At 71.0% G+C, this 112979-nt stretch carries 107 protein-coding genes and 2 pseudogenes (2 of these 109 cut by a window edge); 52 read left to right on the top strand and 57 right to left on the bottom strand.

Annotation, left to right across the window (positions count from 1 at the left end; genetic code table 11):
• The 3 genes from QF035_RS24210 to QF035_RS24200 all read right to left on the bottom strand — a co-directional run.
• Nucleotides 1–447, bottom strand: the start of a protein-coding gene (locus tag QF035_RS24210) for a hypothetical protein (protein WP_373466710.1). It extends 447 nt beyond the left edge of the window; the window shows 447 of its 894 coding nt (coding positions 1–447); it begins with the start codon at nucleotides 445–447; its stop codon lies off the left edge, out of view.
• A gap of 224 nt (nucleotides 448–671) precedes the next feature.
• Nucleotides 672–878, bottom strand: a complete 207-nt coding sequence (locus QF035_RS24205; protein WP_307522650.1) for a DUF397 domain-containing protein — start codon at nucleotides 876–878, stop codon at nucleotides 672–674.
• Nucleotides 862–1701: a helix-turn-helix domain-containing protein gene (locus QF035_RS24200; RefSeq protein ID WP_307522649.1), complete on the bottom strand. Its 840-nt coding sequence runs from the start codon at nucleotides 1699–1701 to the stop codon at nucleotides 862–864. Before QF035_RS24200 ends, QF035_RS24205 begins: the two co-directional genes overlap by 17 nt.
• 115 nt (nucleotides 1702–1816) lie before the next feature.
• Here QF035_RS24200 and QF035_RS24195 point away from each other — a divergent pair, with 115 nt between their 5' ends.
• Both QF035_RS24195 and QF035_RS24190 read left to right on the top strand, forming a co-directional pair.
• Nucleotides 1817–2044 carry a hypothetical protein gene (locus QF035_RS24195; protein WP_307522648.1) on the top strand — a complete coding sequence of 76 codons (228 nt, stop codon included), beginning with the start codon at nucleotides 1817–1819 and terminating at the stop codon, nucleotides 2042–2044.
• Nucleotides 2041–2241, top strand: a complete 201-nt coding sequence (locus QF035_RS24190; RefSeq protein ID WP_055616380.1) for a hypothetical protein — start codon at nucleotides 2041–2043, stop codon at nucleotides 2239–2241. Before QF035_RS24195 ends, QF035_RS24190 begins: the two co-directional genes overlap by 4 nt.
• A 17-nt stretch (nucleotides 2242–2258) precedes the next feature.
• On the opposite strand, the gene QF035_RS24185 is transcribed toward QF035_RS24190, so the two are convergent.
• From QF035_RS24185 to QF035_RS24175, 3 genes are all read right to left on the bottom strand, one after another.
• Nucleotides 2259–2909, bottom strand: coding sequence for a uridine kinase family protein (locus tag QF035_RS24185; RefSeq protein ID WP_307522646.1), 651 nt, complete (start codon nucleotides 2907–2909; stop codon nucleotides 2259–2261).
• 53 nt (nucleotides 2910–2962) lie between these two features.
• The gene (locus tag QF035_RS24180; protein WP_307522645.1) at nucleotides 2963–3760 is read right to left on the bottom strand and encodes a DUF899 domain-containing protein; all 798 of its coding nucleotides are present in this window, start codon (nucleotides 3758–3760) and stop codon (nucleotides 2963–2965) included.
• A 69-nt stretch (nucleotides 3761–3829) separates the two neighbouring features.
• Complete coding sequence (locus QF035_RS24175) at nucleotides 3830–4495, bottom strand: nitroreductase (RefSeq protein WP_307522644.1); 666 nt, start codon at nucleotides 4493–4495, stop codon at nucleotides 3830–3832.
• Nucleotides 4496–4652: 157 nt separating this feature from the next.
• On the opposite strand from QF035_RS24175, the gene QF035_RS24170 reads away from it, so the two are divergent.
• On the top strand, nucleotides 4653–5303 hold the full coding sequence (locus QF035_RS24170) for an FMN-dependent NADH-azoreductase (RefSeq protein ID WP_307522643.1): 651 nt from the start codon (nucleotides 4653–4655) through the stop codon (nucleotides 5301–5303).
• A 24-nt stretch (nucleotides 5304–5327) separates the two neighbouring features.
• On the opposite strand, the gene QF035_RS24165 is transcribed toward QF035_RS24170, so the two are convergent.
• Together QF035_RS24165 and QF035_RS24160 are read right to left on the bottom strand one after the other, a co-directional pair.
• On the bottom strand, nucleotides 5328–5813 hold the full coding sequence (locus tag QF035_RS24165; protein ID WP_307522641.1) for a MarR family winged helix-turn-helix transcriptional regulator: 486 nt from the start codon (nucleotides 5811–5813) through the stop codon (nucleotides 5328–5330).
• A gap of 58 nt (nucleotides 5814–5871) precedes the next feature.
• Nucleotides 5872–6759 (bottom strand): alpha/beta fold hydrolase, encoded by an 888-nt coding sequence (locus tag QF035_RS24160; RefSeq protein WP_307522640.1) that lies wholly within the window; start codon nucleotides 6757–6759, stop codon nucleotides 5872–5874.
• A gap of 69 nt (nucleotides 6760–6828) precedes the next feature.
• Here QF035_RS24160 and QF035_RS24155 point away from each other — a divergent pair, with 69 nt between their 5' ends.
• The gene (locus tag QF035_RS24155) at nucleotides 6829–7245 is read left to right on the top strand and encodes a hypothetical protein (RefSeq protein ID WP_307522639.1); all 417 of its coding nucleotides are present in this window, start codon (nucleotides 6829–6831) and stop codon (nucleotides 7243–7245) included.
• On the opposite strand, the gene QF035_RS24150 is transcribed toward QF035_RS24155, so the two are convergent.
• The 3 genes from QF035_RS24150 to QF035_RS24140 all read right to left on the bottom strand — a co-directional run bounded on the left by QF035_RS24150 (nucleotide 7189) and on the right by QF035_RS24140 (nucleotide 10027).
• Nucleotides 7189–7776, bottom strand: coding sequence for a hypothetical protein (locus tag QF035_RS24150; RefSeq protein ID WP_307522638.1), 588 nt, complete (start codon nucleotides 7774–7776; stop codon nucleotides 7189–7191). The two genes, QF035_RS24155 and QF035_RS24150, sit on opposite strands and share 57 nt — an antisense overlap.
• A gap of 189 nt (nucleotides 7777–7965) precedes the next feature.
• Nucleotides 7966–8949 carry an N-acetylmuramic acid 6-phosphate etherase gene (gene murQ / locus QF035_RS24145; protein WP_307522637.1) on the bottom strand — a complete coding sequence of 328 codons (984 nt, stop codon included), beginning with the start codon at nucleotides 8947–8949 and terminating at the stop codon, nucleotides 7966–7968.
• A 160-nt stretch (nucleotides 8950–9109) separates the two neighbouring features.
• A complete protein-coding gene (locus tag QF035_RS24140) occupies nucleotides 9110–10027 on the bottom strand; it encodes a MurR/RpiR family transcriptional regulator (RefSeq protein ID WP_307522635.1) in 918 nt (305 codons plus the stop codon).
• 145 nt (nucleotides 10028–10172) lie between these two features.
• Here QF035_RS24140 and QF035_RS24135 point away from each other — a divergent pair, with 145 nt between their 5' ends.
• Together QF035_RS24135 and QF035_RS24130 are read left to right on the top strand one after the other, a co-directional pair.
• Entirely contained in the window at nucleotides 10173–10598 is a 426-nt protein-coding gene (locus tag QF035_RS24135) for a hypothetical protein (RefSeq protein WP_307522634.1), read from the top strand.
• On the top strand, nucleotides 10595–10870 hold the full coding sequence (locus tag QF035_RS24130) for a DUF4031 domain-containing protein (protein ID WP_055613941.1): 276 nt from the start codon (nucleotides 10595–10597) through the stop codon (nucleotides 10868–10870). The genes QF035_RS24135 and QF035_RS24130 overlap by 4 nt, the downstream gene beginning before the upstream one ends.
• 24 nt (nucleotides 10871–10894) lie before the next feature.
• Here QF035_RS24130 and QF035_RS24125 read toward each other — a convergent pair whose 3' ends face one another.
• From QF035_RS24125 to QF035_RS24115, 3 genes are all read right to left on the bottom strand, one after another.
• Nucleotides 10895–12001, bottom strand: a complete 1107-nt coding sequence (locus QF035_RS24125; RefSeq protein WP_307522633.1) for a GNAT family N-acetyltransferase — start codon at nucleotides 11999–12001, stop codon at nucleotides 10895–10897.
• Between the two features lie 18 nt (nucleotides 12002–12019).
• Nucleotides 12020–13270: a Cmx/CmrA family chloramphenicol efflux MFS transporter gene (locus QF035_RS24120; RefSeq protein WP_307531382.1), complete on the bottom strand. Its 1251-nt coding sequence runs from the start codon at nucleotides 13268–13270 to the stop codon at nucleotides 12020–12022.
• Nucleotides 13271–13378: 108 nt separating this feature from the next.
• Nucleotides 13379–14068, bottom strand: coding sequence for an HD domain-containing protein (locus QF035_RS24115; RefSeq protein WP_307522632.1), 690 nt, complete (start codon nucleotides 14066–14068; stop codon nucleotides 13379–13381).
• A 154-nt stretch (nucleotides 14069–14222) separates the two neighbouring features.
• On the opposite strand from QF035_RS24115, the gene QF035_RS24110 reads away from it, so the two are divergent.
• Together QF035_RS24110 and QF035_RS24105 are read left to right on the top strand one after the other, a co-directional pair.
• Nucleotides 14223–14894 carry a maleylpyruvate isomerase family mycothiol-dependent enzyme gene (locus QF035_RS24110; protein WP_307522631.1) on the top strand — a complete coding sequence of 224 codons (672 nt, stop codon included), beginning with the start codon at nucleotides 14223–14225 and terminating at the stop codon, nucleotides 14892–14894.
• A gap of 96 nt (nucleotides 14895–14990) precedes the next feature.
• On the top strand, nucleotides 14991–15680 hold the full coding sequence (locus QF035_RS24105; protein ID WP_307522630.1) for a copper homeostasis protein CutC: 690 nt from the start codon (nucleotides 14991–14993) through the stop codon (nucleotides 15678–15680).
• A 96-nt stretch (nucleotides 15681–15776) separates the two neighbouring features.
• Here QF035_RS24105 and QF035_RS24100 read toward each other — a convergent pair whose 3' ends face one another.
• Nucleotides 15777–17849 (bottom strand): HelD family protein, encoded by a 2073-nt coding sequence (locus QF035_RS24100; RefSeq protein WP_307531380.1) that lies wholly within the window; start codon nucleotides 17847–17849, stop codon nucleotides 15777–15779.
• Between the two features lie 339 nt (nucleotides 17850–18188).
• Between QF035_RS24100 and QF035_RS24095 the strand changes: the two genes are divergently transcribed.
• Nucleotides 18189–18377, top strand: a complete 189-nt coding sequence (locus QF035_RS24095) for a hypothetical protein (RefSeq protein ID WP_307522629.1) — start codon at nucleotides 18189–18191, stop codon at nucleotides 18375–18377.
• 192 nt (nucleotides 18378–18569) lie between these two features.
• Here the strand turns inward: QF035_RS24095 and QF035_RS24090 are convergent, their stop codons facing one another.
• Complete coding sequence (locus QF035_RS24090; RefSeq protein WP_189836852.1) at nucleotides 18570–20213, bottom strand: DNA repair helicase XPB; 1644 nt, start codon at nucleotides 20211–20213, stop codon at nucleotides 18570–18572.
• A 304-nt stretch (nucleotides 20214–20517) separates the two neighbouring features.
• Here QF035_RS24090 and istB point away from each other — a divergent pair, with 304 nt between their 5' ends.
• On the top strand, nucleotides 20518–21813 hold the full coding sequence (gene istB / locus QF035_RS24085) for an IS21-like element helper ATPase IstB (protein WP_307522628.1): 1296 nt from the start codon (nucleotides 20518–20520) through the stop codon (nucleotides 21811–21813).
• On the opposite strand, the gene QF035_RS24080 is transcribed toward istB, so the two are convergent.
• Nucleotides 21791–22024: a hypothetical protein gene (locus QF035_RS24080; protein WP_307522627.1), complete on the bottom strand. Its 234-nt coding sequence runs from the start codon at nucleotides 22022–22024 to the stop codon at nucleotides 21791–21793. The genes istB and QF035_RS24080 overlap by 23 nt on opposite strands.
• A gap of 452 nt (nucleotides 22025–22476) precedes the next feature.
• Entirely contained in the window at nucleotides 22477–25056 is a 2580-nt protein-coding gene (locus QF035_RS24075) for a helicase-associated domain-containing protein (protein WP_307522626.1), read from the bottom strand.
• Nucleotides 25057–25430: 374 nt separating this feature from the next.
• Here QF035_RS24075 and QF035_RS24070 point away from each other — a divergent pair, with 374 nt between their 5' ends.
• Entirely contained in the window at nucleotides 25431–26429 is a 999-nt protein-coding gene (locus tag QF035_RS24070; protein ID WP_307522625.1) for a hypothetical protein, read from the top strand.
• Here QF035_RS24070 and QF035_RS24065 read toward each other — a convergent pair.
• From QF035_RS24065 to QF035_RS24055, 3 genes are all read right to left on the bottom strand, one after another.
• The gene (locus tag QF035_RS24065) at nucleotides 26422–27288 is read right to left on the bottom strand and encodes an ABC transporter ATP-binding protein (protein ID WP_307522624.1); all 867 of its coding nucleotides are present in this window, start codon (nucleotides 27286–27288) and stop codon (nucleotides 26422–26424) included. The two genes, QF035_RS24070 and QF035_RS24065, sit on opposite strands and share 8 nt — an antisense overlap.
• 34 nt (nucleotides 27289–27322) lie before the next feature.
• Nucleotides 27323–28348, bottom strand: a complete 1026-nt coding sequence (locus QF035_RS24060) for a FecCD family ABC transporter permease (RefSeq protein ID WP_307531378.1) — start codon at nucleotides 28346–28348, stop codon at nucleotides 27323–27325.
• Nucleotides 28349–28434: 86 nt separating this feature from the next.
• The gene (locus QF035_RS24055) at nucleotides 28435–29427 is read right to left on the bottom strand and encodes a FecCD family ABC transporter permease (RefSeq protein WP_307522623.1); all 993 of its coding nucleotides are present in this window, start codon (nucleotides 29425–29427) and stop codon (nucleotides 28435–28437) included.
• Nucleotides 29428–29592: 165 nt separating this feature from the next.
• On the opposite strand from QF035_RS24055, the gene QF035_RS24050 reads away from it, so the two are divergent.
• Nucleotides 29593–30216: an HAD family hydrolase gene (locus QF035_RS24050; RefSeq protein WP_373466709.1), complete on the top strand. Its 624-nt coding sequence runs from the start codon at nucleotides 29593–29595 to the stop codon at nucleotides 30214–30216.
• 62 nt (nucleotides 30217–30278) lie between these two features.
• On the opposite strand, the gene QF035_RS24045 is transcribed toward QF035_RS24050, so the two are convergent.
• Nucleotides 30279–30527, bottom strand: a complete 249-nt coding sequence (locus QF035_RS24045) for a hypothetical protein (protein ID WP_307522621.1) — start codon at nucleotides 30525–30527, stop codon at nucleotides 30279–30281.
• 187 nt (nucleotides 30528–30714) lie between these two features.
• Here QF035_RS24045 and QF035_RS24040 point away from each other — a divergent pair, with 187 nt between their 5' ends.
• Nucleotides 30715–31098 (top strand): cold-shock protein, encoded by a 384-nt coding sequence (locus tag QF035_RS24040; protein WP_055610283.1) that lies wholly within the window; start codon nucleotides 30715–30717, stop codon nucleotides 31096–31098.
• Between the two features lie 135 nt (nucleotides 31099–31233).
• Here the strand turns inward: QF035_RS24040 and QF035_RS24035 are convergent, their stop codons facing one another.
• From QF035_RS24035 to QF035_RS24020, 4 genes are all read right to left on the bottom strand, one after another.
• On the bottom strand, nucleotides 31234–32061 hold the full coding sequence (locus QF035_RS24035) for a 1,4-dihydroxy-6-naphthoate synthase (protein WP_307531376.1): 828 nt from the start codon (nucleotides 32059–32061) through the stop codon (nucleotides 31234–31236).
• A 64-nt stretch (nucleotides 32062–32125) separates the two neighbouring features.
• Complete coding sequence (locus QF035_RS24030; protein WP_307522620.1) at nucleotides 32126–32881, bottom strand: futalosine hydrolase; 756 nt, start codon at nucleotides 32879–32881, stop codon at nucleotides 32126–32128.
• Nucleotides 32882–32900: 19 nt separating this feature from the next.
• Nucleotides 32901–33389 (bottom strand): hypothetical protein, encoded by a 489-nt coding sequence (locus tag QF035_RS24025; protein ID WP_055610285.1) that lies wholly within the window; start codon nucleotides 33387–33389, stop codon nucleotides 32901–32903.
• Nucleotides 33390–33585: 196 nt separating this feature from the next.
• Nucleotides 33586–35007: an MFS transporter gene (locus tag QF035_RS24020; protein ID WP_307522619.1), complete on the bottom strand. Its 1422-nt coding sequence runs from the start codon at nucleotides 35005–35007 to the stop codon at nucleotides 33586–33588.
• A 475-nt stretch (nucleotides 35008–35482) separates the two neighbouring features.
• On the opposite strand from QF035_RS24020, the gene QF035_RS24015 reads away from it, so the two are divergent.
• The 4 genes from QF035_RS24015 to QF035_RS24000 all read left to right on the top strand — a co-directional run bounded on the left by QF035_RS24015 (nucleotide 35483) and on the right by QF035_RS24000 (nucleotide 42083).
• Complete coding sequence (locus tag QF035_RS24015; RefSeq protein WP_269649996.1) at nucleotides 35483–36406, top strand: DUF3027 domain-containing protein; 924 nt, start codon at nucleotides 35483–35485, stop codon at nucleotides 36404–36406.
• A 395-nt stretch (nucleotides 36407–36801) separates the two neighbouring features.
• Nucleotides 36802–39954, top strand: a complete 3153-nt coding sequence (locus tag QF035_RS24010) for a sacsin N-terminal ATP-binding-like domain-containing protein (RefSeq protein WP_307522618.1) — start codon at nucleotides 36802–36804, stop codon at nucleotides 39952–39954.
• A gap of 233 nt (nucleotides 39955–40187) precedes the next feature.
• A complete protein-coding gene (locus tag QF035_RS24005; RefSeq protein ID WP_307522617.1) occupies nucleotides 40188–40967 on the top strand; it encodes a calcium-binding protein in 780 nt (259 codons plus the stop codon).
• A 186-nt stretch (nucleotides 40968–41153) separates the two neighbouring features.
• Nucleotides 41154–42083, top strand: coding sequence for a hypothetical protein (locus QF035_RS24000; protein ID WP_307522616.1), 930 nt, complete (start codon nucleotides 41154–41156; stop codon nucleotides 42081–42083).
• A gap of 334 nt (nucleotides 42084–42417) precedes the next feature.
• Here QF035_RS24000 and QF035_RS23995 read toward each other — a convergent pair whose 3' ends face one another.
• Together QF035_RS23995 and QF035_RS23990 are read right to left on the bottom strand one after the other, a co-directional pair.
• A complete protein-coding gene (locus tag QF035_RS23995) occupies nucleotides 42418–44826 on the bottom strand; it encodes a cation-translocating P-type ATPase (RefSeq protein WP_307522615.1) in 2409 nt (802 codons plus the stop codon).
• 176 nt (nucleotides 44827–45002) lie between these two features.
• The gene (locus QF035_RS23990; protein WP_307522614.1) at nucleotides 45003–45290 is read right to left on the bottom strand and encodes a DUF2530 domain-containing protein; all 288 of its coding nucleotides are present in this window, start codon (nucleotides 45288–45290) and stop codon (nucleotides 45003–45005) included.
• A gap of 187 nt (nucleotides 45291–45477) precedes the next feature.
• Between QF035_RS23990 and QF035_RS23985 the strand changes: the two genes are divergently transcribed.
• On the top strand, nucleotides 45478–46929 hold the full coding sequence (locus tag QF035_RS23985) for an NCS2 family permease (RefSeq protein ID WP_307522613.1): 1452 nt from the start codon (nucleotides 45478–45480) through the stop codon (nucleotides 46927–46929).
• A gap of 68 nt (nucleotides 46930–46997) precedes the next feature.
• Here QF035_RS23985 and QF035_RS23980 read toward each other — a convergent pair whose 3' ends face one another.
• Entirely contained in the window at nucleotides 46998–47180 is a 183-nt protein-coding gene (locus tag QF035_RS23980) for a hypothetical protein (RefSeq protein WP_055616674.1), read from the bottom strand.
• A gap of 155 nt (nucleotides 47181–47335) precedes the next feature.
• On the opposite strand from QF035_RS23980, the gene QF035_RS23975 reads away from it, so the two are divergent.
• Together QF035_RS23975 and QF035_RS23970 are read left to right on the top strand one after the other, a co-directional pair.
• Complete coding sequence (locus QF035_RS23975; protein ID WP_055616675.1) at nucleotides 47336–47773, top strand: MarR family winged helix-turn-helix transcriptional regulator; 438 nt, start codon at nucleotides 47336–47338, stop codon at nucleotides 47771–47773.
• A gap of 51 nt (nucleotides 47774–47824) precedes the next feature.
• On the top strand, nucleotides 47825–49174 hold the full coding sequence (locus tag QF035_RS23970; RefSeq protein WP_307522612.1) for an MFS transporter: 1350 nt from the start codon (nucleotides 47825–47827) through the stop codon (nucleotides 49172–49174).
• A gap of 26 nt (nucleotides 49175–49200) precedes the next feature.
• Here QF035_RS23970 and QF035_RS23965 read toward each other — a convergent pair whose 3' ends face one another.
• Nucleotides 49201–49788: a Uma2 family endonuclease gene (locus tag QF035_RS23965; protein WP_307522610.1), complete on the bottom strand. Its 588-nt coding sequence runs from the start codon at nucleotides 49786–49788 to the stop codon at nucleotides 49201–49203.
• Between the two features lie 114 nt (nucleotides 49789–49902).
• Here QF035_RS23965 and thpR point away from each other — a divergent pair, with 114 nt between their 5' ends.
• Nucleotides 49903–50487 carry an RNA 2',3'-cyclic phosphodiesterase gene (thpR, locus tag QF035_RS23960; protein WP_307522609.1) on the top strand — a complete coding sequence of 195 codons (585 nt, stop codon included), beginning with the start codon at nucleotides 49903–49905 and terminating at the stop codon, nucleotides 50485–50487.
• Between the two features lie 221 nt (nucleotides 50488–50708).
• Here the strand turns inward: thpR and QF035_RS23955 are convergent, their stop codons facing one another.
• On the bottom strand, nucleotides 50709–51701 hold the full coding sequence (locus QF035_RS23955) for an aldo/keto reductase (RefSeq protein ID WP_307522608.1): 993 nt from the start codon (nucleotides 51699–51701) through the stop codon (nucleotides 50709–50711).
• A gap of 60 nt (nucleotides 51702–51761) precedes the next feature.
• Between QF035_RS23955 and QF035_RS23950 the strand changes: the two genes are divergently transcribed.
• A complete protein-coding gene (locus QF035_RS23950) occupies nucleotides 51762–53054 on the top strand; it encodes an MFS transporter (protein WP_307522606.1) in 1293 nt (430 codons plus the stop codon).
• Between the two features lie 138 nt (nucleotides 53055–53192).
• Here QF035_RS23950 and QF035_RS23945 read toward each other — a convergent pair whose 3' ends face one another.
• Both QF035_RS23945 and QF035_RS23940 read right to left on the bottom strand, forming a co-directional pair.
• On the bottom strand, nucleotides 53193–53468 hold the full coding sequence (locus QF035_RS23945; RefSeq protein ID WP_307522604.1) for a DUF397 domain-containing protein: 276 nt from the start codon (nucleotides 53466–53468) through the stop codon (nucleotides 53193–53195).
• Nucleotides 53465–54274, bottom strand: coding sequence for a helix-turn-helix domain-containing protein (locus QF035_RS23940; RefSeq protein ID WP_307522602.1), 810 nt, complete (start codon nucleotides 54272–54274; stop codon nucleotides 53465–53467). The genes QF035_RS23945 and QF035_RS23940 overlap by 4 nt, the downstream gene beginning before the upstream one ends.
• 83 nt (nucleotides 54275–54357) lie before the next feature.
• On the opposite strand from QF035_RS23940, the gene QF035_RS23935 reads away from it, so the two are divergent.
• The 3 genes from QF035_RS23935 to QF035_RS23925 all read left to right on the top strand — a co-directional run bounded on the left by QF035_RS23935 (nucleotide 54358) and on the right by QF035_RS23925 (nucleotide 56227).
• The gene (locus QF035_RS23935; protein WP_307522600.1) at nucleotides 54358–54777 is read left to right on the top strand and encodes a hypothetical protein; all 420 of its coding nucleotides are present in this window, start codon (nucleotides 54358–54360) and stop codon (nucleotides 54775–54777) included.
• Between the two features lie 105 nt (nucleotides 54778–54882).
• Nucleotides 54883–55890 (top strand): hypothetical protein, encoded by a 1008-nt coding sequence (locus tag QF035_RS23930; protein ID WP_307522599.1) that lies wholly within the window; start codon nucleotides 54883–54885, stop codon nucleotides 55888–55890.
• 55 nt (nucleotides 55891–55945) lie between these two features.
• Nucleotides 55946–56227 carry a hypothetical protein gene (locus QF035_RS23925; RefSeq protein ID WP_307522597.1) on the top strand — a complete coding sequence of 94 codons (282 nt, stop codon included), beginning with the start codon at nucleotides 55946–55948 and terminating at the stop codon, nucleotides 56225–56227.
• Between the two features lie 55 nt (nucleotides 56228–56282).
• Here the strand turns inward: QF035_RS23925 and QF035_RS23920 are convergent, their stop codons facing one another.
• From QF035_RS23920 to QF035_RS23910, 3 genes are all read right to left on the bottom strand, one after another.
• On the bottom strand, nucleotides 56283–56753 hold the full coding sequence (locus QF035_RS23920) for a MarR family transcriptional regulator (RefSeq protein WP_307522596.1): 471 nt from the start codon (nucleotides 56751–56753) through the stop codon (nucleotides 56283–56285).
• A 52-nt stretch (nucleotides 56754–56805) separates the two neighbouring features.
• Nucleotides 56806–57393 (bottom strand): Uma2 family endonuclease, encoded by a 588-nt coding sequence (locus QF035_RS23915; protein ID WP_307522594.1) that lies wholly within the window; start codon nucleotides 57391–57393, stop codon nucleotides 56806–56808.
• Between the two features lie 88 nt (nucleotides 57394–57481).
• Entirely contained in the window at nucleotides 57482–58165 is a 684-nt protein-coding gene (locus QF035_RS23910; protein WP_307522592.1) for an SGNH/GDSL hydrolase family protein, read from the bottom strand.
• Between the two features lie 88 nt (nucleotides 58166–58253).
• Here QF035_RS23910 and QF035_RS23905 point away from each other — a divergent pair, with 88 nt between their 5' ends.
• Nucleotides 58254–59246, top strand: coding sequence for a WD40 repeat domain-containing protein (locus tag QF035_RS23905; RefSeq protein WP_307522591.1), 993 nt, complete (start codon nucleotides 58254–58256; stop codon nucleotides 59244–59246).
• A 93-nt stretch (nucleotides 59247–59339) separates the two neighbouring features.
• Here QF035_RS23905 and QF035_RS23900 read toward each other — a convergent pair whose 3' ends face one another.
• Complete coding sequence (locus QF035_RS23900; protein WP_307522589.1) at nucleotides 59340–60104, bottom strand: TetR/AcrR family transcriptional regulator; 765 nt, start codon at nucleotides 60102–60104, stop codon at nucleotides 59340–59342.
• 77 nt (nucleotides 60105–60181) lie between these two features.
• Between QF035_RS23900 and QF035_RS23895 the strand changes: the two genes are divergently transcribed.
• The 5 genes and pseudogenes from QF035_RS23895 (at nucleotide 60182) to QF035_RS23875 (ending at nucleotide 64677) form a co-directional block, all read left to right on the top strand.
• On the top strand, nucleotides 60182–61261 hold the full coding sequence (locus tag QF035_RS23895) for an ATP-binding cassette domain-containing protein (protein ID WP_307522588.1): 1080 nt from the start codon (nucleotides 60182–60184) through the stop codon (nucleotides 61259–61261).
• Nucleotides 61258–62124 carry an ABC transporter permease gene (locus tag QF035_RS23890; RefSeq protein WP_307522586.1) on the top strand — a complete coding sequence of 289 codons (867 nt, stop codon included), beginning with the start codon at nucleotides 61258–61260 and terminating at the stop codon, nucleotides 62122–62124. The genes QF035_RS23895 and QF035_RS23890 overlap by 4 nt, the downstream gene beginning before the upstream one ends.
• A gap of 228 nt (nucleotides 62125–62352) precedes the next feature.
• A complete protein-coding gene (locus QF035_RS23885; RefSeq protein WP_307522584.1) occupies nucleotides 62353–63906 on the top strand; it encodes a cellulase family glycosylhydrolase in 1554 nt (517 codons plus the stop codon).
• Nucleotides 63907–64001: 95 nt separating this feature from the next.
• Nucleotides 64002–64131: pseudogene (locus QF035_RS23880) on the top strand (ABC transporter permease); the annotation flags it as partial.
• 336 nt (nucleotides 64132–64467) lie between these two features.
• On the top strand, nucleotides 64468–64677 hold the full coding sequence (locus QF035_RS23875; RefSeq protein ID WP_307522583.1) for a DUF397 domain-containing protein: 210 nt from the start codon (nucleotides 64468–64470) through the stop codon (nucleotides 64675–64677).
• 361 nt (nucleotides 64678–65038) lie between these two features.
• On the opposite strand, the gene QF035_RS23870 is transcribed toward QF035_RS23875, so the two are convergent.
• The 8 genes from QF035_RS23870 to QF035_RS55835 all read right to left on the bottom strand — a co-directional run bounded on the left by QF035_RS23870 (nucleotide 65039) and on the right by QF035_RS55835 (nucleotide 72971).
• Nucleotides 65039–65587, bottom strand: a complete 549-nt coding sequence (locus QF035_RS23870) for a hypothetical protein (protein WP_307522582.1) — start codon at nucleotides 65585–65587, stop codon at nucleotides 65039–65041.
• Between the two features lie 52 nt (nucleotides 65588–65639).
• The gene (locus QF035_RS23865; RefSeq protein WP_307522580.1) at nucleotides 65640–66200 is read right to left on the bottom strand and encodes a DUF5753 domain-containing protein; all 561 of its coding nucleotides are present in this window, start codon (nucleotides 66198–66200) and stop codon (nucleotides 65640–65642) included.
• Nucleotides 66201–66361: 161 nt separating this feature from the next.
• Complete coding sequence (gene serC / locus QF035_RS23860) at nucleotides 66362–67480, bottom strand: phosphoserine transaminase (protein ID WP_307522579.1); 1119 nt, start codon at nucleotides 67478–67480, stop codon at nucleotides 66362–66364.
• A gap of 342 nt (nucleotides 67481–67822) precedes the next feature.
• The gene (locus tag QF035_RS23855) at nucleotides 67823–69097 is read right to left on the bottom strand and encodes a cytochrome P450 (RefSeq protein ID WP_307522578.1); all 1275 of its coding nucleotides are present in this window, start codon (nucleotides 69095–69097) and stop codon (nucleotides 67823–67825) included.
• The gene (locus QF035_RS23850; protein ID WP_307531375.1) at nucleotides 69094–69762 is read right to left on the bottom strand and encodes a GTP-binding protein; all 669 of its coding nucleotides are present in this window, start codon (nucleotides 69760–69762) and stop codon (nucleotides 69094–69096) included. The genes QF035_RS23855 and QF035_RS23850 overlap by 4 nt, the downstream gene beginning before the upstream one ends.
• 100 nt (nucleotides 69763–69862) lie before the next feature.
• Nucleotides 69863–70219: a DUF742 domain-containing protein gene (locus tag QF035_RS23845; RefSeq protein WP_143639742.1), complete on the bottom strand. Its 357-nt coding sequence runs from the start codon at nucleotides 70217–70219 to the stop codon at nucleotides 69863–69865.
• Complete coding sequence (locus QF035_RS23840; RefSeq protein ID WP_234048755.1) at nucleotides 70216–70605, bottom strand: roadblock/LC7 domain-containing protein; 390 nt, start codon at nucleotides 70603–70605, stop codon at nucleotides 70216–70218. Before QF035_RS23840 ends, QF035_RS23845 begins: the two co-directional genes overlap by 4 nt.
• 125 nt (nucleotides 70606–70730) lie before the next feature.
• Entirely contained in the window at nucleotides 70731–72971 is a 2241-nt protein-coding gene (locus tag QF035_RS55835) for an ATP-binding protein (RefSeq protein ID WP_373466708.1), read from the bottom strand.
• Nucleotides 72972–73161: 190 nt separating this feature from the next.
• On the opposite strand from QF035_RS55835, the gene QF035_RS23830 reads away from it, so the two are divergent.
• The 13 genes from QF035_RS23830 to QF035_RS23770 all read left to right on the top strand — a co-directional run bounded on the left by QF035_RS23830 (nucleotide 73162) and on the right by QF035_RS23770 (nucleotide 89768).
• Entirely contained in the window at nucleotides 73162–76197 is a 3036-nt protein-coding gene (locus QF035_RS23830; RefSeq protein WP_307522577.1) for an FAD-binding and (Fe-S)-binding domain-containing protein, read from the top strand.
• A 404-nt stretch (nucleotides 76198–76601) separates the two neighbouring features.
• A complete protein-coding gene (locus QF035_RS23825) occupies nucleotides 76602–77528 on the top strand; it encodes an EamA family transporter (protein WP_307531372.1) in 927 nt (308 codons plus the stop codon).
• Between the two features lie 143 nt (nucleotides 77529–77671).
• On the top strand, nucleotides 77672–77923 hold the full coding sequence (locus QF035_RS23820) for a hypothetical protein (protein ID WP_307522575.1): 252 nt from the start codon (nucleotides 77672–77674) through the stop codon (nucleotides 77921–77923).
• Complete coding sequence (locus QF035_RS23815) at nucleotides 77920–78282, top strand: DUF6247 family protein (protein ID WP_307522573.1); 363 nt, start codon at nucleotides 77920–77922, stop codon at nucleotides 78280–78282. The genes QF035_RS23820 and QF035_RS23815 overlap by 4 nt, the downstream gene beginning before the upstream one ends.
• Nucleotides 78283–78857: 575 nt before the next feature.
• Entirely contained in the window at nucleotides 78858–79034 is a 177-nt protein-coding gene (locus QF035_RS23810) for a hypothetical protein (protein ID WP_307522571.1), read from the top strand.
• A 401-nt stretch (nucleotides 79035–79435) separates the two neighbouring features.
• Nucleotides 79436–80236 carry a TIGR03084 family metal-binding protein gene (locus QF035_RS23805; RefSeq protein WP_307522570.1) on the top strand — a complete coding sequence of 267 codons (801 nt, stop codon included), beginning with the start codon at nucleotides 79436–79438 and terminating at the stop codon, nucleotides 80234–80236.
• A complete protein-coding gene (locus QF035_RS23800) occupies nucleotides 80233–82014 on the top strand; it encodes an acyclic terpene utilization AtuA family protein (RefSeq protein WP_307522569.1) in 1782 nt (593 codons plus the stop codon). The genes QF035_RS23805 and QF035_RS23800 overlap by 4 nt, the downstream gene beginning before the upstream one ends.
• Nucleotides 82011–83618 carry an acyl-CoA carboxylase subunit beta gene (locus QF035_RS23795; protein WP_307522568.1) on the top strand — a complete coding sequence of 536 codons (1608 nt, stop codon included), beginning with the start codon at nucleotides 82011–82013 and terminating at the stop codon, nucleotides 83616–83618. Before QF035_RS23800 ends, QF035_RS23795 begins: the two co-directional genes overlap by 4 nt.
• 8 nt (nucleotides 83619–83626) lie before the next feature.
• Entirely contained in the window at nucleotides 83627–85498 is a 1872-nt protein-coding gene (locus tag QF035_RS23790; protein ID WP_307522567.1) for an acetyl/propionyl/methylcrotonyl-CoA carboxylase subunit alpha, read from the top strand.
• A gap of 105 nt (nucleotides 85499–85603) precedes the next feature.
• A complete protein-coding gene (locus QF035_RS23785; protein ID WP_307522566.1) occupies nucleotides 85604–86764 on the top strand; it encodes an acyl-CoA dehydrogenase family protein in 1161 nt (386 codons plus the stop codon).
• Nucleotides 86765–86810: 46 nt separating this feature from the next.
• The gene (locus QF035_RS23780) at nucleotides 86811–88376 is read left to right on the top strand and encodes a 4-coumarate--CoA ligase family protein (protein WP_307531370.1); all 1566 of its coding nucleotides are present in this window, start codon (nucleotides 86811–86813) and stop codon (nucleotides 88374–88376) included.
• A gap of 31 nt (nucleotides 88377–88407) precedes the next feature.
• A complete protein-coding gene (locus QF035_RS23775; protein WP_307522565.1) occupies nucleotides 88408–89142 on the top strand; it encodes an enoyl-CoA hydratase family protein in 735 nt (244 codons plus the stop codon).
• Entirely contained in the window at nucleotides 89130–89768 is a 639-nt protein-coding gene (locus QF035_RS23770; RefSeq protein WP_307522564.1) for a TetR/AcrR family transcriptional regulator, read from the top strand. Before QF035_RS23775 ends, QF035_RS23770 begins: the two co-directional genes overlap by 13 nt.
• A 12-nt stretch (nucleotides 89769–89780) precedes the next feature.
• Here QF035_RS23770 and pdxH read toward each other — a convergent pair whose 3' ends face one another.
• Complete coding sequence (gene pdxH / locus QF035_RS23765) at nucleotides 89781–90446, bottom strand: pyridoxamine 5'-phosphate oxidase (protein WP_307522563.1); 666 nt, start codon at nucleotides 90444–90446, stop codon at nucleotides 89781–89783.
• A gap of 301 nt (nucleotides 90447–90747) precedes the next feature.
• On the opposite strand from pdxH, the gene QF035_RS23760 reads away from it, so the two are divergent.
• Nucleotides 90748–91848, top strand: a complete 1101-nt coding sequence (locus QF035_RS23760) for a citrate synthase 2 (protein ID WP_307522562.1) — start codon at nucleotides 90748–90750, stop codon at nucleotides 91846–91848.
• 102 nt (nucleotides 91849–91950) lie between these two features.
• Here the strand turns inward: QF035_RS23760 and QF035_RS23755 are convergent, their stop codons facing one another.
• The 4 genes and pseudogenes from QF035_RS23755 to QF035_RS23740 form a co-directional block, all read right to left on the bottom strand.
• Complete coding sequence (locus QF035_RS23755; RefSeq protein ID WP_307522561.1) at nucleotides 91951–93036, bottom strand: isopenicillin N synthase family dioxygenase; 1086 nt, start codon at nucleotides 93034–93036, stop codon at nucleotides 91951–91953.
• A 481-nt stretch (nucleotides 93037–93517) separates the two neighbouring features.
• On the bottom strand, nucleotides 93518–93940 hold the full coding sequence (locus tag QF035_RS23750) for a hypothetical protein (RefSeq protein ID WP_307532045.1): 423 nt from the start codon (nucleotides 93938–93940) through the stop codon (nucleotides 93518–93520).
• 58 nt (nucleotides 93941–93998) lie between these two features.
• Nucleotides 93999–94847 (bottom strand): annotated as a pseudogene (iscB, locus tag QF035_RS23745) (RNA-guided endonuclease IscB); the annotation flags it as partial.
• 517 nt (nucleotides 94848–95364) lie between these two features.
• Nucleotides 95365–95499, bottom strand: a complete 135-nt coding sequence (locus QF035_RS23740) for a hypothetical protein (protein WP_307522560.1) — start codon at nucleotides 95497–95499, stop codon at nucleotides 95365–95367.
• A 191-nt stretch (nucleotides 95500–95690) separates the two neighbouring features.
• On the opposite strand from QF035_RS23740, the gene QF035_RS23735 reads away from it, so the two are divergent.
• Nucleotides 95691–97100, top strand: coding sequence for a PAS domain-containing protein (locus tag QF035_RS23735; RefSeq protein ID WP_307522558.1), 1410 nt, complete (start codon nucleotides 95691–95693; stop codon nucleotides 97098–97100).
• Nucleotides 97101–97344: 244 nt separating this feature from the next.
• Here the strand turns inward: QF035_RS23735 and QF035_RS23730 are convergent, their stop codons facing one another.
• Nucleotides 97345–98100 carry an SIS domain-containing protein gene (locus tag QF035_RS23730; RefSeq protein ID WP_307522556.1) on the bottom strand — a complete coding sequence of 252 codons (756 nt, stop codon included), beginning with the start codon at nucleotides 98098–98100 and terminating at the stop codon, nucleotides 97345–97347.
• 284 nt (nucleotides 98101–98384) lie between these two features.
• On the opposite strand from QF035_RS23730, the gene QF035_RS23725 reads away from it, so the two are divergent.
• Nucleotides 98385–99077 carry a metal-dependent transcriptional regulator gene (locus tag QF035_RS23725; RefSeq protein WP_269649472.1) on the top strand — a complete coding sequence of 231 codons (693 nt, stop codon included), beginning with the start codon at nucleotides 98385–98387 and terminating at the stop codon, nucleotides 99075–99077.
• Nucleotides 99078–99744: 667 nt separating this feature from the next.
• A complete protein-coding gene (locus QF035_RS23720) occupies nucleotides 99745–100644 on the top strand; it encodes an alpha/beta fold hydrolase (RefSeq protein WP_307522555.1) in 900 nt (299 codons plus the stop codon).
• A 123-nt stretch (nucleotides 100645–100767) separates the two neighbouring features.
• Here QF035_RS23720 and QF035_RS23715 read toward each other — a convergent pair whose 3' ends face one another.
• The 3 genes from QF035_RS23715 to QF035_RS23705 form a co-directional block, all read right to left on the bottom strand.
• On the bottom strand, nucleotides 100768–102396 hold the full coding sequence (locus QF035_RS23715; protein WP_307522553.1) for a transporter: 1629 nt from the start codon (nucleotides 102394–102396) through the stop codon (nucleotides 100768–100770).
• Nucleotides 102393–103184, bottom strand: a complete 792-nt coding sequence (locus QF035_RS23710; protein WP_307522552.1) for an ABC transporter ATP-binding protein — start codon at nucleotides 103182–103184, stop codon at nucleotides 102393–102395. Before QF035_RS23710 ends, QF035_RS23715 begins: the two co-directional genes overlap by 4 nt.
• A 117-nt stretch (nucleotides 103185–103301) precedes the next feature.
• Entirely contained in the window at nucleotides 103302–103961 is a 660-nt protein-coding gene (locus QF035_RS23705; RefSeq protein ID WP_307522551.1) for a bifunctional DNA primase/polymerase, read from the bottom strand.
• Nucleotides 103962–104341: 380 nt separating this feature from the next.
• On the opposite strand from QF035_RS23705, the gene QF035_RS23700 reads away from it, so the two are divergent.
• Together QF035_RS23700 and QF035_RS23695 are read left to right on the top strand one after the other, a co-directional pair.
• Nucleotides 104342–105727 carry a transcriptional regulator gene (locus QF035_RS23700; protein ID WP_307522550.1) on the top strand — a complete coding sequence of 462 codons (1386 nt, stop codon included), beginning with the start codon at nucleotides 104342–104344 and terminating at the stop codon, nucleotides 105725–105727.
• Nucleotides 105728–105941: 214 nt separating this feature from the next.
• Nucleotides 105942–108068: a hypothetical protein gene (locus QF035_RS23695; protein WP_307522549.1), complete on the top strand. Its 2127-nt coding sequence runs from the start codon at nucleotides 105942–105944 to the stop codon at nucleotides 108066–108068.
• 102 nt (nucleotides 108069–108170) lie between these two features.
• Here the strand turns inward: QF035_RS23695 and QF035_RS23690 are convergent, their stop codons facing one another.
• Nucleotides 108171–109466, bottom strand: coding sequence for an ABC transporter substrate-binding protein (locus QF035_RS23690; protein WP_307522547.1), 1296 nt, complete (start codon nucleotides 109464–109466; stop codon nucleotides 108171–108173).
• Nucleotides 109467–109583: 117 nt separating this feature from the next.
• Here QF035_RS23690 and QF035_RS23685 point away from each other — a divergent pair, with 117 nt between their 5' ends.
• Together QF035_RS23685 and purU are read left to right on the top strand one after the other, a co-directional pair.
• Nucleotides 109584–110084 (top strand): SCO4402 family protein, encoded by a 501-nt coding sequence (locus QF035_RS23685; RefSeq protein ID WP_307522545.1) that lies wholly within the window; start codon nucleotides 109584–109586, stop codon nucleotides 110082–110084.
• A 146-nt stretch (nucleotides 110085–110230) separates the two neighbouring features.
• Nucleotides 110231–111097, top strand: coding sequence for a formyltetrahydrofolate deformylase (gene purU / locus QF035_RS23680; protein WP_055617932.1), 867 nt, complete (start codon nucleotides 110231–110233; stop codon nucleotides 111095–111097).
• A 193-nt stretch (nucleotides 111098–111290) separates the two neighbouring features.
• On the opposite strand, the gene QF035_RS23675 is transcribed toward purU, so the two are convergent.
• Together QF035_RS23675 and QF035_RS23670 are read right to left on the bottom strand one after the other, a co-directional pair.
• Entirely contained in the window at nucleotides 111291–112676 is a 1386-nt protein-coding gene (locus QF035_RS23675; RefSeq protein WP_307522544.1) for a zf-HC2 domain-containing protein, read from the bottom strand.
• Nucleotides 112673–112979, bottom strand: partial view of a sigma-70 family RNA polymerase sigma factor gene (locus tag QF035_RS23670; RefSeq protein WP_307522543.1) — the 3' portion only. It continues 257 nt past the right edge of the window; the window shows 307 of its 564 coding nt (coding positions 258–564); its start codon lies off the right edge, out of view; its stop codon occupies nucleotides 112673–112675. Before QF035_RS23670 ends, QF035_RS23675 begins: the two co-directional genes overlap by 4 nt.

Raw genomic sequence — 112979 nt, 5'->3', positions numbered from 1 at the left:
GCGGGTGGGGCCGCCCTGCCCGGAAGGGGGTTCCTGCGGTTCCTTCGGTACGTCGCCCCTCGTGAACGCCGCCCACCAGTCGTCGTCCCGCGCCGTCCGCGAGAACCACGTTCGGGTGATCCAGCGGGGGCTTCCCGAGTCGGCCAGGTGTTCGCGGCCCCGGCGCAAGTGGCCAGCCCGCTGGAGGTTGTTGAGGGCGGTGCGGAGTGCGCACTGGCCGTACGGGAGCGTCTTGGCCAGCGTCTTTACGGAGATGTCGGCGCCGCCGGGGAGGCGGTCGATGTATGCGGCGACGGCGGCTTCGCGGGGCGGGAGGTGTGCGAAGTCGGCGGCTGTGCGGGGGAGTTGGCCCGGGGCGGCGCGTTTTCCGTAACCCGGATTGGCCATCGGGTGGGGCGGGGTCGCGTGCGCGGGCAGGAAGGCAGGACTAGGCTTGGCATCAGCCATGGGATCGACTCGCATTCGATCTTGTTGGTCAAGCCCCCGCGGGTGCCTGCAAGCACCGAGCGGGGGCTGTTCGTTATCCGGGCACGCTAGACCCATGTGACTGTCCGTGGCAAGCCGGTCGCGTCGAGTCAACTCGCAGGGAGGGTGGGTGGGTTGAAGCCCACCACCCAATCCTCAGAAGCAGGGTTCGAAGCTCGGCGCTTGAGCTTCGGGGCGGCTGCTGCCTAGTCCTGCTTGAGGTGCGCGACGAAGGCCGACCATGCCTCGGCCCGGAACGCGAGCTTCGGGCCGAGCGGGTTCTTGGAGTCGCGTACGGGGACGAGGGTGGGGTTGCCGTCCGCGACTTCTAGGCACTCGTTGCCGCCTCCACCGCTGTAGGTCGACTTGTGCCAGACGGCGGTGCTCAGGTCGTACTCAGGGATGTTCCTCATGGGCGTAATCCTGCGCCACCGATTCGATCAGAGCCAGGGACTTCTCAGGCGAGAGCGCGGAGGCCGTGAGGAGTTCAAAGGTGAACCTCAGCTTGGAGACGGTGGCTGGGTCGTCCTCCAACCGTCCGGTGCCGGGCCCCTCGAAGTAGACCAGCGGAGGGGCGTCTTCGAAGTCCATCAGCCTCATCGAGCCCTCCATAGACTTGTGCGCCCCCGTGCTGAACGGCAGTACCTGCACGATGACCCGCCCCCTGCGGGCCAGGCCCGCAACGTGGCGCAGGGCCTCAGCCATCACTGCTCGGCCACCGGTCTCCCGGCGCAACACAGCCTCGTCAAGTACCGCCCACAACAGCGGCTTTGTTGGGTGGTCGAGCAGGCGGGTCCGTACCATTCGGCCTTCGACCCACTCGTCGATCGTCTCCTCCGGTGCCGTCGGGTCGTACGCGCGGTTCACGGCCCGTGCGTACGCGGGCGTCTGGAGCAGCCCGGGGAACAGCATTGGCGCGTACTGGCGGATCGCCGTGGCAATCGTCTCCGCCTCCGCCGCCTCCGCGAAGTGGTCCGGGTACTTGGACCGGTTCACCGCCTTGCAGTTGCGCTCGAAGAAGCCGTTCGTGCCGAGTATTTCGTCGAGCTTCAACGCCATGTCCGGTTGGACGCGGCGCGTGCCCGCCTCCAGTTGGCCGATGAATGAGCCGCTGACGAAGAGGGACTGGCCCAACTCGTCCTGGCTGAGGCCCGTCGCCTCGCGGGCATGGCGGAGTTCTGCACCCAGCAGGGCGCGAGGTGAGGAGGACGGGTCAAGGTCCTTCGATCCAGGCATGTGCAACTCCCTGTCCGACAGGAGGGGTTGTTGGGGCGCCGTCTCTGGCCAGGTTAGAGCCGTGATGGCCACGCTGTGTGGTGAACGTGAACACTCAGAGTGGAGGCAGGGCACGATGGAGATGACGTCCAGTGAGCGGGTGCTGTCGACGGAGGAGGCGGTGGCGTGCCTTCGGGCGGCCCTGGAGGGGGCGGGCGTCGCGCTGCCGTCGCTGGGCATCGACCCGGTGACGGCGGCCACCGGCGAACCGTACGCACTGGTGGAGTTGGGGCGGTGCAACGTACGTACGGCGGTCCGGCTGGCCGACGCGCTGCGCGGGGCGGCGGCGGGTGGGGACGCGTGAGCCGGGAGTACGCGGTCGACCTGCGCGACGGGCGGGTCGGGCAGGTCATGGGGCGCGAGGGCGGATACGTACAGCTGCGGCCCGTGGGTGGTGGCCGGGAGTGGGACTGTCCGCCGGAGGCGGTGGGCGAGGCTCCGGTGGGGGAGGTGTTGCGCGCGCGGGTGCGGCGGCTCAACTGGGAGGGGCGGCTGCCGTGACCGGGTGGGCGGCCGGACTACGGGCCCGTCGGCGGGGCGACGACCAACTCGGTGTCCGGGTCGTGGGCGGTCCACGGAGGGCCGGCGACGATCAGGGTGGCCCGGGCCCACGGCTGTTCCCGCAGCATGAACGGCAGTTCCTCCCGCAGCCAGTTCGCCACGTGCTCCCGCTGCTCGGGGGAGTCGCCGTCGCGTACGGCCAGCAGGCGCTCCTGTTCGTCGAGGTCGCCCTGCATCCACACCGAGGCGTCCAGCCACGGGGCGAGCTCCTCGCGGATGATGCCGGTGCCCTCGACCCAGATGGCGTCGGCACCGGCGGGGACGGTGATCGATCCGGGCCGGTCGTGGGTGATCCAGGGAGCAGGGCGGCAGTCCACCGGCCCGCCCCGGTGCAAGGGGCGCAGGATGTTCTCGACGAGCGCGGCGCCCCAGTCGAAGCAGGCGTGGTTCCAGGCGATGTCGTCGGTGTGCACCACGGCGGAGTTGGGGACCGCCTTGCGCAGCCGCTCGGCCAGGGTCGTCTTGCCGGCGCCGCCCCGGCCGTCGATCGCGATCACGCGCGGGCGTCCGGTGACGTCGGGCGATGCCTCGCGCAACTGCCGGACGACGTCGGGCACGGTCACCACCCGCCAGCCGACGGCCTCGGTCTCACCCGGATGCAGCCGCATCGACAGCCCCCTCACACGTTCCGCCTCACACGTTCCGCCGCACACGTCCCGTCTCAGACGTCGTACTCGTCCGGGATACGCATCCTGGGGCCGCCGACCTCCATGCCTCGCGGGGCCGCGCGGTCCTTCGGCTCCTCCCAGGCCTCCTGGCGGCCGAGCGCGGTGAGGTCGAGCCAGCGGTAGCCGTTGTGGAACTCCTCGATGCCGCGGCCGAAGGTCGAGTAGGTGTGGAACACGTCGTCGTCCACCCGCAGGAACGCGCTGATGCCCGGCCAGTCGCCGCGCATGCTCTCCGACCAGGGCATTCCGGCCTCGGCGAGTTCGGCCTCGGTGCGGTGGAAGACCTGGACCGGCGCGACGCGGTCGTCGACCGTCGCGTGGAAGTCGTAGTTGAAGTCGCCGCCGGCCGAGGAGTACCAGGGGAACGTCCACCCCATCCGCTCGCGGTAGGCGGCGAGCTTCGCGTACGGCGCGCGGGTCACCGCGACCAGCGTCGTGTCGCGGGCGTGCAGCTGCCGCAGTCCGGCGATGCCGTCGGCGGCGGAGGAGCAGCTCGGGCATCCGGTGTCCCGGGGGTGCTCGGTGCCGTCGGCGTCGAGGTCGTACGTCCACATGAAGTGGTGCATGACCAGTTGGGGCCGCCCCTCGAACAGGTCGGGCAGGGACACGGTCCCGTCCGGGCCCTCGAAGGTGTACGGCTTGTCGACGCGGACCATCGGCAGGCGCCGCCGGTCGGCGTTCACCCGGTCGCGTGCCCGGGTGAGTTCCTTCTCCTTCGCCAGCAGTTCCTTGCGGGCCGCGAGCCACTCCTCGCGTGACACCACCTCGGGCAGGTTCCCCATCGTCGCCATCGCGGGCCGCCTCCCAGCTGCTCTCGCCACTGCTCTTGCTACGGCTCTGTGCTCCCGTCGGACTCGCACTCAAGGCTCGACGAACACGACCGTCTCGTCGAGCGGAGCCCGGCCCGTACGGGTGTATCCCACTGTGGCGTCCTCGAACCCGATCGACATGCCGCGGAAGAGGAGGAGCTCCTCCGGGGGCGCCAGGATCTCCGCGACGGTCCGGTGGTACTTGGCCCACGCCATCTGCGTACAGCTGTGCAGCCCTTCGGCGCGGAGCAGCAGCATGACGGTCTGCAGATACATGCCGACGTCGGACCACTGGGCCGGGCCCAGGTCGCGGTCGATGTAGCAGAACAGGGCGGCGGGCGCGCCGAAGCACTCCCAGTTCCCGGCGGCGGCCCGCTGACGCGCCTCCAGGTCCTCGCGCGGAATGCCGAGCGCGCCGTAGCGCTGCTCACCGAAGGCGGACCGGCGTTCCCGGTACGGGGACCTCGGCGCGGGCGGGTACATCTCGTACTCCGGCTCGTCCCAGGGGTCGCCCGCGGCGAGGCGCTCACCTGCGCGCTTCTTGAGCTCGGCCAGCGGCCTGCGGGTCACCACGCAGGCGTGCCACGGCTGGAGGTTCGACGCGGACGGTGCTCTGGCCGCCGTGGACAGTACGCGCTCCAGCGTCTCCCGCGGGACATGCCGGTCGGTGAATCCGCGTACCGCCCGACGGCTCGTCGCCGCCTCGTAGACGTCCAAGGCCGTCTACCTCCCGTCTGCTCGCCGCTGCTCGACGTCACGGTTTCCGTCTCGACCGCGACGGTATCATGCGATACCTTCTCGTGTTTAACTGTCGTCGAGTACGAATCCTCTGTCCCGGCTTGTCCGCCCGGGCACCGTTCCTTGGAGAAAGCGCATGACCACGCTGCTGCACATCGACTCGTCCGTGCTCCCCGGCGAGGCGTCCTCGTCCCGTTCGGTCGCGGACGCCTTCCGCAAGGCCTGGGAGGAGCAGCACCCGGAGGGCAGGGTGATCCACCGCGACCGCGCCGCCCACCCGGTCCCGCACATCACCGCCGCCGCCTGGTCCGCCGGTTTCACGGACCCGTCCGAGCGCACGTCGGAGCAGGCAGCCGCGTTCGGCGAGCGCGTGCGGCTCATGGAGGAGCTGGAGCGGGCGGACGTCGTGCTGATCGGCGCGCCGATGCACGACTACTCGATCCCGTCGACCCTCAAGGCGTGGCTGGACAACGTGTTCCTGCTCGGCCGTACGGCGGGCGAGGCCCCGTCGGCCCAGGGCACCCCGGTCGTCGTCGTGGCCAGCCGTGGCGGCTCCTACGCGCCGGGCACCCCGCGCGAGGGCTTCGAGTTCGTGCAGAACTACCTGGAGGTCGTCCTCCAGGGTGCCCTCGGACTGGACCTCGAATTCATCGTCCCGGAACTCACCATGGCCCCCGGCAACCCGGCCATGTCCGAGCTGATCCCCCTCTATGAGGCCTCCCGCGAGCGCGCCTTCAGGGACGCGACCGCCAAGGCCAAGGCCCTCGCGGAGCGCCTCGCCGCGTGACGCGCCCCTGGGGTGTGGGTGTTTCTACACCTCGCTGTCCGCTGGGTAGGCGAACCGGGTCAGCAGGTCCGTCAGCAGTTCGCGCTCGCCGGGTGTCAGGTCGGTGACCAGGCTCTCGGCCAGTGGCGCCGCCCCCTCATGGGCCGCGTCGAAGAGCTCGATGCCCTGAGGCGTGATCTCCACCGCCCGCACCCGCCGGTCCCCCGGCACGGACTTGCGTGCGGCGAGACCCTTGCGCTCCAGGTCGTCGACGACCCGCATGATCCCCGCCTTGTCCGTCCCCGTCGCCGCCCCCAGGTCCCGCTGCACGGTGGGTCCGCGGTCGACGAGCACGATCAGTACGGCGAAGTGCCGCAACTCGATGCCGAGCGGCCGAAGCGCCTCCGACATCACCGCGGCCGCCCGCCAGTGCGCCTGCCGCAGCAGCAGCCCGAGAGCGAAGGGCGAGGTGTCGCCGGGGCGATCGGTCGCACGCGAGGCGGTGGCGGGGTGAGGGGCGTCGGCGGTCATGGGGGCATGTTACCGCTGTTAATTCAATCGATACGGTATCGATTGAAACGATATGTGGTTACGTCGGCTGCGGCCCTGGGGTCGCCGTGGCCGAGAGGATTGCTGTCGCGAGTGCCGGGAGGAGTCCGGCCGGGAGGGCGTGGCCCATGCCGGGGATCTCGGTGAGGCGGGCGCCTCGGATCGCCTGGGCGATGTGCTGTGCGTGTGGTGGCGGGAACACGGGTTCGGCCGGGGCGAGGATGACCTGTACGGGCACCTCGGTCGTCGCGAGCGCCTCCGTGCGCAGCATGCCGGAGTCGTCGGCGAGGGCGTGCGCGGGTGAGGTGGCGGGGCCACCGGCGTGCTCGATGATGCGCTCTTCCAGATCGCGGAAGTACGCGGCGTCGAAGGGGAGTTGGCCGCCGGCCAGTACCCGCCAGTGTGCGACGCGCCAGTCCAGCTCGGCCTCCCGGTCACGCTCCTCGGCGAGGTGGGACCAGATCTTCAGTACCTCGGGGGAGACGCCGGGCAGTTCCTCCACCGGGGCGCGTGTCCCGTCGGGGCGGGTGTAAGGGGCGGTGCTGAGTGCCGACGTCCCGATGAGTGTGGCGCTCAGTACGCGGTCGGGGTGGTCGGCGACGAGCAGCTGGGTCAGCATGCCGCCGAGCGACATACCGACGACGTGGGCCCGCTCCACGCCGAGACCGTCCAGCACCGCCACTGCGTCCTCGGCCAAGTCGGTGATGCGATATGGGCGTTGCTCGAACGCCCAGGTGGAGCGTCCCGTGTCGCGGTGGTCGTACCGGATCACCCGGTGGTCGACGGCGAGGGCGTCCACCAGTGGTTCGGGCCAGCCGAGGCCGGAGGCGCCCGCGCCCATGATCAGGAGAAGGGGCGGGGCGCCGGCGCTGCCGCGCTGTTCGGTCCAGAGGTGGACGTCGGGGGCGACGGTGAGAAGCTGTTCCATGGGACGTGACGATACGTCTCGTCTCGCTTACTCGCAACTGGGTGATCGGGGCGATGGAGGGGTGGGGTCATGGGGTGGCGTGCGGGCGGGGTGCGGCGCGGTCACTCGACCTCGAACACTCCGGCATGGCGTACGAGTGGTGCTGGGGCGACAACCCGCTGGTCAGCGGCGCACAGGGTCGACCAGACCATTTCCCGGGAGCTCAAGGCCGCGTACGGCGACCACCTGGCCTCGCTCGGGCTGCGGGCGAAGGGCTTCGGCAGGCTCACCGCGCGCAACCTCGACGAGTACCTGCTGAAGACCCATCTGGAGCCCTCGGCCACCCGGTACCTCGCCGCCCTGCCGGACGTGGACCGTGCCGCCTGCCTGGCCGCGAACACCTTCATCAAGTGGATCGCCGAGGTGTCGGGCCAGAGCCGAGGTGTCCGGCTAGATGTTCCCCATCGGCTCGATGTCGATCTTCACCGGGGTGCCCCAGATCCGTAGCACCTCGTAGTCGGTGAACTCGTGGACCAGCCGGTAGGCCATGCTCGGGCGGGGGCCCCGGCGCTGGGCGGCCAGATACAGCTCCGCCTCCTGTTTGTCGCGGCGGGGGGTGCCGCAGAGCTGCCAGGTCTGGCCGGTCCACAGCTCGGGGAGCCAGCGCTGCTGGGGCTGGGGCCGGTCGCCCCGTACGCCGTAACGCGACTTCGTGCGCTCCACGATCTCGTCCGGGGCGGTCGGACGGCCCTGCGGGAACGAGTCGTTGACCTTCGAACGGCGGGCGAGGCGGCGACGGGTCTCGCAGAGCAGGCACAGGTCCGGGGCGTCCTGGTCGACCGGGCCCGTGGGGTGCTCCGGGCAGCGCGTGGTCGGGGCCGCCGTCGTGACGGTCTCCTCCAGCAGGTCGAGGGCCCGCTTGAGGTCGGCCTTCACCTCGTGCAGTTTCGCGTCCTGCGTGTCGGAGGACAGGGCGTCCCCGTGCTCGCCGAGTACGCGCAGGGCGCGGCCCAGAGCGGTCAGTTGCGCGTGGTTCACGGTTTGGCGTCCCTTCCTTTTGGCTCCTCCAGCCTCGCATGTCCCACTGACAGTCCGGGGTTCGGATGAGTCGGTGGGTTCTTCGGCCGCGGGTGCGTGGGGGCTGGTCGCGCAGTTCCCCGCGCCCCTAAAAGATCAAAGACCCAAAGACAAAGACCAAAGACCAAAGGCAAAGGCAAAGGCAAAAGACTAAAGACGGGGTGCCGCTGCCAGGGCCGCTCTCAGGTGGCCGTTGGATTCCTCCAGGAGCCGGGCCGCCGTCGGGCCGTCCACGTTGCCCAGGATGGTGAGGATGGCGTTCTTGACCTCGCCGTCCGTTGCCGCGAGGGCTGCCTCGATCTCCTCGTCGGAGGCGCCGGTGGCGAGCGAGACGATACGGCGGGAGCGGGCGCGCAGCTTCTCGTTCGAGGCGCGTACGTCGACCATCAGGTTCCCGTACGTCTTGCCCAGGCGGATCATCGTGATCGTCGAGAGCATGTTGAGGACGAGCTTCTGCGCCGTGCCGGCCTTCAGGCGGGTGGAACCGGTCAGCAGCTCGGGGCCCACGACCACCTCGATGCCGTGGTCGGCCGCCGCCGCCAGGGCGCTGTCCGCGTTGCAGGACAGACCGACCGTGAGGGCACCGAGCGCCCGCGCGTGCTCCACGGCACCGATCGCGTACGGGGTCCGGCCCGAGGCGGAGACGCCCACGACCACGTCGTCCGCCGTGAGGTCCAGGGCGGAGAGGTCCTCCACGGCCAGCTCCGCCGAGTCCTCCGCGCCCTCGATCGACGTCGTCATCGCCGCCGGTCCGCCCGCGACCAGCCCGACGACCTCGGAGGGGTCGGTGTTGAAGGTGGGCGGGCACTCGGACGCGTCCAGCACCCCGAGCCGGCCGGCGGTACCGGCGCCCGCGTAGACGAGCCGCCCGCCCCGCCCCATCCGCTCCGCGATGGCGTCGATCGCCGCCGCGATGCCCGGCAACTGCGCGGCGACCGCGCCCGGCACGGTCGCGTCCTCCCCGTTCATGAGCTTCGCGATGTCGAGCGTGGGCAACTGATCGATCTCGGACAGCTCAGGACGAAAGGCCTCGGTGGTCAGGCTCTCCAACTCGGCCCGCACATCACGCAAGTCGGAGGGAGAGGAGTGCGAGGGGTGAGAGGGGGCGTCGGTGGCATCGGCGCTGGAGGTCATGTGCGACGGCTCTTTCTGGTACGGGGCGGTTCTGGTGCTGAAGTTTCGTCCGCGAGACTTCAGAGTGCCGGGGGCGCCTGGTCTTTGTCTTTTAGGGGCGCGGGGAACTGCGCGACCAGCCCCCACACACCCGCAGCTACCCACCGGCCTCGAACTGCGGCTATCGAGGCGTGCTCCGGTGACGGTGCGCCAACGCCTCGTACGACGCCGACAACGCAGGCGCCGCAGTCTCATACGTCCGCTGTGCGACCCCGATGAACAGGCAGTCCACCACCAGCAGCTGACTCGTCCGCGAGGACATCGCCGCCGGCCGCAGCTCGCTCTCCCGAGCCGTGGACGTGGTGAGGATGTGATCCGCGTACTGGGTGACGGGACCGTCCGGACGCCCGGTGATCGCGACCGTCGTGGCCCCGCGCTCGAACGCGACCCGCAACGGCTCGATGACATCGCCCGTCGACCCGGAGTGCGTGATCGAGATCGCCACGTCCTTGGCGCGCAGCTGCACGGCGTTGGTCACCGCGAGGTGCGGGTCGCTGTGCGCCTGCGCTATGAGTCCGATCCGCAGGAGCTTCTGGGTGAGGTCCTGCGCGACGAGGCCGGACGCCCCGACGCCGTACACGTCGATACGGCGGGCGGCCGCGAGGGCGGCGACCGCCGCGCCGAGCTGGACCGTGTCCAGCCCGGCCGCCGTGTCGGCGAGCGTCTGCTGTTCGTCGTACGCGAGCTTGGCGACCACGTCCGCGATCGGGTCGTCGACCGCGATGTCGGCCGTCACGGCGGGGGCGCGGCCCGACTGCTGCTGGGCGGCGAGCCCGGCGAGGGCCAGGCGCAGGTCGCGGTAGCCGGGGTAGCCGAGGAGGCGGGCCGTACGGACGACCGTCGCCTCGCTGGTACCCGTCAGTTCCGCGAGGCCGGTGACCGTGAGGGCCGCGCAGCCGGCCGGGTCGGCGGCCACGGCCTCCGCCACGCGCTGCATGGAGCGGGTCATCGACGGGGCGAGTGTGCGGACCTTGGCAGCGAGGGCCGCGGGGGCCGGCGGGGTTTCGCCCGCGAAAATTTCCTTCACTTCGTGGGTCACGTATGAAAGATATTTTCGCTTTGGGGGAGGGGTCAAGGGGAGAGGGGGTGGCTGGGACGGTGGTGTTTTCGGCTGCGGGTGCGTGGGGGCTGGTCGCGCAGTTCCCCGCGCCCCTTACAGGGCGGGGGTGGCGCACAATGGACGTATGGATTCTCCGCCCTCCCCCCATCCCATCAGCCCCTTGGAGCAGGCGTTGCACGCGGCGCGGGCGCTTGTGCTTGCTGATCTTGCGGCCGGTGAGGTTGCCGAGCCGGACGTCGTCTCGTTCGTCGAGGAGTCGGTGGTGCAGCGGCGCTGGTGGGTGGAGCAGTGGCCGGAGGGGGTCGACTACGTGGCGGGGCTCGTCGCCCAGGACGTACAGGACGCGCTGCTTGAGCGGCACGGGCGCTGGCCGCTGTGTCCCGTCTGTGGTGCCGGTGATCCCCACGCCCTGGAAGTGGAGCCGGAGTTGGGCGCCGACCCGCACTGGGTGTGCCACAAGGCGGGCGTGAAGGTCTCGGCCGTGGGCGCGCTCCAGGCGGCCGGTGGCGGGACCGGCGGCGCGAGCGACGGGGGGACGCCCTCCTCGTGACCGTCTACATCGACCCGCCCGACTGGCCGGGGCACGGCCGCATGTGGTCCCACCTCGTCAGCGACGTTTCGTACGACGAGCTGCACGACTTCGCCCGCCGGCTGGGCGCTCCCGCCCGCGCCTTCGAGCGTGATCACTACGACATCCCCTCGCACCGGTACGAGGACGCGGTGGCGGCCGGAGCGGTGGAGGTTCGCAGCCGTGAGGTGGTGCGGCTGCTGCTCGCTTCGGGGTTGCGCAGGCCCAAGGGGCGTGCGGTTCCCGGCAGTTGACGGGCAACCGGCGACGTTCCGCCCTCAGCCCCTCAGCTCGTACGCGTACTGCTCCCCGTCCTCTACCCCTCCCTCTCCCTGTCCGTCCCCGCCCGCCCCGCTCACCCGGGTGAAGCCCGCGCGGGACAGCACGCTCTGGGAAGGGGCGTTGACGCGGTCCACCGTGGCGAACAGGGACGTGACGTCGTCGCGGGAGAGGGCCCAGGCGGACAGGGCGCGCAGGGCCTCGGCCGCGTAGCCGTTGCCGCGGGCGGACTCGGCCAGGTCGTAGCCGACCTCGGCGCGGCCGTCCTCGTCGGGGGCGCCGTGGAAGCCCATGCCGCCGACCGCGCGGCCGTTCTCGCGGCGTACGAGGACGAACAGGCCGAACTCCGGGCGGTGCACCCCGGCCTCGTACGCCTTCGTCACCATTCCGGCGGCGTCCCGCGTGCCCTCGAACGGGCCGTCCTCGGTCCACTCGAAGCCGCCCGTGCCACCCGTGCGGAGGTCGGCGGCGGCCGCGGGGGTGACGCCCTGGAGGGTGAGGCGGTCGGCGGGGATCACGAGGTTGTTGTTCCAGCGCCAGCCGGTGAGGGGCGCGCGGCCGGGCAGGTCGCCGCGGCCCGTGGCCCACAGGAGGGTCCGCCAGGGGTCCGAGCCCGGGGCGGGCCGGACGTGCGGGAAGATCCGCGTCAGTACGTCCTCGCAGAGCGCGGCCGGGGCCTCGTACGGGATGCCCAGACCCTCGGCGATGTCGTGCGTGTGCGCCAGCACCTCGGTGACGCCCATCGCGGCGAAGCCCTCGCGGTTCGCGCTGCGGAAGGGGTACGGGTGGAAGGCGCGGGCCTCGCGCGGGGCGGTGCGGACGGCGGCCGCGAGCAGGGTGCCGGTCGCCTCGATGACCTGGAGGACGTCCTCGGGGCTCTCGCACTCCTCGAAGGTGATGTCGAACGGCACGTAACGGTCGGTGGGGCGGCCCGCGATCTGCCCCGCGTACGCGATGAGGTCCGACGCGATGTGCTCCGCCGTCCTACGGCAACTCCAGTCCAGGCGGCCCGCCTTGACGCTCCAGTCCCGGTCGGCCACCTTCCGCAGTGTTGCCACCGCGTCCGTGACGGCCTCTTCCACCTGATCCCCACCCATAGCCCGCATGCCGGTGAGAATAGGTGATCAGTTCGCCGAACGAGACTGATTAATCGGCTCGTTGGAGGCTGTGGCAGAGGGTGCCATGGCAGCGGAGGCCGGGGCTCCGGCGGTCACCACCCGCGAGGCCGCCGTACGCCGGTGCAGGCGCAGCGAGACCGCCGTCACCGCGCCCGCCGTGACCGTCAGGGCCGCGCCCGCCCAGGCCGGGGAGGCGAAGCCGAGGCCCGCGTCGATGACGGCACCGCCGATCCAGGGGCCGCCGGTGTTGCCGAGGTTGAACGCGGCCGTGGTGGTGGCACCGGCCAGGGTCGGGGCCTTGCCCGCCACGTTGAACATCCGGGCGTTCAGGGCCGGGGCCGTGTAGAAGGCGGAGACGCCGAGGAGGAAGGCGAGGGTGACGGCGGCTACCGCGTACTGCCCGAGCAGCGCCAGCGCGACCAGCAGCACGGACGAGGCCGCGATACCGGTGAGCAGCACCCCGAAGAGGTGCGCGTCCGCGATCCGGCCGCCGATCATCGTGCCGATCAGCGCCCCGACGCCGAACAGCCCGAGCACCACGGGCACCCAGCTGTCGTCGAGCCCGGAGACGTCGGTCAGCAGCGGCGCGAGATAGCTGAACGCGCAGAAGACACCGCCCGCCGCGAACGCGATCAGCGAGATGGAGAGCCAGACCTGCCGGTCGCGGTAGATCCGCAGCTCCCGCCTGAGCTGCGGCTTCTCGTCGGGGAGCGGGATACGGGGGATGAGCGTGGCCACTCCGACCAGCGCGACCGCGGAGGCCGCGCCGACCGCCCAGAACGCCGACCGCCAGCCGAGGCTCTCGCCCAGGAAGGCGCCCGCCGGGACACCGAGGACGTTCGCGATGGACAGGCCGCCGATCATCACGGCGAGGGCGCGGGCCCGGGCGTTCACCGGGACCATGGCGATGGCCACGGCCGCGCCGACCGCCCAGAACCCGGCGCAGGCCAGCGCGCTCACGACACGGGACGCGAAGAGCACGGCGTAGTTCGGGGCGAGGGCGCCCGCGATCTGGCCCACCCCGAAGACCGCGATGAGCGAGATCAGGGTCGTACGGCGGGGCATCCGGAGCGTCGCCACGGCCAGCAGCGGCGCGCCCACCACCATGCCGACGGCGAACGCGGATATCAGCAGTCCCGCGCGCGGAATCGACACGTTCATGTCGTCCGCGACGGCCGGCAGCAGGCCGGAGAGCATGAACTCACTGGTGCCCAGTGCGAAGACGGAGAGCCCGAGGACGTAGACGGCCAGGGGCATATGGGTGCGGGTGGCGGTGTGGGTGGGCGTGGCGGAGCCGGCGCTCGTGGGGACGGGCATATCAGGTGCCAACCTCATGGATGGGCCTGTCATTCCATCGGCTGCCGTTCAGCCCGTCAACAGGCTGAGCTCCGACTCCAGGTTCCGGCGTGCCGGACCCTCCCATTCCCTTGTCCCGTACGGGGTGTGGAAGAGGCGGGGCAGGTCCAGAAGCTGCCGCAGAATCGCCGCGCGGCCCTCGCGGAAGGCCTCCGGCGGGACGAAGGCGTACTCCTCGCGGACGGCGGCCGTGTAGGCGGCGTACGCGTCCGGGGACGCGGCGAGGATCGCCAGGTCGGCGTCGCAGAGGACCTGGCCGTTGGGGTCGTCGTCGGCCGGGGCGTGCGTGACGGTGAGGCGGACGAGGCGGGCGACCTCCGCCGTACCGGCCGCGGAGACACCGGCCTCGGGAAGCGCACGCTCGGCGAGCCGGGCCGACCGCTCCTCGTTCTCGGAACGGTCGGGGAGGTAGACGGCGTCGTGGAACCACGCGGCCAGCCGGACCAGGTCCACGTCGTCCGCGTACCTCTCGTGCGCCTCCAGCACATCGATGTGCTCCAGCACCGCCGTCAGATGATCAACCGTGTGATACCGCCGCTGCGGCTCCGCCCAACGGGAGATGAGGTTGTCGGCGTAGGGGGCGGGGTCCGGTCCGTCGTCCGTCCCGCGGCTCGCCCGGAGGGTACGGACCCAGCGGGCGCGCAGGGCGCCAAGCGGGTCGGCGGTATTGGCGGTGTCGGGGGCGTCGAGGTTTGCCATGGGGCCATTCTCCGCCGGTCCACTGTCCATATTCCGGGCGCCCCTCAGCGCCCCTTCAGGGGCGCGGGGAACTGCGCGAGCAGCCACAACCGGCCCGCAGCTTTCCACGACCGTACGACCCCACCCGCCCCCGCGGAGCGCCTAGCGTGGATCCATGACTGCCGCAGACACACACCCCGTACGCGATCCGGAACTCCCCGGCCGCCTCCTGGCCGCAGAACGGGACGTCCTGATCCCGCTCCTCCGAGGACGACCCGAGCACGACTTCGAGGTCAGGACCTGCTGTCCGGGCTGGACCGTACGACACGTCCTGGCACACTGCGCGGCCGCCCTGTCGCGGGTCGTGGAGAGCCGCTACGAGGAGGACGTGTTCAGCCCCGAGGCGAACGACCGGGACATCGCCGAGCGCTCCGGCCGGTCCCTCGCGGAGATCGTCGACGAGCTGGAGCGCGGCATGACCGACGCGGGTCCCGTGATCGCCAAGGCGGGCGGCGCGCTCGACGGGGTCGGACTCGGCGAGTGGGTGCACGCGGGAGACGTACGGGACGCCTGGGGCGAGCCCGGGGCGTACGCGGGTGCCCAAGTGGGGTCCGCGCTCGACCTGTTGGCGTGGATCACCCGCGACCGGGGGCGGCCCGCCCTGCACGCCGACCTCGACGACCTGGACGAGCCGCTGCTGCTCGGCGCGCCCTCGGGCGACCGGCCGCCCGCCCGTTACATCGGCGACGCGGCCACTCTCGTACGGCTGCACGCGGGGCGCCCGCTGACCGGGACGCGGTACGAGCTGGCGGGGGCCGCGGAGGCGGAGCTCGATCTCTTCGGCTGAGCCCCGGCGGATCGGTCCCGGTCCGTCGGTCCGCGGTGTCGAGCGCGTAGGCTGACTATTGGACTAGACCTGTAGCCGCCCGAGGGAAGAGGTCCTATGAGTGAGCGTGCAGTCCTGGAGGTGATCGCCCTCGGTGTCGAGGACGCGGTCGCCGCCGAGGCCGGAGGCGCGGATCGGCTGGAGCTGGTCACCGACATGGCCGCCGACGGGCTGACCCCGCCGGTCGAGACCTTCGCGGGGATCAGGGCCGCCGTCGGCATCTCGCTGCGAGTGATGCTGCGCCTTGCCGACGGTTTCGAGGCCGGGGACGTACGAGCACTCGTACGGGCGGCCCGGGAGCTGCGGGCCGCCGGGGCGGACGAGTTCGTGCTCGGATTCCTGGACGAGACCGGAGAGCCGGACCTGCCCGCGCTGGAGGCGGTGCTCGCCGAGCTGGACGGCTGCCGCTGGACGTTCCACCGGGCGATCGACCGCGCGGCCGACCGCGACGCGCTGCGCAAGAGCCTCGCCGACCTGCCCGGCCTGGACGCGTACCTCACGGCCGGGTCGGCGGAAGGCGTGGACGAGGGTCTGACCACGCTGCTGGCGGAGGCGGCCCGCCGCGGCGAACCGGGGTACGAGCCGCAGCTCCTCATCGGCGGCGGCCTGCGCCTCGACCATGTACCGCGCCTGCGGGCCGCCGGCGTCGACGCCTTCCACATCGGGGGAGCGGCCCGGCCCGGCGGCTGGGACGTGCCAGTCTCGGCGGTGGCGGTACGGGAGTGGCGGGCGGCGCTGGACGCGTAGGCGCTCCGCTGGGGTGCGGATTTCGTCTGCGGTGTGTGGGGGCTTGTCGCGCAGTTCCCCGCGCCCCTTTGGGGCGCGGGCCCGGGTCCACGCCTGTCAGCTCTCCGACTGGTCCTGTGACAACTGGGGTGGCAGCGGTGCCGCGTGTGTGACGATCAGGCCCGAGACCGCTCGGGTCAGGGACACGTACAGGCGGCGCAGGCCGGTGCGTTCGTCCGGTTCGCCGTCGACGACGGCCCGGGGCTCGTCCAGGACCACGTAGTCGTACTCCAGGCCCTTGGCGAGCGAGGCCGGGACCAGGGTGAGGCGGGTGGTGAGGGTCGTCTCCTCGCCGGGGCCCAGGTAGGGGAGGCCGGCCGCCGCCAGGGCCTCGGCAAGGAGCGGTACGCGCGCGTCGGCCGCGATCAGGCCGACCGAGCCCTCGTTGCGCAGCAACTCCTCGCAGGCGGCGACCACTTCGGCGTCCGCGGTGTCCGCGGTGGCCGGGCGGACCTCGAAGAAGCCCGGGTTCTCGCGGACCGACGCCACCGGGGTCAGGCCGGGCGCGATGTGGGGAAGGAGCCGGGACGCGTACGTGATGACGTCCGTCGGCACGCGGAAACCGGCCGTCAGCTCCTCGACGACCGCGTCGCCCTTGCCCAGGTGGGTCAGTGCCTCCTCCCAACTCCGGGTCGCCCAGGGCGTCGTGCCCTGCGCCAGATCCCCGAGCACGGTCGCCGAACCGGTCGTGCAGCGCCGCCCCACCGCCCGGTACTGCATGGGGGAGAGGTCCTGCGCCTCGTCGAGCACCACATGCCCGAGCGAGTGCGTGCGCTGTACGAGGTCGGTGGCCTCGTCGATCAACACGGCGTCCGCGGCGGCCCACTTGGCGGATTTCACCGACCGTACGGGCCTGCTCCAGAGGATCGTCTTCTGCTCGTGCTCGGTGAGGACGCCCTCGGCGTGGGTGGCGAGGAAGTCGGCGTCGGAGAGCAGACGCAGCACGAGTTTCGCGGGCTCGACCGGCGGCCAGAGGCTTTTCACCGCCGCCTTCACCGCGGGGTTGCGGGCCACGGCGTCCTGCACCCGGTCGTCCGGGGCCTCGCCCGACCGCTCCATCTGCACCAGCACGGCGTGCGCGATGCGCTGCGGAAGGGCCTCGCGGGCGGCGCCGTACCGGATGTCCCGGTCGAGCAACTCCCGGACGATGACTTCGAGTTCGTACGCCGGGACGCGCCAGCGCCGCGAACCGCGGACCACCATGACCGGTTCGACGGGCATGGTGACGTGAGAGCGGACGGCCCGGCGCAGGACCTCGGCCATCCGTGCGTCGCCCTTGACGACCGCGGCCGCCGCCTCGTCCCTGCCCCGCACCTCCACATGCGCGACCAGGTCGTCGACCGTGGCCTGCTTGACCTCCAACTCGCCCAGCGCGGGCAGCACTTGCTCGATGTAGTGGAGGAAGGACGCGTTCGGACCGATGACCAGGGTGCCGGTGCGGGCGAGCCGGTCGCGGTGGGCGTAGAGGAGGTAGGCGACCCGGTGCAGACCGACCGCCGTCTTGCCGGTGCCCGGACCGCCCTGCACACAGACCGAGCCGCCGAGACCGGACCGTACGATCTCGTCCTGCTCGGGCTGGATCGTCGCCACGATGTCGCGCATCGGGCCGACGCGCGGGCGCTCGATCTCCTGCTGGAGCAGCTTGCTGGTGGCGGCCGCCTCGGCGGGGTCCGAGAGGTGCTCGTCCTCGTACGCGGTGAGGTCGCCGGCCGTGTAGCCGAAGCGGCGGCGCAGGGCGATGTCCAGCGGGTTCTTCTTGGAGGCCCGGTAGAAGGGCTGGGACACCGGGGCGCGCCAGTCGATGACCATCGGGTCCCCGTCGGCGTCGTGCACGTGCCGGCGCCCGATGTAGAAGCGCTCGCCCTCCGCTCCCTCCGCCTGATCGGCGCCCGGCGAGTGCAGATAGTCGAGGCGGCCGAAGAAGAGCGGGGTGTGCGAGAGGTCCGCGAGGGCCTTGACGCGCTCCTCGATCTGGCGGGAGAGGACCTCCGCGTTGACCCAGTTCGCGGTGACGTCCCGGATGTCGAGCGACTCGACGTCCTCGCGCATCGAGCGCAGGGCGGCACGGGAGTGGGTGAGGTGGGCGCGTTCGCGGGAGAGGGGGTCGTCGGACGGATCGGGGACCGACATGGCGGAGTCGGGCGGGGTGGACACGGGTGATGCCTCCGGGGCCTGGAGCCTGCTGCGTGGGTGTGCCTCATCGCCGTATGGCGGGGCTGTCGCCGTATGGCTGAGCTGTGTGCCGACCGGTTTCCGTCCGGGCGGCGGCACTCCGCGAGGGAGGCGGGCAAGAGCGGAGATTTTAGGCGAGAGGGAGCGGCGGAGGCCAACCATTTATCGCGGCGTCCCCTAGGGGACGCGGTCCCCCTCCCTACGGGGGACGGCTCACTCCGGAGTCGTACGAGGCGACGACGGAGGTTCGGTCCACAGGCCGATGAAAGCGGAGGGCGGAAATTCCACTATGGATACATGAGCACAGCGACCTTCACCCCAGCCTCCGTCAGTCCCGGCCCACCCCCGGGAGCCACCGCCCTCCACGGCAGCCACCGCCACCGCCTCGGCGACACCCTCCGCGCCATCAAGGTCTTCGCCAGCGCCGCGATGGGCGTGGTCCTCCTAGGCGAATACGAAGAGGAAGCAGGCGTACGCCGCCGGTAGCGCCCCGAAAGGGGCGCGGGGAACGGCGCAGTTTTTTAGGGGCGCGGGGAACTGCGCGAGCGACCAACGACGGCCGGCACGTGGTGAACCGGCCTCGGCCACGGGCTTTCAGGGGCGCGGGGAACTGCGCGACCAGCCCCCACCGACCCGCACCCTCCCGACGAACCGAACCCCTCCCCACGAACCCCTCACTCAACTGTCCGCAAGCAACTCATCCGCATCCACGATGCGATACGCATACCCCTGCTCAGCCAGGAACCGCTGTCGATGCGCAGCGAAGTCCTGATCGATCGTGTCCCGAGCCACCACCGAGTAGAAGTGCGCCTGGTGCCCGTCGGCCTTCGGCCGCAGCACCCGCCCGAGCCGCTGCGCCTCCTCCTGCCGGGACCCGAACGTCCCCGACACCTGGATCGCGACGGTCGCCTCCGGCAGGTCGATCGAGAAGTTCGCCACCTTCGACACCACGAGCACACTGATCTCGCCCTGCCGAAACGCCTCGAAGAGCTTCTCGCGCTGCGCGTTCGACGTCTCACCCTTGATGACAGGCGCGTCCAGGTGCTCGCCCAGCTCGTCGAGCTGGTCGATGTACTGCCCGATGACAAGGATCTGCTGCCCGGCGAACCGCCGCACCAGCGCCTCCGTCACCTTCCGCTTCGTCGCGGTCGTCGCGCAGAAGCGGTACTTCTCCTCCGTCTCGGCGGTCGCGTACGCGAGCCGCTCGGCGTCCGTGAGATTGACGCGGACCTCCACGCAGTCCGCGGGCGCGATGTACCCCTGCGCCTCGATCTCCTTCCAGGGAGCGTCGAACCGCTTCGGGCCGATCAGCGAGAACACGTCCGACTCACGGCCGTCCTCCCGCACCAGCGTGGCCGTCAGACCGAGCCGCCGACGCGCCTGAAGGTCCGCCGTGAACTTGAAGACCGGCGCGGGCAGCAGATGCACCTCGTCGTAGACGATCAGACCCCAGTCGCGGGAGTCGAACAGCTCCAGGTGCGGATAGACACCCTTCCGCTTCGTCGTCAGGACCTGGTACGTCGCGATGGTGACCGGGCGGATCTCCTTCCGCGTACCGCTGTACTCCCCGATCTCCTCCTCGGTCAGCGAGGTCCGCTTCACCAGCTCGTGCTTCCACTGCCGGGCGGAGACGGTGTTCGTGACGAGGATCAGGGTCGTGGCCTTCGCCTGGGCCATGGACCCTGCGCCGACCAGTGTCTTTCCGGCGCCACAGGGGAGTACGACCACCCCTGACCCGCCGTGCCAGAAGTTCTCCACGGCCTGCTTCTGGTACGGCCGCAGCGCCCAGCCGTCCTCGGCCAGCTCGATGGGGTGCGCCTCGCCGTCCACGTACCCGGCGAGGTCCTCGGCGGGCCAGCCCAGCCTGAGCAGCGTCTGCTTGATCTGGCCGCGCTCGGAGGGGTGCACGGCGACCGTGTCGGGGTCGATCCGGGCGCCGACCAGCGGAATGACGCGCTTGGAGCGGAGGATCTCCTCCAGCACGGGCCGGTCGGTGGTCGTGAGGACGAGTCCGTGCGCCGGGTCCTTGCTCAGCGTCAGGCGTCCGTAGCGGTCCATCGTCTCGGCGATGTCGACCAGCAGCGCGTGCGGCACCGGGTAGCGGCTGTACTGCACGAGCGCGTCGACGACCTGCTCGGCGTCGTGCCCGGCCGCGCGCGCGTTCCACAGCCCCAGCGGCGTCAGCCGGTACGTGTGGATGTGCTCCGGCGCCCGCTCCAGCTCGGCGAAGGGTGCGATGGAACGACGGCACTCGTCGGCCAGCTCGTGGTCGACCTCCAGGAGCAGCGTCTTGTCGGACTGGACGATGAGTGGACCATTCACGCGTGCGTCCCCTTCTGCACAGCTGTGCGGTGTGCACGGCCAAACGTCCAGTGTGCCTGATCGTCCACGCGGCACGCCTCGAACCGGGTGACGCCCCGTCCTGTCCTACTGGATGTCTATTCATTCCAATGAGTGGTGGGAATTCAGATTTACGGCCGTGGACCCGAAGAATGGCGATCCCCGCAGGTCACTGCCCCAGGTCACCGCCCAGGGAGAGCCACCGTTGTCCGGACCCGGTCACAGCCACATCCATGCCCCGCCGCACGCGCCCCCGCCGGCCTCACCGACTGTTCCGCTGCCCGTCGTGTCCCAGCCGTCCACCACGCTCGGGTACGCCCTCTTCGCCACCCGCTGGCTGCAGGCCCCGCTCTACTTCGGGCTGGTGGCCGCGCAGGGCGTGTACGTCTACAAGTTCTTCAACGAGCTGTGGAATTTAATTCTCCGGTGCGTGACCGGTCAGGCGAACGAGACGTACGTCATGCTCGCCGTGCTGAAGCTGGTCGACGTCGTCATGATCGCGAACCTGCTGATCATGGTGATCGTCGGGGGGTACGAGACCTTCGTCTCCCGCATCGGTCTCCAGGGCCACCGTGACCAGCCGGAATGGCTCTCGCACGTCAACTCCAACGTCCTGAAGGTGAAGCTCGCCACCGCCATCGTGGGCATCTCCTCCGTCCACCTGCTCCAGATGTTCGTGGACGTGCACCACACCTCGCAGCACTCGCTGCTGTGGGGGACGGTGATCCACATGGCCTTCATCGCCTCGGCGGCGATCCTGGCGTACATGTCGGGGCCGATGGCGGAGCACGGGGACCGCTCGCACAAGGGGCACGGGCCGGCGCAGGGGCAGGGCGGAGCCGACGGGGGGTGTTCCGCCTCGACGTCCGTCCCGGCCGAGTTCTCGACCTCGGCGGCGGCCACGCGGGCCCCGGCCCCGGTTTCGAGCCCGGTCCCGATTCCGGCCCAGGCGGCGGATTCGTACCTGTCCTCGTCCCCGTACGAGAACTCCTCCTACGAAACGGGGGCCGAGACCCGCATCCGTGCCGCGCGTTTTCCGTCCCGGAAGCAGTTGGAGGAGTTCGACGAGGATCATCCGCGGGACTTCGACCGGGAGGTGCTGGCCCGGCTCGGGAAGCTGGACTTCGTCGCCGCGCGGCGGAACGTGGTGTTCGTGGGGCCGCCCGGCACCGGCAAGACGCATCTCGCCGTCGGCCTCGGTGTGCGGGCCTGCCAGGCGGGTCACCAGGTGCTGTTCGCGACCGCCGCGCAGTGGGCCGCGAGGCTGACGGAGGCGCGGACGGCGGGGCGGCTCGCCGAGGAGCTGGCCGCGCTGGACGCCCACCCGCTGCTGATCGTGGACGAGGTCGGCTACACCCCGTTCGACGCGGACACCGCCCACCTCTTCTTCCAGCTCGTCGCGCACCGCTACGAGCGGTCCTCGCTGATCGTGACCGGCGACCGCCCGCTCGGCCGCTGGGACGAGATCTTCGGCGGCGCCGCCCCCGCGATGGTCGACCGCCTCGCGCACCACGCGGAGATCGTCCGCCTCGAAGGGGACAGCTACCGGATGCGCCGGGCTACTTCAGCGTGGGCAGAGTGATGTTGTTGACCAGCGGTCCCTCGACGGTGACCCCCTCGGTGACGAGCGGTTCGACGGCGGCGACCGGGATGGGCAGCGGCAGCGCGGGCTGCGCGGCGGCGGCCTGCGGGGCGAGCACGCCGATGAGCGCGGCCGAGGCGAAGAGCGTGGCCGTGGCGGCGGTACGGATCGCGGTGCCGGTCGCGGTGCGGGTCCGGAGCGTGGAACGCATGGGGTTTCTGAGGCCTTTCTGACGCTGCTGAGCGGGGGTGGGGGCCCTCGGAGGGGACGGGCCGGACTCGGGATGCCGAGTCCGGCCCGCGGGGCGTGCTGGGCGTGCGGGGGCGTCCTCAGAGGGTCAGGCCCCCGCCGAGATCGATACCGATCGCGGCGGCCTGTGACGCGAGTGCGCCGAGCAGCGCGGCGGTGCCGATCAGAACGGTGGCGACACGGCGAGCAGTGCGCATGGGAGTACCTCCTGGTTTGTGTGATCAGGCGGGTGCCCGATCAGGACGTCCAGTGGCTGCCCCGCGACTCACGCCGCGATGCGGGAGGACCCCGAAGGTCCCTCATGGGTGGGAAGCGTCCGGCGTGGCGTGCATGAACCGCCGCGTACACCCGGACGAGTGAGACGGGGGTGGACGTCCGGCCGGCAGTGGGGTGCTCTTCCCGACGGGGACTGCCTCAGGCCTGCTCGTCCGCCAGCTCCGCGACGCCCGTCACGCGGTGCAGCGGGTATGTACGGACCTCGTCCGCGGTGTGGTCGTACGCCGTCACGAAGCCGCCCTCCACCTTGATCGGGGCGATGACGCGCTGGCTGGCGGAGCCCTCGGCGTTCACGTACCCGATCCAGAGGGTGTCGCCGGTGAGGACGGCGGCCTGCATGGTCGCGAGGGTCTCGGCGGAGGTGGTGCGCGGGAGCGTGCCGTTCCGTCCGGGAGCGGCGGCGGTGGGCTTGTGCGGGGTCGTGGAGGCCAGGTCGCCCGCGCGGATGGCCCGGATCGCGGCGCCCAGCAGGGTGGTGTCGGGGGACGGCGGACCGTCCGGGACCGGCTCGGGCGCCGTGCGCGGGGGCGTGCGATGGGCGTGCGCACGGGTGATCAGTACGTCGCCCTCGGCGGACTCGGCGGCCGGGGCGAAGCCCATCGACCGCAGCCCTTCGAGCAGCGTCGCCGGGTCGGCCTGCGCGGCCAGCACCGTGGGCGCGAGACGGCGCAGACGCAGCCCCTGGGAGCGCTTGTCGGCGATGATCTCGTTCAGCAGGGCGTCGTCGTCGCAGCGGACGTACGCCGACGCCGAGCCGATCCGCAGATGGCCGTGCCTGCGCGCCACGTCGTCGATCAGGTAGGTGAGCGGCTGCGGAACCGGTGTACGGGAGTGCTCGGAGAGGAAGGCGTGCAGGTCCGAGGCCGAGCGGCCCGCGTCCAGGGCCCGGCGGACGGAGCCCGGCGTGAAGCGGTACACCGTCGCCCCGCCCTTCGACTCCACGTCCGCGAGGACGTCCAGCGTGTCCGCGAGCGGGCGTTGCAGCGGGCCGGGGGCCACCGCCGTCAGGTCCGCCTGAAGGAGGACGTGGTCGAGGGGCTCGGGGAGCAGGGGCGCGAGCAGCTTGTCGGCGCGGGCGGCGGCGGAGGCCAGCTCGGCGGCCGAGCGGGGCTGCGGAGGGGGCGCGGGGTGGTGCCTGTGGTGGTGGACGGGGAGCTTGTCTCCCGGACCGGAGCCCGGCTCCGTCCCCGGCTCCATCCCCGTCCCCGTCCTCGCTTCCGGGGCGGCCGCGCTCGGCTGCGCCCCGATCAGCGCCCGCCCGTGCGCCGACAGCGCCCCCCGCCCGGTGATCCCCAGCGACTCCGCTTCGGACAGCGTCCACCGGGCGAGCCGGGCCCGCAGGTCGTCCGAGGAGGCGGCCCCGCGCAGCGCGCGCTCCCAGTGGAGGCGGGCGACGAGGGAGTCGGGGGACGCGGAGGCGCCCTCGGGGAGTGCGGCGAGGAGTGTCAGGACGCGGTGGCGGACCTCGGGCGCGGCCGAGCGGTCGATGCCCGGGCCCAGCGCGGAGAGCGTGCGCTCCTTGGCGTCCCGGCCGCCGATCACGCCCGCCGTGCGGGTGGCGGACAGCCAGGCCGTGGCCAGCCGCGTCCAGCGCGCGGCCGCCGGGAGCTCCAGCCACTCGTCGTACGCCGGAGTCGCCGCGTACCGCTCGTCGGCCTCGCCGTCCGACGCCAACAGGCCTGCCGCGTAGGCGAGTTCGACCCAGAAGGCGGCGACCGGCTCCGGGACGTCCAGGGCCACGGCGGTGCGCTTGAGGTCCCGTACGCTCAGGCCGCCCGCGCGCAGGACGGTCGGGCCGCCCTCGTCCCAGTCCTTCAGCAGCTCCTCGATGGTCGCGAGCGAGGTGTACGCCTGGCCGGCCGCCGTCGTGTCCACAACCTGTGGACGGTGCGTGGCGGCGGGCTCGACCGCCGGTGGCAGGGGCTGGGTGTCGCGATGGGCGCGGCCCGCCCGGAGGTGGAGGGCGACCTCGCGGGGCAGTACGACCGTGCCGGGCGCCGTCGGCAGCAGCAGGCCGCGGTCCAGGAGCCAGCGCAGCCGCGAGGCGGGATCGGCGGTCACCTGGCCGTAGGGAGGACCCCAGACCAGCCGGGACAGGACGTCCAGGGAGTCCGGCGGGGCCGCGCCGAGCAGGTCCGCCATCCGGGCGCGGTCGGTGAAGAGGCCGGTCAGGGAAGCCACCGCCGACACCGCGTCGTGCGTCGTGGGCAGCCCCGCCGCCGTGAGGATCTCCTGGATCCGGCCCGGGGACATGCCCGACGTGGCCTCCGCGACCGTCGGCCCGAGACCTGTCGGGGACGGGTGCTGCGGCGAGGGCGCGAGCAGCTCGCGGGCCGTGCGGACCAGGCGGAGCCGGTCGTCCGGGCCCCACACCAGAGCCTGTTCGCGCAGGGCGGCCAGGGCGTGCGGGAACGCCCCGACGACCGCGGGGTCGTTCTCGTCGCCGGCCAGCAGCGCCAGGAGCGTCCCGCGGTCCGCCGGCTCCGGGGCCACCGCCAGCGCCTCCGCCGTCTGGAGCGTGAACCGGTCCAGGCGCTCCAGGGCGCGGATCACCGAGGCGCGGGTGCCGGCACGGGTGGCGAGCTGCGTGAGATCGGTGGGGACGGGCGTGATGAGGTCCGGGCGGGCGCGCAGCAGCGCGGCGAGGGAACCGTCGTCCTTCGCGCGGAGCGCCTCCGCGAGGGACCGCGGGGCCACCTGCTTCTCATCGCTGCTCATCCGCTCAACGGTAGCGGGTGGCGGGCCCGCCAGGGGCCGTCTGCCAGGGCCCGGAACCCGTGTACCGGGCGGATGCCGGATGGATGCCGGGCGGACACCGGGCGGACGGAACGCTTCCCGGACGGCCACGGAACGAACATCGTCAGGAGGATCACGCCACCCCGGGCGACACTCCACCCGCACTGGTCACCCTGGCCTCCCGGTCAACTGCTCGGCCGGTCAAGGGAATTGTGTGATCCGGGGGATTGAGGGTTCCGAGGGCGGACCTCGCCCTCGACGCGTGTGCGAGCCGACCTGACCCGCGTCCGTGCCCATCCCCCTGCGCTAACGTCGTCCCACGGGGTATTCGACGCACCCGCCCCGGAGGGGACTTCGTGGGTATCGAGAGCGACCAGGTCGTCTACGAGTATCTGAGCCGTGTCGGAGACGTGGCCCAGCAACGGCAGCTGCCTTCGGGCATCCGCATGCGCCTGGTCTCGGAGCTGCGCAACGAGATCGACCGGCGCCGGGCCAAGGCGACCGTCGACAGTCCGGCCGCGGTCCGCCGCATCCTCGAACGGCTCGGCACCCCCGAGTCGGTCGTCGCCGCCGCGAACGCCGATACCGGCGGGGGCGAGGGCCCGGCCGAGCCCCGCGCGGCCGTCCCGACCCAGCGCGCCCAGGAACCCGAGCCGCGGGCCAAGCGCCTGCGCCGGGTCGTCCCCCGCCCGCGTCCCGCCGAGCCGGACGTTCCCGCGACAGCCGACTCCGCGCCCTCCCCGCCGCACCTCGCGAGCACGGAGGAACTCGGGTCCGGGCAGCCCGACTGGTGGCGGGTGGAGAGCAGCCCGTTCGGCTCGGTGGACAGCGTGCCCGGGTTCACGGGCGGCATCGAGATCCCCGAACTGCTCAAGCCGCCGCCCCGCGAGGCGGACGAGCCGGAACCGAAGCCCGCGGCGCCCGTCGTACCCGCGGCGCCCGTCGAGGCGGCCGAGGCGGACACGGCGACCGGGAAGAGGACCCGCCGTTTCGTCCCCCGGCTGCGCCCCGTCGGCGGCGGCTGGACGAACCCCCTGCTGCTGCTCGCCGCAGCCCTGCTCGTCGCGGGCGCCGCCATCGGCAACCTCGTCATGCTCGGCCTCGGCTGGCTCATCGCCTACCTCTCGCGCCGCCTCAGCCCCACCGAGTCGAAGTGGGCCGTCCTCGGCGTCCCCGGCCTGGTCGCCACCGCGGGCATCGTCTGGCTCTGGGGCCGTACGGGTGGCCGCTGGGGCACACCCATCGCGGACGGCCACATGAACGACGCGGTCGCCGAGACCTGGCCCTGGGTCCTGCGCGGCGCCGCCATCGCCTCGGCGCTGTACCTGGTGTGGCGGTCGCAGCGCCCTAGGTAGTGCCGGAAGCGGCTGTGTCCTCCTGGCCTTCCGGGGCTTTCCGGCCTTCCTGGGCCGGGACACGGGCATCGCCGCCCCGCCACGGGGCGCCGGGTACCACCAGCGGCGACCCGGTCACCGGATCCGGCACGACCACGCACTCCAGCCCGAAGACCTCCCGTACGAGACCGGCCGTGACGATCTCCGACGGCGTCCCGGAGGCGACGATCTGCCCCTCCTTCATCGCGACGAGGTGGTCGGCGTAGCGGGCGGCCTGGTTGAGGTCGTGCAGGACGACCACGGCCGTGCGGCCTCGGTCATGGTTCAACTGCCGTACCAGGTCCAGGACTTCCACCTGGTGCGCGATGTCGAGGTAGGTCGTCGGCTCGTCCAGGAGCAGCAGTTCGGTCTCCTGCGCGAGCGCCATAGCGATCCAGACCCGCTGCCGCTGCCCGCCCGACAGCTCGTCCACGGGCCGCTCGGCCAGCGAGGCCACGTCCGTACGCTCCATCGCCTCCGTCACGGCCCGCTCGTCCGCCTCCGACCACTGCTGCCACCAGCTCTGGTGCGGCTGCCGGCCACGCGAGACGAGGTCCGCGACGGTGATCGCCTCGGGGGCGACCGGCGTCTGCGGCAGCAGCCCGATCTGCTGCGCGATCCGCTTGGTGGGCAGCTTGGCGAGCGAGGTCCCGTCCAGGAGCACGGCCCCGCCCTTCGGCTTCAGCAGCCGCCCGAGCGCACGCAAAGTGGTCGACTTGCCGCACGCGTTGGGCCCGACGATGACGGTCACCCGCCCGTCCGGGATCGCGAGATCCAGCTCTCGCACCACGGTGCGGTCCTCGTACGCGAGCGTCAGCTCACGCGCAGACAGCCTGCTCATGCCCTGCCCCTCCTGCCCTTTGCCATGCCCTGCCTCACGCCTTGACCCCAGAACGGACGGTACGGCTCCGGACGATGAGCCAGATCAGATAGGGCGCCCCCACGGCCGCCGTGAACACCCCGACCGGCACCTCGGTCGGCGAGAACAGCTTCCGCCCCAGCAGATCGGCCAGTACGACGATGACGGCACCCAGCAACGCCGAGCACACGAGCGGGATCTGCGCGGTCCGGGTCATCCGCCGGGCGATCTGCGGAGCCAGCAGCGCCACGAAGTCGACGGGCCCCGCCGCCCCGGTCGCCACCGACGCCAGGACGACCCCGAGGACCACGAGCCCCAGCCGCACCCGGTTCAGCCGCACACCGAGCGCCGTCGCCGTGTCGTCGTCCAGACCGACCGTCCGCTGCGCCCGGGCCGCCCACGCGACGGCCGGTACGAGGACCAGCAGCGTCCAGCCGAGAGGCGCGGCCTCCGCCCAGCCACGGCCGTTCAGCGAGCCCGTCATCCAGATCTGCGCCTGCTGCGCGACCAGATAGTCGCCCTTCGTCATGAAGAGCGTGGTCACCGAGCGCAGCGCGATCGCGAACCCGATCCCGATGAGCACGAACCGCGTCGCGTGCAGCCCGCCGCGCCAGGCGAAGACGTACACGAGCGCGGCGGCCAGCAGCCCGCCGACCACGGACAGATACGGCAGGACCGTGTACGACGTCACCCCGAACGTCATCGCGCCCACCGTCAGCGCGCTCGCGCCCTGGCTGATCCCGATGATGTCCGGGCTGGCGAGCGGATTGCGGGCGACGGTCTGGATCAGCCCGCCCGCGACCCCGAAGGCCGCCCCGACGAGCAGCCCGACCACCAGTCGGGGCGCCCGCAGTGTCCCGACCACCAGCTCGTCCGCCGACGGCCGCCCCGTCAGGACCTTCAGCACCTCACCGGGCGCGACGAAGCTCTCGCCGACACAGAGGTACGCGAGACAGGCCGCCGCGAGCAGCACGGCGAGGCCCGCGCCCACGGCGACCGCCCGCCGGTGCAGCAGGAAGGTGGCCCGCCGGGCGCGGAGCACGGAGTATCCGGCGGAGGCGGTGGTGGTGGGTCTTCCGGCCGTGGAGGCCTTGGCCGTGGGGGGCGTCGGGGTCGTCGAGGCCGTCGTCACGCCGGTACCGCCTTCCTGCGGACGAGCCCGACCAGGAACGGCACCCCGATCAGCGCCGTCATCACACCCGCCGGAACCTCGCTCGGCGGGAACAGCACCCGGGCCACGGTGTCCGAGACGAGCAGCATCGTCGGGCCGAGGAGCGCGGCGAGTGGCAGCACCCACCGGTGGGCGGGCCCCACGATCGCGCGGGCGATGTGCGGAACGGCAAGCCCGATGAAGGCGAGGGGCCCGGCCGCAGCGACTCCGACGCCGGTCAGGACGGTGGCCCCGAGCCCGCCGACGATCCGTACCGTCGCGACCCGCTGCCCCAGCCCCTGGGCGACGTCCTCGCCGAGCGCGAGCGCGTCGAGCCCACGGGCGACCGACAGCACGAGCACGGCCCCGACCAGCAGGAACGGCCACACCTGCCCGACGATTTCCGCGTCCCGCCCGGCCAGCGAGCCCACCTGCCAGAAGCGGAACTCGTCCAGTGCGGAGGCCTTGGTGGTGAGCACGGCCGTGGTGACCGACACGAGCAGCGCGTTGATCGCGGCGCCGCCCAGCGCGAGCTTCACCGGCGTCGCGCCGCCCCGTCCGCTCGACGCGATCGCGTACACCGCGACCGACGCGATGGCCGCGCCCGCGAAGGCGAACCACACATACCCCGTGAGCGTGTGGATCCCCGCGAACGCGATGGCGAGGACGACTCCGACCGAGGCGCCCTGGCTGATGCCGAGGATGCCGGGGTCGGCGATGGGGTTGCGGGTGATGCCCTGGAGGACCGTGCCGGCGAGCGCGAGTCCCGCGCCGACCATGAGGCCGATGGCGGTGCGGGGGACCCGGAGGCCGCGTACGACTTCGGCGGCGTCGCTGTGGCCGCCGTTCAGGAGTGCGTCCAGGACCGCGGACGGGGGGATGGCGCGGGCGCCGACGGCCAGGCTGAACAGGATTGCCAGCAGTAGCGCGATGACGGCTGCCGCGAGGGCGGCGGCGCGTCTGGCTTGCATGGGCGGGGGCTCCGGGAGTGCGTGGCTGATGGCTGACTGGTTTGGTAAGGCTTGGCTGAGTCTATGTGGCGGTCGGGGGCGTTCGTCGGGTGCGGGTGGGTGGGGGCTGGTCGCGCAGTTCCCCGCGCCCCTTACGGGGCACGATGGCTGGGCACAATGGTCCATATGACTTCTCGTGTGCTGACCGTCGGCTTCGATCTCGACATGACCCTCATTGACTCCCGGCCCGGTATCCACGCCTGCTACCAGGCACTTTCCGTGCGGACGGGGACGTACATCGATGCCGATCTGACCATCACGAGGCTCGGGCCGCCGCTCGCGGAGGAGCTGGTGAACTGGTTCCCGGCCGAGCAGGTCGAGGCCGTGGCGGACATCTACCGGGAGATGTACCCCACACACGCCATCGCCCCGACGCCCGCGATGGCCGGCGCCCGCGAGGCCATAGCGGCGGTACGGGAAGCGGGCGGCCGGGCCGTCGTCGTCACCGCAAAGTACGAGCCGAATGCCAAGCTGCATCTCAGCCACCTCGGCATCGAGCCCGACGCCGTCATCGGCGGCCTGTGGGCCGAAGGCAAGGCGGAGGCCCTGCGCGAGTACGACGCGGGCATCTACGTCGGCGACCACACTGGCGACGTACGAGGCGCCCGCACCGCGAACGCCCTGTCCGTGGCGGTGGCCACGGGCCCGTGCGACGCGGAGGAACTACGGGAGGCGGGCGCGGACGTGGTGCTCAAGGACCTGATGGAGTTCCCGAGTTGGCTGGCCGGGTACACGGAGGCGCCCCTTTAGGGGCGCGGGGAACTGCGCGAACAGCCCCCACCGGCCTCGCGGCCGACGAACGACCACGAGGTTCAGGAACCCTCACGCGCCCGCCGACGCCCACTGGCAATCGACTGGAACACCCCCGCCCCCGCGATGAGGAATCCAACCCCCATCAACATGCTCAACCCGAACATGTACGTAGGAAAGGGCGTCGTACCCAGCAACAGTGGGGCAACGGTGACCAGTGTGGCCAAGGCACCGACGAAGAACACGATGGCCCCGGCACGGATCAGTCCGTCTCCGGCCGTGGCGGAATTCGTTTGGGTTTTGTCACGCACCCGACCAGGGTAGTTCCCTGCGCGGAGGAACAATCCGGCGACGTCTTGTCAGCAGCCGCCGGACCATTAGCCTTGGTACCGGCGGGTCCGACGACCCGCTGTAGTGCTATACGGACCCGTTTCCCGAGCAGTTTCGGCCGCAGTTTTCAGACGCAGTTTCCCGACGAGTACGAGGACGAGGACAGACGTGCCTACCGGCAAGGTCAAGTGGTTCAACAGTGAGAAGGGCTTCGGCTTTCTCTCCCGCGACGACGGCGGCGACGTCTTCGTTCATTCCTCGGTCCTGCCCGCCGGAGTCGATGTTCTCAAGCCGGGTCAGCGCGTGGAGTTCGGCGTGGTCGCCGGACAGCGCGGTGACCAGGCGCTTTCGGTGACGATCCTGGACCCCACCCCGTCCGTCGCGGCCGCGCAGCGCCGTAAGCCGGACGAACTGGCGTCCATCGTGCAGGACTTGACGACCCTCCTCGAAAACATCACGCCCATGCTGGAAAGGGGCCGCTACCCCGACAAGGCCTCCGGTGCGAAGATCGCAGGCCTGCTCCGCGCGGTGGCGGACCAACTGGACGTCTAGGAACCTGCACCGCAGTTCCCCGCGCCCCTTTCAGGGGCGCGGGGCTGCAGACATTTGCGGCTCCGCCGCGTGGGCGCGACCAGCCCTCACCGGCCCGCACCCACAATCCGGACCGGGCCACCCCATCACCCTGGTTCAGGGAAACGAAAGCGCGTCCGGCGCAAGAGCCGGCACCAACCCCTCGGCCGCCGCCCGAGTCAACAGCCCCCGAACCGCCGCGTACCCGTCCTCACCGAGGTCGGCCGTGAACTCGTTGACGTACAGCCCGATGTGCTGGTTCGCAACGGAGACGTTCATCTCCTGGGCGTGCTCCATGACGTACGCCCGAGACGCCTCGGGATCGTCCCAGGCGGCCCGCACCGACGTACGGGCGGACTCGGCGAGCAGCCGCAACGTGTCGTCGCCCAGCGCCCGCTTGGCGATGATCGCGCCGAGCGGGATCGGCAGCCCCGTCGTCGACTCCCAGTGCTCACCCATGTCCGCGAGCTTGTGCAGCCCGTAGTTCTGGTACGTGAAGCGGGCCTCGTGGATCACGAGCCCCGCGTCGACCTTGCCGTCCCGGACCGCCGGCATGATCTCGTGGAACGGCATGACGACGATCTCGCCGACCCCGCCGGGCACGACGTCCGCGGTCCACAGGCGGAACAGCAGGTACGCGGTCGACCTCTCGCTCGGCACGGCGACCGTGCGGCCGGTGAGGTCCACACCGGGCTCACGGGTCAGCACCAGCGGCCCGCAGCCCCGCCCCAGCGCGCCCCCACAGGGCAGCAGGGCCCACTCGTCCAGGACGTACGGCAGGACGGCGTACGACACCTTCAGGACGTCGAACTCGCCGCGTTCCGCCATGCCGTTGGTGATGTCGATGTCCGCGAAGGTCACGTCCAGCGCGGGCGCGCCCGGGACGCGGCCATGGGCCCACGCGTCGAAGACGAAGGTGTCGTTCGGGCAGGGTGAGTACGCGATCTTCAGCGGCTCGGCACCGGTGCCGGTACCGGCACGAGTACCGGGGTCGGTCTCGGTCTCGTTCTCATTGAGTGCGGTCATGTGGATTCCAACTCTCCAATGCGGGCGCGAGCTTCCCGAAGGCCCCGGTGAGTGCCGCGAGGGCGTCCCCGATCCGCCAGGCGGCACGGTCGCGGGGCCCGACGGGGTTGGACACGGCACGGAGCTCCAGCACGGGCACACCGTGCGCGGCGGCCGCCTCCGCGACCCCGAACCCCTCCATCGCCTCGGCGAGCGCCCGTGGATGGCGCCGGCGCAGTTCGGCGGCGCGTGCGGCGCTTCCGGTCACGGTGTTGACGGTGAGAACGGCACCGGTACGCGCTCCGGTGACGGCCGCGACCGCTCGTACGAGTGATTCCGGCGGACGGTGGGTGACGGCCCCGAAGCCCAGTTCGGTGACCGGGACGAATCCGGCCGGGGTCTCGGCGCCGAGATCCGCCGCGGTGATCTCGTCGGCGAGGACGAGCGACCCGACGGGTGCCTCGGGCTGGAAGCCGCCCCCGATACCGGCGGAGACGACCAGGTCGTACGGCCCGGAGGACTGTTCATCGCTCTGTTCGTCCAGGGCGGCCGCGGTGAGCGCGGCCGCGGTCGCCGCGGCGGCGGCCGCCGGGCCCACGCCCGCGGCGAGCAGATCGAAGACGGCGGGGCCGCCCTGCGGGGGTGCCACCCGGCTCAGGGTCGCCCCCGGAATCGCGTACTCCCGGGCCGTCGATGGCGCGAACGCCGCGGCCACCGCGTCCCGTTCGACGAGGACCGCGGTGGCTACGAGGACACGCATGCGCGGCGGATCAGGCGGCTCAAGCGTCGGCGTTCTCGAGCTTGAAGTTCCATACGCCCGCGAACTTCGAGTCGGCCTTGTTCTGCTGGACGATGCTGATGTTCAGCGTCTTCGGCGCGGGCTGGCCCTGCTGGCTCGCGAAGAGGTCGACGCCCTCGAAGGAGTAGTACGTCTTCTTGAACGGGTCGGTGACGCGCTGACCGTTGATCCACAGGGCCCAGCCCTCGTCGGCGATCTCCGGGTCGACACCGATCCGCAGCGTCTCGCCCTGCGGGACGCTGATGGTGTCGGAGGCCTTCTTGAGGGCGCACTTGGCGGCTTCCGCGCGGCCGATGTTGTCGCCGTCCTTGTAGCACTCGGCCTCGGTGCTGACCGAGTCGTTGCCGATCGTGACGGTGGCCATCGGCGTCGGCTTGTCACAGGCGGACAGGACGAGAAGTCCGGCGGAAACGGCGCCTGCGGCGGCGACGGCGCGGCGACGGCGCGCGAGGGGACGCTGGGAGCTCATGCCCGAAGGCTATCGGGCGGGTCCGGCGCCCCACCTACGCGGGTGGGGTACGCGGCGCGCCGCGCTCGAAGTGTCGAGCAGTATTCAGCCCCTCCGGCGTTTGAGGAGCGGGGGTTCGGGGGCGGAGCCCCTGAGTAAGGGATGGGAATGGGCAGGGGCGGCGGGGGCGAAAAAAGGCCGTTGTCCGCAGCCCGGCTCACGCTACCCGCGCGTGCTGCCGCCCCCCGCTGCGGGCCGCGGTCAGCAGCCCCCGCACCGTCGTGAGCCAGCCGGCGGCGACGATCCCGGCGGCCACGGACAACCCGAGCGTGCCGTTGAGCGGGAGCGCGATCCCGACCGCTCCACCGACCACCCACGCCATCTGCAACAGCGTCTCCGAGCGGGCGAACGCGGACGTCCGGACCAGTTCCGGCACGTCCCGCTGGATCAGTGCGTCCAGCGACAGCTTGGACAGCGCCTGCGCGAACCCGGCGAACGCGGCCAGTATCGCGACGAGGATCACCCCGAAGAACACCGCGGCCGTGATCGCGACCCCCAGCACCACCGCGATCACCGTCACGATGATCAGCTCCGGGGACCGGGTTCTCAGCGCCGCGCCGACCGCCGTGCCGAGCGCGTTGCCCGCGCCCGCCGAGACACCCACTATCCCCAGCGAGACCGCCGCGCTCGCACCGGCCAGCGGATGCTCGCGCAGCAGGAACGCGAGGAAGAAGATCAGGAACCCGGAGAGACAGCGCAGCGCAGCGTTCGCGGCGAGTGCGTGCGTGACCGCCGTGCCGACCGTACGCAGCCCCGGGCGCTTCGGCGGTTTCAGGTGCGGCCCGTGCAGGTGCTGCTCGTCCGCGGCGAGCAGGGCCTTGTCCTCGCCCTTGGCCGAGTCGACCTTGTGCGGGAGCTGGAACGACAGGAACGTACCCGCCACGAAGATCACGAAGGCGCCGTAGAGCGGATAGCGCGGCCCGAGCGCCTGCAGTCCGGCTCCGATCGGGGCGGCCACACCGGTGGCGAGGAGGCCGCCCAGCGTGACCCGTGAGTTCGCCTTCACCAGGGAGAACGCGGGTGGCAGGAGCCGGGGCACCACAGCGCTTCTGACCACGCCGTACGCCTTCGACGCCACCAGGACGCCGAGGGCCGCCGGGTAGAGCTCGATGCTGCCCGTGACGACCGCGCTCGACAGCAGCAGGGCCATGAACGCGCGGGCGATGAACGCGCCCGCCATCGCGGCGCGGCGGCCGTGCGGGAGGCGGTCCAGGAGCGGCCCGATGACCGGGGCGAGGAGTGCGAAGGGGGCCATCGTGATCGCGAGGTAGAGCGCCACGCGGCCGCGGGCCTCGTCCGTCGGTACCGAGAAGAAGACCGTGGAGGCGAGCGCGACGGTGATCATCATGTCGCCGGCGCCGTTCACGCCGTGCAGTTCGATCAGCTTGCCGAGGCCCGACTCGCCCGCGCCGTGCGCGTGTGTCGCCTTTCTGATGCCCCTGGCCGTCCCCGTGAACGGCAGGTGCAGGGCACGCCCGACGGAACGGACGGCCCCGCGAACCGGGCCCGATCCGCTCGTTCGTCCCGCCCCGGCCCCACCGATCCCGGTGGCACCATGGGGCGACCTCGCGGCTGCCACTCCGCAATAGTGCCCCGAGAACGGCGCATGTAGCGCGGTTACCGCGCGTATAGGGGCTGAGTGGACGCTGTGAGTTCGCCGCTGAGCGGCGGGTTTCGGGGATTGTGAAGCTGCTCCGGAAGGGCGGACGGGCGAGAATTGGCCACGGAGAGGCGAAGAACCGCCTGTCAAGTGGACGGAGCCGTTCATCGAGGAGCGGGCAAAGCGCCCATCGCGGAGCCCGCAAAGGCCACGCCGAGGAGCGGCGAAGAGACCGCGGTGTAGGCCAAGCGCCGACGAGACGGTAGCGTGCGTAGCGCGCCCGCGGCGGTTGTTCTCGGCCGCGCGCCTCTCGGCCATCCCGCAGAATGGATGACGTAGGTGCGCCCGAGTGCGATCGGGCGCGGACGTCGACGCGGCCCTCCGGTCCGCTCCGTCCGCACCCCCGTCGAGGGACGGCGCACTCGTGAGACGGCGTAGGAGAGAAGCGATACCTGTGAGCGCGACAACGCGAAGCCGAACCCCCGACCGTCTGTGCGCCGAGGCCGTCGACCTCGCCCGGGCCGCCGCCGAGGAGGCCGCCGTGCCCGGCGTCGTCGGGGAGCACGCGGGGATGGTCAGCGAAGGGGATCGCGTCGTCACGCACTTCTTCGAGTGCAAGGACCTGGGCTATCGCGGGTGGCGCTGGGCCGTGACCGTGGCCCGGGCCTCGCGGGCGAAGCTCGTCACCCTCGACGAGACGGTTCTGCTGCCGGGACCGGACGCGCTGCAGGCCCCCGAGTGGGTGCCGTGGAGCGAGCGGCTGCGGCCCGGGGACATGGGTCCGGGGGACCTCCTGCCCACGGACGCGGAGGATCTGCGCCTGGAGGCGGGGTTCTCCGGCGAGGACGAGCCCGCGCCGAACTCGCCGATCTCCGAGGAGATGGCCGAGCTCGTGGAGGCGGAGGACGCCGAGGTCACGGCCGGAACGCCGGCCGCGCTGCCGGCCGTACCGACCCGTGGGTCGATCGCCTCCGTCGCCGAGGAGCTCGGGATGCGGCGGGCGCGGGTGCTCTCGCGGTACGGGCTGCATGTCGCGGCCGACCGCTGGGAGGAGTCGTACGGGCCCAAGACTGCGATGGCCCAGGCCGCCCCCGCCACGTGCGTCAGCTGTGGCTTCCTGAATCCCATCGGGGGCTCGCTCGGGCAGGCGTTCGGTCTGTGCGCGAATGAGTTCTCGCCGGCGGACGGGCGTGTGGTGTCGCTGTCGTACGGGTGTGGTGGGCACTCGGAGGCCGCGGTCATGCCCAAACCGCCGCGGCCTGCGCCGCCGGTGATCGATGAGACCCGGGTGGACCCGTTCCCCCTGCGTCCGTCGCCGGACTCGGGGTCCGTGTCCGTCGGTCCGGACGAGTCCACGGCGGAGTTCGGCCACTCCTAGGCTGCCGCCGGCTCGCTGTTGAGTGCGGGTTGCCTGTGGCTTGTCGCGCAGTTCCCCGCGCCCCTGGGGGGATGGGTGGCTGGTGTGGTGGATTCTCCGCGGGCCGGTGGGGGTTGCTCGCGCAGTTCCCCGCGCCCCTAAAGACAAAAGCCAGGGGCGCAGCCCCGTTTTCAGGGGCGCGGGGAACTGCGCGCTCAGCCCAAATGAACCCGCACCCAACACACCACGCCGAACCCCCACTCACCCAGGGGCGCGGGGAACTGCGCGAGCAACCCCCACCCACCCGCACCCGACTACCCACCCCACCCGCCGAGCCCCCTGCAAGGGACCCGCGCGGTACCTTCGTGCCGCGACCGAGCCACCGCGTGCGGCCGTACGACGTAAGGAGAGTAACCGTGAGCAAGTTCGTGCGGCCGGCTGCCGAGGGCGCGGATCCGTTCGGGACGGCGCGGCTCCGGCGCGGGGTGCTGGACGCCTGGGCGACGAGCCCGGCGCGGTTCCGCGAGGACGCCAACGCCGAGGAGGACCTGGTCCTCGGCGGATACCGGGACCGGCTGGTGGTCGAGCTCGCGCAGAACGCCGCCGACGCCGCCGCCCGGGCCGGAGTGCCGGGCAGGCTGAGGCTCACCCTCCGCGACGGCGTCCTCGTCGCCGCCAACACCGGCGCCCCGCTGGACGCGACGGGCGTCGAGTCCCTTTCCACGCTGCGAGCCTCCGCCAAGCGGGACGACAACGACAGCGCGGTCGGCCGCTTCGGCGTCGGCTTCGCGGCCGTGCTCGCCGTGACCGACGAACCGGCCCTCGTGGGGCGGCACGGAGGTGTCCGCTGGTCTCTCGTCGAGGCTCGCGAGCTGGCCACCGACATCGCCCGCCACAGCCCCGGGCTAGGCGACGAACTGCGGCGCCGAGACGGCCATGTGCCGCTGCTCCGGCTGCCGTTCGCGGCCGAGGGCACCGCCCCGGACTCGTACGACAGCGTCGTGATCCTGCCGCTGCGGGACGCGGCGGCCGAGGATCTCGCCGAGCGGCTCCTCGGCGGTGTCGACGACGCGCTGCTGCTGGCCCTGCCCGGGCTCGCGGAAGTCGTCGTCGAGGCGGGGGACGGGAGTGTACGGACCATCCGGCGCCGCGCCGACGCGGAGAGCGGCGATGTGGTCGTCGAGGACTCCCGTGACGGTACGACCCGCTGGCGTACCGTCTCCGCGCACGGCGCCCTGGAGCCCGCGCTGCTCGCCGACCGGCCCGTCGAGGAGCGGCTGCGCCCCCACTGGTCGGTCACCTGGGCCGTCCCGGTCGACGCCGACGGCACCCCGGCCAAGCCCCGCACCAGCCCCGTCGTGCACGCGCCCACGCCCAGCGACGAACCCCTCGGCGTGCCCGCGCTGCTCATCGCCTCGCTCCCGCTCGACACCACCCGCCGGCACGCCGCCCCCGGCCCGCTGACCGACTTCCTGATGCAGCGCGCGGCGGACGCGTACGCCGGACTGCTGGCCGACTGGCGGCCGGTGACCACCGGGATCATCGGCCTCGTACCGGGCTCGCTCGGCAAGGGCGAGCTCGACGGGACCCTGCGCCAGGCGATCCTCGACCGGCTGCCGCGTACCGCCTTCCTGCCGCCCGCGGTCGAGCCGACCGGAGAGGACGACGAGGACGACGACTCCGGTCTCCCTGAGGCTCTGCGGCCCCGCGACGCCGAGGTGGTGGAGGGGGCGGGCGCCGAAACCGTGCAGGTCCTCGCCGAGGTGCTGCCGAGTCTGCTGCCCGCAGGGCTCGAACGGCGGGCGGAGCTGCGGACGTTGGGCGTCGCGCGGGTGCCGCTGACCGAGGCGATCGACCGGCTGGCCGGACTGGAGAAGGACCCCGAGTGGTGGCGGCGGCTCTACGACAGCCTCGCCGGTGTCGACCCGGACCGGCTGACCGGGCTCCCGGTGCCGCTCGCGGACGGGCGTACGACGATCGGGCCCCGGCAGGTCCTGCTGCCCGCCGCGGACGGTGAGCGGGCCGCTCCGGAGGCCCTGGTGCGCCTCGCCCGCCTCGGCCTCAAGGTCGCCCACCCGGACGCCGCCCATCCGCTCCTGGAGAAGCTGGGCGCCCTGCCCGCCACCCCGCGAGCCGTCCTCACCACCCCGCAGGTCCGCGCGGCCGTCGCCGCCTCCCTCGACGACGACGGCGGCGCCTGGGACGAGGACGCCCCGGACGCCGAGGAGCTGGCCGACACCGTCCTCGCGCTCGTCCGCGACGCGGGCCTCGAACCCGGCGACGAACCCTGGCTCGGCGCCCTCGCCCTCCCCGACGAGGAGGGCGAACTCGCCCCGGCCGGTGAACTCGTCCTCCCCGGCAGCCCGTTCGCCCAGGTGATGCGCGAGGACGAACTAGCCTCCGTGGACGCCGAGTTGGCCGAGCGCTGGGGCGAACAGCCGCTCGCCGCCTGCGGGGTGCTGGCCAACTTCACCCTCGTACGCGCCACGGACGTCGTTCTCGACCCCGACGAACTGGAGCCGCGGGAAGGGGAGTTCGCCGAACCCGACGACGCGGGGCTCCTCGACGCCGTGGACGTGTGGTGCGAGGACGTGCTGGACCGGCTGCCCGACTCGCCGGTGCCGCCCGTCGCCACGGAACTCGTCGCCGTACGGGACCTCGACCTGGTGGACGAGGACCGCTGGCCCGAGGCCCTCGCCCTGCTCTCCCGCCCGCCGCTGCGGGACGCCCTCACCCAGCCGGTCCGCATCCTGCTGCCCGACGGGACGCACGAGATCGTCCGCCCGTACACCGCCTGGTGGCTGCGCGGGAACCCGGTCCTCGACGGCCGCCGCCCGGCCGGCCTGCGCGCCGAGGGCGGCGACCCGCTCCTGCACGGCCTGTACGACGCCGCCGACGCCACAGGCTTCAACGACGAGCAGGTCCTGCGCGCCCTCGGCGTCCGCACCTCCGTCGCCGCCCTCCTCGCCGAACCGGGCGGCGCCGCCGAGCTCCTCGACCGCCTCGCCGACCCCGACCGCGAGGTCACCTCGTCCCAACTGCACGCCCTCTACAGCGCGTTGGCCGACCTCGACCCCGAACAGGTCACCCTGCCCGACGAGTTGCGGGCGGTGGTGGACGGCCGGGTGACGGTCGTGGACGCGGCCGACGCCGTGGTCGTCGACTCGCCCGACCTGCTGCCCTTCACCGCCGGCACCCCGCTGCTCCCGGTCCGCCCGTCCCGCGCCGCGGACCTCGCCGAGCTGTTCCAGGTGCGGCGGCTGAGCGAGTCCGTGACCGGCGAGGTCACGAGCGAGGGCGTCGAACACGACGTCCCGGAGTCCGTACGGGTCCTGCTGGGCCCCTCGACCCCCACGACGTACGTCGAGCACGAGGAACTCTTCGTCGACGAGACCGAACTCGACTGGCGCCGCACCCGCGACGGCGTACTGCACGCCTCCACCGTGGAGGGCGTCGCCGCGGGCCTCGCCTGGGCGGCCGGCCAGTGGCCGCGCCGCTTCGAGGTCGGCGCGCTGCTGGAGGACCCGTCCAGGACGGAGGAACTGGCACGGGACCGCTGGTTCGACTGAGGGGATCCGGCGCCGGAGGTTCGGCAGACGGGCTCCGGCCCGGAGGTTCGGCAGGGGCGCCTGGGGCCACTGGTGTGATCTGGGCAACATAGGCACCAGAAGTTCACAACTCGTACAACCATTCGTTCCCTTCGTGGATCTGATCACCGCGAGCCCTCGGGCTCCGCAGTCTCAATGACCGGACCTCGCGTGACATGGCTTCGCCGTGAGGTCCCTCTCCACGTGGGGAACGCATGCGTATACGTGCCACCCTGGGCGTCGTCACCGGTGCCCTGGCCCTGTCCGTCCTCGCCGTACCGGCCGCCCAGGCCGACGCCACCGCGGGCGACACCAAGATCTCGAACGTCGTGGTCAACGGCGGCAAGGACGTCGTCGGCGGCGCGACCGGGAAGAAGACCATCACGGTCTCCTTCACCGCCACGGACGACTCGGGCATCGACTGGGCCCAGGCGATCCTGTACCACGGCTCGGACGTCGAGTCGTCCGACAGCGGCGCCGTCGCCAACAGCAGCGACCTCCGGGCCACCTGCACCGAGGTGAACGCCACGACCTCGACCTGCAAGTCGAGCTTCACCCTCGAGTCCGGCGCCAACCTGATCAACTCGGTGGCCGGCGGCTGGAAGGTCTGGGCGCTCGCCGCGGGCGTCGACGCCGACTACGTCAAGAAGGAGAACGCCAAGGGGTTCAGCGTCAAGCGAGCCTCCAAGCTGACCGTCAACGCCTCCCCGGAGCCCGTGAAGAAGGGCAAGACCATCACGGTCAAGGGCAACCTGACCCGTGCCAACTGGGACACGGGCAGGTACGCGGGCTACACCACCCAGTCCGTGAAGCTCCAGTTCAAGAAGAAGGGCACGACGACCTACAAGGACGTCAAGTCGGTCAGGTCCGGTTCGGCCGGTGCCCTGAAGACCACGGTCACGGCCTCGGTCGACGGCTACTACCGCTACAACTTCGCGGGTACGACGACGACTCCGGCGGTCGCGGCCGCGGGTGACCTCATCGACGTGCAGTAGACCCTCGGGTGTGTCGGGGTGGGTGGTGATGATGACCTTGGTCACGTGTACGCAAAAGATTCACCTCGCGTACAACCATTCACCCCCGTCACGCATCTGATCACTCGGGTCAACAGACTCTTGATCACTTCGGCCCCGACGTGAGGACGAATGCCGTCCGGGGCCCTTTCTCCATCAGGGGAACGCATGCGCATACGTGCCACCGTGGCCGCCGTCACCGGCGCCCTGGCTCTCTCCGCCTTCGTCGTTCCGGCCGCACAGGCCGACGACTCCGCCATCTCGCGCGCGGACGTCGCGAAGGTGCTCGACTCCGCCCACGCCGCCTCCGGCAAGAGCGGCGCCCGTATCGCCGCCGCCGAGGCCGACGCGCCGTACGCCCTCGACGCGAGCTTCTCGAACGTGAAGGTCAACGGCGGCAAGGCGATCGTCGCCGGCACCAGCAAGCAGGTCACCGTCCCGACGACGTTCACGCTGACGCACGCCGCCGACGTCGACATCGCCGCCGAGGACTTCGTCTTCGACCTGGAGATCTACCGCGGTTCCTACGACTCGCCGGACAACTACCTGTTCGGTGACCTCTACCCGACCTGCACGCCGGTCTCCACCACCGTGGCGTCCTGCAAGGGCACGATCGACGTCCGTCCGGGTGAGGGGGAGCTGCTCAACTCCGACGCCGGTACGTGGAACGCCAACGCCTACGCCGTCGCCTTCAACGGCCAGGACCCGTCCGCCGAGGACTTCGACATCACCAAGGTCGGTTACGCCGAGATCGCCAAGGCCGGTACGACCAAGGTCCAGCGGTTCTCCAAGCTGACCGTCAACGCGTCGCCCGAGCCCGTGAAGAAGGGCAAGACCATCACGGTCAAGGGCAACCTGACGCGGGCCAACTGGGAGACCAACAAGTACGCGGGTTACACCGTCCAGTCGGTGAAGCTCCAGTTCAAGAAGAAGGGCACGTCCACCTACGTGGACGTCAAGACGGTCAAGTCCGGTTCGGCCGGTGCCCTGAAGACCACCGTCAAGGCTGCCGCCGACGGTTACTTCCGCTACAACTTCGCGGGTACGACCACCACTCCGGCCGTCAAGGCCGCGGGCGACTTCGTCGACGTGAACTAGCCTTCCCGCTTGCCGCCACTGGCCCCACGCCCTGACGGGTGTGGGGCCAGTGGCGTTTGAGGGGCGTGGGGGTGGTGTGGGGTGGGTGCGGGCCGGTGGGGGCTGGTCGCGCAGTTCCCCGCGCCCCTAAAAGATTGCGCAGTTCCCCGCGCCCCTGGGTGGGTGGGGGCTGGTGTGGTGGGTTCACCGCGGGCCGGTGGGGGTTGCTCGCGCAGTTCCCCGCGCCCCTGAAGACAAAAAGCCAGGGGCGCAGCCCCGCTTTTTGGGGGCGCGGGGAACTGCGCGACCAGCCCCCACTCACCCGCACCCCGCAAACCGACCGATCCGCCACCCCCTACGCGGGAAAGCGGCGGTCCACCCACTTCCACACGAACTCCAACGCGGCCGAAGCCACCACCGCAATGCCGACGGCAGTCCACGGCATGGTCGTCCCGACCAGCTTCAGCGCGAAGAACTCCTGGAGCCACGGCACGACGAGCACGATCACGAACCCGAGCCCCATCGCGGCAACGAGCCCCACCCGCCACCACGTGTACGGCCGCGCGATGATCGCCAGCACCCACATCGCGATCAGGAACAAGGTCAACGTCGCCGCACTGGTCTCCGCGTCCAACGCCCCTTCCCCCGTGTAGTAGTGACGGGCAATCAGATACGTGGCGAACGTGGCGACCGCCGCGACAACCCCGCCAGGAATCGAGTACCGCATCACCCGCCGCACGAAGTGGGGCCGAGCCCGCTCCTTGTTGGGCGCCAGGGCCAGGAAGAACGCCGGCACACCGATCGTCAGCGTCGACAGCAGGGTCAAGTGCCGTGGCAGGAAGGGGTACTCCACCTGCGAGCACACCACCATCACCGCGAGCAGCACCGAGTACACCGTCTTCACGAGGAACAGCGTCGCCACCCGAGTGATGTTCCCGATGACCCGTCGCCCCTCGGCGACCACGGACGGCAGGGTCGCGAAGCTGTTGTTCAGCAGCACGATCTGGGCGACGGCCCGCGTGGCCTCCGACCCGGACCCCATCGCGACCCCGATGTCGGCGTCCTTCAGGGCGAGCACGTCGTTGACGCCGTCGCCGGTCATCGCGACGGTGTGGCCGTGCGACTGGAGGGCGCCCACCATGTCCCGCTTCTGCTGCGGCGTGACGCGCCCGAACACCGTCCCCTCGTCCAGCGCCCTGGCCATCTCCTCCTTCTCGGTGGGCAGCCGCCGCGCGTCGACCGTGGCGGAGGCGCCGGACAGCCCGAGCTTGGCGGCGACCGCGCCGACCGACACCGCGTTGTCGCCGGAGATCACCTTGGCCCGTACGTCCTGCTCCTCGAAGTACCGCAGGGTGTCCGCCGCGTCGGGCCGCAGCCGCTGCTCCAGGACGACGAGCGCGGTCGGCCGTGCGCCCTCCTGGACCAGCGGATCGTCGAGGTCCTTGTCGGCCCGGGCCAGCAGCAGCACCCGCAGCCCCTGCTCGTTGAGCTGCTCGGTCTCGGCGAGGGCCGGGTCCTCGGACGGCAGCAGCACATCCGGGGCACCCAGCAGCCACGTACTCGACTCGCCGTCGCCCTCCGTGAAGGACGCCCCGCTGTACTTGCGCGCGGAGGAGAAGGGCAGCGCCTGGACGCAGCGCCAGTCCTTCTGGTCCGGGTAGGCGTCGATGATGGCCTGGAGCGAGGCGTTCGGCCGCGGGTCGGACTCGCCGAGGGCGCCCAGCACTTTACGTACGTACGACTCGTCGCTGCCGTTGAGGGAGCGCAGCTCGGTGACGTCCATGCCGCCCTCGGTCAGCGTGCCCGTCTTGTCGAGGCAGACCGTGTCGACGCGGGCGAGGCCCTCGATGGCCGGGAGTTCCTGGACGAGGCACTGTTTCCGGCCAAGCCGGATCACCCCGATCGCGAAGGCGACGGAGGTGAGGAGGACCAGCCCCTCCGGGACCATGGGCACGATCCCGCCGACGGCGCGGGCGATCGAGTCCTTGAAGTCGTCGTTCTTGACGACGAGTTGGGTGATGGCCAGGCCGATCGCGGCCGGGATCATCATCCACGTCACGTACTTGAGGATCGTGGAGATACCGGTCCGCAGCTCGGAGTGGACGAGCGTGAAGCGGCTCGCCTCCTCGGCGAGCTGCACCGCATACGCCTCGCGCCCCACCTTCGTCGCGGTGAACGCGCCGCCGCCCGCCACCACGAAGCTGCCCGACATCACCTGGTCGCCGGGCTGTTTGACGACCGGGTCCGCCTCACCCGTGAGCAGCGACTCGTCGATCTCCAGCCCGTCGGCCTCGACGCACTCGCCGTCCACGACGATCTTGTCGCCCGGCCCGATCTCGATCAGATCCCCGAGCACGATCTCGGAGGTGCCGACCTCGGCGGCGACCCCGTCCCTGCGGACGGTCGGCCGCGCCTCGCCGATCACCGCCAGCGAGTCCAGGGTCTTCTTCGCGCGCAGCTCCTGGATGATGCCGATCCCGGTGTTCGCGAGGATCACATAGCCGAACAGGCTGTCCTGGAACGGCGCGACGAACATCATGATCAGCCAGAGCACACCGATGATCGCGTTGAACCGGGTGAAGACGTTCGCCCGGACGATGTCGGCCGTGGAGCGACTGCTGCGCACGGGTACGTCGTTGACCTCGCCCCGCGCCACCCGCTCGGCGACCTCGGCCGCGGTGAGGCCCACCGCCCTCGGCGCGGGGGCGGGTACGGGGTGGGGATGCACAGGGTCGAGTTCGGCGCCCGCGTCGATGTGCGTCATGCATCCGACGGTACGGGGGGATATACGGCTTCACCCGCCGAGTGCGGCAAAGATCCGACCAGGGGAGGACCCGGGGTGGTACCGCGGTTGTACGGGGCGCTCCGCGGTGAGTTCCGCGGGGGTGCGGTTGTTCGTCTGCGGGGCAGTGGGGGTTGGTCGCGCAGTTCCCCGCGCCCCTAAAGGGGCGGGGCGTCCGAGGGTGGCTCCTGTGCCGCCTCGTCCCTCTTGATCGCCGCTTCGCGGCCCCTGACGTACCAGATGCCGATCAGGCCGAGGCCCGCGCCGGCCAGGCAGGTCCAGAGCCACCACAGGTGTCCGTGGTCGTCGAACCAGTTGTAGAAGGGGAGCTGTGCCAGGAAGAGGACGAACCAGAGGATCGTGCCACCGACGACGGTGGCGACCACGGGACCCTCCAGGGGCTCCGGTGCCTCGTGTTTCGGGGATCCCGAAAAAAACCCTGCCATGGGGGACAGCTTACGAGGTGATCAGGACCATGCGCGGGCGGTCATGTCTACGCGCGGAGATAGCGCTCTCCGTGACGTATGTTCATACTGAAACTGTTTGCTTCTGGCCACTTCCGTTCGTATGAAACGCCAAATCACGAAACGCCACATGGACATCGGGGATGTTCGCCGGCGATGAGGTCCCCGCATGCCCACCTCGGCCCCCGCCAAGGCCTCCGCGCCCAAGCAGCCGGACCCCCGGTCCGGCTCCGGCGCGCTCGACCGCTATTTCCGGATCTCGGAGCGCGGCAGCACGCTGTCGCGCGAGATCCGTGGCGGTTTCGCCACCTTCTTCGCGATGGCCTACATCATCGTGCTGAACCCGATCATCCTGGGCAGCGCGAAGGACATGTACGGACACCAGCTGGACAACGGCCAGCTGGTCACCGCGACCGCGCTGACGGCTGCGTTCACCACGCTCCTGATGGGCGTCATCGGCAACGTACCGATCGCGCTCGCCGCCGGTCTCGGCGTGAACACGGTCGTCGCGCTCCAGCTCGCGCCCCGGATGTCCTGGCCGGACGCCATGGGCATGGTGGTGCTCGCGGGGTTCGTGGTGATGCTGCTCGTCGCCACCGGTCTGCGTGAGCGCGTGATGAACGCCGTGCCGCTCGGTCTGCGCAAGGGCATCGCGATCGGTATCGGCCTGTTCATCATGCTGATCGGCCTGGTCGACTCGGGCTTCGTCTCGCGCATCCCGGACGCCGCCCGGACGACCGTGCCGCTGCAGCTCGGCGGGACCGGTCACCTCGACGGCTGGCCCGTCCTGGTCTTCGTGCTCGGCACGCTCCTCACGCTCGCGCTCATCGTGCGCAAGGTGCCGGGCGCGATCCTGATCTCGATCGTCGCCATGACCGTCGTCGCGCTCGTCATCAACGCCGTCGCCACGGTGCCCTCCTGGGGTCTGACCACTCCGAAGTGGCCCGGCAGCCCGGTGGCCGGCCCCGACTTCGGGCTCGTCGGGCAGGTCAGCCTCTTCGGCGGCTTCGGCAAGGTCGGCGTACTGACCGGTGTGCTGTTCGTCTTCACCGTGCTGCTGTCGTGCTTCTTCGACGCGATGGGCACGATCATGGGCATCGGCGACGAGGCGAAGCTGACCGACAAGGACGGCAACATGCCGGGCATCAACAAGGTGCTCTTCGTCGACGGCATCGCGGTCGCCGCGGGCGGCGCCACCTCGTCCTCCGCCACCACCTGCTTCGTGGAGTCCACGGCTGGCGTCGGCGAGGGCGCGCGCACCGGTTTCGCGAACGTCGTCACCGGCGCGCTATTCGGTGCCGCGCTGTTCCTGACCCCCGTCGCCGCGATGGTCCCGTCGCAGGCCGCCACGCCCGCGCTGCTCGCGGTCGGCTTCCTGATCATGTCCGGCTCGATCCGCCAGATCGACTGGAACGACCACACCATCGCGATCCCGGCGTTCGTGACGATGCTGATGATGCCGTTCACGTACTCGATCACGAACGGCATCGGCATGGGCTTCATCACGTTCGTCGTGCTGCGGCTGGCGGCCGGGCGCGGGCGGGACGTACCGGTCGCGATGTACGTGGTGTCGGCGGTGTTCGTCTTCTACTACCTGATGCCGGCGCTGGGCCTGACCTGAGATCTGAGATCCGAGCCCCGATCCGCCTTGGGCTCACGTGACCCCGCAGAGCATTCGGGCTCCCGGGCTCACGTGACCCCGTAGAACTTTTCCGTCTCCTCGACCGCGGTCTGGAACCGCTCGTCGAAGTCGTCGCGTACGAGCGTCCGGACGACGTAGTCCTGGACGCTCATTCCCCGTTTGGCCGCATGGTGCCGGAGCCGATCGAGCAGCTCCCCGTCTATCCGCAGGCTGAGCACACTGGTCCCCATGCGGTCGAGGGTTGCCGTATCCGGGCGCCCGTCGGGTCACTTTCCGGAGCGGTCTCACTCATATGAGTGATGAAAAGCGTCAGTGGCCCGATTCACGGGCATCAGGCGTGCACTCGGGTGGTCTTTAGCGAGAGTAATGAGTTACTCTAAGGAACATGCCTGACCTGACCCATGGCGACGACGTTGCCGCCGTGAACTCCCTGCGATCCGCCGTGATGCGCCTGTCACGTCGACTCAAGCACCAGCGGGTCGACGAGTCGCTGAGCCCGACCGAGATGTCGGTGCTCGGCACCCTCGCCCGCTGCGGTACGGCCACCCCGGGCGAGCTCGCCCGCAAGGAGCATGTGCAGCCGCCCTCGATGACCCGCATCGTGGCGCTCCTCGAAGCCAAGGGCCTGGTCAAGCTGGAGCCGCACCCCGAGGACCGGCGCCAGAAGGTCGTCACGCAGACCGAGCGGGCCGAGGCCATGCTCGACGAGAGCCGCCGCAAGCGGAACGCGTGGCTGGCCGGACTGGTCGACGGCCTCGACGAGGACGACTGGGCGAAGCTCCGCGAGGCCGCCCCCGTCCTGGAGAAGCTCGCACATCTGTAACCGCGCGCACCCGCACACCGAACCCACCCCCGTCCAAGGAGGCGAACGCCGTTGAGTACGGGACCCGGAGCAGACTCCGCCCCCGCACCTGCCGCCCACAACTCCCCGTCCGCTCCCAAGCCCCGCTCCTCGATGTTCAGCTCGCTGAAGATCAGGAACTACCGGCTGTTCTTCACCGGCCAGGTCGTCTCCAACACCGGCACCTGGATGCAGCGAATCGCCCAGGACTGGCTGGTGCTGAGCCTCACCGGCTCCTCCGCCGCCGTCGGTATCACCACGGCCCTGCAGTTCCTGCCGATGCTGCTCTTCGGTCTCTACGGCGGTGTCCTCGTGGACCGCCTCCCGAAGCGCCCGACGCTGCTGGCCACCCAGACCGCCATGGGTCTCACGGGCCTCGCGCTCGCCTTCCTCACCATCTCCGGCCATGTCCAGGTCTGGCACGTCTACGTCGCCGCCTTCGCCGTCGGCCTCGCCACGGTGATCGACAACCCGGCCCGGCAGTCCTTCGTCTCCGAGATGGTCGGCCCCGACCAGCTGCAGAACGCGGTCAGCCTCAACTCCGCCAACTTCCAGTCCGCCCGCCTGGTCGGCCCCGCCGTCGCGGGTGTGCTGATCACGAGCGTGGGCACGGGCTGGGCGTTCCTGCTCAACGGGCTGTCGTTCGTCGCGCCCATCGCCGGTCTGCTCCTGATGCGCTCCCGCGAGCTGAACCAGGTCGAGCGCACCCCGCGCGGCAAGGGCCAGCTCCGCGAGGGCCTGCGCTATGTCGCAGGACGCCCCGACCTGATGTGGCCGATCATCCTCGTCGGCTTCATCGGGACCTTCGGCTTCAACTTCCCGGTCTGGCTCTCGGCCTACGCGGACGACGTCTTCCACGCCGGCGCGGGCGCGTACAGCCTCTTCAACACGCTGATGGCCGTGGGGTCGCTCGCGGGCGCGCTTCTCGCCGCCCGTCGTGGCACGGCCCGGGCGCGCGTGCTGGTCGCGGCCGCCGTCGCCTTCGGTGTCCTGGAGATCGTGGCCGCCCTGGCACCGTCCTACTGGCTGTTCGCCCTCCTCATGGTCCCGATCGGGATCGCCGGCCTGACCGTCAACGTCACGGCGAACACCGCGGTCCAGATGGGCACCGACCCGGCCATGCGCGGCCGCGTCATGGCCCTGTTCATGATGGTCTTCATGGGCGGTACGCCACTGGGGGCGCCCGTCGTCGGCTGGATCACGGACGCCTACGGTCCCCGGGTCGGCTTCGCCGTCGGCGGAGTCGTCTCTGCCCTGGCCGCGGTCACCGTCGGCCTGGCCCTGGCCCGCGTGGGCGGACTGCGCCTGTCGGTGGGCTGGCACCACGGCCACCCGCAGGTCCGCTTCGTCCCGCGGGAACGGGCGCTGGCGACTGCCGCGTAGGCCTTCGCGCAGGCCGGAGCCTCGGCTCAGTCGCGGGGGAACTCGTCGGTCTTGAGGACGAGATCGACGGGCGTCCCGGTCAGGTCGACCTCGTCGCCGAAGCCGAAGCTGGTCCTGCCTTGGTACTCGCCGTCCTTCGGCTGCGTGTGCAGGTGCCAGCGGCCGGTGTACGGGTCCACGATCAGGTACACCGGCACCTCGGCGGCGGCGTACGCGGCCTTCTTCGGCTCGTAGTCCTTCCGGGCGGTGCCCTTGGAGATCACCTCGGCGACGAACTCGACGTCCTGATACCGCAGGCGGCCCTTGTCGTCCGGCTCGAAGCCCTCCGCGAGGGCGGCCACGTCGGCCGCGAACCCGTTGAGGTGCCCGGGAAAGTCGATGCGAACGTCGGACGCCAGGCACTCGTCCGGGTACCGGGCGCCCAGTTGCTTGAGGATTTTGAAGATGATCCGCCAGTGCGTGTGGCGCTGCGGCGACATGAAAATGTTCCCCCCGACGATCTCAACCTTGTATCCCTCGGGGACGGGCATCTTCTCCAGCCACTCGAACATCGCGTCGAGCGTGAGTTCGCCGCCGATCTCGGCCATCTCGATCCTGTCTTCAAGGACGGTCATCGTGGCGCTCCTCCCCGGCTACGACTCGTTCGAGCGCAGCCGCGCAGTACAACGATACGCACGGTGACCAGGACACGCGCGGACTCGACAGCACGCGGCGGGGAGACTGACGCCATGAGACTCTTCGCCGCCGTGCTGCCCCCGGAGAACGTGACCGTCGAACTCTCCTCGGTGGTCGACGAGTTGAGGAACCTGCCCGGGGCCGGCCACGGGCTGCGCTGGACGGGCCGGCCCGGCTGGCACTTCACGCTCGCGTTCTACGGAGAGGTCGACGAGGAGCTCGTACCGGATCTGTCGGCCCGCCTGGAACGCGCGGCGCGGCGGACGGACCCCTTCCCGCTGTCCCTGCGGGGCGGCGGCCGTTTCGGGGGTCGCGCGTTGTGGGCGGGCGCCGCGGGGGACGTACGTACGTTGCGGCTGCTCGCCGAGCGGGCGGGGGCGGCGGGGCGGAAGGCCGGGGTGGAGCGGGAGGAGCACCGGCGGTACCGGCCGCACCTCACACTGGCGCGGAGCCGGGAGGAGACGGACTTCGCTCCGTACGTTTCCTTGCTGGGCGGGTTCGAGGGGCGGGGGTGGACGGTCGCCGATCTCTGCCTGATGCGGAGCCGGCTGCCCGCCTCGGGGGTGCCGGGGGAGCAGCCGCGGTACGAGGTGTACGGGCGGTGGGCCCTCGGCGGACCCCTCGCCGGGGGTGGCTGAGGGAGGGGCGGTTAGGCTCGGTGGCGTGGACCCGAAGACGCGTAACCGGATCATGGCCGGTGTTCTTGTGCTGATGTTTGTTGTGGTGGCGATGGCGGCGGCCGTCGGTAGGTGACCGGCCGCCACCGCGGTTGTGCTCCGGCGGGTTGTGCGGCTGCGGGCCCGTTGTGGCTGGTCGCGCAGTTCCCCGCGCCCCTATAGGGCGCTTCCCTTGCCCGGTGCTACCAGGCGAAGGCCTCCGGAGAAGGGCCCGGGCCCGGGAAGATCTCGTCGAGGCCGGTCAGTAGGTCTTCGCTCAGTTCCAGCTCGACGGCCCTGAGGGCGGAGTCCAGTTGCCCGGCCGTGCGGGGGCCGACGATCGGGCCGGTGACGCCGGGGCGGGTGAGGAGCCAGGCCAGGGCGGCCTCGCCGGGCTCGATGCCGTGCTTGTCGAGCAGGTCCTCGTACGACTGGATCTGCGCGCGGATGGCGGTGTTGGCGAGGGCGTCGGCGGCCCGGCCGCTCGCCCGGCGTCCGCCCTCGACCTCCTTCTTGATGACACCGCCGAGCAGGCCGCCGTGCAGCGGGGACCACGGGATGACGCCGAGCCCGTACTCCTGCGCGGCCGGAATGACCTCCATCTCGGCGCGGCGCTCGGCGAGGTTGTAGAGGCACTGCTCGCTGACGAGGCCGATGGTGCCGCCGCGCCTGGCGGCGATCTCGTTGGCCTGGGCGATCTTGTAGCCGGGGAAGTTGGAGGACCCGACGTAGAGGATCTTGCCCTGCTGCACGAGTACGTCGATGGCCTGCCAGATCTCCTCGAAGGGAGTGCGGCGGTCGACGTGGTGGAACTGGTAGACGTCGATGTAGTCGGTCTGGAGCCGCTTGAGGCTGGCGTCGACGGCCCGGCGGATATTGACCGCGGAGAGCTTGTCGTGGTTGGGCCAGGCGTCGCCGTCGGCGGCCATGTTCCCGTACACCTTGGTGGCGAGCACGACCTTGTCGCGCCGCTCGCCACCCTTGGCGAACCAGTTGCCGATGATCTCTTCGGTACGGCCCTTGTTCTCGCCCCAGCCGTACACGTTGGCGGTGTCGAAGTAGTTGATCCCCGCGTCCAGCGCCGCGTCCATGATCGCGTGACTGTCGGCCTCGTCGGTCTGCGGACCGAAGTTCATGGTCCCGAGCACGAGTCGGCTGACCTTGAGTCCTGTGCGTCCCAGCTGCGTGTACTTCATGGCTCATAGCCAACGGCGTGGAGTGCGCTCTAGGCAACACCACTCCTAGGGTGTCCGCCCATGACAACCCCCGGTGCCGATCCGTCACTCCGGCGCGACCGCCGGTTCGTGCTGCTGTTCTCGGCCCGTACGGTCTCGGTGCTGGGGAACGCCTTCGCGCGGGTGGCGCTGGCGTTCGCGGTGCTGGCGCTGCCGGGGGCCGGTCCTGGCCGCCTGTCGTTGGTGCTGGCCTGTCAGGCGCTGCCGCAGCTGGTGTTCATCCTGGTCGGCGGTGTGATCGCGGACCGGGTGTCGCGTTCGCGGCTCATGGTGGTGTCCGACCTCCTCGGAGCCGCCGCCTACGCGGGTCTGGCCGCGATGGTGCTCACCGGGCACGCACCGCTGACGGCGATGTGCCTCCTTGCAGTCCTGGCGGGGACGGCGACCGCGCTGTTCGCGCCGGCGATGACGGGTGTGGTCCCGCTGATCGTTCCCTCGGAGCGGCTGCAACGGGCCAACGGCCTGCTGCAGATGGGCACCAACTCCTCGATGCTGCTGGGCCTCGCGCTGTCGGGCGTGACCGTCGCGTTCGTCGGAGCCGGCTGGGCGCTGGCTCTCAACGCGGCCTCCTTCGCGCTCAGCGCGCTCCTCATCAGGGGGCTGCGGGTGACGGCCCGCCCGAGGGAGGCGTCCTCCGGCTGGGCCGATCTGCGGGACGGCTGGCGGGAGTTCGCCTCCCGGCAGTGGCTGTGGGCCGTGGTCGCCCAGTACGCGTTCGTCGTTGCCGCCCTCAACGCCAACGTCGGCGTGCTCGGGCCTCTGGTCGCCGAGGAGCACTTCGGCGGGGCCCGTGCCTGGTCACTGATCGTCGGCGCGCAGGCCCTTGGCACGATCGCGGGGGCGGGCCTGGCCGCCCGCGTCCGCGTCTCCCGGCCCGTACTCGTGGCGGTCCTGGCCACGTTCCCGGCGGCCGTACCGATCGCCCTGCTCGCGCTCCGCGCGCCCGTCTGGACGGTGGCCCTGGCGATGTTCTGCGCGGGCCTCTCCGCGGACGTCTTCAGCGTCCTGTGGACCACGACCCTCCACCGCGAGATCCCCGAGGAGATCATCTCCCGCGTCAGCTCGTACGAATGGTTCGGCTCCCTGGCCTTCGCACCGCTTGGCCTCCTGGCCGCGGGGCCGCTCGCTTCGGCGGTGGGCACGGGGGCCGCTCTGGCGGGGTGTTCGGCGATGGTGGTGGGGGCGACGGCGCTGGCGCTGCTTTCGCCGCAGGTTCGTTCGTTGCGGGCGCCGGAGGGTCACGGGGGTACGGGTACGGGTACGGGGGCATCGGCCTCGCCTCGGGAGGCGCCCAGCGGGGCGTCGGAGGGGTGAGCTCCCTCGGGCTGGGGTTTCTCCACGAGGCCCGTGAGATCGGGTAGACCGCCTTCCGCCAGCCAGTTCAAGAATGCTGCGCGCTTGCGCTGCCTGCTCGCGGCGTCGGGCGGGGCGAAGGTGCGGGTGACCTGGTCATCACGAGTCACGGTTGCGTCCGCCGCGCGCGGAGGCGTATGGGAGGAAGGCGGACCAAGCGGTGGGGGTGACCTTGAGAGTGGGGGCGGTGGGGGTTTTGGAGTCGCGGATGTGGATGGTGGTGGGGGTGGCGGGGGCGGTCTGGGCTATGGCTATCTCGATGCATTCGCCCTCGCTGCCGCTGTAGCTGCTTTTGGACCACTGCAGGGCGACTTCCAAGCATTCGCCCTCGCCGCCGCTGTAGCTGCTCTTGAACCAGTCGAGGTCCGTGCTCATAGCTCCCGCGCCACCTCTTCGATCAGCTTCGCGGACTCCTCGGGAGTGAGGGCCTGTGCCCGCAGAATGCCATATTTGCCGAACAGGTCTCCTAGGTCAGGATGTTCGCTCACGAAGTAGCCGCCGCTCGGCCCTTCGATGTAGGCGAGCTGGTGACGCTCGGTTGTCTCCAGCAGGATCATGGGGCCGTTCAGTCCGGCGTGCGTCTGCCGGTTGTGCGGCATGACCTGGACCTCGACGTGGCGGAGTCGGCCGATGGCGAGGACGTGGTCCAGCTGTACCTTCAGCGTCGCCGGACTGCCCAACGGCCGTGTGAGCGTGCTCTGTTCGAGTACGTAGCTGACGCTCGGCGAAGGCTTGCGCTCGAAGAGCTGCTGCCGCTCCAGCCGGGATGCGACCCGCTTCTCGATCTCGTCGTCGTCCAGGGTCGGGTAGCGATTGCAGGTGTAGACAGCCCGTGCGTACGCCTCGGTCTGGAGCGAACCGGGGATCAGATGGGTCTGGTACACGTGCAGCGCAGAAGCCTTCCTCTCCTCCGCAAGGTAGTCCTCCGTCCATGGCCGGAGCCCGTTCCCCCCGAACTCCTTCTCCGCCAACACCAGTAGTGCACCTTGTGCACCCAGCACCTGGTCCGCGGTCTCGACCAGCTTGCCCTTGGGCGGTCGCTCGCCGCGCTCCACCATCGCCACCTGCGACTTGGAATACCCGACGTGACCGCCGAGCCCTTCCTGCGTCATCCCGGCCCGTTCGCGGTGGAACCGCAACAGCACACCGAAGGACTCCGACCCGCGTTCACTGGAGTGCACAGCGACCTCCCCAAGTGCACAGAGGTGCACGGACCTTGCGTAACCCTGGTCACAGTATGTGACGGCCCGTAAGCATTTGCTCCATGAACCCGAAAACTCCCCCCGCCGTCCTCCACGCCTGGATCCCCGCCTCCGGCCACGGCCTCCGTCACGCCGGCATCCACTTCGACGCCGTACGCATCGCGGACGTACTCGCAGAACAAGTGGCGTACGAGCTGATGCAGTTCACGGACTTCCAGGCGGGCCCGATCATCCGCGAAGCGACGGGGCACCGGTACATGTACTTCCTGTTGCCCCCGCAAAGTGTCACCGGCTACCGCTGGCCCTCCGGGGCGCGGGCCCTGGGGCGCGGCGCACGGGGATGGGCGTACGTGGGGGTGCCCGCGCTGGGTGGGTTGACCTGGCCGTTGGAGTGGAGGTCGGAGCCGACGGCCGAAGTGCCGTTCGTGGATGCGGGGTTGCTGCACGAAGTGGTGAGTCGCTTGGCCGGTGCTGTACGGTGACCGCGACATCACACTCCGTGCGCATCCGTGTACGGAGCGGTCCCCGGAGGTGCTACCAACACCGACCGAGGACCTTCACTCCTAGTGGATGGACGTCCACCAGAGATGCTTCGGCATGCTATCGCGCCGGTTCGGCGCTACACGAAGGCTTCACACGACGTCGTACGGCACTCGCGGCTCAACAGTGACGCGAAGGTTCTGCTGCTGTACGTGCAGGGGCTCCCCGAGTCCGAGGCCGCCGCCCCCAAGCCGCTCAGCGAACACGCGGCCAGGCTGGGGCTGAAGGGCCGGGCCTACCAGAAGGCCAAGCAACTCCTCGCGGACTGCGGTTACTTGCACGAGTGGCGTGAGCAGGGTGCGCGGGGCCGCTGGGTCACGGAACAACTCCTCACCAATGTCACCCTCACGCGTGACGAGGCGTCCCGGGCCCGCGAGGGAGGGGCGGACGCGGACGTACCGAGTGAGCGTCCTCCGACGGTCGGCGGGCCGGGGGAACGGACGGTCGGTGACTCTCCCAAGACGGAAGACTTGGGAGACAAGAACCTTCCCCACCCACCACCCGAAGACCGGGCCCCGGACGCCGATGAAGCCGCCATTGCGGCCACTGGCGAGGAGCCAGAGCCAGAGTCCACCCCCGCCCAGGCCCTCGGGGTCGCCCCCGAACTCACCGAGGCGGAAGGGGTGTTGCTGTCCCTGCGCCACGCGCACCGGGATCTGCTCCTCGGCGTACGGGAGGCCCGTCTCCTGGCCGACGCGGCGGCGGAGTGGCTGCGGCGGGGTGTCTCGGCGCCGGACCTCCGCCGGGCCCTGACGAGCGGCCTCCCGGCGGGCGGCGTCCGTTCGGCGGTCGGGTTCCTGCGCCACCGCCTGATCGAGAAGCTTCCGGCGGCGAGGTGCCAGGTGACTCCCACTCCGCCGCCCGAGTGGGCCCCGGCTCCGGCCCGGCGGGCCCTGGTGACCTGCCCGGGCCCCGGCAACGAACACGTCTTCCGCCCCCGCAACGACGAAACCCACTGCCTCCGCTGCCGCACGGCGGCCGCGTTCGAGGCGACTTTCCAGCCGCTCTCCGAAGAGTGGGGGACGCGTGTGCAGGAGTGTGCCGCCGGTGCGTAGCGCGTCATACGCTGCTGCCGCAGCCCGGAAGGCGGCCTCGGAGAGGAGCAGGGACATGGCGGCATGGAGCGAGATCCTTCAGGAGGCCCGCGAGGCCGTCGGTTTCACCGGGCCCGTGGTTCCGCGCAACCTTGAGGGAATCCGCGCGGCCCTCCGCCCCGACCGGCTGCCGGACCTCGACACCGAACTGGCGACCCTCTCGGAAGGGTCCGCCTTCGAGGCGTTCCTCGACCACTGGTGGACGCAGTCTCTCGCCGACAGGGCCACCGACGCGGACGCCAAGGCCCTCACCATCGACTTCGCCGACCTGGCGATCGCGCTGCGATCAAAGTACTGACGGTGGGCGGACGCAGGTGTGACGGCTGCGGGAGCGGAACGTAAGGCCGCCGGACCTACTCCGGCAGGTCGCTGTCCCCGCCCAGGTTCGCTATCACCCGGCGCAGAACGTCGAGCGTGGCCACGTACTCCTCCTCGGTGATCCCGGCATGTGTCTGCTCGTGGGCCCGGAGGTTGCGCTCCTTGGCGCGGATGCGGCCGGCTTCTCCCGCCTCGGTGAGGGTGAGGGTGCCTGTGGCGTCCTCTGTCGTCCAGCCGCGGCCCGCCAGGTCGGCGAAGACCTCGGTGAAGTCGATGCCCTGGTCGTCGTAGCGGGTGAGCTTGGCGGCGAGTTCGGCGCGGGTCCAGTGGGCCGGGGACGCGGCGACGTGGTTGAGAATCCACCAGTGGGGCTGGGTGAGCGACTCCGTCGCCAGCTCCTTGCGTATCCGGCCCACCACCTCACGGTGGGCGGCGCCCGTCCAGTAACCGATGGGCTGAGCGGCGAGCTGCTGACGGGGGTACGGGGTGAGCCGCTGTGTGGTCATGGGCCGACCGTAGGAGCTCAAGTTTGGTTGAGGTCAAGAGTGTGCCGAGGTGTCAGTCCCGCGGGAACTCGTCCGTCTTGAGGGTGAGGTCGAGGACCGTGCCTGTCATGTCGACGTCCGCGCCGAAGGCGAGGGAGAGTTCGCTGATGTACTCCCCGTCCTTGGGCTGCGTGAAGAGGTGGCACTTGCCCTGGTACGGGTCGGCGATGAGGTAGATGGGGACTTCGGCGGCGGCGTAGGCGTCCTTTTTGGGGCCGTAGTCGTTCTGGGCCGTCCCCCTTGAGATGACCTCGGCGACGAATTCGACATCCTCGTGACGCCAGCGGCCTTCGGTGCCATCCGTAGCGCCGTCACGCATCTTGACCACGTCGGGGCAGAAGCCGTTCTCGTGACCGGGGAAGTCGATCCGCACGTCGGACAATGCCTCGACGTCCATGCCGAACCTGTCCTCCAACGCCCGGATGATCCTCCGGATGACGTGCCAGTGGACGCTTCGCTGCGGCGTCATGAAGACGTTACCCCCGACGATCTCGACCTTGATTCCCTCGGGGACGGGCATCCGCTCAAGTCGCGCGAACCACTGGTCCAGGCGATCGACGTTCGTGTCGGCCATCTCGATCCTGTCTTCCAGGACGGTCATCGTGGCGCTCCTCCCCGGCCGCTCCTCGGACGAGTGCAGCCGCGCAGTACAACGATACGCACGGTGACCAGGGCACGCCGTGATTCGGTCAGTCGCTTTCGGCCTCGTACCGTTCGCCCACGTCCCACGCCTGATGCATCGCCTCGGCGAAGGAGGCCGCCAGTTTGTGTTCGCCGGAGGGGTTGGGGTGGGTGCCGTCGTACGTGTCGTGGGTGATGTCGTACGAGGGCGGGACCGAGGCCAGGAGGAGGGGGGACGCGGGCTCGTCCAGGTCCGCGACCGTCTTCGCGAGGAGTTCGTTGAAGAGGTTGACCTCGCGGGCGAAGGGCGCGTCCGTCTCCGCCCTCGTGTTCGGGATCACCGGGAGGAGGACCATCGCCACGCGGGGGTTCGCCGAGCGGGCCTCGGCGATGAAGGTGCGGGCGTTCTCCGCCGTCTGGGCCGCGTTCGTGTAGAAGCCCAGGTCGATCAGGCCGAGGGAGACCAGGAGCACGTCCGCGCGCGACCTGCGGACCGCGTCCGCGATCAGCGGGGTCAGGTGGTGCCAGCCCTCGCCCCACCCCGCCAGATGGGCGAGGGGAAAGTCCCGGTCGGCGTACTCGTACGAGTCGGCGGTCTCCGTGGCCTTGTCGTAGAGCGTCTCGCGCGGGCCGACGATCTTGAAGGGGCCGCCGTACGTCGCGCGCAGGTGCTGCCACATCCGGTAACGCCAGGTGTGTTCACCCGCGCTTCCGATGGTCATGGAATCGCCGACGGGCATGAACCTGAGCATCCGCTCATCATGGACGATCAGCGTGAGAGGCAGGGTGTGAGGCTGGACACGCCCGCTGAACCGGCGGCGGGGATGGCAGGCTTGGGGCATGCGTCGCTCGCTTGCGTTCCTTTTCGGGGCCCTCCTCGCCGGGGTGCTCGTCGCGCCCGCCGTTGCCGCCGACAGCGCCGGTTCGGAGGGGGCGGACGGGTTCACGATCAAGGATCCCCGGATCACCGAGTCCAGCGGGCTCGTCGCCTCCCGCGCCCACCCCGGCGTCTACTGGACCCACAACGACAGCGACGACGGGGCCTTCCTCTACGCCGTCGACAGCAAGACCGGCGAGACCGTCGCCACGGTCACGATGACGGGCGTCGGCCGGCCCCGGGACGTCGAGGCCATCTCCATGGGCCCGAACGGCCACCTCTACGTCGGTGACATCGGCGACAACCTCGGCGGCACCTGGGACCACGTCTGGATCTACGAGCTGCCCGAGCCCAAGCAGCTCAAGAACCAGACCGTCCGCGCCACGCAGTACGACGTGAAGTACGCCGACGGGGCGCGGGACGCCGAGGCGCTGATGGTCCACCCGAAGACCGGACGCGTCTACATCGTCTCGAAGAACGAGGACGGGGGAGGGCTGTACGAGGGGCCCGCCAAGCTCACCCCCTCCGGCACCAACACCTTCAAACGCATCGGCGCCATCGACCTCTGGGTCACCGACGGCGCCTTCTCCCCCGACGGCAAGCAGCTCGCCGTACGCGGCTACTTCGGCGGCCTCGCGTACGACTGGAACGGCGGGAAGGTGAAGAAGGAGGGGCGGCTGAGCGTGCCGCTCCAGGGGCAGGGCGAGTCGATGGCGTACACCCCCGACGGATCCACATTGCTGTACGGGAGTGAGGGCTCGGACAGCTCGGTGGAACCGGGGAACGTGCCGGGCGGGGGCGGCGGAGACGGTAAGTCGCCTTCCGGGGAAGGCAGTTCGGCCGACGGGGGTGGCGGTGGTGACGGGATGAACGCCGACATCAAGATGGGGGCCGTTGCGTTGGTGGTCGCCCTGGCCGTCATCTACGGTCTCAAGCGACTGCTGCGGCGCGACTAGCGCTCCGCGGGCCGCAGGGGGGGTGAGGGCCGCCTGACAGTGCGGGCCGGCCGTGGCTGGTCGCGCAGTTCCCCGCGCCCCTGAAGGGCGCCCCTAGCGGGCGCCCCTGCGCTCCACCAGTGCCTCCAAGCCGTCCAGGATCCGCTGCAGGCCGAAGTCGAAGTGGTCGAAGTCGGAGCCGAAGGCGTCCTCGGTGAGTGAGGCCATCACGGGGTAGCGGCCGCCGGTCATGACCTGCTCCAGGATCGGGGCCTGGGCGGCCCAGAACTCCGCGTCCGTCAGACCCGTCCTGCGCTCCGCCTCCTGCGTGTACAGCTGGGAGCGGGCGGCGCCGGTGACGTACGAGTCGATCATGATGACCACCGAGACCAGCTCCGGGTCGCTCAGGCCCATGGACTTGATCTGGGAGATCACCTTCTCCATGCCGTCGATGGCGCTGGGGCCGAGGACCGGGCGGGACTGGTTGACCTGCAGTAGCCACGGGTGGCGCTGGTAGAGGGCGAGGCTTTCGCGGCCGAGCACCTCCAGGGCCGAGCGCCAGTTGTCGCCGAAGACGGACGTGTCCTCGCCCGGGCGCTGGACGCGGTCCAGCATCAGGTCGAGCAGCTCGCCCTTGCCGGGAACGTACCGGTAGAGGGACATCGTGCCGGTGCCGAGCTCCGTGGAGAGCCGGCGCATCGAGACGGCCTCCAGCCCTTCCGTGTCCGCGATCCGGACCGCCGCTTCCACGATCCGGTCGAGCGTGAGGCCCGGCTTGGGTCCGCGGCTGGGCCGGGGGCCCGTGTCCCACAGCAGGTGGAGGGTGCGGACGATGTCTCCGCTCCCGCTGGTCTCCGTGCCGCCCGAGCCGCTTGTCATGGACCTCAGAATAATCCCTTGGGCCAGAACTGGGTACGGTGTACTCTCAATGGGGTACGGCGTACTCAGTTTCAGGGATGGGCTTCAGAAGCGGGTTTCAGGGATGGGGGAGTGCTGTGAGCGGTTACGCGGTGAGCGCCGTGGGGCTGGAGAAGCGGTACGGGGAGAAGCGGGCCCTCGACGGCTTCGACCTGGCCGTGCGGGAGGGCACGGTGCACGGCCTGCTGGGGCCGAACGGCGCGGGCAAGACGACCGCCGTCCGCATCCTCTCCACGCTGGTGAAGCTGGACGGGGGAAGTGCTCGGGTGGCGGGCCTGGATGTCGCACGGCAGCCGCGGGAGGTGCGGGCCCGGATCGGGCTCACCGGTCAGTACGCGGCGGTGGACGAGGTGCTCACCGGCCGGCAGAACCTGGAGATGTTCGGCCGGCTGTTCCACCTGGGCGGGCGCCGGGCGCGGCTGCGGGCGGGCGAGCTGCTGGAGCAGTTCGACCTGACCGACGCCGCGGACAGGGGAGTCGGGAAGTACAGCGGCGGCATGCGGCGGCGCCTCGACCTCGCCGCGTCGATGATCCTCACGCCGAGGGTGCTGTTCCTGGACGAGCCGACGACCGGGCTCGACCCGCGCGGCCGGGGTGAAGTCTGGGACTCCGTACGGGCGTTGGTCACCGGCGGCACCACCGTGCTGCTGACCACGCAGTATCTGGAGGAGGCCGACAAGCTCGCCTCGCACATCACCGTGATCGACCAGGGGCGGTCCATCGCCGACGACACCCCGGACGGGCTGAAGAGCACGGTGGGCGGCGACCGGATCGAGGTCGTGGTCGCCGAGCGGGCCGACATCGCGCGGGCGGTGAAGGTCGTGGCCCGGGTCTCGGACGGCGAACCGGAGTCGGACGAGACCGAGTTGAGGGTGCACGCGCCCGTGACCGACCGGGTCGCGGCCCTCACCGAGGTGGCCCGCACCCTCCAGGACGAGGGCGTGCGCGTGGAGGACATCGGGCTGCGCAGGCCGAGCCTCGACGACGTGTTCCTGCGCCTGACCGGCCACCGCACGGACGTGCGGAACGAGACGAACGCACGGAACGAGACGAACGTGCCGAACGAGACGGACGAGACGGACGAGACGGACGTGCCGAACGAGAAGGAGGCGGCATGACCACCCTCGACCCGACCGCACAGGTCACCCCCGGACCGGACGGCCCAGCCCCGGCCCCGGCCGCGCAGAGCGACCACGGCCGCGCGTACTGGGTGCTCGCCGACTGCTGGAACGTCGTCCGGCGCGGGCTCACCCACTACCAGCGCCAACCCATCAACATCGCCTGGCAGTTGGGCTTCCCGATCCTGTCGGTGCTGCTGTACGGGTACGTGTTCGGCAGTGCGATGAAGGTGCCGGGCGGCGGCGACTACCGGGACTTCCTGATGCCCGGCATGTTCGTGATGACGATGGCCTTCGGGTTCATCAACACCGCGACGCTCGTCGTGTACGACTCCACGAAGGGCGTCATCGACCGGTTCCGCTCCATGCCGATGGCGCCGTCCGCGGTCGTCGCCGGGCGCGGGGTCACCGATCTCATCGTCGCCTGCGCGGAGTTGACGATCCTGATGCTCACCGCCGTCGCCATGGGCTGGCGGCCCGACGGCGGCTTCGGCTTCCTGGGGGCCTTCGCGCTGCTGCTGTGGCTGCGGTTCGCGCTGATCTGGCTCGGGGTGTGGCTCGGGCTGCTCGTGCCCAACCCGGAGGCGGCGGGCGGTCTGTTCGCGGTCGCGTTCCCGCTCACGATGATCTCCAGCATCTTCGTCGCCCCGCAGCTGATGCCGGACTGGCTCGGCCATGTGGCGGCCTGGAACCCGATCTCGTCGACGGCCGCGGCCACCCGCGAACTGTTCGGCACGCCGGTGGGCAGCGGCGACTCGTGGGTCGAGCAGCACGCGCTGCTGATGTCGGCCGTCTGGCCGCTGGTCCTCACCCTGATCTTCGTCCCGCTGGCGGTACGGAGGTTCCAGAAGCTCAGCAAGTAATCGATCACGGTCGGCCCAGGTCGTCCCAAGTCGGCTCAGGCCGGACGCAGTTGTGAGGTTACGGGGGCGTGCGGTGTTCGGGGCGTGCGGTGTTCGGGACCTCAAGTGTCCCGAACACCGCACAACTTCTTGACGTGTCCACGCAGGATCCCTTCCATGGGGGTGCGCGGTGTGGTGGGAGCGCTCCCACCCGTTCCGGGCCCGCGCCTCCCGAGAGGAAGCAGCGACATGTTCCGCAGCTTGCGAAGAGCGCTGTGTGCTGCCGCCGCGGCGCTCCTGTTGATCCTGGCCGGCGTACAGACGGCCCACGCCGACCCGGCGGCTCCCGCGGACCGGGCGGCCGGGGCGGCGGCCGCCGGAGCCGGCTACTGGCACACCAGCGGCCGGCAGATGCTGGACGCGGCCGGTCAGCCCGTACGGATCGCCGGCATCAACTGGTTCGGCTTCGAGACCGCCAACCACACCCCCCACGGCCTCTGGACGCGCGACTACAAGAGCATGATCGACCAGATGAAGTCGCTGGGCTACAACACCATCCGGCTGCCGTACAGCGACGACCTCTTCAAGAGCGGCACCGTCCCCAACAGCATCGACTTCTCCGGCGGCAAGAACGCCGACCTCCAGGGCCTCGGCTCCCTCCAGATCATGGACAGGATCGTGGCGTACGCAGGTCAGGGCGGCCTCAAGGTCGTACTGGACCGGCATCGTCCGGACGCGGCCGGCCAGTCGGCGCTCTGGTACACCTCCGCGGTACCGGAGTCGACGTGGATCGCCAACCTCAAGGCCCTGGCGACCCGTTACCGGGGCAACTCCACGGTGATCGGCATCGACCTCCACAACGAGCCGCACGATCCCGCCTGTTGGGGCTGCGGCGACACGACGAGGGACTGGCGGCTGGCCGCCCAGCGCGCCGGCAACGCGGTCCTGTCCGTCAACCCCGAGCTGCTGATCTTCGTGGAGGGCGTGCAGACGTTCAACGGCGTGTCCGGCTGGTGGGGCGGCAACCTGATGGGCGTCGCCCAGTACCCCGTCCAGCTGGACGTCCCGAACCGGGTCGTCTACTCGGCCCACGACTACGCCACGAGCGTCGCCCAGCAGAGCTGGTTCAGCGACCCCACCTTCCCCGCCAACATGCCCGGCATCTGGGACAAGTACTGGGGCTACATCTTCAAGCAGAACATCGCCCCGGTGTGGGTGGGCGAGTTCGGCACGACACTCCAGTCGACGATCGACCAGAAGTGGCTTGCCGCACTGGTGAGCTACCTCCGGCCCACCAGCACGTACGGAGCCGACAGCATCTCCTGGACCTTCTGGTCCTGGAACCCCAACTCCGGTGACACGGGCGGGATCCTGAAGGACGACTGGACGACCGTGGACACGGTGAAGGACGGATACCTGGCGAGCGTGAAGGCACCGGGCTTTCCGAGCGGCGGGGGCGATCCGGGTGACCCCGGCGACCCTGGCGATCCCGGCGGGGGCACGGCGGCCTGCACCGCCGCCTACACCGTCAGCAGCGACTGGGGCGGCGGCTTCAACGCCGAGGTGAAGGTGACCAATTCGGGCACCGTGGCCCTCAAGTCCTGGAAGGTCACCTGGACTTGGCCCGGCAGTCAGAAGGTCACCAGCATGTGGAACGCCTCGTACACGCAGAGCGGTTCGACTGTCACGGCCGCGAACGCCGACCACAACGGGACGCTCACGGTGGGCGGTTCGGCGAGCTTCGGGTTCGGTGGCGCGCCGGGTGGCGGGGGTGCGCCGGGGGTGAGCTGCACGGCGACGTGAGCCGTGCGGCATGAGACGGGCGCCATTGCCACAGACTGGGGCGCCCGGCACGGCACGGTTGCCGTGCCGGCCGCCCTTGCCCATGCGTTTGCCGTCTCTGGCTCGGAGTGTGGCTCGGGCTGCCCGTGCCCAACCCGGAGGCGGCGGGCGGTCTGTTCGCGGTCGCGCTCCGGATGGCGATGATCTCCAGAGTCTTCGTCGCCCTGGCAGCTCATACCGGACTGGCCGACCGTCGTTTCTCTGGAGGTACGGAGGTTCCAGCGGCCGGGCTGCCGGGGTGCTGTCTTCCCGTGCGGGCCGGCCCGCGCCGCCTGGGCCGGTTTCCGCCTAGGCCCCAGGAGTTTGGAGACCCTAACCTGAATAGTGACAAAATAGGAGCAGGATTGAGTGATCGACGGCTCGGTTGTGACGTGCTCTGGCCGCTCCCGCCGTCACCCTGCGGAGCTTCCTGCCGATGCATTAGCGTGCGGGAGGAAGCAACAGTGGGAGATACGGGGGTATCTCGGACATGCATGGCTCGGGGAGTGAGGTCGCCTGCCTGGTGGCGCGAGGGAGTCGAGGGTGGCCGATGAGGACCTTCCTGTGCTCATCTGGCGCAAAAGCAGCGCCTCCGACCCGGATGATTGTGTCGAAGTCGCCTTCGAGGGGGGAGGGGTCCGAGTCCGTGACTCCAAGCGTCCAACTGGGCCGAACGTGGCATTCTGCCCCGCGACTTGGAGTAACTTCCTGCACAACTTATGCAGGCGGTATCCGGACCCGACCGTGAGATGAGTGATTTTCGGCCTTCGACGTAGGGGGCCGACGGGGCGGGAGGTGCATGTGGTTCGATTGGGGCTCTCGGCGACACAGCATCCAGAGCACCACCAGAGGCGCCAAGGAAGACTGGCTGGGGACGTGATGGGGGATTCCACCGGACCACCGCATGCGATGCGGAATGCGGAAACAGGCGGGCCGAAGCCTCTATTGCCGCTCGCTGTCGTAATGGTGGTCCTCTGTGTATTAGCCGGCGGCACAGCGACCACGGCAGGGGTACTCCTGTCGTTCACTGTTGCCTCCGAGGCCCGCCCCTGGGTCTGGGCAGTTGTCGGCGCGCTCACCGCGGCGGGTGCGGGGCTGCTTCTTGATCGCGGGGCTACGGCTGCGGCTCGCCGGTTTCCGCACCTTGTGGCCCGGGCTCCTGCCGACCAGTACCGGCCGCCGGATCGGTAGGGGCTGGATCGATGGGCGGCGGGTTGGGGAGTTGCTCCTGACGCCGCGCTCGTATTCGAAGCCATGTCCAGAAGCCGCCAGTCAGGCCGCTCAAGCCGACGATGCTCCATACCAGTTGAAGGATGGAGGGGGTGGCCGCGTCCGGGTCGACGGCGCGAGTGAGGGCGGAGAGCAGCATCGCCACCACCCACACAACGATGGCTGCCACCGGTAGCAGAAACACCAGCCAGAGGCTTGTCCTGCGGAAGTTGATCTGTGCGGCGTCCACGTACAGGACGTCACGTATCAGGTCGCGCCAGGTCGGTGGGCGGCCCGTCAGCGGCGGTGGGCCGAGGAGAGCGGGCGGGGGAACTTCGACATCATCCGTGTCCGGGTCGTCGCCGGGCTGTCGAGCCGGTCCTTGCTCGGGCAGGGCGAATCGCTCGCTGAGCCGTACCCGTTGGTCCCGTATCCATGTGAAGAACCCCGTCACGGGTCTCTCCCGGTCTCTGCCCGACTGTTGCCAGTGGGGATGTCGCTTCCTACTAGGACGGGCTGTCCGGCAGGCCTGTCGAAATATCGGCGAGGCCGTTCGGGTATTGCGCGATGATCTCGTCGATGAAGGCGGTCATCCGGTCCCCGAAGAGGGCTCCGGTGCGGGAGTTCTGGAAATCGGTCAGGTAGTTGTCGACGACCGACTGGTCGTTCCGGGTGGTGAAAGCGCCGCTCGCAGTCTCCGAGAACAGCACGTCGTCGTCATCCGTGAAGGTCAGTGCGATCGATCCACTGCGCAGCACCGGGTGGTCGCCGACGGTGAATGGCACCACGCCCAAGGTGACATGGGGGTGTTCCGCCGCGGCCTTCACGTATTCGAGCTGGGCGCGCATCACGGTCGGTCCACCGATCCAGCGGCGCAGCGCGGCCTCGTCCACCAGAAAGTTCAGTTCCGGCTTCTCGTCCCCGCGCAGCAGTCGTTCCTGGCGCTCGCCGCGCAGGCCGACGATGGCGTCGAGACGCTCGGGTGAGTTCCGCTTCTCCAGCAGGGCGCGGGTGTAGTCCTCTGTCTGCAGCAGACCCGGAATGAAGGTCGGGTGGTAGGCGAACAACGCGTCCGCGGTGATGGTGTGTCACGCATCGCGAAGCGGCGTCGTCGGGTGCCCGGCCGATGCTTCGGAACCTGCTGGGGATACGGAAAAGGCCTGGTCCACCAGCCAACAACCGCTGGTGGACCAGGCCTTGCCGAAGGAGTCGGGGGGACCCTGACCGGTTACAGCTTCTCGATCACGTAGTCGATGCACTTCGTGAGGGACTCGATGTCCGCCGGGTCGATCGCGGGGAACATGGCGACGCGGAGCTGGTTGCGGCCGAGCTTGCGGTAGGGCTCGGTGTCGACGATGCCGTTGGCGCGCAGGACCTTGGCGACGGCGGACGCGTCGACGTCGTCGGTGAAGTCGATCGTGCCGATGACCTGCGAGCGCTTGGCCGGGTCGGTGACGAACGGGTTCGCGTACTTGACGTCCTCGGCCCAGCCGTACAGCGTGCGCGAGGAGGTCGCCGTGCGGCGGACCGACCAGTCGAGGCCGCCCTGGCCGTTGATCCACTCAAGCTGGTCGTTCAGCAGGAAGAGGGTGGCGAGGGCCGGGGTGTTGTACGTCTGGTTCTTGCGGGAGTTGTCGATCGCCGTGGGCAGGCTGAAGAACTCCGGGACGTGGCGTCCGCTCGCGTGGACGCGCTCGGCGCGCTCGATGGCGGCCGGGGAGAAGATCCCGATCCACAGGCCGCCGTCCGCGGCGAAGGACTTCTGCGGGGCGAAGTAGTAGACGTCGGTCTCGGCGATGTCGACGGGCAGGCCGCCCGCGCCGCTCGTCGCGTCCACGACGACGAGGGAGCCCTCGTCGGCGCCCGCGACGCGCTTTACCGGGGCAGCGACACCGGTGGAGGTCTCGTTGTGCGTGAGGGCGTAGACGTCCACGCCCGACTGGGCGACCGGCTCCGGGTGGGTGCCCGGCTCGGAGGTGATGACGTCCGGGTCGGCGAGCCAGGGGGCGAGCTTGGCGGCCTTCGCGAACTTCGAGCTGAACTCACCGAAGGTGAGGTGCTGCGACTTGTTCTCGATCAGGCCGTGCGTCGCGATGTCCCAGAACGCGGTGGAGCCGCCGTTGCCGAGGACGACCTCGTAGCCCTCGGGAAGCTGGAAGAGGTCGCGCACTCCCTCGCGGACCTTCCCCACGAGGTTCTTCACCGGGGCCTGGCGGTGGGACGTGCCCATCAGGGACGTGCCGGTCGCGGCGAGCGCGGTGAGCGACTCCGTACGCACCTTGGAGGGGCCCGCGCCGAAACGGCCGTCGGCGGGCTTGAGGTCAGCGGGGATCTGGATATCAGCCACGACGGGAGCGTATCCGTTTCCGGAAACGTGGGTGAAACGTCGTCCGTCGGGTGAGACGCGTTTCGGGGTGGCGCCGGGTTTCCTCGCCCCCGCCGCCCCTACCCGTCCCGTCCCTCTGGGGCTCCGCCCCAGGCCCCGTGGGGTGCGATTTCGGGTGCGGGTTGCGTGTGGCTGGTCGCGCAGTTCCCCGCGCCCCTGAAGACCTAGGGGCGCGGGGAACCGCGCAGTCTTTTGGGGGTTCGGGGGCGGAGCCCCTGAGTAAGGGACGGTGGGGGTCCCTCCCGCTCGAGCGAAGCCGAGAGTGGGGGAGGGTAGGGGCGGCGGGGCGAGGAAAGGTGGTTGCTATGCGCGCGCGGCGCCGACCGGTGGGGCCGGAGTGAAGCGGACCGGGAGGGAGGTCAGGCCTCGTAGCCAGGGGGAGGGGCGGCGGGTGAGGGACTTGGCGGGGATGGCCAGGTCTATGTCCGGGAGGCGGTCCAGGACTACCTCGATGGCTGTGCGGGCGATGACCTCCGCGATTTCCTGGGCCGGGAACGGGCAGCGGTGTTCGCCGTGGCCGAAGGAGAAGTGTGCGCTGTTGCCGCCGGTGAGGGCGGAGCTGTGGGTGCGGACCTGTGGATCGTGGTTGGCGGCCTGGAGGCCGAGGAGCAGGAGGTCACCGGCGCGTACGGCCCGACCCCCGAGCCGCGTGTCGCGGGCGGCCCAGCGGCCGGCCACGTTCTGCGTGGGCGTGTCCTCCCACAGCACCTCGTTCATCGCCTCGGCGACGCTGCGCCGCCCGCCGAAGAGCGAGGCCGCGAACCGCTCGTCCGTGAGCATCAGCCGCAGCGAGTTGCCGATCCAGTCGGCGGTCGGCTGGTGCCCCGCGGCCATCATGACCATCAGGTCCTGGGTGATCTCCTCGTGTGTGAAGCCGCCCGCGGCCCCTCCACCAGGGCCTCCCGTGTGTCCTCCCGTGTGTCCCCGCGCGAGCATTCGGCTGACCACGTCGTCCGCGGGGCGCGCCGCCCGGGCCGCCACCAGGTGGGCCATGGCGGCGGCCACGTGCAACTGCCCGGCGATGGCGCCCTCGTGGCCGTCGACCATGTCGTTCAGGGCGGCGACGAGTCCGGGGCCCTGTTCGTCGGCGAAGCCGTAGAGGGTGGCCAGGACGCGTACGGGGAGCAGGGCCGCGTAGTCCGCGACCAGGTCCGTCGCGCCCTTGGCGCACACCGCGTCGATCAGTTCGTCGGCGAACCGCTCGGCGAGGGTACGCAGTTCGAAGGCGTCGACGGCTTCGAGGGCGTCGCTGACCATCGCCGCACGCTCGCGATGGCGTTCGCCGACGGTGTAGAGGATGGACGGCTGCCCGCGGCCGATCACCGGCAGCAACGGCCAGTCGTCGGGTACCCGGTCCCACTGGTTCCAGAGGCCGGAGTCGCGGCTGAACAGCACGGGATCCCCGGTGACTTGATGCAGTTCGCGGTAGCCGAGCACGAGCCAGGCCGGGATGTCCCCGTCGAGCAGCACCGACGCCACGGCACCGTGCTCGCGCCTCAACTCCCGGTACAGCTCGGCGGGTTCGGCCAGGAACCGGGGCCCGTTGAGGCGCACGGGGGCGGGATCGCCGGGGTTCACCGGGCCAACTCCTGCGTGGGTGCGGTGGCTTGGTCCTGCGGCGTACCGGCGGCGCCCTCGGCTGCGTACGGGCTCCTGGCGGCCCGCACCCTCTCGATGACCTGCGGGTCCTCGGCGAGGTACAGGCTCTTGATGTGCTCGATGAGGGTGATCAGGACACGCTTGCCGGAGTCGCGGGAGCGTGCGTCGCAGTCGACGAGCGGGATGTGCGGGGCGAGGTCGAGGGCGTCGCGGACCTGCTCGGGTGTGTGGGCGGGGCCGCCGAAGTCGTTGCGGGCGACGATGAACGGCGTACCGAGGCGTTCGAGCCGGTCGATGGCGTACCAGGAGTCGTCGATGCGGCGGGTGTCGACGAGGACGACCGCACCGAGCGCGCCGGTGAAGAGCCGGTCCCAGAGGTACCAGAAGCGCTCCTGACCGGGCGCGCCGAAGAGGTAGAGCACGGTGCGCGCGCTGAGCGTGATGCGGCCGAAGTCGAAGGCGACGGTCGTCCGGGACTTGCCGGGCACCGCGCTGACGTCGTCGACCGTCCCGCCGGCCCCCGTGATCGTCTCCTCGGTGCTGAGAGGGCGGATCTCGCTCACCGAGTGGATCATCGTCGTCTTGCCGACGCCGAAACCGCCCACGACCACGATCTTCAGCCCGTTGTCGGCGGACGCCTCCAGCGGCGTACGAACCTCGGGTGCACGGTCCTCGGGTGCAGGGTCCTCCGGCGCACGGTCCTCTGCCGCATGGGCGTCGGGCGTACGGGCGTCGGCGGTTGGTTCAGAGGTTGCGGAGTCCAACGAGCACCTGCTCCAGGATGTCGGGATCGGGGCGGCCGGCGATTGCGGCCCTGCGCGGGTGGCGGGCGCTGACGCGGCCCTCGGCGAGGAGGTCGGAGAGCAGGATCTTCGTGATGCTGACCGGCAGCCGCAGTTCCGCGGCGACCTCCGCGACGGCGGTGGGCCGTTCGGCGAGGCGCAGGATCGCCGCGTGCTCCGACTGCATGCCGGGGACCGCGTCGCACTCGGCGACGACCAGGGTCACCAGATCGAACGGGGTTCCGGGCGTGGACCGGCTGCGTCCCTGCGTGACGGTGTAGAGCCGGTCGGGCGCGTCGTCCCTGCCCGGCCGGCTCATGACGTGCGTGGCTGCGCGCTCAGTGACGTACGAGGCTGTGAACTCAGGTGTTCGCCGAGCTGTTCCACGAGTTCGGCCATGTTGTGCCCGACGAGCCCCGGGTCCGCCTCCTCGGCCGTGACCAGGGCCAAGTGCGCGCCCTCGCCCGCCTCCACGATGAACAGGACCCCGCCGTAGAACTCGGCCATCGCCGACCGTACGCCCCCGGTGCCGTCCCCGAACTCCATGGACGCCCCGTGGGACAGCGACTGGATACCGGCGGCGATGGCGGCGAGCTGGTCGGCCTGGTCGACGGAGAGTTCCGGCGTACGACACAGCTTCAGGCCGTCCCGGGAGAGCACGAGCGCGTGCCGGGCGCCGGGGGTGCGCGCCAGCATGCCCTGCATGAGCCAGGTCAGCTTCTCCTCGGTGGAGGCGGAGGCGGAGGCGGAGGAGTAGGAGGTGGTGGAGGCGGACGCCGATGCGGCGACGGCGGCCGTTGCCGTGCTGCCGGTGGGGCCGGTGGGGCCGGTCATGAAGTGGGGTCGCTTTCCGGGTGGGAGGTGGCAGGGCTCGTACGGGCTTGTACGGGCTCCTCCGCCGACGTCCCTCGGACGGCTTGGCGGAAACTGCTGAAGCGGGCGGCGCGGGTCATCACGTCGTCGGGCGCGGAGCCGGGGGCCTCCGGGGAGTAGGAGGAGTAAGGGGTGCCGGAGCCGTCGGATCCGTTGGATCCGTCGGGGTTCTCGAGCGCGGTCGGCGGCCGGGTGCGCGAGCGCTGGGCCTCCACTTCGGCCTCCGCCTCCGCGAGGGTTCGGCCCCGGCGGCGCTTGGGGAGGGTGACGAGGGGGTCGGCGACCACGGGCTGGAGCGGGGAGCCATGGGTCGGCACGGGCTCCGGGTCCAGGTCGGAGCGGGCGTGCGCGGCGGCGTACGACTCCTGGGGGCGGGGCCAGGGCTGGGGCTGCGGCCAGGACTGCGGCGCCGGGTCGGACGCCTCGGGCTCGCGGGCGTGACGGGCGGCGTGAGCGGCGTGAGTGTCGCTGGCGCCATGGGTTCCGTGGGTCCCGTGGGTGCCACGGGTCTCAGAGGCGTCATGCGCGGCCGGAATCTGGACCCAGGCCACGGCCGGGCCCGGTGCCGAGGCCGGGGTGGCCGTCGGTACGTGGGGCACGGGCGGTACGTGGCTCAGGGGCGGCGCCGGGGGCGAAGTGAAGCCCGTGGCCGGTGCTGCAGCCGATGCGGCATCCGTACCAGCACCCGCACTTGTACCGCCACTCGTACCCGCACCCGCACCGCCACTTGTACCCGAAGCCGGGTCGGAAGCCGGCGTCTGATCCGAAGCGGAAGCCGAAGCCGACGTCGGCTCCGCGGCAGGCGCCGACGCCGAACCCCAAGCCGACGTCGGTGCAGCCTCCGGAGCCGAGCCATTCGTCGAAGTCGGCCTCGAAGCCGACGTCGAGGCCGAAGTAGGCACCGAAGCCGACGTCGAAGCGGAAGCCCACGTTGAACCGGAAGCCGACGTCGAAGCCGAAGTGGGCGTCCAAGTCGGAGCCTGCGTCGACGTAGGCGTAGACGGAGGCGTCGCCGTCGAGGCCGGGCTCGCGAGGATGTCCTGGGGAATGAGCACCAGGACGCCCGTGCCGCCGCGTGCGGAGGGGCGGAAGGAGACCTTCAGGCCGTACTTCCGGGAGAGGCGGCCGACGACCGCGAGGCCGAGCCGGGTGCCGCTGAGGCCGCCGAGTTCAGCCTCCTCGCCGGAGACGGCGCGTTCGGCGCGGCGCAGCTGCACCTCGCCCATCACCAGCCCGCTGTCCTCCACGGAGACGATGACTCCGGCCGGAACCTCCTCTACGTAGACGTGCACTTCGGCCGTCGGAGGCGAGAAGTTCGCGGCGTTGTCGAGGATTTCGGCGAGTGCGTGCATCACGCCCTCGGCGGCGTGCCCGGCGACGGCGGCCTCGCTCGACGAGTGCACTCGTACGCGCTGGTAGCCGCTGATACGGCCCATCGCGCCGCGCAGGATCGACTCCATGACGATGGGCCGCGCCCAGCGGCGGCCCGAGCGCGCACCCGCGAGGACGGCGACGGAGTCGGCGAGACGGCCCGCCTGGGCGGTGCGGTGGTCGAGGTGGAGGAGGTCGGTGAGGACGTCCTCGTCGGCGTGCCGCTCCTCCATGGCACGCAGATCGGCCAGCATGCTCGTGGCCAGGGCCTGCAGCCGTCCCGCGGTGTTGGCGGCCGCCGAGATCGCGGCGGCGCGTTCGGTTCTCGCCTGCCGCAGTTCGTCGGCCACGCGCGCGTGCTCTGCGCCGAGGCGGACGCGCTCCCGGTCGAGTTCGGCGGCCAGGCGGACCTTCTGGTGGGTGTTCTGCTCGGCGAGGCGGGCGCGTTCCCGGGTGTGGTCGTCGGTCAGACGCGCGCGTTCGCGGGCCGACTCCTCGGTGAGGCGGGCGTGCTCCTGGAGCAGCCGGCCGGCCTCCTGGGACACCGCTTCGAGGCGGCGGACGAGTAATCGCGACGTCGCCATGGCGCGGCTCGCCAGGGCGACGGCCGCGCACAGCAGGACGACGCCCGCGCTGCCGCCCCAGGCGAGGGGCACGCGTACCGACGCGGGGGCCAGGGCGACCGCGGCGCCGACGGCGAGCGCCGCCGGTACGGCGGCCAGGAGCGGGGCGAGCACGACGGCACGCAGGCGAGGTCGTTCCCCGCCGAGGTGCGCCGGAGACGGCCGATCAGGGGTGGGGCGCGCTTGCGGGGTGGGCGCGGTCATCAATCGTGTCCTCGGTCGTGTCCTGGGCGGGATGCGACACCTGGTGCTCAACTGGCGGTCACTATATGGGAGTTCGTGATCGGACCGGGCAGGATTCGTGCCCGCTTTCACAAGTCGTCCCCAAACCGGGGGCCGGCCCTCCTTCGCCCGCCGGGGGTCACTGTCAGTGACGGGGTGCATTCTTGGAGGCATGACGGAAACGGATCTCGGGGAGCTGCGGTCGGAGCTGCGGAAAGCCGTGCGCGGAGAGGTCGCCTTCGACGCGACGGCGAGGGCGCTGACCACCATGGACGCGTCCAACTACCGGCGCGTGCCGCTCGGTGTGGTCGCCCCGAGAGACGCCGACGACGTGGCGGCGGCGCTGTCCGTCTGCTCCCGTCTCCGCGTGCCGGTCGTCGCGCGCGGTGGTGGTACGTCGATCGCGGGACAGGCGACCGGCACAGGTGTGGTCCTGGACTTCACCCGCCACATGAACCGGATCGTGTCCCTGGACGCGGAGGCGCGCACGGCCGTGGTCCAGCCGGGGGTCGTCCTGGACCGCCTCCAGGAGGCGGTCGCGCCGCACGGCCTGCGCTTCGGGCCCGACCCGTCGACCCACAGCCGGTGCACGCTCGGCGGGATGATCGGAAACAACTCGTGCGGGTCGCACTCGGTGGCCTGGGGCACGACGGCCGACAGCGTGCACGAGCTGTCCGTGGTGACGGCCAGGGGCGAGTTCCTGTCACCGGGCAGGTCCTGGTCGGGCGCTCCGGAGGGGCTGCGGGCCCTGGTGGAGGGCGAGTTGGGGCGGCTGCGCACCGGCTTCCCGGACCTGCCCCGCCGTATCTCGGGGTACGCGTTGGACGCGCTGCTCCCCGAGAAGGGCGCCGACGTCGCCCGCTCCTTCTGCGGCTCCGAGGGCACCCTCGGCGTGCTGACGGAGGCGGTCGTCGCTCTGGTCGAGGCCCCACGCGCGCGTGCGCTGGCCGTGCTGGCGTACGCGGACGAGAGCGCGGCCGCCGAGGCCGCCGCGGGCCTGCTGCCGCACCGGCCATTGACGGTGGAGGGCATGGCGGCCGATCTCGTACGGGCGGACGCGGGACTGCCCAGGGGCGGCGCCTGGCTGTTCGTGGAGACGGGCGGCGGCACGGCGGCGGAGGCACGCGGGCGTGCGGACGAGATCGTGCGTGCCGCGGACGTCGTCGACTCCCTCGTGGTCACCGACCCGGCCGGCCAGCGGGCCCTGTGGCGGGTCCGCGAGGACGCGAGCGGCACGGCGACCCGGATGCCGGACGGCACCGAGGCCTGGCCCGGCTGGGAGGACTGCGCGGTGCCCCCGGCCCGACTCGGCCCATACCTGCGGGACTTCAGGGGGCTGCTGACCTCCCACGGCCTGCGCGGCACGCCGTACGGGCACTTCGGGGACGGCTGCATCCACGTACGTATCGACTTCGATCTCCTCTCCCGCGAGGGCATCGGCCGCTTCCGCCGCTTCTCGGAGGAGCTGGCGGAGCTGGTCGTCGCCCACGGCGGCTCGCTCTCCGGAGAGCACGGCGACGGACAGGCCCGGGCCGAACTGCTTCCGAAGATGTACGGGCAGGAGATGGTCGCCCTCTTCGAGCGGGCCAAGGCGCTGTGGGACCCGGACGACCTGCTCAACCCGGGAATGCTGGTCAGGCCCGCCGCCCTGGACGAGAACCTCAGATTCGCCGTGCTCCCGCGCGAGCCGGTGGACGTGGCCTTCGGCTATCCGCACGACGGCGGGGACTTCTCGGCGGCGGTCCGCAGATGCGTGGGCGTCGCCAAGTGCCGCACGGAGACCGCCGGCCCGGGCTCCGGCGTGATGTGCCCCTCCTTCCGCGCGACCGGCGAGGAGGAGCACTCCACGCGCGGACGGGCCCGGCTGCTGCACGAGATGCTCGCGGGCGAGATCGTCACCGACGGCTGGGCGTCCACGGCGGTCCGCGACGCACTGGACCTGTGCCTGTCCTGCAAGGGCTGCCGCTCCGACTGCCCGGTCGGCGTCGACATGGCCACGTACAAGGCGGAGTTCCTGCACCACCACTACGAAGGCCGTCGGCGGCCGCCCGCGCACTACGCGATGGGATGGCTGCCGGTCTGGCTCGGGACGGTGTCCCGCCTGCGCCTGGCCGGCCCGGTCAACTTCCTCGCTTCGGTACGTCCGTTGGCGGCCGTCGCCAAGCGGCTGGGCGGGATCGCGCCCGAGCGGGAGATTCCGCGGGTGGCGGGGGAGACGTTCACCCGGTGGTGGGGCCGCAGGGCCAGGGCGCAGGTGCGGCAGCAAATGCGCGAGGGCGGCGTCGCGTACGAAGAACATCCGGAGGGCCTGCCCAAGACGGTCATCCTCTGGCCGGACACCTTCACGGAGTATCTGTCGCCGTCCGTAGGAAAGGCGGCGGCCCGGGTCCTGGAGGCGGCGGGGATGAGGGTGCTGCCGTGGCCGCCGATGGGTAGGGGGCTTCTGCGGGTGCCGGTCGTGGGCAGGTGGCTTCGGCGGAGGCCGACCATGGGATTGCGGCCGCTACCGGGCGGGACGCCGGGCGAGGGAGTGCCGACCGCCCCGAACCCGCCCGCCTTCCCCCGCTCGGCTCCCCGTGGCCGGGTCTGCTGCGGCCTGACCTATGTCTCCACGGGCCAACTGGACCGCGCCCGCAAGGTGATGCGCCGCACCCTCGACCTGCTGTACCCGCTCGGGGACCCGGCCTTCCCCGGGGAGGGCCCGCCCATCGTCGTCCTCGAACCGAGCTGCGCCGCCGCCCTCCGTACGGACCTGCCCGAGCTGCTGCCCGACGATCCGCGAGCCCAGCGCGTGGCATCGGCGGTCATGACCTTCGCGGAGGCACTCGAACGCCATGCCCCGAACTGGACCCCGCCCCGCCTGGACCGCCCGGTCGTCGGCCAGACCCACTGCCACCAGCACGCGATCCTCGGCGACGCACCGGACCGCCGCCTGCGCACGGCGGCGGGCCTGACCGGCGAACTCTCCGGCGGCTGCTGCGGCCTGGCGGGCAACTTCGGCTTCGAGAAGGGCCACTACGAAGTGTCGGTGGCCTGCGCGGAGGAACAACTGCTGCCGGCGGTCCGGGCGGCGGGCGAGGAACCGGTGGTCCTGGCGGACGGATTCTCGTGCCGCACCCAACTGGAACAGCTCGAACAGCTCGGAGGCCGGAAGGGCAGACACCTGGCCGAGGTGCTGGCGGAGGGTCTGGACGGCCCCGAGACGTAGAGGTCCCGAGACGTAGGGATCCCGAGACGTAGGGATCCCGGGACCAAGGGGATGGCCCACGAGGATCAGGCGTTCGGCACGACGCCGTCAGGGTTCCCGTGGGGGCCTGGAGGGCTGTGCGGCCGTGGTGAGGGCGGTCGTCGGATCCCCCACCGGGGCCGCGGCCTAGTCGACAGGACCAGCACCGCCACCGGACATTCCACCGCAGCGTAAGCTGCAAAACTGTTGTACAGCCCTGACCAAGTCCATTACCCTGGACCGGCAAGTCCACCAAGATGCACTGCAACGTGCATCGAACCACAACTCTCGACCCGAACTTCCTGGACGGCCCCGTGAACATCCCCAGCGCTGACCGGTCCCCGTCGGTCACCGACCCCGCGGCCGCCGTCGCCGGCCCGGCCCCCGTGTCCGACCAGGTCGCCGCCCCCGGGCCCGGCCCGGCGGGCAGCCCGCGAGGGATCCGGGCCCTGGGCCCCGTGGGACTCGTGCTCGCCGGAGGCATCTCCGTCCAGTTCGGCGGCGCCCTCGCCGTGACGCTCATGCCGCGCACCGGAGCGCTGGGCGTCGTCACGCTCCGCCTCGTCGTCGCCGCGATCGTGATGCTCGTGGTCTGTCGCCCCAGACTGCGGGGGCACTCGCGCACCGACTGGGGGACCGTCGTCGTCTTCGGCATCACAATGGCGGCGATGAACGGCCTCTTCTACCAGTCGGTCGCCCGCATCCCGCTCGGCCCCGCCGTCACCCTGGAAGTGCTCGGCCCCCTCGTGCTCTCGGTGGTGGCCTCCCGCCGCGCCCTCAACTTCGTCTGGGCCGGCCTCGCCCTCGGCGGCGTCTTCCTCCTCGGCGGCGGGGGCTTCGACAGCCTCGACCCGGTCGGCGTCGCGTTCGCCCTGTCGGCCGGCGCCATGTGGGCCGCGTACATCGTCTTCAGTGCCCGTACGGGCCGGCGCTTCCCGCAGGCCGACGGGTTGGCGCTTGCCATGGCGGTCGCGGCCGTGCTGTTCCTGCCCCTGGGCCTCGTCGAGTCCGGCACGAAGCTGCTGGACCCGACCACGATCGCCCTGGGCTCCGCCGTCGCCGTCCTCTCCTCCGTGCTCCCCTACACCCTCGAACTCCTCGCCCTCCGCCGCCTGCCCGCCTCCACCTTCGCCGTCCTCATGAGCCTCGAACCGGCCGTCGCCTCGATCGCCGGCTTCCTGGTCCTGAGCCAGACCCTCTCCATGACGGAGGCCCTGGCGATCACCCTCGTCATCGCGGCGAGCATGGGGGCGGTACGGACCCAGGTGGGCCGGGGCAGGGCGAAGGGTCTGGACGCCGGGGCGACGTCTTGACCGATGGTCGGGGGCGGCCGACGTAGCTGGTAGAAAACGCAAATCGTTTCGCAAATAATAGTGTCAGCGCTACAGTCGGGTTCGTGCCCAGGACCCCCAATACCCCCCATCCCCGCAACACCCCGCACCTCCCGCCGGGTGCCATGACCCCGGACGAGAAGGCAGCCATCGACAGTATCCGCACGGCGCGCGCAGTGTTCGACGCCGCCTCCGGCCGCCTTGCAGAGGCCATCAGCAACGCCCTGGCCACCTCCACCCGGCGCGGCTGGCCGGTCCGTGTGGCCGAAGCATCCGGATACACCTCTTCGCGCATCCGGCAGATGCAAGAGGGCCAGATGCGCGAGGTCAAGAGCAGGGCAACTGGTACCGATACAACGAAGGGAACGGCAGCGTGAGCGCGCAGCACGTCGAAACAGCAGGCGACGGACCGCTTATCCCGCGCCCGGAGTGCACCCCCGCCGCCCTCCGCGCGGCCTGCGCCGTGGTTGCCCCGCAGCTTCTGGCCGCCTACGACCAAGCCAAGGACTACGCACTCGCAGAGGCCGTGGAGTACGGCTCCATCAAGCCGGTCCACGCCTACCTCAACCACTGGGCCGCCTTGATCGAGATCGAGCGGCATCCGGGGATGGCGAAGGCTTACCACCACGCTGAATACCTCGCTCACGTCGCGACCGCCCCGGACGAGGCGCGCACACACCTGACCACGGCCAGCGGTATTTACCGTGGGGCGGCCAAGGCGGTGCGCACAGCGTGACCTGGCATTGGGAATACGTCCCGGAGGAGGAGACCGTCGCGTCCGGCGCTCCGCCCGCGTTCATCGGCGAGGTGGAGTAGAAAGCGGACGAACTGGTACGGGCGGCCGAAGCCCTCTACCTCCATGGACCTTCCTTTCAGGGGGCGGACGAGGGGGCGAAGCACGCGTTCGTGGATGGCGGTTTCTTCGTCTACATGGTCACGCCGCGCACAGAACTTGTCACCATCTGGCAGATCACTTCGGATCCTGTCCTCTGAGAGCCGACATTCGCCCAGTTCACGGGCGCCATGCAGGCCGCGTGCATCATGTCCAGCGCACGAACGAGTTGTCCCCTCCCGCGGACGGTCCAACTAGGCGCTCGCCATGGCGGCCACGATCATTGGACGTCTGCCTCTGCTCCCTGGGTGTTACGTGTCGTATTGAGATCAACCACGGGAAGTAAGGCCGGCGGGCACCTGGGGTCTCAGCATGACGCCCGGCACTCCTCCGGCCCAGCCTGCGGGTGCGGGCATGCCCCGCTCCGGCCTCCCGTGGGGTCTGGCGTGGCCGCAATCTTCCTTTTCTCTGTAAAAGGAGTGCTGGACCAGCTCCCGGACGTGATCGACTCCGCCGGGAACGTGCGCGATGCGTGGGACCGCTTCAAGAAGAAGGGCGATGAATCGCCCAAGCCCGACGAGTTGCCGCCTCCAGCGGACGACGAGCCTGAAGTGCCGCCCCCGGCGGACGACGAGGAGCCGCCTGCCGCCGCGTAGACCCGTCGTGGGGTCTCCGTCGCTCTCCCTGGACACAGAAGGCCGCCCCGGGCCGAGCTCCGGGGCGGCCTTCTGTGCGGCGGAAGGGCCGTCCGTGACCTCTACGCGGCGATGGCGAGGCGGAAGGGAATCGGAGCCAGAGCGGCACCCCCGGAAAGAAGAGCGGCACCCCCGGAAAGAGGTGTCGGTGGACCGGTGACCAGCGCGCTCTGTCGATGACGGCGGTCGTCACGAACGCGGTGAAGGGCTCCGCCTTCGATGCCGTGGCAGCTGAGAGTCTCCGGAGTGCCACGCTCTGCAATGCACGTAAATTATCCAAGCACGCTTGATTGTTTCTCTGGTCGCTGCCATGCTCCTGGGCACACCGCGCCGCACACCGCCGTGCCCGAGGGGAGCGCATCGTGACCGATCCGACGCCAGTGTTCGACGATCTGCGCGACGAGAGCGAGGAACTCGACCGGCTGGTGGGGGAGTTGAGCGAGGACGCCTGGGCGCTCGCGACCCCGGCGGCGGGCTGGACCGTCGCTCATCAGATCGCGCATCTCGCCTGGACCGACCGGTCGGCGCTGCTCGCGGCGACCGACCTGGAGGCCTTCGCGGTGGAGGTGGGGAAGGCGCTCGCCGCCCCGGACCGGTTCGTCGACGACGGGGCCGAGGAAGGCGCCGGGCTGCCGCCCGCACAGTTGCTCGCCGAGTGGCGCGCCGGACGTGACGCCCTGCACAAGGCGCTGTGTTCGGCGCCCAGAGGAGTGCGCTTTCCCTGGTACGGGCCGCCCATGTCCGGTGCCTCCATGGCGACGGCCCGGCTGATGGAGACCTGGGCACACGGACAGGACATCGCCGACGCGTTGCATGTGATGAGGCCACCCACCGACCGGCTGCGGCATGTGGCGCGCATCGGGGTGCGGGCCCGGGACTTCGCCTTCGGGGTACGGGGACTCACTCCGCCCGAGGAGGAGTTCCGGGTCGAACTCACTCCGCCCTCCGGCGACGGGGAGCTGTGGACGTACGGCCCCGAGGACGCCGCCCAGCGCGTCACCGGCCCCGCCCTCGACTTCTGCCTGCTCGTCGTCCGGCGGGCCCACCGCGCCGATCTCGCCGTACGGGCGCAAGGGGCCGACGCCGACCGCTGGCTCGACATCGCGCAGGCCTTCGCCGGGCCGCCGGGTACGGGACGCCCCCCGAAGGGAGCCACGGAATGACCGAGGCAGCCCCCGGCCCCAGCCCCGCCCCTCACCCCCGCCCCCTCCGCATCGGCAACGCCTCCGGCTTCTACGGCGACCGGTTCGACGCGATGCGCGAGATGCTCACCGGCGGTCCCCTGGACGTCCTGACCGGCGACTACCTCGCCGAGCTGACCATGCTCATCCTCGGCCGCGACCGCCTCAAGAACCCGGCCGGCGGCTACGCGCGCACCTTCCTGCGGCAGTTGGAGGAGTGTCTTGGGCTCGCTCACGAGAAGGGCGTACGGATCGTCGCCAACGCCGGCGGCCTCAACCCGGCCGGACTCGCCGACGCCGTGAGGGAGTTGGCCCTGCGGCTCGGCATCCCGGCACGGGTCGCGCACGTCGAGGGCGACGACCTCACCGCACGCCACCCCAAGAGCCTCGCCGCGCACGCCTACCTGGGCGGCGAAGGCATCGCCACCTGCCTCCGCGAGGGCGCGGACATCGTCGTCACCGGCCGTGTCACCGACGCCGCCCTGGTCACGGGACCGGCCGCAGCCCACTTCGGCTGGGCACCGGGTGGGGGTCCCCCCGCGCGAGCGCAGTCGAGCGTGGGGGAGTACGACCGGCTCGCGGGTGCTGTCGTCGCCGGGCACGTCCTGGAGTGCGGCACCCAGGCCACCGGCGGCAACTACGCCTTCTTCGCCGAGTACGACCCGGAGCGTCTGCACCACCCGGGCTTCCCCGTCGCCGAAATCCACGAGGACGGCACGAGCGTCATCACCAAGCACGACGGCACCGGCGGCGTCGTGGATCTCGGCACGGTCACCGCCCAGCTCCTGTACGAGACGTCCGGCGCCCGGTACGCGGGCCCCGACGTCACCGCGCGCCTCGACACGGTCCGGCTCACCCAGGAGGGCCCCGACCGGGTACGGATCGACGGCGTGCGCGGCGAGGCCCCGCCGCCCACCCTCAAGGTCGGGCTCAACCGCCTCGGCGGTTTCCGCAACGAGGTCGTCTTCGTCCTGACCGGGCTCGACATCGAGAAGAAGGCCGCGCTCGTACGGGCCCAGCTGGAGACCGCGCTCATGGCGGCCAAGTCCCGTCCCGCCGACGTCCGTTGGGACCTCGCCCGCACCGACCATCCGGACGCCCCCACCGAGGAGACGGCCAGCGCCCTCCTGAGGCTCGTCGTGCGCGACCCCGACCAGAACGCGGTGGGCCGGACCCTCAGCGGAGCCGCCGTCGAGCTGGCCCTCGGCAGCTACCCCGGATTCCATGTGTTGGCGCCACCGGGAAAGGGTGCGCCCTATGGGGTCTTCGAGGATGTGTACGTCCCCCATGGCGACGTGGACCATATGGCCGTCCTCCACGACGGGCACCGGATCCATGTGATGCCGGCCCACGACACCCGCGTACTGGAGCCGCTGGAAGAACCGCCGCTGCCGGAACCGCTGCCCGAGGCGCAGGAACCCCCGGGACCGACCCGCCGCGCCCCCCTCGGCCTCGTCGCCGGAGCCCGCAGCGGCGACAAGGGCGGCAACGCGAACGTCGGCGTCTGGGCCCGCACGGACGACGCCTGGCGCTGGCTGGCGCACACCCTCACCACGGACCGGTTCCGTGAACACCTTCCGGAAACGGCCGACTTGACCGTCGTACGCCACGTCCTGCCGAACCTGCGCGCCCTCAACTTCGTAGTAGAGGGAGTGCTCGGCGAGGGCGTCGCCGCCCAGCACCGTTTCGATCCGCAGGCCAAGGCCCTCGGCGAATGGCTGCGCTCCCGCCACCTCGACATCCCGGAGGTCCTGCTGTGACGGTCCTGGCGTCCGCCCTGGACACCGCCTCCCCCGACTACGCCGCCCACCGCGAGGCCATGCTCGCCAAGCTCACCGAGCTGGACACCGAGCACGCGAAGGCCCTCGCGGGCGGCGGCGAGAAGTACGTCGCCCGGCATCGCAAGCGCGGCAAACTGCTCGCCCGCGAGCGTATCGAGCTGCTCCTCGACCCCGACACACCGTTCCTGGAGCTGTCGCCGCTGGCGGCCTGGGGGAGCGCCTCCCCCGAGTACACAGTCGGCGCCTCGCTCGTCACCGGCATCGGTGTCGTCGAGGGCGTGGAGTGCCTGATCACGGCCAACGACCCGACCGTGCGCGGCGGCGCCAGCAACCCGTGGAGCCTGAAGAAGGCCCTGAGGGCGAACGACATCGCGCTCGCCAACCGCCTGCCGTGCATCAGCCTCGTCGAGTCCGGTGGCGCCGACCTGCCCTCCCAGAAGGAGATCTTCATCCCCGGGGGAGCCATCTTCCGTGACATCACCCGGCTCTCGGCGGCCGGTATCCCGACCGTCGCGGTCGTCTTCGGGAACTCCACCGCGGGTGGCGCGTACATCCCCGGCATGTCCGACCATGTGATCATGGTCAAGGAGCGGGCGAAGGTCTTCCTCGGCGGTCCGCCGCTGGTCAAGATGGCCACCGGCGAGGAGAGCGACGACGAGTCGCTGGGCGGCGCCGAGATGCACGCGCGCGTGTCGGGCCTCGCCGACCACTTCGCCGTCGACGAGCAGGACGCCCTCAGGCAGGCGCGGCGCGTCGTCGCCCGCCTCAACCACCGCAAGGCGTACGGCGATCCGGGCCCGGCCGCCCCGCCCAAGTACGACGAGGACGAACTCCTAGGCATCGTCCCCGGGGACCTGCGCACCCCCTTCGACCCCCGTGAGGTCGTCGCGCGTCTCGTCGACGCCTCCGACTTCGACGAGTTCAAGCCGCTGTACGGGAGCAGCCTGGTCACCGGCTGGGCGACGCTCCACGGCTACCCCGTCGGGGTGCTGGCGAACGCCCGAGGAGTCCTCTTCAGCGAGGAGTCCCAGAAGGCGGCCCAGTTCATCCAGCTGGCCAACCAGCGGGACATCCCGCTCCTCTTCCTGCACAACACCACCGGCTACATGGTCGGCAAGGAGTACGAGCAGGGCGGCATCATCAAGCACGGCGCGATGATGATCAACGCGGTGAGCAACAGCCGCGTACCGCACCTCTCCGTGCTCATGGGCGCCTCCTACGGAGCGGGCCACTACGGCATGTGCGGCCGCGCCTACGACCCGCGCTTCCTGTTCGCCTGGCCCAGCGCCAAGTCCGCCGTCATGGGCCCCCAGCAGCTCGCGGGCGTCCTGTCGATCGTCGCCCGGCAGTCCGCCGCCGCGAAGGGGCAGCCGTACGACGAGGACGCCGACGCCGCCCTACGCGCCATGGTCGAGCAGCAGATCGAGTCCGAGTCCCTGCCGATGTTCCTGTCCGGGCGGCTGTACGACGACGGGGTCATCGATCCCCGCGACACCCGCACCGTCCTCGGCCTGTGCCTGTCCGCGATCCACACGGCGCCCTACGAGGGCGCACGCGGCGGCTTCGGCGTCTTCCGGATGTGAGAGGTCCCATGATTTCGAGTGTGCTGGTCGCCAACCGGGGCGAGATCGCCTGCCGAGTCTTCCGAACCTGCCGTGAGTTGGACATCCGAACTGTCGCCGTCTACTCGGACGCCGACGAGAACGCCCTCCACACGCGCGTGGCCGACACCGCGGTACGCCTGCCGGGCTCGACGCCCACCGAGACGTATCTGCGCGGCGAGCTGATCGTGAAGGCCGCGCTGACGGCGGGCGCGGAGGCTGTGCACCCCGGGTACGGCTTCCTGTCCGAGAACGCCGACTTCGCGCGGGCCGTCCTCGACGCGGGCCTGGTCTGGATCGGCCCGCCGCCCGAGGCGATCGAGGCGATGGCCTCCAAGACCCGCGCCAAGGAGCTGATGGCGGCCGCCGGCGTGCCGTTGCTCGCCCCCCTTGACCCCGGCGCGGTGACCGAGGCCGATCTGCCGGTCCTGGTGAAGGCGGCTTCGGGCGGTGGCGGCCGCGGCATGCGGATCGTCCGCGAACTGCCCGACCTGGAAGGCGAGTTGAAGGCCGCGTCGACTGAGGCGCAGAGCGCCTTCGGGGACGGCACGGTCTTCGTCGAGGCGTACGTCGAACGCGGACGCCATGTCGAGGTGCAGATCGTCGCCGACACCCACGGCACCGTGTGGGCGTACGGCACCCGCGACTGCTCCCTCCAGCGCCGCCACCAGAAGGTCATCGAGGAGGCCCCCGCGCCGGCCCTCGCCCCCGGCGTCGAGAAGCGCCTGCGCTCCGCGGCGACGGCCGCCGCGCGCACGATCACCTATACGGGCGCGGGCACCGTCGAGTTCCTGGTCTCCGGGGACGACGTCCACTTCCTGGAGATGAACACCCGCCTCCAGGTCGAACACCCCGTCACGGAGGCCGTGTTCGGCATCGACCTGGTCGCCCTGCAGCTGAGCGTCGCCGAGGGAGCCGCCCTGGACGGCGACCCTCCATCGCCCTCCGGCCACGCGGTCGAGGCCCGCCTCTACGCCGAGGACCCCGCCCAGAACTGGGCCCCGCAGACCGGCACCCTGCACCGCCTCTCCGTACCCGGCATCCGCCTGGACACGGGCTACGAGGACGGCGACACGATCGGCGTCCACTACGACGCCATGCTCGCCAAGGCCGTCGCGTACGCCCCCACGCGCGCGGAGGCCGTCCGCCGCCTCGCCGGCGCCCTGGAGCGCGCCACGATCCACGGCCCGGTCACCAACCGCGACCTCCTCGTACGCTCCCTGCGCCACGAGGAGTTCACGACGGCCCGCATGGACACGGCCTTCTACGAACGCCACCTGGCCGACCTCACCACGGCCGCCCCGGACCCGTACGCCCCCCTGGCCGCCGCCCTCGCGGACGCCCACGGCCGTTCCCGGTTCGGCGGCTGGCGCAACCTGCCCTCCCAGCCCCAGACCAAGCGCTACGCCTCGGCGCACGGCGAGCACGAGGTCCACTACCGGCGCACCCGCGAGGGCCTGACAGCCGACGGTGTCCGCGTGCTGAGCGCCGCCGCGAATCTCGTCGTACTCGAAATCGACGGCGTACGCCGGAAGTTCGACGTCACCCGCCACGACGACCGCGTCTACGTGAACACCACCGCGCTCACCGTCCTGCCCCGCTTCCCGGACCCCGCCGCCCAACAGGCCCCCGGCTCCCTCCTCGCCCCCATGCCCGGCACGGTCGCCCGCATCGCCGACGGCCTCACCACCGGCTCCGCCGTACAGGCCGGAGACCCCCTCATCTGGCTGGAGGCAATGAAGATGGAACACAAGATCACAGCCCCAGCGACAGGCACGCTGACGGCCCTGCACGCAGTCCCCGGCCAACAGGTAGAGGTGGGCGCCTTGTTGGCGGTCGTCCAGCAAGGGCCGCCCCTTTAGGCGAGCCGGGACCAACTGCTTTTAGGGGCGCGGGGAACTGCGCGCCCAGCCACAACGAACGCGCACCCTCCACACAACAGAACCCCCCTCCCCCTGAGGAGCCCCATGACAACCGTCCTCGAAACAGACGAACACAAGGCCCTCCGAGCAGCCGTAGCAGCCCTCGGCACCCGCTACGGCCGCGAATACCTCACCAAGGTCATCGCCGCGGGCGCCCACCCCGACGAACTCTGGTCAGAGGCAGCCAAGCTCGGCTACCTGGGCGTCAACCTCCCCGAGGAATACGGAGGCGGAGGCGGTGGCATCGCCGAACTCTCCATCGTCCTGGAGGAGTTGGGCGCCGCAGGCTGCCCTCTCCTCATGATGGTCGTCTCCCCGGCCATCTGCGGCACAGTGATCGCCCGCTTCGGCACGGACAACCAGAAACAGGACTGGCTCCCGGCCCTGGCCGACGGAACCCGCACCATGGCGTTCGGCATCACCGAACCCGACGCCGGCTCCAACAGCCACCGCATCACCACGACGGCCCGCCGGGACGGAACCGACTGGATCCTCACGGGCCGCAAGGTCTTCATCTCCGGCGTGGACATCGCGGACGCCACGCTCATCGTCGGCCGCGCGGAAGACGCCCGTACGGGCAAACTCAAGCCCTGCCTGTTCATCGTCCCGCGCGACGCCCCCGGCTTCGAGCGGCGGCAGATCGACATGGAACTGCACGGCGCGGAGAAGCAGTTCGAGCTGACCCTCGACGACGTACGCCTGCCCGCCGACGCACTCGTCGGAAACGAGGACGCGGGCCTGCTGCAGCTCTTCGCGGGCCTCAACCCCGAGCGCATCATGACCGCCGCCTTCGCGATCGGCATGGGCCGCTACGCCCTCTCCCGGGCCATCACCTACGCCCGCGAACGCACCGTCTGGCGGGACCCCATCGGCGCCCACCAGGCCATCGCGCACCCCCTCGCGCAGGCACACATCGACCTGGAACTCGCCCGTCTGATGATGCAGAAGGCGGCCTTCCTGTACGACTCCGGGGACGACGCGGGAGCCGGAGAGGCCGCCAACATGGCCAAGTACGCGGCCGGCGAAGCCTGTGTCAAAGCGGTCGACCAGTCCGTGCACACCCTCGGCGGCAACGGCCTGACCGGCGAGTTCGGCCTCGCGTCCCTCATCACCGCGTCCCGCGTGGCCCGGATCGCCCCCGTCAGCCGGGAGATGATCCTCAACTACGTCTCGCACCAGACCCTGGGCCTGCCGAAGTCCTACTAGCACTATCTCCTCTACAACTTCCGGCTCCTGGAAAGGGCCCGCCATGGTGTTCCGCAGCGAGTACGAAGACGTCCCCGCCGTCGAAGAACCCATCCACGAGGCGGTGCTGGGCCGCGCCGCCTCCCGGGGCGACACGCCCGCGCTGATCGACGGCGTGGACGGGATGACCCTCACCTACGCCCAACTCGACACGTTCCACCGGCGGATCGCCGCCGAACTCGCCGACCTCGGGGTCGGCAAGGGGGACGTGCTGGCGCTGCACAGCCCCAACACCGTCGCCTTCCCGGTGGCGTTCTTCGCCGCCACGCGCGCGGGGGCGTCGGTCACCACCGTGCATCCGCTCGCCACGCCCGAGGAGTTCGCCAAGCAGCTGCGGGACTGCAAGGCCGAGTGGATCGTCACCGTGTCACCGCTCCTGGACACGGCCCGTACGGCGGCCGAACTCGCGGGCGGCGTACGGGAGATCTTCGTCTGCGACCAGGCACCCGGGCACCGCTCGCTGCTCGACATGCTGGGCTCCACGGCCCCCGAGCCGCAGATCGACATCGACCCGGTGGAGGACGTGGCGGCCCTCCCGTACTCCTCCGGGACGACCGGCATCCCCAAGGGCGTGATGCTCACCCACCGGAACATCGCCACCAACCTGGCGCAACTGTCGCCCACCATGCCGATGGGCCCCGGCGACCGCATCCTCGCCGTCCTGCCGTTCTTCCACATCTACGGGCTCACCGCCCTCATGAACGCGCCGCTGAGGCAGGGCGCCACCGTCGTCGTGCTGCCGCGCTTCGACCTCGAAACGTTCCTCGCGGCCATCGAGAAACACCGCATCACCGGCCTGTTCGTGGCTCCGCCGATCGTCCTCGCCCTCGCCAAGCACCCGGCCGTCGAGGGCTACGACCTGTCGTCCCTGGAGTACATCATCAGCGCGGCCGCGCCCCTGGACGCCGAGCTGGCGGAGGCCTGTTCGCGCAGGCTGGGACTGCCGCCCGTAGGCCAGGCGTACGGCATGACGGAACTCTCGCCCGGCACCCACGTCGTGCCCCGGGACTCCCCGAACCCGCCCCCCGGAAGCGTCGGAAAACTCATCCCCGCCACGGAGATGCGGATCGTCTCCCTGGACGACCCCGGCAAGGACGTCGGCGTCGACGAGCGCGGCGAGATCGTCATCCGCGGACCGCAGGTCATGAAGGGCTACCTCGGCCGCCCCGAGGCGACCGCCGCGATGATCGACGAGAACGGCTGGCTGCACACCGGGGACGTCGGGCACGTCGACGCGGGCGGCTGGCTGTACGTCGTCGACCGCGTCAAGGAACTCATCAAGTACAAGGGCTTCCAGGTGGCCCCCGCCGAGTTGGAGGCGCTCCTGCTCACCCACCCCGGCATCGCCGACGCCGCCGTCATCGGCGTCTACGACAGCGACAACAACGAACGGCCGCACGCGTACGTGGTGCGCCAGCCGGCCGCCGACGACCTCACCGAGGACGAGGTCATGGGGTACGTCGCCGAGCGGGTCGCCCCGTACAAGAAGATCAGGCAGGTCGTCTTCATCGAAGGCGTGCCCAGGGCGGCCTCCGGCAAGATCCTGCGGCGGGAACTGAGGGAGCGGGCATGACGGTGGTACGGCGGGAACCGAGGGAGCGCGCATGACAGTGGTACGGCGGGCGCACGAGCGCGGGATCACCACCCTCGCGCTCGACGCGCCCGAGCGGCGCAACGCCCTCTCCGCCCGACTCGTGGGGGAGCTGGCGGACGCGCTCACGGAGTGCGGCAAGGACGGTGACGTGCGCGCCGTCGTCCTCACCCACACCGGCAACACCTTCAGCGCGGGCGCGGACCTGCGCGACCCGCCGGACCCCGACGTCCTGGTCGCCCTGCTGCGCCGGATCGTCGAACTGCCCAAACCGATCGTCGCCCGCGTCACCGGCCATGTGCGCGCGGGCGGCCTCGGACTGCTCGGCGCCTGCGACATCGCCGTCGCCTCCCAGGAGGCCACGTTCGCGTTCACGGAGGTACGCATCGGGGTCGCCCCGGCCGTGATCTCGCTGCCCCTGCTGCCGCGGCTCGACCCGCGCGCGGTGGCCCGCTACTACCTCACGGGGGAGAGGTTCGACGCGGCCGAGGCCGCCCGGATCGGCCTCGTCACGGCGGCGGGCGAGGACGCCGACGACGTACTCGCGCCCGTGCTCGACGGGCTGCGCCGGTCCTCCCCACAAGGGCTCGCCGAGACGAAACGGCTGCTCACGGCTAAGGTGCTGGACACCTTCGACCGGGACGCGGCCGACCTCACCGCGCTCTCGGCCCGGCTGTTCTCCTCCCCGCACGCCCGCGAGGGAATGACGGCCTTCCTCGAACGACGGGATCCTCCATGGGTGCGGTGAACAGTGGTGCCACGACGGGCGGCGTGGTGAACGGCGCGCCGCTGGTCGAGCGCGTCCCCAAACAGGACCGCAGCCGGGCCACCCGCCGGCGCCTCCTCGAAGCCGCGGTCGCCTGCCTCGCCGAACACGGCTGGGCAGGCTCCACGGTCTCCGTCGTCGCCGAACGCGCCGGCGTCTCCCGGGGCGCCGCCCAGCACCACTTCCCGACCCGCGAGGACCTCTTCACGGCAGCCGTCGAGTACGTCGCCGAAGAACGCTCCACCGCCCTGCGCGACCTGTTCCCCGACGGCCCCACGAACCGCCACTCGGTCGTCGCCGCCCTCGTCGACCTCTACACCGGCCCCCTCTTCCGAGCCGCCCTCCACCTCTGGGTGGCCGCCTCCAACGAGGACCAACTACGCCCCCGTGTAACGGAGTTGGAGGCCCACGTAGGCCGCGAGACCCACCGCATAGCCGTCGAACTCCTCAACGCCGACGAATCCCGCCCCGGCGCCCGCGAAACCGTCCAGGGCTTCCTGGACATGTCCCGGGGCCTCGGCCTCGCCAACCTCCTCACGGACGACGGGGCCCGCCGGGAACGAGTGGTCGCCCAGTGGTCGAAGATCCTGGACGAGGTGCTGGGCTGAGGGCCCTCTCCCTCAAGGACTGAGCCGCTCCAGCCGCCACGACCCGTCCTCCCGGGTCACATAGCGCAGGCGGTCGTGGAGGCGGTTCTCGCGGCCCTGCCAGAACTCGATCGACTGCGGGGCGACGCGGAAGCCGCCCCAGTTCGGGGGGACCGGGACCTGTTCGCCCTCCGGGTAGCGAGTGGCCAGTTCGGCGTACGCGGTGTCCAGTTCGGCGCGGGAGGAGATCACCGCGGACTGGGTGCTCGTCCAGGCACCGAGCTGGGAGCCGTGCGGACGGGTGCGGAAGTACGCGGCCGTCTCGTCACGGCCCGTGCGCCGGGCCGTACCGCTGACGATGACCTGCCGGGCCATCGCGTGCCACGGGAAGAGCAGGGAGACGTACGGGTTGCCGGCGAGATCGCGCGCCTTGCGGGACTCGTAGTTGGTGAAGAAGACGAAACCCTGTTCGTCGTACTGCTTCAGGAGGACCGTGCGGGAGCTGGGCCGCCCCTCGGCGTCCGCGGTGGAGACGACCATGGCGTTCGGCTCGAACATCACGCCGTCGGTGGCGGCCAGGGCGAACCAGCGCGCGAACTGCTCCATCGGGTGGTCGGCCAGCTCGGTCTCGTCGATTCCCTCGGCCCGGTAGTGCTTGCGCATCAACGCCGGGTCGAGGACGGGTTCACGGTCGGTCACGCGGTCATCCTGCCGTATTCCGAAAGGCGACAGAGGAGCTCGCGGCGGGCGTGGCCTTCGTCACGCCGTGGCACTCAGTGCCGCGTACTCTCCCCAAAGGTGACACCAAGGGATATCGTCCTGCTTCCGAAACGGTTGGGTGACCGCCATCCGGACGGGGCATCACCGGGGTGACGTACGGACCGCGAGTCCACGAGGCGACCGCGGAACCGGACGGCCACACCCGTCACAGACATATGGTCACGAGCACCCTCGCACACCCCGCAAACCATCTGTCGCACACATCATGAGGAGCCGCCTGATGTCCGACTTCGTACCCGGGCTCGAAGGAGTCGTCGCTTTCGAGACGGAGATCGCCGAACCGGACAAGGAGGGCGGCGCCCTGCGGTACCGGGGCGTCGACATCGAGGATCTGGTCGGCCACGTCTCCTTCGGCAACGTCTGGGGACTGCTCGTCGACGGAGCCTTCAACCCCGGCCTGCCGCCCGCCGAGCCGTTCCCGATCCCCGTCCACTCCGGGGACATCCGCGTGGACGTCCAGTCCGCGCTCGCCATGCTGGCGCCCGTGTGGGGCCTGCGCCCCCTCCTCGACATCGACGAGCAGCAGGCCCGCGCGGACCTCGCCCGCGCCGCCGTCATGGCCCTCTCGTACGTCGCCCAGTCCGCCCGCGGCCAGGGCCTGGCCATGGTCCCGCAGCGCGAGATCGACAAGGCCCAGTCCGTCGTCGAACGCTTCATGATCCGCTGGCGCGGCGAGCCCGACCCCAAGCACGTCGCGGCCGTCGACGCCTACTGGACGTCCGCTGCCGAACACGGCATGAACGCGTCCACCTTCACGGCCCGCGTCATCGCCTCCACCGGCGCCGACGTGGCGGCGGCACTCTCGGGCGCCGTCGGAGCGATGTCGGGCCCGCTGCACGGCGGCGCCCCCTCCCGCGTCCTCGGCATGATCGAGGAGATCGAACGCACCGGCGACGCCGACGCCTACGTCCGGCAGGCCCTCGACAAGGGCGAGCGGCTGATGGGCTTCGGCCACCGCGTGTACCGCGCCGAGGACCCCCGCGCACGCGTCCTGCGCCGCACCGCCCGCGAACTCGGCGCCCCCCGCTTCAAGGTCGCCGAGGCCCTGGAGAAGGCGGCTCTGGCGGAGCTCCACGCCCGCCGCCCGGACCGCGTCCTCGCCACGAACGTCGAGTTCTGGGCCGCCATCGTCCTCGACTTCGCCGAGGTCCCGGCCCACATGTTCACCTCGATGTTCACCTGCGCCCGCACCGCCGGCTGGTCCGCGCACATCCTGGAACAGAAGCGCACGGGCCGGCTCGTACGGCCCTCCGCACGCTATGTCGGACCGGGCACCCGCAACCCGCGCGAGATCCAGGGCTACGAAGACATCGCCCACTGATTTCTCATGTGTTCAGGGCACATGTGGCGGTTCTCCATGGGGAGCCGCCACACCTGTCTTACGCGGGCCACGCGGGCCACGCGGGTCGTACGGATCATGCGGTCACGCTGGGACCAGCAACTCCGCGTGATGACGGGCCGCGACCAGTGGATGCGCCCGCAGCTTGCCCTTCAGCTCGTTCCGCCCGTACTCCGCGAAGAGCGGGTTCGCCGGGTCGCTCGTCACCCCGGGCGCGGCGGAGGCGTACGGGAAGGGCAGCGGCTCGATCCGGGCGTCGAGCCGCGGGTTGTAGAAGAAGGGAACGGAGAACCGCTCGGTCGCACCGGCCGGACTCACCACCCGGTGATTGGTGGCGACGAGATACCCGTCGGTGGCCACCTCCAGCAGCTCACCCAGATTCACCACGAACGCCCCCGGGATCGGCGGCACGTCATGGAACAGCCCGTCCTCCCGCTGCACCTGCAACCCGCCCACCTGGTCCTGCAGCAGCAGCGTCAGGAACCCGTAGTCCTTGTGCGCCCCGACCCCCTGACCGGCACCGTCCCTCGCACTGCCCGGATACCGGACCAGCTTCAGATGCGGATGGGCACGCTCGCCGAACACCGGCTCGTAGAAACCGGCGGGCGCGCCGATGGCGGTGAGCAGCTCGCGCAGCAGCCGCGCCGCGACGGAGCTGAGCCGGTCGATCCACGCCAGGGCGGCGGTACGCAGCTCCGGCAGCGCGGCCGGCCACTGGTTGGGCCCCTCCAGCCACCAGTACGCGGGCTCACCGGGACCGGGTGTCCGGGCGGTCCGTTCCGCACCTATGTCGAGCTGGTCGCGCCAGTCCTGGCTGCCGCCGGTGCGCTCGTCACCGGTCCGCGTATAGCCGCGGAAATGCGGCGAGTTGACGTTGTCGATCGCGAGCCGGTCCGCCTCCGGAAGCGCGAAGAACCGACGCATCGCGTCGAGCAGGGCAGCGGTCTCGCCTTCCCCCACCCCGTGCCCCACGAGCTGGAAGAACCCCACGTCGTGAGCGGCACTGTGCAACTGAGCGTGCAGCAGCGCACGCGCCTGAGGCCCGCGACCGGCCGCGGAAAGATCAATGATCGGAAGCTGCCGATACGGCTGATACGGCTCGTCCGGCGAAGGCGAAGAGGACTGATACGGCTGATCCGACGGGTTCGTCGCCACGTTCGGGTTCGTCATGGTGTGCGTCCGCATGGGTTACGGGCCCGGGGCAGCCGCCGAGGGTGGGGCGGGGACCACAGGTACCAGGTGAAAGAGCTGAAGGGGGCTGAGGTCAGGCAGAAGGCCGACAGCCCATGCTCGTGACGCGCACGTAGTCCACGTGACGGCGTCGAACGAGCATCGGAAGCATGGCGCAAGAGTACTCCGGCTCACCCAATACGCCAGTGCCGCGCCTCACACACCTGCGAAACGCAGACGACCCGCGAACTCTGGTCCCCTCCGAGGAGGGAGCCGGCCGGACTTACCGGCGAGCTCGCGGGTCGGGTGACTGCTTGAGATTGGGCCGGCTGCACGCTCGTCTCACGCGCTGGTCCGGCACCGCACTGAATGTGGTGACGGGCCGCTAGCCCGCAGCCACCTCACGCGTCCGGTTTGCATACATCTGCCAAACCACCTCCCTTCTCGTGTCCCCACACCCTAAGAACCGTTCGGACGTCGCTCAACCGGTTTTTCGAGACGTCGACTCCACTGGCTCTTGCCTGGCGGCGTACCCGTAGCCATCGCCCCGCTGCACAAGCCGGAGGTTCCGGTAACGGACGTTGAAGCGGCCTGCAGGTGTGGTGAGGCTGTGCTGTCCCATGGCCCGCACTGAGATACGCCCTGTCCATGTGCCCGCCCATTTGCCGATCGGCACGACGGCTCGTACGAGATCCCCGGTGACGTACCCGAAGTGCTGCTTTGTCCGGGCCCGCCGAAGGCGAGGGAACCCGAACCGGTCCGGTGTGGTGCGGGCGTACGAGCCGCGTCCAGTGGCCTTGACGATGAGGACCTGCACCGGCAGTCGGACGATCGCGTCGCCGCTCTCGTGATCCAGACGTCCGACGGACAGGGCGTCCAAAGTGTGGGTCTTGCCCAGTCCCATGGCGGTGCGGGTTCCACTTGGTACGGCCGCCCGACCAGGCGTGGACCGGTCTCCCGAGGGTTTCCAAAGCCTCTGTGAGCCGCCATCGGGTGGCGTTCATGGCGGCGGCGTCATGGAGCGGTGTCCTGACCTGGCGGAGGATCTTCGCGAGGCGGTCGGGTCGGTGAGCCAGAAAGATTTCGACGGGCGTGCTGCCTTTGGCCTGGTTGCAGGGAACGCAGGCGAGGACAAGGTTCGAGACACGGTCCGAGCCTCCGCGGCTCCGGGGCCGGAGATGGTCGATGTTCAGAGGTACGCAGGTGGCGTCGCAGTAGGCGCAGGCGCGGTTCCACTTGGTGAGGAGGTAGGAGCGGATTTCGGTTCCGGCGAGCGTGCCCTGTTGCTGCTCGGCTCTGGTGAGGGGCCTGCCTGCGCTCATGGCGTGGGTGTCGAAGGCGACGCGTTCCATGTGGATCTCGGTGACGGGTGCGTATCGGCACATGCGCCTGGCCAGGGAGACGGTGGTGTCGACGCGGTGGCGCAGTGAGGGCGGCAGCCATCCTCCGGGGCGGGTGCGGTTGTTCGAGCGGGGTACTCGGTAGCGGCAGTTGACTGATCGGCGCCTGTGGCGATAACCGGCGCGCTGTTGCATGCACATGCGGATCTGATCGCCCCGGTGCTGGAGTTCGACTGAGATCAGTCCGCGCCGGACGGTGACAGTGGCGCCCTGCTCGTCGGCTTCCTTCTTCTCGTCGGTGAGGGCGAGACCCGTGCCCTTGGAGCCGGGGTCGATGCGTAACTGCACGCCGTCGACCTCTGACTCGGCGAGGGTGCGGTCCTTCAACCGGATGGTGAAGGGAACCTGCCGGGCGACCACGGCCCGCCCTTTGCCGAGGAGTTCGCGTGCGCGGGCGGGATGGCAGGGCATGAGGGGTCGGCCGTCCTTGGAGAGGACGAAGACCCTGCTCGCGCCGATGCCACCGGCGTACGTATGGCCCTGCGCGGGAACGTCACCGCTCCCGTTCTCTGCCGTCTCCATCGCCGAAGCGCTGGTTTCGGCGTGACGCCGACGGGGTCCGGTGCCACGCCCGTCGGTCTCCCCTCGCCCATGTTCCCTGCCGGTGCCCCGCGCGGTGGCGGGGTGTCCGTGAGCCGTTTCGTCCCTGCTCCCAGGGGTGTCTGCTCCCACGGATTCCAGAGCAGGCTGCTGAGGAAGCACAGCCTGGTGGGTCTGCTCGCCTGCAGGAAACGTAGTCATCGAGGGCACCTCCCTGATCTTCGGATCGTGATGACTGGGGCTGGTCACTCGACCCGTCCGTGACAGGCACAGGCTGCGGCTTGCGGCCGAGGAGCGAGTGACCTCCTTTCGGCGTGTTACAGACGACGCTAGGGATCAAGGGGCCCCGAGGAAGCCGATCTCCTCCGAAAACGCCCATTCGTGCGAATCAATCCCATTCCTCGAACGCGCACCCGATCTTGCTGCTACGTACGCCGACCCGGCGGCGCCTGCTGTGACCTGGGACTCCGCCGATCCGCACGTTCCCGTCGGCGATCCCGGTGTCCGGTGTGGCTGCGTCCATGTCTGGCCTCCGAGCCTGGGAGGCCTGGGCCCCACACAACGATTTCCTCAATCTTGTGGGAACCAGATGTGGGCTGCGTCACGTTCGAGTTGAATGATTCCTAGTGAGTGATTCGTAGTGAGTGAAGTGAGTGATCAGACGCGCGGGCACACCGCGCAGGACACGCCGACACGGCCTGCAGGGGGTGCCAGGTGAGTGCTTCGCGGCGTAGTGGGACCACGGACGAGCTCGGGCCGCAGGAGCCCGAGCGGGACGGGGCCGATCTGCTCGCCGCTCTGCTCGACGGGATGGACGCGGCGCTGTGCGCGTTCGACGCCGACGGAGTGGTGACGCACTGGAACCGGGAGGCGGAGCGGATTCTCGGCTGGACCGCGGCCGAGGCGGTCGGACGGCAGGGGTTCGCCGGCTGGGCCGTACGCCCCGCGGACGCCGAGGAGGTCGAGGGCCGGCTGCTCTCCGCGATGCAGGCACCCGGACGGCAGGTCCATGAGTTCGCGCTGCTGACCAAGGACGGCGGCCGGGTGCTCGTACGGACTCAGTCGGCCGCCGTGCCGGGTCCCGACGGGAAGCCGGCCGGGGTGTACTGCGCCTTCAGCGAGGTGCACGCGCAGATCGATCTGGAGCGGTCGATCGCGCTGAGCGAGGCACTGTTCGACGACGCCTCCTGGGGCGTCGTGCTCGTCGACGCCGATCTGCGGCCCGCCGTCGTCAACGCGCACGCGGCGCGCGCGTTCGGCGCGGGGCGTACGGCCGTACTGGGGCGCCCCCTGGGTGAGCTGCTCGCGCAGGGCGTGGAGGAGCTGGAGAGCGCGCTCACACACGTCCTCGCGGAGGGCGCTCCGCCCGCGCCCGCCGAGATGTGGGTGACCGTGCGGACCGCCGAGGGCGAACAACAGCGGCGGTGCTGGCGCAGCGGCTTCCTGCGGCTCGCCTCACCGCTCGCGGAAGAACCGGTTCCGCTGGGGGTGGGTTGGCTCTTCCAGGACGTGACCGAGGCCAAGCAGACCGAGCAGGAGGCGGCGCTCCTGCGGTTCAGGACCAACCAGCTGCACCGGGCCGCGCGCGCTGCCGCCGAGTGCGAGGACCCGGCGGAGGCGGCGAGCGTCCACCTCGACTTCGCCCTGGCCGGCTTCGCCGACCACGCGCTGATCGACCGGGTGGCCGGTGGTGCCGTGCCCGACGGCGAGGGGCCGGTCCGGCTCGTACGGGCCGCCGCCACGCCCTCCGGGGCGCCGGGGCCGAGCCTTCCCGCGGGGCGGGCGGGGCTGCCCGTGCGGTATGCCGACGGGCATCCCGCGCTTCAGTGTGTCGAGCGGATCGGGTCCGTACGGGCCAGTGCGGGGGCGGCGCGTGCGGGGGCCGGGGCGAGTGAGCCCGAGCGGGCGCGTGAGTGGGCTGTCGCCCGGCAGTGGCCCCCGGACTCCGTCCATGCCCTGTGCGCGGTGCTGCGCAGCCGGGGGCGGACGCTGGGCGTCGTCACGTTCCTGCGCGGCTCCAGCCGTACGCAGTTCGAGCGGCTCGACGCCACGTACGCGGAGGATGTCGCCGTTCGCATCGCGGCGGCGCTGGATCTGGGGGAGGCGTTGGGGGGGAGGGGATGAGGTGGGCCGGAGCTCGCCTCAGGAGTTTCGCCCCCGCCGCCCCTACCCATTCCCGTCCCTGCCTCAGGGGCTCCGCCCCCGAACCCCCGGTATCGCGCTGCCGCGCTCGTCCTCAAACGCCGGACGGGCTGAAAGAACGTGGCCGGGCGGGCTGGAAGAGGTTGCCGGTCGTCTTTTAGGGGCGCGGGGAACTGCGCGATCAGCCACTGGCGGCCGCAGGTTCAGTACCGGCCCCTCCGGAGGATCAACGGCGGTAGAAGATCCGGTCCCCGTACTCCTCGAACACGCGGCCGTTCCACTCGTGGCCGCCGTCCACGTTGCCGGAGCGCAGGAGCGGGGGCTCGATGCCGCGGTCCGCGAGGGTGCCCGCCGCGGTGGCCATGACCGCCTGGAGGAGGGCGGAGGTCACGACCGTGGAGGCGGGCGCGAACGGCGCCGGGACGCTGTCGAGCGTGAGCTCCGCGTCGCCGATCGCGATCTTCGAGTCGAGGACGACGTCGCAGTGGTCCTTCAGGTACGTGCCCGAGGTGTGCCGGGACTTCGTCTCGGAGGCGTACGCGACCGACGTGACCCCGATGACCTTGAGGCCCAGCGCGCGGGCGTGCATCGCCATCTCCACGGGCAGGGCGTTGCGCCCGGAGAGGGAGATGATCACGAGTACGTCGCCGGAGCGGGCCGGGCTGGTGTCGAGGACGGCGCTGGCCAGGCCGTCGACCCGCTCCAGCGCGGAGCCCAGCGTCGCCGGCACGACGTCCACCCCGACGGCACCCGGCACGGCGAGCAGGTTCATCAGCGCGAGGCCGCCCGCCCGGTACACCAGGTCCTGCGCGGCCAGCGACGAGTGCCCGGCGCCGAACGCGAAGAGCCGCCCGCCCTCGGCGACCGTGTCGGCGATCAGCGTCCCGGCGGCCTCGACGGCCCCGGCCTCCTCGTCCCGCGCCCGCTGCAGCAGGCCGATCGCGGCGTCGAAGAACTGCCCGGCCAGCTTGCTGTCGCCCATGCGCGAAGCCCTCTCTCCCCGTCCACTTCCGGTCGTGTCGCGGATCACGTTGCGGTCTGGACCAGTGCTGTGTCAATACGGTCGTCAGGGGCGACACTGGGTGCTGAGGGCCCCCGTTCCCGCCCGGCCGAGCTCATGGTCCGGCCGTTCGCGCCGGCACTCGTCACCACGCGGTTTCACCTGCGCGGCACGGTTGTCAGTGGGATGCGTCAGAATTGGTGCCAGGGCCAGCGCACACGCCGGTGAGCCACTCAGCCTCCGGCAGAGCTAATCGAGGGGCACGTATGTCCGGACTGATCGACACCACGGAGATGTATCTCCGCACCATCCTCGAGCTGGAGGAGGAAGGTGTGGTCCCCATGCGCGCCCGTATCGCCGAGCGGCTCGACCAGAGCGGGCCGACGGTCAGCCAGACCGTGGCGCGCATGGAGCGCGACGGCCTGGTGTCCGTCGCCAGCGACCGGCACCTGGAGCTCACGGACGAGGGCCGCCGGCTCGCGACGCGCGTGATGCGCAAGCACCGCCTCGCCGAGTGTCTGCTCGTCGACGTGATCGGTCTGGAGTGGGAGCAGGTGCACGCCGAGGCCTGCCGCTGGGAGCACGTGATGAGCGAGGCGGTCGAGCGCCGCGTGCTCGAACTGCTGCGTCACCCCACCGAGTCGCCGTACGGCAACCCGATCCCGGGCCTGGAGGAGCTGGGCGAGAAGGACGGGGCAGACCCGTTCCTGGACGCGGGCATGGTGTCGCTGGCCGATCTCGACCCCGGGCTCGACGGCAAGACGGTCGTCGTCCGTCGCATCGGTGAGCCGATCCAGACGGACGCGCAGCTGATGTACACGCTGCGGAGGGCGGGCGTGCAGCCCGGGTCCGTCGTCAGCGTGACGGAGTCCGCGGGTGGGGTGCTGGTGGGCAGCGGCGGTGAGGCGGCGGAGCTGGAGTCGGACGTGGCGTCGCACGTGTTCGTCGCGAAGCGGTAGCGCTGCGCTTGGCTGCGGGTTCTTCGTCTGCGGGTCGGTGGGGGCTGGTCGCGCAGTTCCCCGCGCCCCTTCGGGGGCGCCCTTGTGCTGCCCTGCCTGTTCGTGAACCCGCCGTCAACTTCCGTAACACACAACCCAGTTGTCCCACCTCGGTGTTCGCTCAGAAATGAAGATTCCGTGTGCGGAATCGCAGCGGTCGGGCCGTTTGCGTGCGAGGCTGTCGCGAGAGGCATATGACCTGAGGGCTCTTGACCGTGGCGGCAGCGGCGCCGGTGCGCGGTCGGGGAGGGGGCGGGAGGATGTGCCGCGGACATGAGGAGGGCCCCGGCGCCCTGAGGCGCCGGGGCCTGTCCTCCCCTGTGCTGACCCGGAGCCCCGAGCTCCCAGGGTCATTCCCCACGGACCGTTTTCCCCGAGCGGCCCGCCTCCCGTTGAAGATCTCCCCTCGGCGGCGGCGGTCAATCCTTGAGCGAGGTCACTCGAAGGAGGGGTGTTGTCGCCAAGACCCCCATCTTCGAATACGCATTCGATAGCGTATGAGTGACGGAACCACTACGGATTACGCAGGAAGAACCAGCAGGAGCACCGGTACGACCAAGCGGTACGAGTGGACCGGCCGGTTCGTGCGGGACGACCCGGCCGAGCGGATCAAGGGGGGTGCCAACGGATGGTGCGGCGCATCGACGTGAGCGGTGCGGGTGGCGTACGCCTCGCCGCCTGGGAGTTCGCCGACTCTCCCAAGATCGATCCTCCGAGGGGCGACCCTTCAGGGACCGGCACCCCGTCCGGGGCGATCGAGCGTGCGCCCGGCGTGCTGTTACTGCACGGCCTCATGGGCCGTGCATCCCACTGGGCGCCCACCGCCCGCTGGCTCTCCGAGCGGCATCGCGCCGTCGCGCTCGACCAACGGGGCCACGGCCAGAGCGACAAGCCGCCCGAGGCCTCCTACACCCGCGGTGCGTACGTCGAGGACGCCGAGGCCGCCCTCGAACAGCTGGACCTCGGCCCGGCCGTCCTCATAGGTCACGCCATGGGCGCCCTGACCGCCTGGCAGCTCGCCGCCAAGCGCCCCGACCTCGTGCGCGGCCTGGTCATCTGCGACATGCGGGCCTCGGCTCTGGGAGCAGCCTCGCAGCGCGAGTGGGAGGACTGGTTCAAGGCCTGGCCGGTCCCCTTCGCCACACTCGCCGACGTACGGAAGTGGTTCGGCGAGGACGACCCCTGGGTGGAGCGTCCGAACCCCTCGCGCGGTGAGTTCTACGCCGAGGTGATGGCCGAGTCTCCGGACGGCTGGCGGCCCGTCTTCGAGCCCGAGCAGATGCTCAAGTCCCGCGAGACCTGGGTGTACGACGCGCACTGGGAGGAGCTCACGCAGGTCCAGTGCCCCGCCCTCGTCGTCCGTGGCCTCGACGGTGAGCTGGGCCGGGCCGAGTCCCAGGAGATGGTCCGTGTTCTGCCGAACGGGCAGTACGCGGAGGTGGCCGATGCGGGGCATCTTGTCCACTACGACCAGCCGGAGGCTTGGCGCGCGGCCGTTGAGCCTTTCCTGGACGAGGCGCTCCGCTAGGCGGTTGGACAAGATCGCGCCGTTGCTCCGCGGGTTGTCCTTCGCCCGCGGCCCGGTGGGGGCTGATCGCGCAGTTCCCCGCGCCCCTAAAAGACTGCGCAGTTCCCCGCGCCCCTTGGGGGCTCAGCCCTTGCTCACCGCCGCCAGGATCTCCGGCAGTTGCCGTGCTGTTCGTGGTGCGGCGAGGTGCAGGCCTGCCAGGGCGATGGCCGCTCCGTAGGCCGTTCCGATCGGGAGGAGGAGCCAGGTCCAGTCCTGGCCGTCCGACGAGACGTTCAGCCAGATGGTGAGGGTGATGACGGGGGCGCAGAGCAGTGCGGCCGCGATCATGCCGCCGAAGATCGAGAATCCGGCGAGGCTCGCCTGGCCGGGAGCCACGTTCTTGTAGCTCTCCTGCGGGATCGAGTACGGGAAGCGGGCGGAGGACCAGGCCCCGGTCGCCAGCATCGCGCCGAGCAGTGCGAACGACAGGCCGAACACCTCGGGCAGCGAGCGCCAGTCGCCGAGCAGCGCCGTCGTGAGGACGCACACGAGGACCGCGTACGGAAGGGTGATCACCAGGAGCGCCAACGCCCGTGCCCGCAGCTCAACATACGCGTCCCGGGTCGACGAGATCGTCATCGCGACCATCCAGAACGCGGACGTGTCCTGCCCGAACTGGTTGTACATCTGGATGCCGAGCATGCCCGCCGCGAAGCAGGCGAAGTAGATCGAGCCGGTGCCCTGCAGCGCGTTGAACACCGGCACGATCAGGCCGATCGCGAGCGAGGTCACCCACGCGGCCTTGGTCTTCGGATCCCGCCACACGTACCGCAGGCTGCGCTCCATGACCGTGCCCGTGCGTCCCGCGGGCAGCAGCCGGCCGAGCCCGGAGGAACGGCCCGCCTTGTCCCGGGAGGGCTCGGCGGCCTGCAGCGTCGAGCCGTCGGGCGAGGTCATCAGCCGGGTCAGACTCCGCTGCCAGAAGGCCAGCAGCACCGCCAGTGCCACCCCGCTCAGGGCGAGCTGGGCGAGGCCGACGGCGTACGAGCCCTCGCTGACGGAGTCCACCGCGCCGAGCGCCGACGCGGGCGGCACCCAGCGGACCACGTCGGCGGCCGGGTCCAGCGTGGACAGGCCCGACGAACCGAGCTTCTGCGCCCCGAAGTTGACGACCTGCGCGCCCACCGCGATCACCAGACCGCTCAGCACGGCCAGGTCGCGGCCCTTGCGGCTGGTCAGCAGCCGGGTGTTGGCGGTCGCGATGGTCCGCGCGAGGGCCACGCACACCAGGAGCGCGAGGACGACCGCGACGACTCCGGTGACGTACGCCGCCGCCCCGTGCGCCATCGCGACGACCGAACCGACGAGCAGGCACAGCGTGAACAGCGGGCCTATGCCGACCAGCGAGGCCACCAGCAACGCGCGTACGAGCGGCTGCGGGCGCAGCGGCAGCATCACCAGGCGGGTCGGGTCGAGGGTCTCGTCGCCGCCGGAGAAGAAGAGCGGCATCACGGCCCAGCCGAGCGCCAGCACGGCGGTGAGCAGCACCGTCACGGTCATCGCGTGGGTGTTGCCGCGCAGCGCGATCAGCCCGATGAGCTGGAGCGCGGCGAACAGCAGCACGATGACGAGCGACGCCACGTACACGGCCCGCCGCCCCGCCGACTGCCGCAGCCCGTTGCGCAGCAGCGACAGCTTGAGTCGTACGACGACGGGGGTGACGGAGGCGGTCGAGGTGGTGGGCGCCTTCGTGGCGGTTGTGGCGCTCATCGGGCGCCGCCCAGCCAGTCGAGGTCGGAGCCGGTGTCGCGGGCGTTCGCCCCGACGAGTTCGAGGAAGGCCTGCTGGAGGGAGGGCGCCTCGCCGCGCACCTCGGTGAGCGGGCCGTGGGCGCGGATACGGCCGGCGGCCATCACGGCGACCCAGTCGCACAGCGACTCGACGAGCTCCATCACATGGGACGAGAAGACGACGGTCGCGCCGGAGGCGGTGTAGCGCTCCAGGACCCCGCGGATCGTCTGCGCGGAGACCGGGTCGACGCCCTCGAACGGCTCGTCGAGGAACAGCACTTCCGGGTTGTGCAGCAGCGCCGCCGCGAGCCCGATCTTCTTGCGCATGCCCGTCGAGTAGTCGACGACGAGTTTGTGCTGGGCGCCGGCGAGGTCGAGCACGTCGAGCAGCTGGGTGGCCCGCTTGTCGACCTCGGCACCGGGCAGTCCGCGCAGCCGCCCCGTGTAGGCGAGGAGTTCCCGTCCCGAGAGCCGCTCGAAGAGCCGCAGCCCCTCGGGCAGGACCCCGATCCGGGCCTTGACCTCCACGGGGTCGCGCCACACATCGTGTCCGACGACCTCCACGGACCCCTGATCGGGCCGCAGCAGCCCGGTCACCATCGACAGAGTCGTGGTCTTCCCCGCCCCGTTGGGCCCGACCAGCCCGATGAACTGCCCCGCGGGCAACTCCAGATCGATCCCCGCGACGGCGACCTGCTCCCCGAACCGCTTCCAAAGCCCCCGCACCCGCACGGCCACCGCGTCGCTCACCCGCACTCCCTCCGTCATGCAGGGCACGATACGGGTCGGGTCCGACATGGGGCGCCCCGATAGGGGCGCGGGGAACTGCGCGCTCAGCCCAAGACGACCCGCAGACGGCAGATCACACCGAACCCGAACGGCTCCTCACCGACGAGCGTCCCGCCCGCAGGCGTAAGCCAAGGGCGAGATCAACTCCTCCGCATCCGGCAGCCACCGATTCGCCGGAGTCGGCCGGCAGGCCCACTGCACAGCCCCCCGCGCCCCGAACCGCGTGGGCGGCGCAGCCACATACGTACCTTCCCCCATCACAACCAGATCAAGAGAAGCAAGCGGCCACCCGAGCTTCCGCACAAGATCGGGCGCCTTCACAGCGGCACCCGGCAACACGAAGAACTGCATCCGCCGGTCCGGCGTACACGTCACAGGGCCGAGCGTCAGCTCCATCCGCCGCATCCGGGCGAGCGCGAGAAACCCCGAGGTCTCGGGGACGTCGATCGCGTCGAACGTCCGCCCCGTGGGCAGCAGGATCGATGCCGACGGCTGCTTCGCCCACAGCCGACGTGCGACGGTCGCACTGCCCGTGGCCTGCGTCGCCCAGTCCTCACGCGCCGGATGCGCGCCGGGCACGGCGCACGAGGGCTCGCCGCACGAGCAGCGCTGCACCCCGTCGGCGGCTTCCAGCCAAGTGCCTGGGAACACGTCCCAATGGCGCTCTTCGGCATAGCGCACGGCGATGTCCTGCAGCGACTCGCCTCGCTGCTTCGGGATCTGGGCGGTCTCGGTGCCTGCGATCGTCTCTTCCACGCTGAACTCAACTCCCGCACCCACCAGGGGTTACGCCCACCCGTCTCCCGCCACCGCCCTTCTTGGGAAAACCCTTCGGGCTTGCACCTCTTTATCCCCCGCGCGCGGGGGAGGAGCACCGATTCCACACGTGGGGCGCATGGATGCATCTGTGGGGGCGCGCATGGGAGGCGGCAGCGGGGGGTGGGTAGCCACCGGAGGGGCGGGCAGCAGCCTTTACCCCGGCAATCCTCACATGTCTCGCATCTTCGGTATGTCCGCGGGGCATTGATCTTCGAGGCCGGATCTTTTCGCTCCCCGCAGGGGCGCGGGAGGTCCCGGTCACTGAGGACCGTCAACTCGGTGCGTGGGCAGGCACCGCAGCCACAGGGGGTACGCCAATGGCCGCAAGGCCTCTCGTCGCGCGGCAGCCGAACGAACGACTGCAGGCGCTCATCCAGGAAGCGGGCTGTTCCAACGCCGGGCTGGCCCGCCGGGTCAACATGTGCGGCGCGGAGCACGGTCTCGATCTGCGCTACGACAAGACGTCCGTGGCGCGCTGGCTGCGGGGACAGCAGCCGCGCGGGCGGGCGCCCGCGATCATCGCCGAGGCGCTCGGCCGCAAGCTGGGCCGGACCGTCACGATCGACGAGATTGGCATGGCGAACGGCAAGAACCTCGCCTCCGGCGTGGGGCTGCAGTTCTCGCCGACCGTCCTCGGGGCGATCGAGCAGGTCTGCGAGCTGTGGCGCAGCGACGTGGGGCGGCGGGACTTCCTGTCCGGCTCGTCCGTCGCGGCCTCCGCGCTCGTCGAGCCGAGCCGGGACTGGCTGATCTCCTCGCCGGACGCGCAGGTGTCGCGTGCGGCCGGGCCACGGGTCGGGCAGTCCGACGTGGCGGCGGTGAGCGCGATGACCCAGGCGCTGGTCGACCTGGACCACCAGTACGGCAGCGGGCACGTGCGCCCGGTCGTCGTGCACTACCTGAACAGTGTCGTCTCCGGGCTGCTGGCGGGCTCGTACCGGGAAGCGGTCGGGCGTGAACTCTTCGCGGCGGTCGCGCGGTTGACGGAGCTGGCCGGCTACATGGCGGTCGACACCGGACAGCCGGGGCTCGCGCAGCGGTACTACATCCAGGCGCTGCGGCTCGCGCAGGCGGCGGGCGACCGCGGGTACGGCGGGTATGTGCTCGCCGCGTCCATGAGCCACCTGGCGGCGCAGCTCGGCAATCCGCGGGAGATCGCCCAGTTGGCGCGGGCGGCGCAGGAGGGGGCGCGCGGGCGGGTCACACCGCGCGCGGAGTCGATGTTCCACGCCGCGGAGGCGCGGGGGCACGCGTTGATGGGTGACGCGCGTTCGGCACAGGCGGCGTCCGGACGGGCCGTGGCGGCGCTGGAGCAGGCCGATCCGGATTCCGGCGACGACCCGCGGTGGATCGCGCACTTCGACGAGGCGTATCTGGCCGACGAGTTGGCGCATTGTCACCGGGACCTCGGGCAGTCGGAGGCGGCCGCGCGGTGCGCGCAGGAATCCCTCGCCGGGCACCCCGAGACGCGTGCGAGGCGCCGCGCCATCGGTTACGTACTGCTGGCCACCGCGCAGGTCCAGCAGCGTGAGGTCGAGCAGGCCTGTCACACCGGTCTGCGCGCGGTCGAACTGCTCGGCACGCTGCGCTCCAACCGCGGGGCGGAGTACCTGGACGACTTCCAACAGCGCCTGGAGCCCTACCGGGACGAGCCGGTGGTACGGGAGTTCGGGGCGCGCATGGACCTGCAGGCGGCGGCCTGATCCGCCGGACAGACCTGAGATCTACGCGGGAGTGAACGCGGGGTGAACGGAGGGCCCTGAGGCGAAAGGAGGCATGAACAGCGTCTTGGGGGGCGGATTCGTTACTGCCGCCCCCGGAGACTGCCGTCACGACCTGTGCTGCGTGGCACCGGGTTGTGGGGACCCGGTAGCGTGAACCGACGATTCCGAAGGTCCCCCATTCGTAGGAGTCCCGGTGACGCACAACGGACAGGGCGACGAGCCCTCGGCGCGGCCCGCGCACGAAGGCATCGTGCTGCCGTCCGACGGCGGCGAACCCCTCCTGCCGGGCCAGACGGGCGACCGCGCCGTTCCGGCGGGCGGTCAGGCCTGGGACCAGCCGTGGGGTCCGGGACCCGCTTCGGGGGCCTCTCCGGAGCCCGGGCAGGGTTGGACGCCGACCGGTGAATGGGGTAATGCGGGCCAGGACCAGGGTGCGCAGGCCCCCGGCTGGGGTACGCAGCACACGGGCCAGGGCGGGGCCGCTCCGGCTCCGGGCGCCCCGGCCCAGGACGCGCCCCCGCAGATCTCGAGTTGGACAGCCCAGGCTCCGGACGCGGGAGCCCAGACTCCGGGCTGGGACGGGTCGGCCCCGGGCTCCGGTGCCGGTGCCGGTGCCGGTGCGCAGGGCGGATACGCCGGGCAGCCGTCGCAGTACGCCGATCCGACGGCCCAGTACGGTGCGCAGGGCACGGCGGGCGGCCCGTGGGGCGGCCCGCAGGCGCCGAACTCCGGCGGCCAGCTTCCGCCGCAGAACCCCGGAGCGGGCTCCGTGCCCCAGCAGGGTTCGGGCGCCGGGACACCTCTCCCGCACGAGGGCGCACCGATGAACGGGTACGGCCCCCCGCAGACTCCGGGCCCGTACGCACCCGAGAATGCGCAGGGACAAGCACACGCACAAGGTCCTGCCGGGGCGCAGGCTCCGGGCGGTTACGGCTACCCGCAGGCCCCCGCGGGCCACGCGGCGCCCCAGCCGCAGCCGCAGGGCGGTTCCGCCGGGTCGCAGGCACCGGGTGGCTACGGCTACCCGCAGGCTCCCGGTGGCCAGACGCCCGGCCCGTACGCAGCCGGTGGTCAGACTGCCGCGCCGTTGCCGCCAGTTGGTGCGGGTGCCGGTGCGCTGCCGCCCGTCGCCGCCATGGACGAGGGTGCGACCCAGTACCTGCCGCCGGTTCCCGCCGCGCCGTCCGTCGACGAGGGCGCCACACAGCTCCTTCCCCCGGTGGGTCCCGGTGCGCTGCCGCCCGAGATGCCCCCCGCGGGGGCGGCACCCACGGCGATGTCCTCCGAGTCCACGCGGTACCTCGGCCGGGTCCGGCCGGACGGGCCGGGACCGGTGTCCGGAGGCAGCGGCGCCGGACCCCTGCCGCCCGCCGTCGACCCCGACGCCCAGCCCACGCAGTTCATCGCGCCCGTACCGGCCCAGCCCGGCGCGGCGCAGTACGGGGTGCGCCCGGGCGTACCCGAGGACCGGCAGCAGCCGCCGGCCGAGTTCGACAACCTCTTCCGGGCCGACGCCGGAGGCTCCACGCAGCAGTTGCCCCGAGTCGGCCAGCCGCGGGGGAGACATGGTGCCGCGGCCGGCTTCGGCACCCCGAACCGTCCCGGTGCCGCCGGTGGCCCGGGCGTACCCGAGGGTCCCGCAGGTCGCGGCGCACGCCGAGGCGCGGCGGACGGTGACAACGGCCGCGGTGGCCGCACCCGTTCCCGCGTGCCTGTGATCGCCGCGGTCGGCGTGGGCATCGCCGTACTCGGCATCGGCGCGGGCGCCCTGCTCAGCGGTGGCGGGGGCGACAAGGGAGACGACAACACGACGGTGGCGGCGACCGCGCCCGCTACCGACGACTCGGCCTCCGCGTCCGCAGACCCGGCCAAGGAACAGGCCGTGGCCCTGGACAAGCTCCTGGCGGACAGCGGCGACAGCCGTGACTCGGTGGTCAAGGCCGTCGGCAACGTACGCAAGTGCTCCAATCTGGGCCAGGCGGCGACCGATCTGCGCAACGCGGCCAAGCAGCGCGACGGCCTGGTCACCAGCCTCGCGGACCTCTCGGTCGACAAGCTGCCGAACCACGCGCAGCTGACCGCCGCGCTCAACAGCGCCTGGAAGGCCTCCTCCGCGGCGGACACCCACTACGCGGCCTGGGCCGACCAGACCGCGGGCAAGAAGGGCTGCCGCAAGGGCCAGGCCCGCAACACGGGCCAGACCGCGGCGGGCAACCGGGAGAGCGGCACCGCGACCACGCAGAAGGCCAAGGCCGCGAAGCTGTGGAACTCCATCGCCCAGACCTACGGACTGACGGAGCGCCAGCCCGGGCAGCTGTGATCGGCGGGGCCGGTGGGGCCTGCGCGAGGTCGACGGGTCCTGCGGGGCCGGTGGGTCCTGCGAGGTCGACGGGGGGCGGCGCCCGGTGGGTGTCGGCCGGTTTCAGGACGCTTCTGTGTTCTCCAGCACCTTCGACACGTTCACGAACCCCTTGCGGGCCGAGACCAGTTGGCCCTTGCGCACCACCTGGAACGACACGTCCGAGTTGACCAGCCGGGGGAAGCCGCTCGACGCGGTCAGGTCGTCGAAGCTCCAGCTGAGCGTCGGCGTCAGCCCGCCCGTGTTGATCTTCAGGCCGTCGTCGAGCGTCCGCCGGAGCGTCCGCGAGGACACCTCGCCGTCGCCCAGCGACTCGACGGCCTTCTTCAGCACCGTGTAGGCGACCCAGGTCGTCTGCACCCCGGGGTCGGACTCGTCGATCCGGTTGTCGCCGAAGGCCTCCTCCCGGATGACCTCGCGCATCGGCTTCCACCGCTTGTCGCGCGACGCCGGGTACCAGCCGGTGACGTACGAGCCCTCGTACGCGCTGCCCGTCGCGTCGATCACCGACTGGTCGACGCTGCCCAGCACGGAGGCCGTCCGCACCGTCGGGTACGCCTCGCGGGCACGCCGGAACGAGTCCATGAAGGTGTCCGTGCGGTCCCCGAGCGCGGGCACCACACATCCCTCCTCCGTCGGATCCTCCGTGACCCGCCGAAGCGCCTGGTCCGCGTGGTTCGAGTACTCCGTGGCGTCCTCGGCGGCCCGCTGGTCGACGGCGGCCGAATGTCCCCCGGCGCTCAGACCGGAGTCGAGCAGCACGGGCAGCTCGTCGCCGGCGATCGTGTCGGGGCGTACGAGGGTGACGGGGCCGCAGTTCCTGGCGAGCTGCTGGCCGAGGCCTGCCAGGAGGGCGGGCTGGCCGCCGTTGACCGGGTAGGAGAGCGGGCTGGTGAACTCGTCGTCCGTGACCCCGTACCCGCCGAGATACGGGATGCCGGCCGCCTCCAGCGGGGAGAAGAAGGAGCGGGCGTGCTGGCTGTACGAGCCGACGACCGCGACGACGTTCTCGTCGACCGCGCGGCGGGCGCAGTTGGCCGCGGACACCGTGTCGTTGTGGTCGTTGCAGGTGAGGACCTTGAGCTTGCGGCCGTTGATGCCGCCCTTGGAGTTGATCCAGCGGGCGTACGCCAGTGCCAGGGCGGGCATGCCCGGCTTGTTGGTCGCCTTGGTCTTCTCGGGCGCCCATGTCATGACCGTTATGGGGTCGTCCCCGGAACCCCCCGTGGTACCAGGGACGACACCGCATCCGACGGCTATGGACGCACACGCCGCCAACGCGCCCGCGGACAGCGCTCTGGCCTTGGCGGGACGGTGGTGGGCGGGGAGGAAGGTGCGGGTGCGTCGCCTGCCGGTCATGGACACGCACGATTCCGTCACATCGCTACGGCCGGTGTGACCCACGGTCAACGCTTGGTGACCAGAAGGTGAACTCCGGGGTGCGGGGTGGGACGAAACGGCGAGAACGTACGATCGGTGACCGTGCAAGGTTCGGAGAACTCTTCCCGTCGCGGGCGTCGCTCATCCACCATGGGCGGCATGCCACTGAACGACATGCCGTGGTGGCGCTGGCGCAGCAATGTGCGCTCCGCGCTGCACATGCTTTCCGACACCGAGTTCCAGCGAGGGGTCTGGCTCGCGGGGGTCGACGGGTACGGGGATGTGACCGACGCCGTCTATCGCCTCGTCGAGGACACCTGGCTGGACAACTGGTCCGCCGAGAAATACGTGGGGACGATCTTCCGGGACTCGCAGGAGGCGGCACTCGTCGATTCCGCCGTGCTTCGGGTGCTGCGGATCATGCATCAGGTGGGGCCTGATGCCGCTGTCTCCGTTTATCTCGAACATCAGGGGTGGCCCGAGGCTGTGCGGGCTGCTCGGGATGCGCACGTTCGGATGGCGGTGAGTGATGGGGAGGATCCCGATGTGCCGCCTCGGACGCTTGAGGTTCTGCGGATCATGACTCGGTCCGCCTGAGGTCTGGCCTGGCTGAGGTCTGGTTGTGCGTGCGGGTTGTTTTGGGTTGCTCGCGCAGTTCCTCGCGCCCCTGAGGGGCCCGGCCCCCGGTCCGGCAGGCGGGACGTGTGGTCTGGCTCGGCTGGGTTTGTGGGACCCTGGCGGGCATGAATGAGCAGTCCGTGACCGAGCAGTACGTCCTTACGCTTTCCTGTCCTGACAAGCAGGGCATCGTGCACGCCGTGTCGAGTTATCTCTTCATGACCGGGTGCAACATCGAGGACAGTCAGCAGTTCGGTGACCATGACACGGGGCTGTTCTTCATGCGGGTCCACTTCTCGGCGGAGTCGCCGGTGACGGTGGAGAAGCTGCGGGCCAGCTTCGCGGCGATCGGTGACTCGTTCCAGATGGAGTGGCAGATCCACCGGGCCGAGGACCGGATGCGGGTCGTGCTGATGGTCAGCAAGTTCGGGCACTGTTTGAATGATTTGTTGTTCCGGGCGCGGATCGGGGCGCTTCCCGTTGAGATCGCGGCCGTGGTGTCCAATCACACCGAGTTTGCCGAGCTTGTGGCTTCTTATGATGTGCCGTTCCACCATATTCCGGTCACCAAGGACAACAAGGCGCAGGCCGAGGCGCAGTTGCTGGAGCTCGTGCGGGAGCAGGGTGTCGAGCTGGTCGTGCTCGCTCGGTACATGCAGGTGCTCTCTGATGATCTGTGCAAGCAGTTGAGCGGGCGGATCATTAACATCCATCATTCGTTCCTGCCTAGCTTCAAGGGCGCGAAGCCGTACCACCAGGCGCACGTTCGTGGTGTGAAGCTGATCGGTGCGACCGCGCACTATGTGACGGCCGACCTCGACGAGGGGCCGATCATCGAGCAGGAGGTCGAGCGGGTGGGGCATCAGGTCACGCCGGAGCAGCTTGTCGCTGTGGGGCGTGATGTGGAGTGCCAGGCGCTTGCCCGGGCCGTCAAGTGGCATGCGGAGCGGCGGATTCTGTTGAACGGGCGGCGGACCGTCGTTTTTGACTGAGGTGCGTCGCGCCTTGCGTTGTCGTGGGGGCGCGGGCCGTGCCGGTACGTCGAGTCCGCCGCGGCGGGGTGTACGGCCGTTGGCTTTCGAGGGAGACCGTTCCTGGAGGAGCCGTATGCGGCGGACTTTCGACGTACCGGCACGGCCCGCTCCCGTGCGTGGGGCGGGTGCGGGCCGGGGGGCGGCTTGCGCGCTACATGCGGCTCAGTGACGCTGCTGCGAAGAGGACGTCTCTGATCGCCTCTCGGTCTCCTAGCTGGCCCGCTGCTGCTTCGTCCGGGGAGACGTGGCCTGCTGCCAGTTGGCAGAACTCGACGCCGTCCAGGGCTATGTGGGCCACCTCGTGGTCGGGGGAGGGCAGGGCGCCGGGGGAGTCCAGGGGGATCAGCCATTCGCCGCCGCCCAGGCCCTCGATCTCCAGGCGGAGGCTGCGGCCGGGGGTGCCGGCCGGGACCAGGTGACGGGTCTGGCCGGGGGTGGCGAGGCCTGCCTGGCGGCGGGCGGCCAGGGCTGTGGGGAGCATGCGGGCGCCCAGGTCGATCATGGCGTGCAGGTGGCGGGGCGACGGCGGTTCGTAGGGGTAGTCGACCGCCTCGGCGATGTCTCCCGCGTGGACCCAGGTCTCGAAGGCGCGGTCCAGCATCGAGTCCCGCAGGGGGAGTTCGAACGCGCCGTACGAGACCGGGAGGCGGCCGGAGCCTCCCCCACGCTCGGCTCCGCTCGCGCGGGAGGTGCCCCCAGCCGCGAAGGCGACCGTGCGGACCAGGTTGTGGGCCTGCTCGCGCCAGGGGGTTCGTACGGAACGGGTCGGCGGGAAGTGTGAAGTGGTCCAGAAGGCCTCTGTGCGGGCCTCGGGGGTGGGGGCGTCCGCCTGGGCTTCGAGGGGGTCGTCCAGGCCCAGGGTCAGGGCTACCAGGCCGTCGACGGTCAGGAGGTGGGCGATCACGCCTGCGACGGTGGTTCGGCGGCTGGTCTGTTCGTCGCCCTCGAACCAGCGCAGGCGTACGGGAGCGTGCCACTCCGCGTCGCCGATGTCCTGGAGGAGGGCGTCCAGGCGGGCCGTCTCCGCGTCGTACGGCGTTGCCCACTCGGGGACCGGGATGCGGGGCGGGCGGCGGTCCAGGCAGCTTTCCAGGACGCGGGTGCGGAGGGTGGGGTCCAGGTCGAGGCTCTCCGGCGGGTGCAGGAGGCCCACCGCGTCGCGCAGGCGCAGGGCCTCGTCCGCGCACGCGCCGCAGGTGCCCAGGTGGTCCTCGACCGCTGTCGTCTCCTCGGGGGAGCAGGCCGCCAGGGCCCAGGCGCCGAGCAGGGATTTGAGGACCCGGTGTTCGAGGAAGAGGGGAGCGGGGGCTGGTTCGGGGAGGGGGAGGCCCGTGTCCTCGACCGATGTGCGTGGCATGGGTATGTGTGGGGGTTCGTCGGGGGTGCGAGAGCTACTGGGCTCGGGGGGTTCTGGGCCTGATGGGCCGCCCGGGCCGTTCTCCGGGGGTGGGGTGTCCCTCTGGGGGCCCACTGGGGCGTTGTGGTCCTCCGGGTCCGGCTTCTCCCCGTAGCTGTCGTGTGCCTCGGTGCCCTTCATCGGGCACCCCCGGAGCGGCCCGTGTCGTGGGCTGTCGACAGGAGCTGGAGGCCCAGGCGCAGGCGGCGGCGGGCCTCGTCCTCGGTGACGCCGAGGTCGGCGGCGGTCTGGCGGTAGTCGCGGCGCTGGAAGTAGGCGAGCTCCAGGGCCGCGCGCAGCGGGGCGGGCATGGACTGGACGATGTAGTCGGCGCGGGCCGCCACCGAGGCGCGGCGGACCTTGCGCTCCAGTTCCTCGGTGCTGCCCGAGCAGTCGTGGGCGAGCGCGGCGGTCTCCGTCGCGCGCAGGCGCTGCACGGCGAGG

The organism is Streptomyces umbrinus, assembly GCF_030817415.1.
GTDB classification, from domain to species: Bacteria; Actinomycetota; Actinomycetes; order Streptomycetales; family Streptomycetaceae; genus Streptomyces; species Streptomyces umbrinus_A.
This window is presented reverse-complemented; position numbering and strand designations above follow the sequence as displayed.

Coding starts and splice junctions, on each gene's coding strand:
- QF035_RS55835 (WP_373466708.1), bottom strand. CDS start 72,971: ATGACCGCGCCCACCCCGCAAGCGCGCCCCACCCCTGATCGGCCGTCT.
- QF035_RS24165 (WP_307522641.1), bottom strand. CDS start 5,813: ATGACCGCCGACGCCCCTCACCCCGCCACCGCCTCGCGTGCGACCGAT.
- QF035_RS23895 (WP_307522588.1), top strand. CDS start 60,182: ATGGGCTTCAGAAGCGGGTTTCAGGGATGGGGGAGTGCTGTGAGCGGT.
- QF035_RS23740 (WP_307522560.1), bottom strand. CDS start 95,499: ATGGACGCAGCCACACCGGACACCGGGATCGCCGACGGGAACGTGCGG.
- QF035_RS23715 (WP_307522553.1), bottom strand. CDS start 102,396: ATGAGCGCCACAACCGCCACGAAGGCGCCCACCACCTCGACCGCCTCC.
- QF035_RS23755 (WP_307522561.1), bottom strand. CDS start 93,036: ATGACGAACCCGAACGTGGCGACGAACCCGTCGGATCAGCCGTATCAG.
- QF035_RS23930 (WP_307522599.1), top strand. CDS start 54,883: ATGCTTCGGCATGCTATCGCGCCGGTTCGGCGCTACACGAAGGCTTCA.
- QF035_RS24065 (WP_307522624.1), bottom strand. CDS start 27,288: ATGAGCAGGCTGTCTGCGCGTGAGCTGACGCTCGCGTACGAGGACCGC.
- QF035_RS23995 (WP_307522615.1), bottom strand. CDS start 44,826: ATGACGCACATCGACGCGGGCGCCGAACTCGACCCTGTGCATCCCCAC.
- QF035_RS23900 (WP_307522589.1), bottom strand. CDS start 60,104: ATGACAAGCGGCTCGGGCGGCACGGAGACCAGCGGGAGCGGAGACATC.
- QF035_RS23945 (WP_307522604.1), bottom strand. CDS start 53,468: ATGAGCACGGACCTCGACTGGTTCAAGAGCAGCTACAGCGGCGGCGAG.
- QF035_RS23750 (WP_307532045.1), bottom strand. CDS start 93,940: ATGGGACTGGGCAAGACCCACACTTTGGACGCCCTGTCCGTCGGACGT.
- QF035_RS23990 (WP_307522614.1), bottom strand. CDS start 45,290: ATGGCAGGGTTTTTTTCGGGATCCCCGAAACACGAGGCACCGGAGCCC.
- QF035_RS23950 (WP_307522606.1), top strand. CDS start 51,762: ATGACAACCCCCGGTGCCGATCCGTCACTCCGGCGCGACCGCCGGTTC.
- QF035_RS24125 (WP_307522633.1), bottom strand. CDS start 12,001: ATGCGGGCTATGGGTGGGGATCAGGTGGAAGAGGCCGTCACGGACGCG.
- QF035_RS24055 (WP_307522623.1), bottom strand. CDS start 29,427: ATGCAAGCCAGACGCGCCGCCGCCCTCGCGGCAGCCGTCATCGCGCTA.
- QF035_RS24205 (WP_307522650.1), bottom strand. CDS start 878: ATGAGGAACATCCCTGAGTACGACCTGAGCACCGCCGTCTGGCACAAG.
- QF035_RS23925 (WP_307522597.1), top strand. CDS start 55,946: ATGGCGGCATGGAGCGAGATCCTTCAGGAGGCCCGCGAGGCCGTCGGT.
- QF035_RS24095 (WP_307522629.1), top strand. CDS start 18,189: ATGAGCACAGCGACCTTCACCCCAGCCTCCGTCAGTCCCGGCCCACCC.
- QF035_RS23775 (WP_307522565.1), top strand. CDS start 88,408: ATGACAGTGGTACGGCGGGCGCACGAGCGCGGGATCACCACCCTCGCG.
- QF035_RS24025 (WP_055610285.1), bottom strand. CDS start 33,389: ATGAGCTCCCAGCGTCCCCTCGCGCGCCGTCGCCGCGCCGTCGCCGCC.
- QF035_RS23800 (WP_307522569.1), top strand. CDS start 80,233: ATGACCGAGGCAGCCCCCGGCCCCAGCCCCGCCCCTCACCCCCGCCCC.
- QF035_RS23840 (WP_234048755.1), bottom strand. CDS start 70,605: ATGCAGGGCATGCTGGCGCGCACCCCCGGCGCCCGGCACGCGCTCGTG.
- QF035_RS23935 (WP_307522600.1), top strand. CDS start 54,358: ATGAACCCGAAAACTCCCCCCGCCGTCCTCCACGCCTGGATCCCCGCC.
- QF035_RS24160 (WP_307522640.1), bottom strand. CDS start 6,759: ATGGAACAGCTTCTCACCGTCGCCCCCGACGTCCACCTCTGGACCGAA.
- QF035_RS23730 (WP_307522556.1), bottom strand. CDS start 98,100: ATGGGCGACAGCAAGCTGGCCGGGCAGTTCTTCGACGCCGCGATCGGC.
- QF035_RS23720 (WP_307522555.1), top strand. CDS start 99,745: ATGGTGCGGCGCATCGACGTGAGCGGTGCGGGTGGCGTACGCCTCGCC.
- QF035_RS23890 (WP_307522586.1), top strand. CDS start 61,258: ATGACCACCCTCGACCCGACCGCACAGGTCACCCCCGGACCGGACGGC.
- QF035_RS23830 (WP_307522577.1), top strand. CDS start 73,162: ATGACGGAAACGGATCTCGGGGAGCTGCGGTCGGAGCTGCGGAAAGCC.
- QF035_RS24100 (WP_307531380.1), bottom strand. CDS start 17,849: ATGTCGGTCCCCGATCCGTCCGACGACCCCCTCTCCCGCGAACGCGCC.
- QF035_RS24005 (WP_307522617.1), top strand. CDS start 40,188: ATGCGTATACGTGCCACCCTGGGCGTCGTCACCGGTGCCCTGGCCCTG.
- QF035_RS24000 (WP_307522616.1), top strand. CDS start 41,154: ATGCGCATACGTGCCACCGTGGCCGCCGTCACCGGCGCCCTGGCTCTC.
- QF035_RS24155 (WP_307522639.1), top strand. CDS start 6,829: ATGGGGTGGCGTGCGGGCGGGGTGCGGCGCGGTCACTCGACCTCGAAC.
- QF035_RS23965 (WP_307522610.1), bottom strand. CDS start 49,788: ATGACCGTCCTTGAAGACAGGATCGAGATGGCCGAGATCGGCGGCGAA.
- QF035_RS24030 (WP_307522620.1), bottom strand. CDS start 32,881: ATGCGTGTCCTCGTAGCCACCGCGGTCCTCGTCGAACGGGACGCGGTG.
- QF035_RS24075 (WP_307522626.1), bottom strand. CDS start 25,056: ATGAGCAGCGATGAGAAGCAGGTGGCCCCGCGGTCCCTCGCGGAGGCG.
- QF035_RS23725 (WP_269649472.1), top strand. CDS start 98,385: ATGTCCGGACTGATCGACACCACGGAGATGTATCTCCGCACCATCCTC.
- QF035_RS23790 (WP_307522567.1), top strand. CDS start 83,627: ATGATTTCGAGTGTGCTGGTCGCCAACCGGGGCGAGATCGCCTGCCGA.
- QF035_RS23915 (WP_307522594.1), bottom strand. CDS start 57,393: ATGACCGTCCTGGAAGACAGGATCGAGATGGCCGACACGAACGTCGAT.
- purU (WP_055617932.1), top strand. CDS start 110,231: ATGAATGAGCAGTCCGTGACCGAGCAGTACGTCCTTACGCTTTCCTGT.
- QF035_RS24115 (WP_307522632.1), bottom strand. CDS start 14,068: ATGGCAAACCTCGACGCCCCCGACACCGCCAATACCGCCGACCCGCTT.
- QF035_RS23920 (WP_307522596.1), bottom strand. CDS start 56,753: ATGACCACACAGCGGCTCACCCCGTACCCCCGTCAGCAGCTCGCCGCT.
- QF035_RS23975 (WP_055616675.1), top strand. CDS start 47,336: ATGCCTGACCTGACCCATGGCGACGACGTTGCCGCCGTGAACTCCCTG.
- QF035_RS23905 (WP_307522591.1), top strand. CDS start 58,254: ATGCGTCGCTCGCTTGCGTTCCTTTTCGGGGCCCTCCTCGCCGGGGTG.
- QF035_RS24195 (WP_307522648.1), top strand. CDS start 1,817: ATGGAGATGACGTCCAGTGAGCGGGTGCTGTCGACGGAGGAGGCGGTG.
- QF035_RS24185 (WP_307522646.1), bottom strand. CDS start 2,909: ATGCGGCTGCATCCGGGTGAGACCGAGGCCGTCGGCTGGCGGGTGGTG.
- QF035_RS23760 (WP_307522562.1), top strand. CDS start 90,748: ATGTCCGACTTCGTACCCGGGCTCGAAGGAGTCGTCGCTTTCGAGACG.
- QF035_RS23845 (WP_143639742.1), bottom strand. CDS start 70,219: ATGAGCCGGCCGGGCAGGGACGACGCGCCCGACCGGCTCTACACCGTC.
- QF035_RS23785 (WP_307522566.1), top strand. CDS start 85,604: ATGACAACCGTCCTCGAAACAGACGAACACAAGGCCCTCCGAGCAGCC.
- QF035_RS24135 (WP_307522634.1), top strand. CDS start 10,173: ATGGATTCTCCGCCCTCCCCCCATCCCATCAGCCCCTTGGAGCAGGCG.
- murQ (WP_307522637.1), bottom strand. CDS start 8,949: ATGACCTCCAGCGCCGATGCCACCGACGCCCCCTCTCACCCCTCGCAC.
- QF035_RS23910 (WP_307522592.1), bottom strand. CDS start 58,165: ATGCTCAGGTTCATGCCCGTCGGCGATTCCATGACCATCGGAAGCGCG.
- QF035_RS23700 (WP_307522550.1), top strand. CDS start 104,342: ATGGCCGCAAGGCCTCTCGTCGCGCGGCAGCCGAACGAACGACTGCAG.
- QF035_RS24180 (WP_307522645.1), bottom strand. CDS start 3,760: ATGGCGACGATGGGGAACCTGCCCGAGGTGGTGTCACGCGAGGAGTGG.
- QF035_RS23710 (WP_307522552.1), bottom strand. CDS start 103,184: ATGACGGAGGGAGTGCGGGTGAGCGACGCGGTGGCCGTGCGGGTGCGG.
- QF035_RS23980 (WP_055616674.1), bottom strand. CDS start 47,180: ATGGGGACCAGTGTGCTCAGCCTGCGGATAGACGGGGAGCTGCTCGAT.
- QF035_RS24120 (WP_307531382.1), bottom strand. CDS start 13,270: ATGCCCCTGGCCGTCTACGTCCTCGGGCTCTCCGTCTTCGCACTGGGC.
- QF035_RS23770 (WP_307522564.1), top strand. CDS start 89,130: ATGGGTGCGGTGAACAGTGGTGCCACGACGGGCGGCGTGGTGAACGGC.
- QF035_RS23885 (WP_307522584.1), top strand. CDS start 62,353: ATGTTCCGCAGCTTGCGAAGAGCGCTGTGTGCTGCCGCCGCGGCGCTC.
- QF035_RS23820 (WP_307522575.1), top strand. CDS start 77,672: ATGACCCCGGACGAGAAGGCAGCCATCGACAGTATCCGCACGGCGCGC.
- QF035_RS23955 (WP_307522608.1), bottom strand. CDS start 51,701: ATGAAGTACACGCAGCTGGGACGCACAGGACTCAAGGTCAGCCGACTC.
- QF035_RS24170 (WP_307522643.1), top strand. CDS start 4,653: ATGACCACGCTGCTGCACATCGACTCGTCCGTGCTCCCCGGCGAGGCG.
- QF035_RS23690 (WP_307522547.1), bottom strand. CDS start 109,466: ATGACCGGCAGGCGACGCACCCGCACCTTCCTCCCCGCCCACCACCGT.
- QF035_RS24050 (WP_373466709.1), top strand. CDS start 29,593: ATGACTTCTCGTGTGCTGACCGTCGGCTTCGATCTCGACATGACCCTC.
- QF035_RS24110 (WP_307522631.1), top strand. CDS start 14,223: ATGACTGCCGCAGACACACACCCCGTACGCGATCCGGAACTCCCCGGC.
- QF035_RS24080 (WP_307522627.1), bottom strand. CDS start 22,024: ATGCGTTCCACGCTCCGGACCCGCACCGCGACCGGCACCGCGATCCGT.
- QF035_RS23675 (WP_307522544.1), bottom strand. CDS start 112,676: ATGAAGGGCACCGAGGCACACGACAGCTACGGGGAGAAGCCGGACCCG.
- QF035_RS24200 (WP_307522649.1), bottom strand. CDS start 1,701: ATGCCTGGATCGAAGGACCTTGACCCGTCCTCCTCACCTCGCGCCCTG.
- QF035_RS23985 (WP_307522613.1), top strand. CDS start 45,478: ATGCCCACCTCGGCCCCCGCCAAGGCCTCCGCGCCCAAGCAGCCGGAC.
- QF035_RS24105 (WP_307522630.1), top strand. CDS start 14,991: ATGAGTGAGCGTGCAGTCCTGGAGGTGATCGCCCTCGGTGTCGAGGAC.
- thpR (WP_307522609.1), top strand. CDS start 49,903: ATGAGACTCTTCGCCGCCGTGCTGCCCCCGGAGAACGTGACCGTCGAA.